Source organism: Cupriavidus sp. CP313 (assembly GCF_054072015.1).
Genome location: NZ_JBSVZB010000003.1, coordinates 342,049 through 453,044 on the forward strand (window position 1 = coordinate 342,049; position 110,996 = coordinate 453,044).

The following is a 110,996-nucleotide window of genomic DNA, read 5'->3' on the forward strand; positions in this document are numbered from 1 at the left end:
CGTGCGGCACGGTATACGCGGTCGAGAACGCGAGTGCGATATCGCCCGAGCCATGCCCGAACACCGAGCCGGTACGCGCCAGCCCGGCGCCGGCGCGCAGCGACAGCCGGCGCAGCTGACGCGCGTCCAGCGGGGCGTCGGTGGCGAGGATCATGATGATCGATCCTTTTTCCGGTTGCGCCGCGGTGTCGGGCTGCGCCAGGCGCTGCACCAGTTCCGGACCGACCAGCCGGCCGGCCACGGTCAACGATTCCGGCGTGCCGAAATTGGCCATCACCAGCGCGCCCACGCAATATCCACCGGTCAGGCGTGAAGCGGTGCCGATACCGCCCTTGACGCCGAACGCCGACATGCCGCGCCCGGCGCCGACCGCGCCCTGCGCAACGTCCTGACCGGCACCGGCGAGGGCCGCCTCATAGTGGCTGCCCTCCACCGCCATGCGCTGGATATCGTTCAGGTAACCGTCATTGCACTCAAACACCACCGGATTGACTGTAGGCAGCGCGCGGCCGATCTCCGGATTGGCCGCCACCGCCGCACGGATCTGCGCCTGCGCCACCGCGCCGACCGAAAAGGTATTGGTCAGCGCCACCGGCGTTTCCAGCACGCCCAGTTCGTCCACCTGCACCAGCCCGATGCTCTTGCCAAAGCCGTTGAGCACGGTGGCCGCGGCGGGCACCTTGTCGCGGTAGGGATCGCCGCCATGCGGACGGATCACGGTGACACCGGTCTGCACGGCGCCGTCCGCCAGCGTGCAATGGCCGACGGTCACGCCGGCCACGTCGGCAATGCTGTCCAGCGGACCTGCCGGCAGGCTGCCGACACGCGGCACGCCCGTTGTCGATGCGGTCATGTTCAGCGGCGGTCGATCTTGGGGTCGAGCGCGTCGCGCAGGCCGTCGCCCAGCAGGTTGAAGGCCAGCACGGTCAGGAAGATCGCCAGGCTCGGGAAGATCGCCACGTGCGGCGCGGTCACCATGTCGGCGCGGGCCTCGTTGAGCATCGCGCCCCATTCCGGCGTGGGCGGCTGCGCGCCCAGGCCAAGGAACGACAGGCTGGCCGCGGTGATGATCGAGGTGCCGATGCGCATCGAGAAATACACCACGATCGACGACACCGTGCCCGGCAGGATATGGCGCATCAGGATGGTCCAGTCCGACGCGCCAATGCTGCGTGCAGCCTCGATGTAGGTCAGCCGCTTGAGCATCAGCGTATTGCCGCGCACCAGCCGCGCGAACGCCGGGATGCTGAAGATGGCCACGGCGAAGATCACGTTGGTCATGCCGTTGCCGAGGATCGCCACGATGCCGATCGCCAGCAGGATGCCCGGGAAGGCGAAGAGCACGTCGGAAATGCGCATCACGATGCGGTCCCACCAGCCCTCGTAGTAGCCCGCCAGCAGGCCCAGCACGGTGCCGATCAGCGCGCCGATGATCACCGACAGGAAGCCCGCCGCCAGCGAGATGCGCGCGCCGGCCAGGATGCGGCTGAAGATGTCGCGCCCGAGCGAATCCACGCCCATCCAGTGCGCGGCCGACGGGCCGGCGTTGAGCGCGTCATAGTCGAAGAAGTTCTCCGGGTCGTACGGCACGATATGCGGCGCCACGATGGCGATCACCACCAGCACCAGCACGAAGGCACCGGCGCCCAGCGCCAGGTGCTGCTTGCGGAATTTGCGCCAGAACTCGGTCCAGGGCGTGCGCACGGCCTCCGGCACGGGGGCGGTGGCGGGTGCCGCTTGCGCTGCGGCGGGCGTGGAAAGCTCAGTCATGCCGGCCTCACTTGTAGCGGATGGTTGGGTTGATCACGGTGTAGAGCATGTCCACCACCAGGTTGATCAGGATGAATTCGAGCGAGAACAGCAGCACCTCGGCCTGGATCACCGGGTAGTCGCGCATCTCGACGGCGTCGACCAGCAGGCGCCCCAGGCCCGGCCAGTTGAACACCTTTTCCACCACGATCGAGCCGCCCAGCAGGAAGCCGAACTGCAGGCCCATCATCGTCACCACCGGGATCATGGCGTTGCGCAGGCCGTGCTTGGCCACCACCACCGTCTCGCGCACGCCCTTGGCGCGGGCGGTGCGGATAAAGTCTTCCTGCAAGACCTCGACGAACGAGGCCCGGGTAAAGCGCGCCATCACCGCGGCCACCGCCGCGCCCAGCGTGATGGACGGCAACACGTAGTGCTTCCAGCTGTCGGCGCCGATCGACGGCAGCCAGCCCAGTTGCACCGAGAACACCTCCATCAGCAGCATGCCCAGCGCAAAGGCCGGGAACGAGATGCCCGACACCGCCAGCGTCATGCCGAGCCGGTCCGGCCAGCGGTTGCGCCACACGGCCGAGCCGATGCCGATCACCATGCCGAACACCACCGCCCAGGCCATCGACGCCACCGTCAGCAGCAGCGTGGGCATGAAGCGGTCGCCGATCTCCTCGCTCACCGGGCGCTTGGTGCGCAGCGAATGGCCGAACTCGCCGCGGACCGCATTGGAGAAGAAGTTGACGAACTGCTCGTGCATGGGCCGGTCCAGCCCAAGGTCCTTGCGCACCAGTTCGACCGTGGCCAAGTCGGCCTCCGGGCCCGCCGCCAGCCGCGCGGGATCGCCCGGCAGCAGGTGGACGAACAGGAACACCAGCACTGCCACGATCAGCAGCGTGGGGATCACGCCCAGCACACGTTTGAGGAAGTAATTCAGCATGACACACCAAGAGGAAAGGCCGCGGGCCGCCCGCCTGCGAACCCCGCGTCGCGGGCAGGCGGCCGTCTGTCGGCTTACTGCTTTACTGCTTACTGCTCTGGGATGGGATAGCGTGGATCGGGCGCCTGGGTACTGCCGGCGCCCGACATCTACCCATTACTGCTTGATATCGATCTCGTCGAAATTGAACGAGCCGTCCGGCATTACATAGGCACCGGTCAGCCGCTTGCTGCGTGCGAACAGCACCTTCTCGGTCACCAGGAAGGCCCACGGCGCATCCTTCCAGATGCGTTCCTGCGCGTCCTTGTACAGACGCGCCTTTTCGCCACGATCGGTGGTGCGCAGCGCGCCGGCGATATCGGCATCGACCTGGTCGTTCTTGTAATACGCGGTGTTCAGCAGCTTGGGGGGCATCGACTCGGAAGCCAGCAGCGGACGCAGCGCCCAGTCCGATTCACCGGTCGACGACGACCAGCCTATGTAGTAGATGCGCACGCCGGCATCTTCCGGCTTCGGCACGCTCTCGACCTTCTCCACGCGCTGGCCGGCCTCGAGCGCCTGCACCGAGGCCTTGATGCCGACCTGCTGCAGCTGCTGTTGCACGAACTGGATCACCTTCTGCGCGGTGGTGTGGTTGTAGGCCGACCACAGCGTGGTCTCGAAGCCGTTGGGGTAGCCGGCTTCCTTCAGCAGCGCGCGCGCCTTGGCCGGGTCATACGGCCACGGGCCCAGCTTCTCGGCATAGTCCACGCCCGGCGGCACCACGCCTTCGGCCGGCACCGCGTAGCCCGCAAAGGCGACCTTGGCCAGCGCCTCCTTGTTGATGGCGTAGTTGATCGCCTGGCGCACCTTGGGGTCGTTGAACGGCTTGACCATGGTGTTCATGGACAGGTAGCGCTGGATGATCGACGGCGACGCGATCAGATCCACCTTGGGGCTGTTCTTCAGCACCGCGGCCTGCTCGAACGGGATGCTGAAGGCGAAGTCGGCCTCGCCGGTCTGCATGATCGCGGCGCGGGTGTTGTTGTCCACCACCGGCTTCCAGGTGATGGTGTCGATCTTCGGGTAGCCGGTCTTCCAGAAGCCGGCGAACTTCTTGCCCTTCAGGTGGTCGGGCTGCTTCCATTCAACGAACTCGAACGGGCCGGTCCCCACCGGGTGGAAGGCAATGTCCTTGCCGTACTTCTGCAGCGCGGCCGGCGAGATCATCACCGACGACGGGTGCGCCAGCACGTTGATGAACGGCGAGAACGGCTCCTTCAGCGTGACCTTGACGGTATTGGCATCGACCACGTCGGTCTTCGCCACGCGGTTGAACAGCGTGTAGCGCTTGAGCTTGTTGGCCGGGTTGGTGACGCGGTCCAGGTTGGCCTTGACGGCGGCGGCATCGAAGGTGGTGCCGTCGTGGAACTTGATGCCCTTCTTCAGCTTGATCGTATACGTCAGACCGTCCTTGCTGACCTCGTAGCTGTCTGCCAGCACATTGACCAGCTTCATGTCCTTGTCCAGGCCGAACAGGCCCTGGTAGAAGCTCTTCCCGACCGCCTGCGACAGCGTGTCGTTCGAATCGTACGGATCCAGCGAGGTGAAGGTCGAGCTCACCGCCATCACGGCATCCTTGGCGGCGAAAACAGGGGCCGCGGCCAGCATGCCCAGCGCGCCGGCGGCAAAGGCGCCGGCCATCAGACGGGGCGAAACCCGGGGCGAAACCATACGTGCAGACATCGTCGAATCTCCTTGGTAACTTGGTGACTTCCAGGACTTCAATAAGCGCCGCCGACGGCATGCCGGGCGACATAGTGGCCGAGCGACCCGCTGCCGGCGACCTGGACCAGCGGCTGCACCACCGGTTCGTCGCCGACCACGCGGATCGGGCTGGGGATCTCGTCGTTGAGCGGCTCGCGCCGCAGGTGGCGCCGCGCCGGGTCGGCGATCGGCACCGCCGACATCAGCTTCTTCGTGTACGGGTGCTGCGGGTTCTCGAAGATCGCGCGGCGCGGGCCGATCTCTACGATCTGGCCCAGGTACATCACCGCCACGCGGTGGCTCACGCGCTCCACCACCGCCATGTCGTGCGAGATAAACAGGAAGGCGATGCCCAGCTCACGCTGCAGGTCCAGCATCAGGTTGACGATCTGCGCCTGGATCGACACGTCCAGCGCGGACACCGATTCATCGGCCACCACGACCTTGGGGTTCAGCGCCAGCGCGCGCGCAATGCAGATGCGCTGGCGCTGGCCGCCGGAGAACTCGTGCGGATAGCGCGCCGCGTGCGATGCATCCAGCCCCACCTTGTCGAGCAGCCAGGCCACGCGCTGCTCGGCCTCCTTGCCGCTGGCCACCTTGTGCACCAGCAGCGGCTCCATGATCGAATAGCCCACCGGCACGCGCGGATCGAGCGACGCGAACGGGTCCTGGAAGATGAACTGGATATTGCGGCGCAGGGTCTGCAGCGCCGGCCCTTCCATCTTGCTGATGTTCTGTCCGGCAAACTCGATGGTGCCGCTCTGGCTTTCCACCAGACGCAGCAGCGAGCGGCCGGTGGTGGATTTGCCGCAGCCGGACTCGCCCACCAGCGCCAGCGTCTCGCCGGGATAGAGGTCGAAGCTGACTTGCTCGACCGCATGCACGCGCCGCGTGACGCGGCCGAACAGGCCGCCGGGGACGTCGAAGCGCGTCACCAGGTCCTGCACGCGCAGGATGGGAGCGACGCCCGTGGTAACAGTGTCCTGCGGCGCGACCGGCTCAGGGTTGGCGCTGTCCAGCTGCAGCAACGGGAACTTGGCCGGCAGGTCGGTGCCGCTCATGGCGCCAAGGCGCGGCACCGCCGACAACAGCGCGCGCGTGTACGGATGGGCGGGGGCACGGAACACATCGTCCGAGGTGCCCTCTTCCACCTTCTCGCCGCGGTACATCACCAGCACGCGGTCGGCCACCTCGGCCACCACGCCCATGTCGTGGGTGATGAAGACCACGCCCATATGCATCTCGGCCTGCAGGCCGCGGATCAGCTGCAGGATTTCGGCCTGGATGGTCACGTCCAGCGCCGTGGTCGGCTCGTCGGCGATCAGCAGCGCCGGCTTGCACGACAGCGCCATCGCGATCATGACGCGCTGGCGCATGCCGCCGGAGAGCTGGTGCGGGTAGCGCTCCAGCACGCGGCGCGCCTCGGGGATGCGCACCAGCTCCAGCATGCGCAGCGCTTCGGCACGCGCCGCCGCGCGGCTCTTGCCCTGGTGCAGGCGGATCGATTCCGCGATCTGCTCGCCCACCGGGAACACCGGGTTGAGCGAGGTCATCGGCTCCTGGAAGATCATCGCCACGTCGGCGCCGCGCACGCTGCGCAGCGTCGCGTTATCCGCGCGCGCCAGGTCGAGCACCTCGCCGCCGCGCCGACGCAGCGCCATGCTGCCGGAGACGATCTTGCCGCCGCCATGCTCGACCAGGCGCATCAGCGCGAGCGACGTCACCGACTTGCCCGATCCCGACTCACCCACCACCGCCAGCGTCTCGCCGCGGTCGACATGGAAGGACAGGTTGCGCACGGCCTCGACGGTGCGCTCGGACGTGGCAAAGCGCACGGTCAGCCCGTTCACCGAGACGACGCGCTCGGGCGGCAGTGCGATGCCGGATGCGGAAGCGTGCGATTGCGCAGGGGTAGTGGCCACTGGAACTCCTTGTATTGCTGCTTGATGCCCGGACTTGCTGGTGCGGTGCAGGTCAGCCGTAGATCGACACGTTCACCGCCTCGCCCACCCGGGCGAAACCGCGATACATGCCTTCGGTGTTGAACGGCAGCGTGACGTTGCCGGCGCGGTCCACCGCGATCAGGCCACCGCGGCCGTTGATGGCGCGCAGTTTTTCCATCACCACGCGCCGGGCCGAATCCTCGAGCGACAGACCGGCGTAGCGCATCTGCGCGGACACGTCGTACGCAGCCACGGTGCGGATGAACATTTCGCCGGTGCCGGTCGCGGACACGGCCGCGACGTCATCGGCATAGCAGCCGGCGCCGATCACCGGCGTATCGCCGACGCGGCCCACGCGCTTGTTGGTCACGCCGCCGGTGGAGGTGGCCGCGGCCAGGTTGCCCCGGCTGTCGCAGGCGACCGCGCCGACGGTGCCGAACTTGCTGTCGGGATCGATCGGGTCGCTGGCCTGCGGCTTGCCTTGCGCCACCAGCGCAGCGGCATCGTGGTCCAGCAGCGCCATGCCGGCGTTGCCAAGCGCACGCTGCCACTGGTCATGGCGGGCCTGCGTGAAGTAGTAGTCCGGGCTCACCAGTTCCAGCCCCTGCGACTGCGCAAAGGCTTCGGCGCCGGCGCCGGCAAAAAGCACGTGTTCGCTGTGGTCCAGCACGGCGCGCGCGGCCAGCACCGGGTTGCGCAGGCTCGTGACGCAGGCCACGGCGCCGGCTTCCAGCGTGGCGCCGTCCATCACCGCGGCATCGAGCTCATAGGTGCCGGCATGGGTCAGCACGGCGCCCTTGCCGGCGTTGAACAGCGGGCACTCTTCCAGCAGGCGCACGGCCTCGGTGACCGCGTCGAGCGCGCTGCCGCCCTCGGCCAGGATGCGCTGGCCGGCTTGCAGCACGTGCTGCAGCGCTTCGATGTATTCGCGTTCGCGGGCGGGGTCCATCGCGGCGCGGGTGATGGTGCCGGCGCCGCCGTGGATGGCAATGACTGCTGGTTGCATGTGGATGCTCAGGACTTGCGGGTGTTGGAGGATCGGCCGCGCTTGGCGCCAGCCGTGGGTCCGGTGGGCTGCGGGGTGCCGGGCGCGGCACGGCCGGCGGACTCCGCAGCCGGCGTGCCGTACAGCCACGGCAGCAGGAATTCAGTCATTTCGGCGGCGGCCTTGACCGGGCGCTCGGCCCGGTGCGCCACCGCGCCGCACAGCGCCTCGATCAGCGCCAGCACGGTGGCATCGGAGTTGGCCGAGAGCCGGTTGCCGGCCTGCGCGTAGAGCGCGATATCGGCCAGCGGCGCCAGCGGCGAGGTCGGCCCGTCGGTCAGCGCCAGCACCTGGCCGCCCTGCGACTTGGCCCGCTCGGCCAGTTCGATGGTGTCCGTGACGTAGCGCGGGAAGGCAATCACGATCAGCAGGTCGCTTGGCTGCTGCTTGAACAGCTGCCGCGCCGCATGCGAGGCGCCGCCGGCGCCTGCCACCGAGGTCACCATGCGGCAGTGCATTTCCAGCCCGTGCTGCAGCAGGCCCGCCAGGAAACCGCTGGCGCCGAAGCCGGCCACGTAGACACGCTGCGCCGCCAGGATCGCCGAGACCGCGCGCTCGCAGGCCTCCGGGTCGATGCCGCGCCGCGTGGCTTCCGCGTTGGCCGCGGCATCTTCCAGCGAGGCGGCGAAGACTTCGGCCGCGGTCGCGGGCCGCTCCAGCTCGCTGCGCAGCCGCTCCACCGGAGCCAGCGTGGCTTCGAAGCCGCGCACCAGCTCGGCCCGGAACTGCGGATAACCGTCGAACCCCAGCGCCCGCGCAAAGCGGTTGGCCGTGGCCACCGACACCTCGACCGCCGCGGCAAATTCGTCGATGCGCATGGTCGCGGCGCGGAACAGGTTGGCCAGCACGTATTCCGCCATGCGGCGGTGCGCCGGCGTCAGCGTCGGCAGGCTGCGCGCAATGCGGTCTGAGATCGAATGGCCTTTTGGCATGGTGGAAGCGGTTGGTCTGGACGTCGTCTGATGGACGTCGTTTTCGTGAAAATGAATTTACACGGAACGCACGCACAAGAAAATAGAGTTTTGCTAGACCAAGGGTAATCCCTGAATCGGCGGGGCACGAAGGCACATTGGCGGTGCACGTTGCCCGGCTGTTTTGCACCGCCACGGCGTGCGGCGCACCGGAAACGCTACAATGCCGGCCAGCGCACCAGACCCGGCGGTTGCCCGCTTTCTCTGCGCTTTTTCTGTTTTTTCACTCAGGCATTTCCCCCCTCTCGTGATCCGAATCGACCAGCTAGTCCTCCAGCGCGGCACCAAGGTGCTGTTCGACCACACCAGCGTGACGCTCAACCCGGGCGAGCGCGTGGGCCTTGTCGGCGCCAACGGCAGCGGCAAGTCGACGCTGTTCGCGCTGCTGCGCGGTGAACTGCATCCGGACGGGGGCGATGTCATCGTGCCGGCGCAGTGGCGCGTCGCGCACGTGGCGCAGGAAACGCCTGCGGTCAACCGCACCGCCGTGGATTACGTGATCGATGGCGACACCCGCCTGCGCGAGATCGAAGCCGCCATCGCCGCCGCACAGGCCAGCGGCGACGGCAGTGCCGAGGGCGAAGCCCACGCCGCCTTTGCCGACGCCGACGGCTACACCGCCCCGGCGCGCGCCGAGGCCCTGCTGCTGGGCCTGGGCTTCACGCTGGCGCAGGTGTCGCAGCCGGTGGCCTCGTTCTCCGGCGGCTGGCGCATGCGCCTGAACCTGGCGCAGGCGCTGATGTGCCCGTCCGACCTGCTGCTGCTCGACGAACCGACCAACCACCTGGACCTGGACGCCATCGTCTGGCTGGAGGACTGGCTGGCGCGCTACCCCGGCACGCTGGTGATGATTTCGCACGACCGCGAATTCCTCGATGCGATCTGCAACGTCACCGTGCATATCGAGAACCAGCAGCTGCGCCGCTATGGCGGCAACTACACGCTGTTCGAGACCCTGCGCCTGCAGCAGATGGCGCAGCAGCAATCCGCCTACGTGCGCCAGCAGAAGGAAATCGCGCACCTGGAATCGTTCATCACGCGCTTCAAGGCCAAGGCGACCAAGGCGCGCCAGGCACAGAGCCGCGTCAAGGCGCTGGAAAAGATGGAGCGGCTGGCGCCGGTGCACGTGGCCGCCGGCTTCGCTTTCGAGTTCCGCGAACCCGACGCCGCGCCCAACCCGATGATGGTGCTCGACGGCGTCGACTGCGGTTATGCCGAGGCCGAGCCGCCCGTCACCATCCTGCACAACCTGGCGCTGTCGATCCAGAACGGGCAGCGCATCGGCCTGCTGGGCGCCAACGGCCAGGGCAAGTCCACGCTGGTCAAGACCCTGGCCGGCACGCAGGACCCGCTCACGGGCAAGCTGCGCCTCGGCAAGGGCCTGCAGATCGGCTACTTCGCCCAGCACCAGCTGGAGACGCTGCGCGACCACGACTCGCCGCTGCAGCACCTGGCACGCCTGGCGCCCGACACCCGCGAGCAGGAACTGCGCGACTTCCTCGGCAGCTTCAACTTCCGCGGCGACATGGCCACCGCCCCGATCGAGCCCTTCTCCGGCGGCGAGAAGGCCCGGCTGGCCCTGGCGCTGATCGTCTGGCAGAAGCCCAACCTGCTGCTGCTGGACGAACCGACCAACCACCTGGACCTCGATACCCGCGAGGCGCTGACCATGGCGCTGGCGCAGTTCGAAGGCACGCTGATCCTGGTCTCGCACGACCGCCACCTGCTGCGCGCGACCGCGGACCAGTTCATGCTGGTGGCCGACGGCACCATCAAGCCGTTCGACGGCGACCTGGACGACTACCGCGACTGGCTGCTGCAACAGGCCGCGGCCAAGCGCAATGCCGCCACCGCCGCGCACCTGGCAGAGAACGCCGGCGATGCCGCGGCGGCGGTCAACCGCAAGGACCAGCGCCGCGCGGACGCCGACGAGCGCCAGCGGCTGTCAGCACTGCGCAAGCCGTTGACGAAGGAACTGGAAAAGGTGGAAAAGCGCATGGCGGTCCTGCAAACCGCCAAGGAGGAGATCGACCAGTTCATGGCCGATGAAAGCAGCTATGCCGAAGCCAACAAGACGAAGCTGATGGAGATGCTCAAGCGCCAGGGCGAGGTCAATGGCGAGCTGGAGACGCTGGAAGAGAAGTGGCTGGAGTTGCAGGAGCAGATCGAGCAGATTGCGTAATCTGGTTCGAGTCCCCTCCCTCGCACCACCGCAAACAAGAAACGGCGCCAATGGCGCCGTTTCTTATGTCGATGGCTTGCTCTCGACTCAGCGGAAATTCTTCTCCCGCCGGATCAACCCCACCGCCAACGTCAGCGTCAGGATAAACAGCCAGATCAGCGACCAGGCCGGCACCGACAGCCCCAGCACCGGCGGCAGCGGCGCAGTGCACAGGCCATCCGCGTAGAACACCTGCGGCAGCACCTTGGCAGTCGGCAGCGCGTTGACCCAGTTTTCCAGCGGGTCGATGCCACAGCTGGCCTTGGGATTCAGCATCAGCGACACGTGATAGACCGCCACCGCAATGCCGGCGATGCCGGACAGCATGGCCAGGCCCTGCCACAGCGAGCGCGTGTTCTGCGCCACCACGGCCAGCAGCGAGAAGATGCCGATGCCGATAAAGGCGAAGCGCTGCATCACGCAGAGCGGGCAAGGCTGGTAGCCCTTTTCAAACTGCAGGTAGAGCGCAACGCCGACCAGGCCGAAGGAAACGAGGGCGATCAGCAGGAAATAGGCGCGTGAGTTGGCTTGCATAGTGGGTGATCAGGTAATCCGGTAAGCGGTGCCGTCAGTGGATGGCGCGGCATTGCTGCGCATTATTACCTATTTTGCAGCGCCTGCAGTTGGCGTCACACTCAGCGCAAGCGCCCTACCCTGTGGCGGATTGACGCAGGCTGCTATGCGCCGGCTGCCTGCCACGCCTTGCGCGGCAAGCGGTACAGGCAATGGGGCCGCAACGGATGCCCTGGCGGCAATGCGGGATGCTCGAAGCCCACGGCATCCTCGCGCATGCCGAGCCTCTCCATGACCGCCCGCGAGCGGGCATTGGCGAGTGTCGTGAAGGACACGATCTCATCGAGCCCCAGCCGCTCAAAGCCCCAGGCAAGCGCGCCGCGTGCCGCCTCGGTCGCGTAGCCGCTGCCCCAGGCGTGCTGCGCCAGGCGCCAGGCGATCTCCACGCAAGGCGCGAACGGCAGCGCCGCGGTGGGCTCGTGCAGTCCGACAAACCCCAGGAAAACACCGTCCGCCTTGCGCTCCGCTACCCAGACGCCCGATCCCTTCGCTGCGATCAGGCTGCGGCAGTGGTCGGCCATCGCATCGCTTTCAACACGCGTCAGCGGCGCAGGGAAATAGCGCATCACCTGCGCATCGGCATTGAGCGCGGCAAACGGCGCATAGTCCGCCTCGCGCCACTGGCGCAGCCGCAGGCGCTCCGTCTCGAAGGCGATGCCGTCGTCCATGGCTCAGTCCAGATGGCGCACGCGGTCGATGGCCTGCTCGATGCGCTCCACCGCAATCACTTCCAACCCGTCGATCTTCTGCTTGGGCGCGTTGGCCTTGGGGATCACTGCCACCGTGAAGCCCAGCTTGGCGGCTTCCTTCAGGCGCTCCTGCCCGCGCGGGCTGGGCCGGATCTCGCCGGCCAGGCCGACTTCGCCGAACACCACCAGGCCGCGCGGCAGCGGCTTGTTGCGCATCGATGAATGGATCGACAGCAGCACCGCCAGGTCGGCGGCTGGCTCGGTGATCTTGACCCCGCCCACCGCATTCAGGAACACGTCCTGGTCGAAGCAGGCAACGCCCGCATGCCGGTGCAGCACCGCCAGCAGCAGCGCCAGCCGGTTCTGCTCAAGCCCCACCGCCAGCCGGCGCGGGTTGGGCACATGCGCGGTATCGACCAGCGCCTGGATCTCCACCAGCAGCGGACGCGTGCCCTCCTGCGTCACCAGCACGCATGAGCCCGGCACGGTTTGCTCATGCTGCGACAGGAACAGCGCCGACGGATTGCTGATGCCGCGCAGGCCGCGCTCGGTCATGGCAAACACGCCCAGCTCATTGACCGCGCCGAAGCGGTTCTTGAAAGCGCGGATCAGCCGGTGCGACGAATGGGTATCGCCCTCGAAATACAGCACTGTATCGACGATATGCTCCAGCACGCGCGGACCCGCCAGGCTGCCTTCCTTGGTCACATGGCCGACCAGGATGATGGTGATGCCGCTGCTCTTGGCAATGCGCGTCAGCTGCGCCGCGCATTCGCGCACCTGCGCCACCGAGCCCGGTGCGGAGGTCAACGCCTCGGAGTACAGCGTCTGGATCGAGTCGATCACCGCGACTTCGGGCTTTTCCACTTCCAGCGTGGCCTGGATCTTCTCCAGCTGGATTTCGGCAAGCAGCCCCAGCGACGGGCTTTCCACGCCCAGTCGCTGCGCGCGCAGCGCGATCTGCGCACCGGATTCTTCGCCGCTGACATAGAGCACGCGGCGCTGGCCGGCCAGATTGGCCAGTGCCTGCAGCAGCAGCGTGGACTTGCCGATGCCGGGATCGCCGCCGATCAGCACCACCCCGCCCGACACCAGGCCGCCGCCCAGTACGCGGTCGAATTCATCGATGCCGCTGGAGAAGCGCGGCACGTCAGCGGCATCGATCTCCGACAGCTTGAGCACCGTGGCCGAGGCGGCCAGCGGCTGGAAGCGCTTGTTCGCGGCGGACTCGGCCACCGTCTCCACCAGCGTGTTCCACTGCTGGCAATGCGGGCACTGGCCGGCCCAGCGCGGCGAGGTGCCGCCGCATTCAGTACACGTATAGACAGTCTTGGTCTTGGCCAACGGATGTCCTTGCAGGAAAAAAACGAGCCGGGCCCACAAGTGGCCCGGCCGGCAGATGGTAAGTGCGCGGGCCTGCGCCCGCACCAACGCCCCGGATCAGGCCACGGCAGGCGCGGCGCTGTCCGGAGCCGTGATCGTCGCCACCGAGGTCGGCACGCGCGGCGCCAGCGCGCACATCAGCTCATAGCCCACCGTGCCGCTGGCCTGCGCCACCTCGTCGATCGGCAGGCCCTGACCCCACAGCGTGACCGGGCTGCCGACCTTGGCCTTCGGGCACGGGCTCAGGTCCACGCACAGCATGTCCATCGACACGCGCCCGACCAGTTCGGTGCGCACGCCATCGACCAGCACCGGCGCGCGCTGCTCGCCCCAGCCCGACGCATGGCGCGGGTAGCCGTCGGCATAGCCGCACGCCACCACGCCGATGCGCATCGGCCGGTCGGCGGTGAACAAGGAGCCATAGCCGACGGTATCGCCCGGCTGCAGGTCCTGCACCGAGATCAGTTCGCTGTGCAGCGACATGGCGGGCTGCAGGCCGGTGCCGGCAATATCGGCATCGCGCCCGGTCGGCGAGGCGCCGTACAGGATGATGCCGGGGCGCACCCAGGCGCGGTGCGCCTGCGGGTGCCACAGCACCGCGGCTGAGTTCGACAGGCTGGCCTCGCCCGGCAGGTTGGCCGTGGCGGCGTCGAAAGCCTCGATCTGGTGGGCGATGCCTCGGGGACTATCCGCATCGGAAAAATGCGTCATATGGACGATACTGCCCACACAGGGCATGGCGCGGGCGCGCTCCCAGGCGGTACGGTAATCGGCCGGATGGAAGCCGAGCCGGTTCATGCCGGTATTGAGCTTGAGCTGGATTGCCAGCGGCCCCTTGGCGCGTGCGCTTTCCAACATGCGCAGCTGCTCGTCGCAATGGATTGCGGTAGTCAGGCGGTATTGTTCGATGACGGCAACATCCTGCGGCTGGAAGAAGCCCTCCAGCAACAGGATCGGGCCCTGCCAGCCAAGGTCACGCAGCAGCACGGCCTCGTTCAGGTCCAGCAGGCCGAAGCCGTCGGCACCCCGCAGCGCAGCAAAGACGCGGCGGATGCCGTGGCCGTAGGCATTGGCCTTGACCACCGCCCAGATGCGCGAATCCGGCGCTTTGCGGCGGATGATGTCGAGATTGTTGGCCAGGGCGGGTTGATGGATGACAGCGTGGATGGGTCTTGGCATGGGAGTCACATCTCAGGAAGCGGACGAGCAAGCAGGCGGCGCTGGCGGCATGGGCGGCCGGCGCGGGCGCTGGAAGGACGGCTCTGTCTCAGTATCGATGGCGCAAACGTCACCTGTCGGTGTGCAGCAGCATGTTGCGGCGACTGGCATGCGGGAATGTGCGGAATTGGCACGCCCGTGTATCCCAGTCACCATATCGGTTCGACCACGCACCAGATCAGGGAAGACCCGGTCGGCTGGTCGCGATCGCAGTCGTTATTTGAACACATTCAGATGCCGTTGCCGGGGGTCATTGGGGAATCGGCACGGCCATCTGCTGTCAAAAAGAGCCCTTGCCGGGGTTCGGGAATGTCATGTTTTCGTGATATAAAGCCGGACGCTCCGGCCATGTTCTAAAAGCGAAGCATTATGTCAATGACTGTCAGGCAAGCCTCAAGGCGCCGCAGCGCAGCACCACAGACACAGTTCGACTCGGCCGCGGCACAAGGTTCCCTGCAAACCATGGCCTCCCCGGTGGGCGCTAGCCTGGCCAGCCTGAGCGGAGTTCGCGATGGAGAAAAAGTCGACAGCATGAAGAAGGGTTTTTACACCATCATGGCCGCGCAGTTTTTTTCTTCGCTGGCCGACAATGCCTTACTGATCGCCGCCATCGCCCTTCTCACCGAATTGCATTCCCCGCAGTGGATGACCCCGCTGCTCAAGCTGTTCTTCGTTCTTTCCTACGTCGTCCTCGCCGCCTTCGTCGGCGCCTTTGCCGACTCCATGCCCAAGGGGCGGGTGATGCTCATCACCAACGCCATCAAGGTGGTCGGCTGCGCCATCATGATGTTCGGGCTGCACCCGTTGCTGGCGTATGGCGTGGTGGGATTCGGCGCGGCGGCATACTCGCCGGCCAAGTACGGCATCCTGACCGAACTGCTGCCGCCAGAGAAACTGGTGCTGGCCAACGGCTGGATCGAGGGGCTGACGGTGGGTTCGATCATCCTGGGCACCGTGGTGGGTGGCGCGCTGATCTCGGTGCATATCTCCAGCCTCCTGCTGCGCTTTGACGTCCCCTTCATCAACACCGGCATCGACACCCCGGCCGAGGCCGCGATGGTGGTGATCATGCTGTTCTACGTGGTCGCCTCAGTCTTCAACCTGTTCATCCCCGAAACCGGCGCGCGCTACCCGCAGCAGGAAAAGAACCCGATCAGGCTGATCGCAGAGTTCGGCGACTGCTTCGTGGCGCTGTGGCGCGACAAGCTGGGCCAGATCTCGCTGGCGGTGACCACGCTGTTCTGGGGCGTGGGCGCCACGCTGCAGTTCATCGTGCTGAAGTGGGCCGAGAAGTCGCTGGGACTGAACCTGTCCCAGGGCGCGCTGCTGCAGGCCGTGGTGGCCGTGGGCGTGGCCGTGGGCGCGATCCTGGCCGCGGCGCGCATCCCGCTGCGCAAGTCGCTGTCGGTGCTGCCCTTTGGCGTGGCGATGGGCGCCACCGTGATGATCATGGCGTTCTACACCAAGGATGCGATGCCCCATGTCACGCTGGACGTGCTGGGCATGCATATGCCGCTGTACATGGCCATCGCCTATGTGTTCCTGATGGTGGTGGGCGCCATGTCGGGCTACTTCGTGGTGCCGATGAACGCGCTGCTGCAGCACCGCGGGCACGTGCTGCTGTCGGCCGGCCACTCCATCGCGGTGCAGAATTTCAATGAGAACGTGTCGGTGCTGCTGATGCTGTGCCTGTATGCGCTGCTGATCAAGCTGAACGTGCCGATCGGCGTGGTCATCGTCGCACTGGGCCTGTTTATCTGCGTGACCATGTGGCTGGTGCTCAAGCTGCACAAGTACAACGTGCGCACCTTCAACTCGCTGGCGATGATCGGCGAGGACAAGCACCACTAGGGCCTGTCCCGCGCCCTGCCTGCAGCCGGCGCGGGATGCTCAGGCCGTGTCGCCCGGCGCGGCCTGCTGCCTTGGCCTGGACGGCTCCGCCGCCCGTGCCAGCGCCCGCTCTTCCCACCCCGGCGGCACCACGAACCCGCGCGAGCATTCGCGCCACCAGCCCGGCGCCTCTGGCCCGGCTGGCTCCAGTTCGCACAGCATCACCGGCGATTCGCGCCGCCAGCCGTGATCATGGCGCGGGTCGGCAAAGCGCTGCGCCAGCATCGCGTGCAGCGCGCCGACATCTTCCGTGCCGGATTCGGGCACCAGCGCGCCCGACAACCACCCGGTACGCGGCAGGCGGCACCAGCGCAAGCCGGGCCGCGCGGCCGCGCGGGCGGCCCAGCCGTCGAGCGTGGACCACCAGCCGTGCAGATGGTCTGGCGCGATGCCCAGCACATCCAGCCCCGGCGGCACCCGGCCATCGCGATAGAACAGCCAGCCCAGCAGGTAGACCTCGCTGCGGTCCACCGTATGTCCCAGCAGGGCCTGTGCCTCCGCCGTGCAGCCCAGCGGGAGCTGGCGGTGCACGATGTGGCCCAGCTTGTCGCCAAGGCGGTCGACCAGGTTCGGGCCGACGAAATCCTGCGCCCGCGGCACCTGGCTATTGCCCGGGGCCATCAGGTAGAACTTGGCCGCCATCTCCCAGTGGACCACCGCGCCCGACGCCTGCTCGCGCCAGATAAAGTCCAGCTCGCCCAGCGTGCGGATACCCTGCCGCCCTGCGCGCCGCACCGGCACGTTGGCAGCCAGCAGCGACAGCCCCTGCATATGGCGCAGCGCAAAATGCAGCAGCCGCTCGGCATGGCGGCCCAGGCGCAGGCTGCGGCTGGCGGGGTCCTGATCGGGATCGTCGGCGGAGGGGGCGGCGTGGCCGTCGGCCAGTTCGTCGATGGTGGCGGGCAGCGTGGCGGGGTCCGCGGCTTCCAGCCAGTGCTGCCAGGCGGCCAGGGTGCCGGCGGGCCAGCGCGCCGGGGCCGCGCCCGGCACCGCCGCCAGCAGCGGCGGCGAGAGCGTGGTCCAGGCCAGGTCGCGCGTGCGCGCCGACGCGGCGCGGCGCCACAGCGGCGGGCCCGACGGCCTGTTGCCGTCGCCGCCGCGGGTCAAGGAGAGATCAGGCCCCAGCTCCCGCACGGTCATGGACCTCCCTGGCCAGGCACAGGTCTTCCCAGGCGCGCGCCTTGTCGGTCAGGGTGCGCAGCAGGTAAGCCGGATGGTAGGTCACCACCACGGGGATGCCTTCATAGGTATGCACGGTACCGCGCAGCTTGCCGATCGGCGTGGTGGTGCGCAGCAGCGACTGCGCCGCAAAGCGGCCCAGCACCACGATCACCCTGGGCTTCACCAGCGCGATCTGGCGGCGCAGGAACGGCTCGCACTGCGCCACCTCCTCGGGCTCCGGGTTGCGGTTGCCGGGCGGGCGGCACTTGAGCACATTGGCGATAAACACATTGCGCCCGCGCGCCAGCCCGAGCGAGCCGAGCATATTGTCGAGCAGCTTGCCGGCCTGGCCCACGAAGGGCTCGCCCTGCAGGTCCTCGTTCTCGCCGGGGGCTTCGCCCACCAGCATCCATTCGGCCTGGCGGTCGCCTACGCCGAATACGGTATTGGTGCGGGTCTGGCACAGGCCGCACGCGGTGCAGCCGGCCACGGCGGCGTCCAGCGCCGGCCATTCCATGCTGGCGATGGCACCTTCGCGCCCCGCTTGCGCCGAGCCGGGTTCCGGGCCGGCGGGGACCAGAGGCGGTGCAACCGGTGCCCTGGAGACAGGCGGCGCCACTGGTGCCGGCACCGGCACGGCGGGTTCAGCAACCACTGCGGCAACCGCTGCGGCAACCTCGGCCACAGGCGCCTCGGCAACAGGCGTCGCTGCCTGCGCCACGGCCGCCTCCGGCGCGGCCTCTGCCTGCGCATCCGCGCGCTCGCGCGGCACCCATTCGGTCGGAATGCCCAGGACTTCCAGGAACTGTGCGCGGCGGTTCATGCCCTGCCCTCCGTGCCTTCATTGGCGGCGGACTCGGCCGGCCAGTTGCGGCGCAGCACCAGCGCGTCCTCACGCTTGCTGCCCAGGGCCGGGTAATAGCCCTTGCGGCGCCCGATCTCGGCAAACCCCGCCGCCTGGTACAGCGCGATCGCCCCGGTATTGGACGGCCGCACTTCCAGCAGCATGGTATGGATGCGGTGCGCGTGCGCGGTGGCCAGCACCACCGCCAGCATCAGCCGCCCCAGCCCCTGGCGCTGGCGCCGCGGCTCGACGGTGATATTGAGCAGGTGCATTTCATCGACCACCGGCATCAGCACGGCGTAGGCCACCAGCGTGCCGGCCGGGTCGCGCAGCGTCAGGCCGAGATGCCCGGACTTGACCGAGTTCTCGAAATTGCCGCGCGTCCACGGATGGCTGTAGGCACGCGCCTCGATGCCCGCCACGGCCTCCAGGTCGAGCGCGCTCATGCGGCCCAGCGCCCAGCCGTCCGGCAGCGCCGGCATGGCCGGCACGGCCGGCCAGTCGTTGCGGTGATCGAGCGGATAGGCCGCGCTCACGATGCGCTCCCGGCCTGGGCCGCGGCACGGGCGGCAGCGGCGGCTTCGCGTTCGGCAATGGTCTGGGCGACCTTGTCGCGCAGGTAGATCGGCATGGCCTGGTCGGCGTCGATGGCCTCGCCGCGCGCCAGTGCGCGCAGTGCAATGGCGACCATCGGCTGCGCATGGGGCATCGCCTCCGGCAGCACGCGCGCGGCACGCGCCAGGCCCGCCAGCCGCTCGCCGAAGACGGTGGCTGCGTTGCCGGCCAGCCAGAAATCGCCGTCGGGCAGCGGCACGGTTTCCGGCGCACTGACCCGCATCGGCGTGATTTCTGCCCATTCCTGCACGCTGGCATGCCAGCGGAAAGCAGCGGAATAGGCTTCATCCATGCGCGCGTCCAGCGCCACCAGCACCGCGGTGTCGTCCGGCAGCGCCGGCGTGGCGGCCCGCGCGCGCTCGGCACAGGTCATCAGGGTATTGACCGGAACCACCGGCAGCCCGGCGCCGAAGGCCAGCCCCTGCGCCACGCCGCAGGCAGTGCGCAGGCCGGTAAACGAGCCCGGGCCGGCGCCAAAGGCAATCGCAGCACAGTCCGCCAGCGCGATGCCGGCTTCGGCCAGCAGCTCGCCGGCAGCCGGCAGCACGCGTGCCGACGAGCGTGCGCCAGTGTGCTCATGGCGCACCAGGCACTCGACTCCGGCACCCGGCACCGCACGTCCGAGCGCGACCGAGCACCACTCTGTAGAAGTTTCAACAGCAAGAATCCAGGACATGGCGCGATTGTATCCGGTGACGCCCGGAATCGAGGGCTTCTTCGGTTTTATACGGACGGCGCGGCGGCGCCGGGCGGCTATCATCGGCCTGCACTTTCGCAATCCAGACAGCACACACGGAGGAACCCCCATGAGCGACCTGCAGGCACGCTTCGACCAGGCCCAGATCGACGTCAAGCAACTGAGCGAGCGCCCCAGCAACATGTCCCTGCTGCGCCTGTACGCCCTGTTCAAGCAAGGCAGCGAAGGCGATGCCCACGGCGACAAGCCGGGCATGACCGATTTTGTCGGCCGCTACAAGTTTGAAGCCTGGGAAACCCTGCGCGGCACCGCGCGCGAACAGGCGATGGAGCAGTACGTCGCGCTGGTGGAGGAACTGCGCAGCGGCGTAGCCAGCTAACAGGGCAGCCAGACCCGGCGGCTTCAGGCCGCCGGCACCGGCCGCGGCCGGATCCGCCACGCCGCGAACATCGCGCTGGCGATCACCACGCCCACGGCCAGGAAGGTTTCATCGAAGGCACGGATGCGCGCCGCCTGCACGGCGGCATCGCCGGCCTGGCCCAGCACCGCGCCGTGCTCCGCCAGCCGCCATTGCAGCCCCACGCCGGCCAGGCTCACACCGATGGCGCCGCCCAGCTGGCGCAGGAAGTTGATGCAGCTCGAGCCCTGCGCGATCAGTGTGAAGTCCACCCCCCGCATTGCCCCAAGCGTCAGCGACGGCAGGATGCAGCCCAGCCCGATCCGCCCCAGCACCGCCAGCGCCACCAGCACCAGATAAGGCGTGGCGCGCGACCCCAGCGCCATCAGCAGGAACGACAACGACAGCAGCGCCAGCCCGAACGACACCTGGATATGCGGCGCGATCTTGTGGGTGAAGCGCCCCGATACGGCAATCGTCAGCGCCAGCACCACGCCCGCCGGGAACAGCACCAGGCCCGCGCGCGATGGCGTGTATTCCAGCGCCATCTGCATATAGACCGGCAGCAGGTAGGTTGAGCCGAACAGCCCCGCTCCGTAGATAAAGGCCACCACCGCCCCGGCCGCGAACTGCCGGTAGCTGTAGAGCCGCAGATTCATCAGCGGATACGCCGCGCGCAGCTGCCACAGCACGAACGCCACCAGCATCAGCACGCCAAAGCCCGACAGCGCCAGGCCTGCCGGCACGCTCTCGCTCATCTCCACCACGCCGTTGAGCAGGCTTACCGTGGCAATGCCGGCCAGGCCCAGCCCGCGCCAGTCCAGCGGCTGGCGCTCGCCCATCATGATCGAGTCCACCGCCATGAAGCGCCGCGCCATCAGCACGCCAATCAGCGTCAGCGGCACCACCACGAAGAAGATTGAACGCCAGCCGAAGGCCTCGACCAGGAAACCGCCCAGGCTGGGCCCCAGCGCCGGCGCCAGCACCACGCCAAAGCCGAACATGCTGATCGCCTTGCCCTGCTCACGCTCTTCGAAGACGCGCAGGATCAGGATATTGGGCAGCGGCTGCATGATGCCCGCGGCGATGCCTTCGGCCACGCGCATCGCGATCATCACGCCGTAGGTCGGTGAAAAGCCGCCGAATAGCCCGCCCGCGCCCAGCAGCAGCGAGGCCCCCAGGAAGGTGCGGCGCAGCCCGTAGCGGTTCAGCAGCCAGGGCGTCAGCAGCATCGACAGCGTCATCGCAATCATGAAGCTGGCCGCCACCCATTGCGCGCGCTCCTGCCCCAGCACGAAGTGCCGGCTCAGGTCCGGAATCGCTACGTTGATGATGGTGGACGAGACGATCGACGAGATCGTGCCCAGCATCAGCGTCACCAGCACCAGCCAGCGCAGCCGCTCGCCGTAGCGCGCACGCAGCGCCAGCCGGGTCGGCAGACCCGGCCGCTGGCCGGAACCCTCCGGCGTGGCGGGGCCCTCGCTCACCCCAGCCGTCCGGTGTCAGCGATCTCGCGGATCTTGCGGACGGTGTCGATATCGGCCTCGTGGTAGGCGGATTTGACGATCTCGGCGTAGCGGTCATCGCCGCTGGCGTCGACCGCCGGCATGGTGGTGTCGTAGACAAAGCGCAGCAGCAGCGCGCCCGGGCCCGGGGTCTCGATCGCCATGGTCAGCGTGCCGCCGGCATGCTCGGCCGTGGCCGCGGTTTCATAGCGCACCTGCCGGCGCGACTCGAACACCACATGATCATGGATCGACGCTTCGCCAAAATGCAGCACGCGATCGATCCAGTTGTCGCCGCGGCCGACTACCTCGGCGCGGTCCAGCCCCAGCACGAAGAGTTCGGGCGACTCGGCGCGCAGCACCAGCCCTTGCCACAGCTGGTCAGGCGTCAGCGGATCCAGTTGAGGATTGCCCGGATCGTTGATCTCAACCAAGTGCTCGAAACGCAACTTCATTCTCCCTGTCTGCAGTGATTCGATATTATGAAGTCTCCGCGTGTTCGGGAGACCTTTTTGTCTACGCGGTGCAACATGGCTTGACATGGGCCCTTGCCCTTTATCGACCAACATCCACGCTGACTGGAGTCCCGCATGAGCGCCGCGCCGCTGCCTGAAGCCGATCCCCTGCAGGTCCTCGTCTACGCCGACTCGCTGTGCCCGGCACGCGCCGGCGCCCGCCGTTCCCGGTGCGCTGGCCCGGCCGGCTGGAGCTGGGCCTGAACGCCGACGGCGGCACCCCGGTGCGCATCATCGAAGACTGCCTGAACGGCCGCCGCACGGTCTGGGACGATCCCTTCAAACCCGGCCGCAACGGCCTGCAGGGGCTGGCGCAGCGCATTGAAATCCACTCGCCGCTGGCACTGGTGGTCCTGATGCTGGGCAGCAACGATTTCCAGTCGATGCCCCGCACAACGCCTGGCACGCCGCCCAGGGCATCGCCACGCTGGTGCAGGCCATCCGTAGCGCGCCGATCGAGCCGGGCATGCCGGTGCCGCCGGTGCTGGTCGTCACCCCGCCCCCGATCCGGACCCCGCGCGGGCCGCTGGCGCCCAAGTTTGCTGGCGGCGAACATAAGTGGACGGGCTAGCGCGCCGTTCCTGCCACCTGCCTGCGGCCTGCTGAAACATCACTCCTGACAGCAGGTGTCAGGAGACCCGGAGCACAATGCGGCCGCTCTCACACGGAACGCTGCCAGGAGGCTGTCATGGAGTTGCTGATCAATATCGATGTCGACGATCTGCCGCGCGGCATCGACTTCTACGCGCAGGGGCTTGGCCTGAGGCTGAACCGCAAGCTGTTCGACGGCACCGTCGCCGAAATGCTGGGCGGCAATACCCCGATCTACCTGCTCGCCAAGCCCGCCGGCACCCGCCCCACCACCCGCGCCGACACCCGGCGCGACTACCGCCGCCACTGGACCCCGGTCCACCTCGACTTTGTCGTCGCCAACCTGGAACAGGCCATCGAACGCGCGCTGGAAGCCGGCGCCGAGATCGAGGACTGGCCGCAGGACTTTGACTGGGGGCGGCAGGCAAGGCTGTCAGACCCGTTCGGGCATGGGTTGTGTTTTATCGAGTGGAAGGACGCGGGGTACGAGGCCGTAGCCGGCTGAGCCCGCCGTACCTGCGACGCCAGCGGTTTTCGGACTATTCGCGTATCCGTGACCTGGCCCGGATGTCACATTTCCATGCGGCATCGCGCTTGCCTGTTTCTCTGACACTCGCGTTGTAATAACATTGTGCTGACACGCAACGAGGAACGAGAAATGAAAGCGACGATCCGCAAGATGGGCAACTCACAAGGTGTCCTGATCCCCAAGGCAATCCTGGCACAGCTGGGTCTGGAGAATGAAGTGGAAATGGAAATCGTGAATGACGCGCTGGTGCTCCGGCGCCCCAAGCAAGCACCGCGGCAAGGCTGGGCGGAAGCCAGCCAGGCCATCGCCGCGGCCGGTGATGACACCATGGTATTGGGCGACTTCCCCAACACCGACGACGCGGAGCTGAAATGGTAGCGCGCGGCGACGTCTGGCTGGTTGCGCTTGACCCGACCGTCGGCAGCGAGATCGAGAAGACACGCCCCTGCGTCATCCTCTCGCCGCCGGAAATGCACGACTACCTGCGCACCGTCACCGTGGCGCCAATGACCACCGGCAGCAGGCCGGCACCGTTTCGCGTCCCGGTGACTTTTCAGCGCAAGACTGGCCTGATCCTGCTGGATCAGCTCCGGACCGTGGACAAATCCCGGCTGGTCAGGCGGGCCGGCGGCCTGAGTGACAGGATCGTGGAGGACACCTTGCGGACATTGCGCGAAGTCTTTGCAGACTGAGCCGTGACACAGAAGCATTTAATGCCGGAATTCTGGCGTCATTTGGATTCATAAGCATATGAAAAAGAAATAGACGCCAGATTCATTCCCGCTGCGCCATCTGGACGCAATTGCGTTAATCTGTGGCCCTCGCCCCGGTCAGGCGATCCCTGCCCAGGCGACTGTCTCACTTGCCACATAACCAGAATTTCTCTCCTATGCGCAGCACGTCTCTCATCAAGCGTCTGGCGGTCGCAGTGTCCGCCCTTGGTTTTATCGCCGCCGGCGGCGCGTCGGCCCAGGAACAGACCATCCGCGTCGGCACCGTCAGCGGCCCCGATGCCGAGGTCTGGCAAGTCGTCCAGAAAGTGGCCAAGCGCAATGGCCTGAACGTGAAGGTCGTGGAATTCAACGACTACGTGCAGCCCAACGCCGCACTGGATGCCGGCGACCTGGACGCCAACAGCTTCCAGCACCAGCCCTACCTGGACAGCCAGGTGAAGCAGCGCGGCTACAAGATGCAGAGCGTCGGCTACACCTATATCTCGCCGCTGGGTATCTACGCGAAGAACCTGAAGTCGCCAAAGGACCTGCCGCAAGGCGCCAAGGTGGCCGTGCCCAACGACCCGTCCAATGAGAACCGCGCCCTGCTGCTGCTCCAGTCGCAAGGCGTGATCAAGCTGAAGGCAGGCGCCGGCACCAACGGTGTCAACGCCACCCCGCTGGACGTGGCCGAGAACCCCAGGAAGCTGAAGATCGTGGAACTGGACGCCGCCCAGCTGGCCCGCGCCCTGCCCGATGTCAGCGCCGCCGTGATCAACACCAACTACGCGCTCGCCGCCGGCCTGCAGCCGACCAAGGACGCCATCGCGCTGGAAGACATCCACAGCCCGTACGCCAACATCATCGTCGTGCGCACGCAGGACAAGGACAAGCCGTGGGTCAAGAAGCTGGTTGCCGCGTACCAGTCTGAAGACGTGCGCCAGTTCATGAAGGCCCAGTACAAGGGCGCGATGGTGCCGTCGTTCTGATTGCCCGTGGCACATCCGGATCGCCGTAACGCAGTCCGGCCAGCGATGCTGCGTGTGCCCGCCGGAGATGCTTGCAAATTTGTGAACCTTCGGTAAAATGCGCCGCTCACCTTGCCCAGGTGGCGGAATTGGTAGACGCACTAGGTTCAGGTCCTAGCGGTGGCAACACTGTGGAGGTTCGAGTCCTCTCCTGGGCACCAAGGTTTCAAAGCGAAAAGCCCGCACGAACGTGCGGGCTTTTTGTTTTTGCGGCCGCCAACGGATATTGAAGCGGCTCAGTGTTTTTTCGGCTGCCCCAGGGCCGGCGGCGCCGGCGGCGGCAGCGGCGTGGCAACCGGCTCCAGCCCGGTCGTTCGCACGATCGTGGCTGCCGCCGGGGACGCCAGGAACTGAACAAACCGCGAAGCCGCCGCGCTCTGGTGGCCCGCCACCATCCCGGCGCAGAAGAAGACCCGCTGCTGCAGTTCGGCTGGCAGCGGGCCGACGAAATCCAGCTCCTTGAAAGGCAGCAGCTCGCTGACTTGCTGGAAGCCGATTTCCGCATCGCCGCGGGCCACCACGGCGCCGACGCGCTCGCTGTTGATCTTGCGGGCCTTGTCCTTGATCTGGTCCGCGACGCCGAGCCGGTGGAACAATTCACCGGACAGGTAAGTCCCGCTGGCGCTGGCTGAATACGCAATCGATTTAGCGTTGAGCAAGGTCTGCTTCAGGCCCTCCACGGTGCTGATATCGGGCTTGGGCGTGCCCTTGCGGACCGACATGCCGATCAGCGACTGCGCCAGGTCCACCCGGCTGCCCGCTGCCACCTTGCCCTCCGCTATCAGCTTGTCGAGACCCGAGTCCGCCAGGATCACCACATCAAAGGTCTCGCCGCGTGCCAGCCGGCTGGGGATGGAATCGGGTGCATTGCCCATCGACGCGCCGTAGGCGGTGATGATCCGGTCCTGCGTGGCGGCTTCATACAGCGGCACCAGTTGCTGGTATGCCGCGGTGAAACCGCCCGAGGTAATCACACGGATATCGTCTGCCCAGGCGGGCGCGGCCAGCCATACCAGGAAAACCAGTGCGGCCTTTCTGGCGGCCAGGGCGGTCAGCTTCATTTCGTCTCCGTGATCTCGTTGCTGGCGCCGCAAGAGCTCCAGTCTTCCTCGTTCTTCTGCATTGCCAGAGTATTCGCGTAACACTATTCTGTGAATTGCAATGTTCTGATGATTTCATGCATGTCACGCATCAATTTCGCGCTTGAGGATTTGCAGGCATTTATCGCCACAGCGGAGAAAGGCAGTTTCCGGGTGGCCGCCGAGACCCTGCATATCTCGCAACCAGCGCTGAGCCGCAGGATCGACAAACTTGAAAAGACGCTCGGCTCACGCCTGCTCGAACGCACCACCCGCCGCGTGGAGATGACACACGTCGGCAGGCAGTTCCTGGAGGAAGCGCGGACTGCCCTGGATATTCTCGACAGCGCCGTGTTCCGCCTTGGTGACGAAGCCGCGCTCCGGCGCGGGCTGGTGACGGTGGCGGCGATACCGTCTGCCGCGGTGCATCTACTGCCCGATGCCATCAGCGTGTTTGCAGCCCGTCATCCTGGCGTGCGCGTGCGCGTGATCGACGAAAGCGCCAACGCGGCGCTGTCCAGCGTGCTGTCGGGCGAATCGGACTTTGGGCTCAACTTCATGGGTTCCCAGGAACCCAATATCGAGTTCCGCCCGATCCGTACCGAGCCCTATAGGCTGGTGTTGCGGCGCGACCATCCCTGGGCCGATCGCAAGTCTGTCGCCTGGGCGGACTTGGCGGGGCAGCGCATGGCCGGCGTGTCCAGGCAAAGCGGCAATCGCGCCCTGATCGAGAATGCCATCGCCCATCTTGCACAGCGCCCGACCATCTATTACGAAGCCAACCACGTCGTTGGCGTGCTGGCGCTGGTGGAAGCCGGCCTCGGCATGGCCGTGCTGCCGGGCCTGGCACTGCCACGCGATCATCCCCGCCTGTGCGCCATCCCGCTGATCGAGCCTGCCGTGGACCGTGTCCTGGCGCTGATACGCCGTCGCGACCGGGCGTTGCAGCCTGCGGCCAAGGCGCTGTTTGACATCCTCACTTCTGACGCTGAAATGTCCAGCGATTGACCAGCAACAGCGGCCCACCGCATCTCAACTGGATTTCTTGCGCTAAAGCCGGCCGAGGGACTTGCAAAATCCGCAGCGCGCTGTAAAATCCGGCGCTCACCTTGCCCAGGTGGCGGAATTGGTAGACGCACTAGGTTCAGGTCCTAGCGGTGGCAACACTGTGGAGGTTCGAGTCCTCTCCTGGGCACCAAGGTTTCAAAGCGAAAAGCCCGCACGAACGTGCGGGCTTTTTGTTTTGCCTCGACGGACTCGTCATTCATCCGCGCACAGCTTTGCCGCCGTCTGGTCCAGCTGCGCCTTCACCATTGCCAACAGCGAATACACGTTGTGGCAACCCTCCGAACGCTCGCTCTCGATTTCAACCAGCAACAGGAGGGCACTGAGGCCGGCGCTGATTTGCTCAAGGGAGTCGATCGTGCCAGCCGGCACGATATGCCGGGATCCTGCAGGGTGATGGGTAGACATTTGCATCGCGCTTATCTCCTACTAACCAGAGAGAGCCCGCCAGCCCAGATGAGAAGAAGGTGGCGGGCCTGACAACGGGGGTGACATACCGGGGAACCTCAGCAGAAGAAGACCCGGCCAGCCTTGCAGCTGCCCCGCCCGGCCCGCCATGGAAACATGGTTGTCCGCGCGACTCTTGATTGAATGAGATCGAATCTGCCGAGGTTCTTTCGGGTTGTCACCCCCGCTCACCGAACCCTTCGGTGAGGCTTGCAGTTTCCCGCCCCCGCTATAGTGCGGCGATAAGACGTTTCGCATTCGCCACTCCGTCACCGATCGCGTACATTATTCCTATCCAAAGGCGCGGCCGCGCCGCCTGACAAGAATCACTACGGAGTACAACCGTGGGCAAACTACAAGAGCGTCGCCATTTCCTGGGAGCCGCGCTGGGCGGCCTGCTTGTCCCCGCCCTGCCCGCCTGCGGCGGCGGCAATGACGATCCGCCCAAGCCTCCCGAGCCGGTTCCCGAATCCCAGATCACCCAGGCCATTGCCCAGCTCGACAAGCTGGCCGCCGACCTGATGGCCAGTTCCCGCGTGCCGGGCATGGCCGTCGCCGTGGTGCGCGGCAACCAAACCGTCTACGCCAAAGGCTTCGGCCGCCGGCTGGTGACCGACCCCGCGCCGGTCGATGCCGACACCGTGTTCCAGCTGGCATCGGTGTCTAAATCCGTCGGCGCTACCGTGGTGGCACGCCAGGTCGGTCGTGGCGGCATCGGCTGGGATACGCCGGTGCGCGCGCACCTGCCCTGGTTCGCGCTGTCCGATGCCGAGGCCACGCAGGCCGTCACCATCGGCGACCTCTACGCCCACCGTTCCGGCCTGCCCGACCACGGCGGCGACCTCCTTGAAGACATGGGGTACGACCGCCGGCAAGTATTGACGCGACTGCGCTACCTGCCGCTGCATCCGTTCCACGCGGTCTACGCCTACACCAACTTTGGCCTGACCGCCGCCGCCGAGGCGGTCGCCACCGCGGCCGGGATCGACTGGGCCACGCTGTCCGAGCAAGCCATCTACCAACCCCTGGGAATGACCCGCACCAGTTCGCGCTACGCCGACTTTGCCGCGCGCGACAACCGCGCCCTGGGCCATGTCAGAGTCAATGGCAACTGGGTGCAAGGCGCTGGCCGGATGCCAGATGCGCAATCCCCTGCCGGCGGCGTCAGTGCCTCGGTCAACGACATGGCGAAATGGCTGGCGATGCTGCTCGCCAAGGGCGAGTTCGCCGGGCAACGCGTGGTCGACGCCGCCGCGCTGGCCCCCGCGCTGAGCCAGCAGATGCAGAGCAGTCCCCCCGTCGACGGACGCCCTGCCGGCTACTACGGCTATGGCTTCAATGTCGGCACCACCGAGCTTGGCCTGACCTCCTACAACCACTCCGGCGCGTTCGTGGCTGGTGCGGCCACCAACTTCACCGCGTTGCCGGCGCTCAACCTGGCCATTGTGACGCTGACCAACGCGCAGCCCATCGGCGTTCCGGAAACCCTGAGCGCACAGTTCTTCGACCTGGTGCAATACGGCGCCATCCGCCGCGACTGGGGCAAGATCTACGGCGACGCATTCGCGCCGCTGCTGGCGCCGGAAGGCCGGTTGGTCGGCCAGCCGCGCCCCGCCAATCCGCTGCCGGCGCGTGCACTGTCGGCATACACCGGCACCTACCAGAACGACTACTACGGCCCGCTGCAGGTTGCCGACCAGGGCGGCACGCTGGTGATGACGCTGGGCGCCACCCCGCTGGTGCTGCCGCTGAGCCACTGGGACGGAGACGTCTTCACCTTTACGCTCGACAACGAGAACGCCACGCCGGGCACGATCTCGCAGGCAGCGTTCTCCAGCGACCGCGTGTGGCTGGAGTATTACGACCACGAAGGCTTGGGCATGTTTGTCCGCTAGTACGGCAAGTTGCCGGGCCAATTCACCCAGGAGAACGACGTATGAGTAGCTGGCTGGCAAAGGCCGTTGGCGCGCTGGGCTGCGCCCTGGCGTTCCTGGCAGGTCCAGCGTGCGCCGCGGACCCGGCGACCCTGACCATTTCGGCAGGCACGCAGCAGCGCAGCTGGACCCGCGACGAACTGCTGCGCGATCCGCGCCTGGTCGAGGTGACGGTGGATGACGACAACCTGAAGCGCCGCCTCACATTCAAGGCCATCCCTCTGACAGCCCTGCTGCGGGGCATGCCGGTGAACGACAGCGCCAGTGCCACGACCGCGGCCAGCGATGGCTATGTTTCCCACTTGCCGATGCGCCTGTTGCTGGCCGAGCGCGCCGACGGGCCACGCGCGTGGCTGGCGGTCGAGAATCCTGCCGCGCCGTGGCCAAGGCTCAAGGACCAGGACATCGGCCCGTTTCGCCTGATCTGGACCGTGCCGTCCGGCCGCGCCGCCGCGGCGATCAACGAGAGTCACTGGACCTACAGCATCGTGCGCATCGACATCACCGCGTCGCCCGCCGAGCGCTATGCAGCCATCCGGCCCGCCGCTGGCCAGCCTGCCGATGGACCGGTCATGCGCGGCTTCGCGACCTTCCAGCGCGTCTGCTTCTCGTGCCACTCCCTCAACCGGGTCGGCGATGCCAACCTCGGCCCGGACCTGAACGTGCCGTACAACCCGGTGGAGTACCTGGGCGACGACAAGCTGACCAGGCTGATCCGTGACCCGCAGTCATTGCGCTGGTGGCCGAACTCGCGCATGTCGGCCATCGACGAACAGACGCTGTCCAACGCGGACCTGAAGGACCTGCTGGCATACCTGCGTCATATGGCCGGGCGCAAGGCGGCCGCGCCCGCTCACGCAACGCGATAGCGCTGAATGACCGCCGGATCCGGGTCGATGCCCAGGCCCGGGCCAGCGGGTACCGCGATCATGCCATCCCGCGGCACCACGGCATCGCCAAGCACTTGCGCGTCCATGTCGAAGTAGCGCCATTCGATCATGGCCGCGGCATCCCCCAGCGCTGCCGTGGCATGGATACTGGCCAGCAACCCAGGGCCGTCGTAGAAGGTATGGACCATCACTTGCGTGTTGTGCGCCTCGGCCAGCGCAAAGACGTTACGCAAGGCGCTGATGCCACCCATCTTGGCCGGGCTGGGTTGCACCACATCGACGGCGCCCACGCTGAGCAGGTGCTGGAATTCCATCAGCGTGGTGGCATTCTCGCCGGCGGCGACCGGGATGGCGCACTGCTGGCGCAGGGCGGCCAGTCCGGCGTAGTTCTCCGGCGGCCACAGGGGCTCTTCCAGCCACCGTAGCGACAAGGGTCCCAGAGCGCGCGCCATGTCGATGGCCTCATGGAGTGGCCACGGGCAGTTCGTATCCAGCGTAATTTCGATGTCCGGGCCCGCCGCTTCGCGGGCGGCGCGGATGACCGTGAGGTCGACCTCATGCAGCTTCAGGCTCCGGTAGCCATCGGCGATGGCGCGCCTGACGTTGACCGCCATAGTTTCAGGATCGGCATACCGGATCAGGCTGGCATAGGCAGGCAGGCGGTCCCGGCGCGCGCCGCCGAGCAGCCGGTGAACGGGCAGCCCGGCCGCTTTGCCGCAGAGGTCCCACAAGGCGATATCGAGCGCGGACAGCCCGTAGAAGATGGCCCCGCTGCGCCCGAAGACATGGAACCTGCGCTGCAGGTCCAGGCCGATGGCGTCGATCTGGGTTGCGTCCCGGCCGATGCAGGCAGGCGCCAGCATCTGCTCGATGGCCGCCTTGACCGCCGGAATCCCCACGAATCCGAAGGTCTCGCCCCAGCCGACCAGTCCGTCGTCTGTCGTCACCTTGAGCAGCAGCGAGTCGGCGGCCTGCATCCCGGCGCCGCCCCAGACGCCTGCGGCGGAAACGCCGCCGACCGTGAACGGAATGCGCAGGACGATGGCTTCGATGCTCGCGATCTTCATGGCGCCCTCCTTCCGCTACTCGCATTCTGCCCCGCATCACATGGGGCGATGCCGGGCAGACTTCAATATAGGCGAGAAGGCAGAGTACCGAATGACCGCTCTCACCTATTCGATCGTCACCTTCCCGTCCTTCACCAGCTTGGCGAACTTGACCGTCTCGTCCTGGATCCGCTTGGCAAACTCCTGCGGCGTGCTCGCCATCGGCTCGGCCCCGACCGCCACCATGCGCTGCTGGAAGTCCGGCGATTTCACGATCTTGACGATCTCGGCGTTCAGCCGCGTCACGATCGGCGCCGGCGTGGCGGCCGGCGCCAGCACGCCGAACCAGGTGCCGATATCAAAGCCCTTCAGCCCCGCCTCTTCCAGCGTCGGCACATCAGGCAGGACGCTGGAGCGCCGCGCGGTAGTCACCGCAAGGGCGCGCAGCTTGCCCGACTTGACGTGCTGCAGCACCGGCGTCAGGGTATCGAACGACATCGTCACCTGCCCGCCGAGCAGATCGGTCGTCAGCGGGCCGCTGCCCTTGTAAGGCACGTGCAGCAGCGGCGCACCCGTCGCTGCCTGGAACTGGGTGCCGATCAGGTGCTGCGCGGTGCCGTTGCCGTTGGAGCCATAGGCAAACTCCGGCGATGCCTTCTTCGCCAGGGCCACCAGTTCACTGACGTTCGTCGCCGGCGTCTTGGCGGCATTGATGACCAGCACGTTGGGCACCATGGCGACCGTGGCAATGGGCGCCAGGTCCTTCTGGAAGCTGTAGGGCAGCTTCTTGTAGACGCTGCTGGCAATCGTATGGTGGACCGCGCCCATCAGCAGCGTGTAGCCGTCCGGCTTGCCCTTGGCGACGTAGTCGGCGCCCACGGTGGCGCCGGCGCCGGGCCGGTTCTCGACGATCACGGGCTGACCCAGGCTTTTCGACAACTGGTCGCCCAGCGCGCGGGCCAGCACGTCGGTAGTCCCGCCCGACGGGAACGGCACCACCAGGGTGATCGGCTTGGCCGGCCATTCCTGTGCCAGGCAAGTGCCGCTGAGGATAAAGCCGGCTGCCAGCACGGCCACACCGGAAATACGACGCACGAGTTCAGTACCACGCATGATTTGTCTCCTGAATGTTCTATGTTTGCAGCCGGCTTTCGGCTGATTAATGCTTGATAGCGCCTTGGTCCCCCTGCCTGATGCCTGCCTTACTGGACCTGCGCGATGCGCAGCAGGTTGGTGGTGCCGGCCACGGTGAACGGCAGGCCGGCCGAGATGACGATCTGCTGCCCGGCCACGCCAAACTGCTCCTTCAGCACGGTGCGGCTGGCCAGGTTGGTCATCTCCAGCACATCCACCACTTCATGGCAGAGCACCGCATGCACGCCCCAGGCCAGCGCCAGCCGGCGCGCGGTGGCGATCCGCGGCGTCATGCCGAGGATCGGCACTTCGGGCCGCTCGCGCGCCATCCGCAGTGCGGAGTAGCCTGAGCTGGTGTAGGTGACCGCGGCCGGCACGCGCAGCAGGTTGGCCACGTGCCTGACGGCATAGCCGATGGCATCGGCCGCTTCCGCGCGCGGCGCCGAGTGCGATGCCTGGATGGCTTCGTGATAATGCGGATCCGATTCGGTGCGCGTGATGATGCTGTCCATCATCCGCACCGCTTCCACCGGATAGCTGCCCGATGCCGATTCCGCCGACAGCATCACCGCGTCCGCGCCATCGTAAATGGCGGTTGCCACATCGGAAGCTTCGGCGCGCGTCGGCACCGGCGCGGCCACCATCGACTCCAGCATCTGGGTCGCGACGATCACCGGCTTGCCGGCCTTGCGGCAGGCGCGCACGATGCGCTTCTGCAGCGACGGCACCTGCTCCGCCGGCATTTCAACGCCCAGGTCGCCACGCGCGACCATCACCGCATCCGATGCCGCCACGATCGCTTCCAGGCTCTGGATGGCGGCCGGCTTTTCCAGCTTGGCGACGATGCCGGCGCGGCCGTCCACGATCTGCCGGATCTCCTCGATATCCTCGGCGCGCTGCACGAACGACAGCGCAACCCAGTCCACGCCCAGCGACAGCCCAAAGTCCAGGTCGCGCCGGTCCTTCTCGGTCATCGCCGACAGCGGCAGCACCACGCCAGGCACGTTGACGCCCTTGCGGTCGGACAGCGTGCCGCCATTGATCACGGTGGTTTCCGCGTACTCCGGGCCGCAGCGCTCGACGCGCAGGCGCACGCGCCCATCGTCCACCAGCAGTTCCGCACCTGGCTGCAGCGCCGCGAAGATCTCCGGATGCGGGAGGCTGACCCGCTCCGCGGAGCCCGGCACGCTGGCATCGAGATCGAGCCGAAACGCCGCCTGCGCGGCCAGTTGCACCGGACCGCTGGCAAAGGTGCCGATACGCAGCTTGGGCCCTTGCAGGTCCAGCAGTACGCCGATGGGCCGGCCACGCGCTTGCTCGATGGCGCGGATGCTTTGCAGCCGCTGCTGGTGGTCCGCATGGGTGCCGTGGCTGAAGTTGAGCCGGAACACATCGGCGCCCGCGTCAAAGAGGCGCTCGATGATGGCCGGGTCGGTGCTGGCCGGACCCAGCGTGGCCACGATCTTGGCATTACGAAGGCGTCTCATGCGGAGTCTCCAGAAGCGCGCGTCAGCAAGATCGCGCGGAAGTCGTTAACGTTGGTCAGCGTGGGACCGGTAATCACGGCATCCCCCAGCGCCTCGAAAAATCCATGGCCGTCGTTGGCTGCCAGCGCATCCTGCGGACGCAGTCCGGCGCGCCAGGCACGTTCCAGCGTGTCGGGGCCGATCACGGCACCCGCGATCTCTTCCTGGCCGTCGACGCCGTCGGTGTCGCCCGCAATCGCATGGATGCCGGGTTCTCCGCGCAGCGTCAGCGCCAGCGACAGCAGGAACTCCACGTTCCTGCCGCCCCTGCCCGCGCCCCGCACCGTGACCGTGGTCTCGCCGCCGGACAGCAGCACGCACGGTGCGGCAAACGGCTGGCCATGCCTGGCGGCTGCCAGCGCGATACCGCCCATGACCTTGCCGACATCGCGGGCCTCGCCTTCGATGGCGTCGCCCAGCATGTGCACGGCATAGCCGGCCTCGCGTCCCACCTGCGCCGCCGCTTCCAGCGCCAGCCGGGGCGTGGCGATGAACTCGGTGCGGATGCGCGGCAGGCGCGGGTCGCCGGGCTTGAGCGTCTCGGCCGCGTCGGACGCCAGCACTGCCATCACACTGGGCGGAAGGTCGATCGCATACCGCTTGACGATGTCCAGCGCATCGGCGCGTGTGGTCGGGTCAGGCACGGTCGGGCCCGAGGCGATATCGATGGGGTCATCGCCCGGCACATCGGAGATCAGCAGGTTCAGCACGCGCGCCGGATAGCACGCGGCTGCCAGCCGGCCGCCCTTGATGGCGGACAGGTGCCGGCGCACGCAATTCATCTCAGAAATCGTGGCGCCGGACTTCAGCAGCGCGCGATTGACGCGCTGCTTGTCGTCAAGCGTGATGCCGGCAAGCGGCAGCGGCAACAGCGACGATCCGCCGCCGGAGACCAGGCAGATCACCAGATCGTCCTCGGCCAGGTCCGCCACCATCGCCAGCATGCGCTGTGAGGCCGCCAGCCCGGCATTGTCCGGCACGGGGTGAGCGGCCTCCACGATCTCGATGCGCGAGCACGGCACCGCATAGCCATAGCGGGTAACGACCAGGCCTTCAAGCGGCCCCGGCCATGCCGCTTCCAGCGCGCTCGCCATCGCCGCCGAAGCCTTGCCCGCGCCAATGACGATGGTGCGTCCGCGCGGCGGCGGCGGCAGGTGCCGCGCCAGGGTCCTGGCCGGCTGGGCGGCTGCGACCGCCGCATCGAACATGCGCCGCAGCAACACGTTGGGCTCGGAATATTGCAGGCTCACGAAACGGCCCTTGCGCTCAGGCGGCCTTGGCTTGCTGGCCAGCGGCAAGCAGGTCGCACACCGCCTTGGTCACCTCAGCGGTAGTCGCCTTGCCGCCCAGGTCGCCGGTATGCAGCGCGGGGTTGGCGGTGACGGTTTCGACGGCCCGCATCACGCGCTGCGCCGCCTCGTTCTCGCCAATGTGTTCCAGCAGCATGACCACCGACCAGAAGGTGCCGACCGGGTTGGCCAGGCCCTTGCCCATGATGTCGAAGGCCGAGCCGTGGATGGGCTCGAACATCGACGGGTAGCGGCGCTCCGGATCGATATTGCCGGTCGGGGCGATGCCCAGGCTGCCGGCCAGCGCCGCGGCCAGGTCGCTCAGGATGTCGGCATGCAGGTTGGTGGCGACGATGGTGTCCAGCGAGGCCGGACGGTTCACCATGCGCGCCGTGGCCGCATCGACCAGTTCCTTGTCCCAGGTGACGTCCGGGAAATCCTTGGCCACCTGCACGGCCACCTCGTCCCACATCACCATGGCGTGGCGCTGCGCGTTGGACTTGGTGATCACCGTCAGCAGCTTGCGGGGACGCGACTGGGCCAGCTTGAAGGCAAAGCGCAGGATGCGCTCCACCCCTACGCGGGTCATCATGCTGACGTCGGTGGCTGCCTCGATCGGGTGGCCCTGGTGCACGCGGCCGCCCACGCCCGAATACTCGCCTTCTGAGTTCTCGCGCACGATCACCCAGTTCAGGTCTTCCGGGGCGCAGCGCTTGAGCGGCGCATCGATGCCGGGCAGGATGCGCGTCGGGCGCACGTTGGCGTACTGGTCGAAGCCCTGGCAGATCTTCAGGCGCAGGCCCCACAGCGTGATGTGATCGGGAATATGCGGGTCGCCGGCGGAGCCGAACAGGATGGCATCCTTGTCGCGCAGCGCATCCAGGCCGTCGGCCGGCATCATCACGCCGTGCTGGCGGTAGTAGTCGCCACCCCAGTCGAAGTCTTCGAATTCAAAGCGGAAGTCTGCACCGGCAGACGCCAGCGCCTCCATCACTTCACGGCCGGCGGGCACCACCTCCTTGCCAATGCCATCGCCGGGGATCGTTGCAATGCGGTACGTCTTCATCCGTGTCTCCTGGTCCAGATCGATTCAAGTACGAGTTGAGTGCGTGGGGCGGATTCTGGGCCGTGGACAAGGTTTTGGATCGCTTGTAGAGTTAAACCATTGTTAACCTGAAATTAAAGATGGAATGGCGTTATCGTCCGGCATCCAACCGTCAGAACTGGGATTCTTCACGTCAGTGGCCACGGCAGGCAGCCTGAGCGCGGCCGCGCGCGACCTTGGGATCACTACCGCCGCGGTCAGCAAGCGGCTGGCGCAGATGGAAGCGCGCATCGGCATGCCCCTGGTGACCCGCACCACGCGGCGCATGAGCCTGACGCCGGAGGGCGAGGTCTACCTGGAGCACGCCCGGCGCATCCTCAGCGAGATCGACGACCTGGACCAGATCCTGACGCGCTCCAAGGGCCGGCCGAGCGGCCTGCTGCGGGTCAATGCCACGCTGGGGTTCGGGCGCATGCATGTGGCGCCGGTGATTTCCGAGTATGTCGCCACCTACCCGGAGGTCGATGTCCAGCTCCAGCTCTCAGCCGACCCGCCGCCGCTGACCGAAGATGCCTTCGACGTCTGCGTCCGCTTCGGCCAGCCGCCCGACGCCCGCATCGTGGCCAGGAAGCTGGCGCCGAACCGGCGCCTGCTGTGCGCCTCGCCCAAGTACCTGCGCAGCCACGGCACCCCGCATATGCCCTCCGACCTGCGCCAACACAACTGCATCGGCATCCGCCAAGGCAGCGACGCCTATGGCGTGTGGCGCCTGACCTCAGGCAAAGGGGCAAAGGCGCGGACCGAATCGGTCCATGTGCGTGGCAACCTCACCACCAATGACGGCGAGATCGCGGTCAACTGGGCGCTGGAAGGCCACGGCATCCTGATGCGCGCCGAGTGGGATATCGAGCGGTTCCTGCGCAGTGGCCGGCTGGTGCAGGTACTGCCGCAATACGCGACGCCGGAGGCGGACATCTATGCCGTTTATCAGCAGCGGCACCAGCTGTCGTCCCGGATCCGGCTGTTCGTGGAGTTCCTGGCGGCCAAGTTCAGTGAGTTTGGGAAGTAGCCGCGGCAAGCAGTCGGGCGTTCACGCAGGCGAAAGAAGCTCAACGCCTATTGACTCTCGATCCACTGAATCGCGAAGCGCATCAGCTCCTTGCCGTTAGGAATATCCAGCTTTTCCTTGATGTTGGCCTGATGTGCCTCGACGGTCTTGACGCTGCGATTCAGTTTCTCGGCGATCTGGCGGGTGCTGAAGCCGAGTCCGATCAGGTGCAGGACTTCGAACTCCCGTTCCGACAGGCTCGCGATCGAGCCCGCCGGGATTCTTTGAGGAGCCGTCAGGGCCCGCGCCAGTTTCTCATGCATGGCGGCGCTCAGGTAGACATTGCCTGCCAGCACCTCGCGGATGGCATTCACAATATGCTCCGTGGCCTCGAGCTTCATCAGATACCCGTTTGCTCCAGCCCGCAGTGCGCGTTCGGCAAACAGTGTTTCGTCATGCATGCTAAGGACAAGGATTGCCAATTTTGGATAGTGTTGCCGGAGCGTCTTGACAAGATCCAGGCCGGAGTTCGAGTGCAGACTGAGGTCCACAATGGCCATGTCGGGCTGGCAGGTCATCAACGCCAGAGCATCTTCGGCACTGCCGGCCGCACAGCAGACGTGCAGGTCCTCATGCAGATTCAGCATTTGGCTTAACCCCTCCCGGATAATGGGGTGGTCATCCACGATCAGGATCTGCGTTGCGCGGCCCGGGCTAGATGGCTTCTGTCGCATGGCCCGGACTCTCTGGTATCGGATAACTGATGGCAACCGTGGTGCCACCCAGGGCATTGCGGGTGATCGTGCAGAAGCCGCCCAGGAGGCTCGCCCGATGACGCAGGTTGTGAAGTCCCAGTCCCGAGGCACGCTCCATTTTTTCCGGGTCGACCCCCACCCCGTCGTCACTGATGGAAAGCCGCTGCATCCCGCCTTCGCGCTCCAGGTCGATCCCGATGTGGTGTCCCTGGCTATACTTCAGCGCGTTATTCACGGCTTCCTGTGCCGCACGGTAAAGGTTGATCTGCATCGGCGGATCCAGCAAGTCCACGTCTGATCCGATGCGCAGCGTGCAGTCTATGCCATCCAGCGCGCAGGTCGTCTGCGCCAGCCCCTGCAGTGCGACCGCAAGGCCACCAGATTCCATGGCGACCGGGTCCAGGCCATGGGCAATCTTGCGAGTCATCAAGGACGCCTGCTTCACCAGTCCGACGATGGTAGCCGCGTCCGCGGCGGCTGGGTGGCCATGCTTCTGCAGTGTTTGATTCAAGGTGGTGCAGTAGAAGCCCAGGCTGGTGAGGTGCTGCCCGAGGCCGTCATGCAGTTCCCGGCCGATGAGTCTCTGCTGCTGATCGCCGATTCGGATCAGTTCCGCCTCCAGCAGACGACGCCGCGCCATCTCCTGCTTCAGTTCATGGTTTGCTCGCTCCAGGTCCCGGGTTCGCTCTTGCACGCGCCGCTCCAGTTCGATGTGGGATGCCTGCAGCAGGCTATGGACGCGTTTCTCCTGGGCATGTGCCGCCACCAGCAGCAGCCCGGTTACTGCCACGACGTTCGCGAAGGCGCACCATCTCACAAGGCTATCCACTGGAGACTCGGCGGCAAAGGGACCGGTGCCGTTCGTGGTGCCCCAGATGGCCACGATTGAGACCAGCAAGGTTGCGAAGGTGGTGCCCAGGTGATCGAAGCGCAGCGCCGCCCAGATGATGAACGGAAGAATCGCCAGGGCTGAAGGATAGTAGCCGTGCCCGGCAAGTTCGGGAGCGCCGAAGATGAGATAACTCGCCCAGAGGATTGCAACGGTCAGTCCGCACGCTTCCACGGCCTGCTTTGCGGAGCGCACAGGGCTACGGCTCGCAAGCAAGCTGAGCAGGGGCGGGGCCACCACCAGCACCCCCATCATGTCACCGAGCCACCATTCCAGGACTGCTTTGCCGTACTCGGAAGCCGACACCCGGCCCGCGCCAAGGAGGGCGGTCGCGCCAATCAGGGCACTCACTGCCGTGCTGACCGTCGCAGCCAGGATGATGAAGGCCAACACGTCCCTGATGCGGTCGAGGGTGATCTGGAATCGGGCCACGCGCTTCAACAACAACGTGGCCGTCAAGGCTGCAGCCGTCGCGCCGAGGCCAATCAGCGCGGCCATTGGCAGTGGCACGCCGACCGACATATTGGCAAGAAAGGAGCCAATGGCAATTCCGGGGGCGGCTGCGAAGCCCATGACAAGGAGCGCAACGAGGGCGATGCCGCTGGAAGGCCACACCAGAGACACTGCACCGCCCACTACTGCATAAGCAAGCCCCAGCTTTGCACTTGCGTAATACGCCAAAGCGACAAATCCGGCATGGACGAAAAGTCTGAGTCTTAAGTTGCGCGGGATAATAAACATTGCTCGCTTCAAACCTCGGGAACAGACACTGTCACATCCAGTCATTTCTATCGTTAAGCGGAATGACGACACTCTTGCGAAAGTGAATGTTCCATGCACCTGCGGCAGATCACGAGCCTGCACCGAATCGATGCAAGGCGAAGTGCTGCAAAACCATGGTGCCGCAACACTACTATGAATCTACGTCAGAACTCCCCTGCGCGGTAAGCGTAGCCGGATGGATTCGATCGCCACCGCGCAGTAATGCAGGGCTGAGTGCCCTGCCCACCGGCTAGGGCAATCCCCTAGCCTCTTTTCGGAAAAAAGCCTTATTCATATGCTTACCGCCAGGGCCTACATTTCATTGGACCTGTACGAAGTTGCGACCCTCAAACTGGAGCGAAAGAAGAATCGTTTCGGTGTTCTTGCAACGACCTGAAATGGAGGTAAAAAAAATGTTAAAAACAGTCATACTGCTCGCTGCGGCGGGTGCGGCGGGTGCGGCGCTTAGTGCCGGAGTTGCCTATGCCGGCATCGGGGCGCGAGATGTCTACACTGACGGCGCCAGCGTGATGGGGCCGCGAGACCCATATACCGATGGGGGCAAGACCACAAAGTTTGACGTCTACTCAGATGGGGCGAAAGTCTCGGATAGACGCGACGTATTCACCGATGGCGCGAGAATCACCAACCGCGACGGACTCGTTAGCGACACCATGTAAGGAACTACAGAAAAAAGTGTCCCCCTCAAAAAATACGTGGCCGGCACTCAGCGTCCCCGGCCACAAACCAGCACCTCCCCCGAGTAACAGCCTCGGGGGATTTTTTTTGCAGTGAGCGGAGCGGCATTGCCGATGCCGCTGCAGCAGCCAACAGAAGAAAAACGCTCCGACCGGTGGCCGGAGCTCAATCGCTGCGGCGGGATCCGACCCTCGCCGCGCGCATCAACCCTCAGTCAGTTGTCCAGAATGCGCCGGGCTGGCCGGATTTCAGTACCGCCATGATGTCGCCGGTGTGCTGGCCGCGCCGTGGGATCACGCCCGCCGCCATGGCCTTGCCGTCGAAACGCGGCGCGGGCGCAGCCTGCAGATGGCCCTCCGCCTCAACGTAGACGCCCCGCGCGACAAGGTGCGGATGCCCGGCGGCCTCTTCGGGGCTCAGCACCGGGCCGAAACACACGTCAGTGTTTTCCAGCAGTGCGCACCATTGCGCGCGAGTCCTGGTGGCAAAGAGTTCTTCAAAGTGCTGATGCAGTTCCGGCCAACGCTCGCGGTCCCATTGCCGGGCGAAACGCGGATCCTCGGTCAGGCCCAGCTTTTCCAGCAGCAGCGCGTAGAACTGCGGCTCGATCGAGCCGAGCGTGACGAACTTCCCGTCCGCGCAGCGGTAGGTCGAATAGAAATGAGAGGCATCGTGGATGTTGTTGCCGCGCTCGCCGGTGATGAAGCCCTTGCGGCGCGTGGACAGCAACAGCTGCAGCATATGGGCCGAGCCATCCACGATTGATGCATCCACCACGGTGCCCTTGCCGGTGGCGCGGGCGTTGAGGATGCCTGACAGCAGCCCCACCGCCAGATAAAGCGCGCCACCGCCAACGTCGCCCACCACGGTAATGGCCGACGATGGCGGCTCTGCCGGCGTGCCATGGTAGTACAGCGCGCCGGAAAGCGAGATGTAGTTGTTGTCATGCCCGGCGGCCTGCGCCATCGGGCCGCTCTGCCCCCACCCTGTCATGCGCCCGTAGACCAGGCGGGGATTGCGTTGCAGGCAGACATCCGGGCCCAGCCCCAGGCGCTCCATGACGCCGGGGCGCATGCCTTCGATCAGCGCGTCGGCATCCTGGATCAGTGCCAGCACCAGCTCACGCCCTTCGGCCGTTTTCAGGTCGGCAACCACCGAGCGCTTGCCCCGGTTCAGCACGTAGCCTTCCGTGGACGGCGCTGCACCGTTGGCCGGCGCCGCGCGTTCCACGGCGATCACATCGGCGCCGAGATCGGCGAGGTGCATCGCGCAGAACGGGCCTGGACCGATTCCGCAAATCTCGACAACTTTTACACCGGAAAGCATGAACGATCCCCCTGATTCAGCATGAAAGTGAAAGTCTTCCGTACAGTACGTTGGAGCTTCGGAGGCTATCAGCCGTCCGGCCGGGCCCGGCCTCCCCGAAACAGGGAGGGGGCGCCCCCGGCCGACGACACCGATCAGTCAAGCGTGATGCGCGCGTTGGCCGCGATCCGTCCCCAGATCTCGGCATCGCGCCGCATCAGCTTCAGGAATGCGTCGGGTTCCAGCGTCCCCGGTTCCAGCCCTTGCTCACGAATTGCCGCTTGCATCGCTGGCTTGGCCAGGATCGCCAGTACCGCTGCGGAAAGCTTGTCCTTCACTGCCTTCGGCGTCGCCGCCGGCACGAACAGGCCATACCAGCCGTTTGGCTCGAAATCGCGGTAGCCCAGTTCGGTAAAGGTCGGCACCTCCGGCAGCAGCGCCAGCCGGCGCTCGCCCGTGACGGCCAGTACCTTGATCTTCGGGGAGTTGAGCGCGGCCTTGCCACTGGCCACATCCACAAACCCGGAACTCACCTGCCCACCCAGCAAGTCCTGGATCAGTGGCGTGCCGCCCTTGTAGGCCACGTGGGTCAGGTCGACGTTCCCCTGCATCCGCAGCAACTCCCCATGCATGTGGGAGGAAGTGCCGTTGCCGTAGGAGCCGTAGCTGATCCTGCCTGGCGTGGCCCTGGCCGCGGATATCAGCTCACTCACGCTGCCAGCGCGAGTGGATACCGGCACAGCGAGTACGTCCGAGGAGAGCGCCAGGCGCGCCAGCGGCGCGAAGTCGCGGAAGGTGTCATAGGGCAGTGACTTGTAGACGCCTTGCAACTGCACCAGCGGCGTGGCGCCCAACAGCAGCGTATAGCCGTCCGGCGCAGTCTTCGCGACCGCCCCTGTGCCAATGGTGCCGCTGGCGCCGGGCTTGTTCTCGACCACCACCGGCTGGCCCCACATCGCCGTCAACTCGCGGCCGAGCAAGCGGGCCACGGTGTCGGACCCGCCTCCGGCCGGAAATGGCACGACCAGCCGGATGGGCTTTTGCGGATAGTCGGAAGCATCCGCCGCGGAACACAAGGCCGGCAGTGCGGTGAGGCAGGCAATCGCGGCCAGCGCGGCACGCCGCCGCTGCGAGGTGATGACAGGCATGGTGGTCCCCAGTAGGCAGGATATGGTCAGTCGATCAGCTCAAACTGCGGCAGGCTCACCTCCGCGCTCACCTGCTCGAACACCACGCGCACCCGCTTGCCGATGGCGATTGCCTCGGCCGGAGCATTGAGGATGTTCGCCATCATGCGCACCCCTTCGTCCAGCTCGACAATGGCCACGGCGTACGGCACGCGCGCCCTCATGAAGGCGTTGGGTGCACGATGGTTGATCGTGAAGGTATAGATCGAGCCAAAGCCGCAGACCTCGGTCCAGTCGACCTGGTCCGATTCGCACGCAAGGCACAGCGTGCGCGGATAGAACTGGCGGTGACCACAGGCGCGGCAGCCCTGCACCACCAACCGGCCCTGCGCCGCCGCATGCCAGTAGCCTTCGGTGATCTCGGTGGGACGCGGCAGGGGACGTTGTGCTTCGCTCATGCTTCAGACTCCGAGGATCATGGTGGTGTTGCAGGAGAAGACCAGTCCGGGCGCATGGCACAGCGCCAGTTCGGCATCGGGCAATTGCCGCTCGCCGCACTCCCCGCGCAACTGGCGCACGGCCTCGATCAGCACGAACATGCCAAACATGCCAGGGTGGCCGTAGGAGAGGCCGCCACCGGAGGTGTTGATGGGGAAGCTGCCACCCGGGCCCAGGGCGCCATCGGCGACGAACGCACCGCCCTCGCCTCGCTTGCAAAAGCCCAGTTCCTCCAGCGACTGGATGACGCCAATCGTGAAGTGGTCATAGATTTGCACCACGTCGATGTCTTCGCGGGTGACGCCAGCCATGCGGAACGCATCGTCCGCCGTCTCGGCGACGCGCGTATCCAGCCAATCAGCCGTGCTGAACGGGGTGTAGTGGTGCGAGAAGGTCTCGGCTGCGCCCATCACATAGACCGGCTTCGACTTCAGGTCTCGGGCACGATCGGCGGAGGTGATGACCAGTGCGCCACCGCCATCCGTGACGAGGCAGCAGTCACGCGTACGCAGCGGCGACGCGATCACGGGCGACGCCATGACCTCCTCGATGCTGGTTTCCTCGCGCCGGTACGCCTTCGGATTCAGTTGCGCCCAGCGCCGCGCCGCCACTGCCACCTCAGCGAGATCCCTGGACGTGGTGCCGTAGCGATGCATGTGCAACTGGGCAACCATTGCGTAGTAGCCGATCGGGCTGAGCTGGCCATAAGGCGCGATGAACTGGCCACGCGGCGAGTCCGGCGTATCTGCGGCGACGGCGCCACTCTTGCGCGAGCCGTCGGACAGTTGCGTACTGCCATAGGTCACCAGCGCCACCGAACACATGCCGGCGGCAATGGCCGCCATCGCATGGCGGATGTGCACCAGGTTGGACATGCCACCCACGTTGCTGGAGTCGACGTACCTTGGCTGGATACCGAGGTATTCGGCCAGCTGCACGGTGGCAAACCGGTCATCGGCATGCGCGAAGACGGCATCCACATCGCGCAGCGACAGCCCCGCGTCCTGCAGGGCCAGCCGTGCGGCCTGCGCCTGCAACTCCAGTGCCGTCTTGCCGGGCACCTTGCCCAGGTCGGATTCCGCGGCACCGACGATGGCGACCGAGCGAGAAAGGTTCTTGGTCATGGTGAATTCAGAGTGCGCGCGCAATGACTTCGCGCATGATTTCGGCCGAACCGCCGTAGATCCGGTTCGGGCGCACGTCGGTGTAGGCACGGGCGATGGGGTATTCGCGCATATAGCCGTAGCCGCCAAAGAACTGCATCAGGTCATCGATGGCGCGCGTCGCCTCGCCAGCCCAGAATTTGGCCATGGCAGCGCCATCCGGCGTCAGCGTGCCGGCCAGGTATTGTTCAAGGCAGCTATCGACGAAGGCACGCGTGGCGCAGGCATGTGTCTTGATTTCAGCCAGGCGGAAGCGGATAAACTGGTTCTCGATCAGCGCCTTATCGAAGGCGCGGCGTTCCTTGACATGCGTGATGGTCCAATCAAGCGCCACCTCCAGCGCCACGGCACAACGCAAAGCGATCAGCACGCGCTCACGCACCAGGCCACTCATGGCGTAGCCGAAGCCGGCATTGCGCTCGCCGACCAGCATGTCGTCCGGCACGAAGACGTCCTCGAAGAAGAGTTCAGCGGTGTCCTGCGCCTTCTGGCCGATCTTGTCCAGCAGGCGACCGCGGCTGAATCCGGGGCTGGTGGTGTCGACCCAGAACAGGCTGATGCCGCGCGCACCGGCCGCCGGCTCTGTCTTGGCGAACACCAGCACGCGGTCGGCGTGGTAGCCGTTGGTGATAAAGGTCTTCTGACCGTTGAGCCGGTAACCACCATCCACCTTGACAGCGCTGGTGCGGATGGCCTTCAGGTCGCTGCCCGCCCCCGGCTCAGTCATCGCGATCGAGCCAACCACATCGCCGCTGGCCATGCGCGGCAGGAACTCACGCTTTTGCGCCTCGGTGCCAAACTCCAGCAGGTACGGCGCGACGTTCTCCGAGTGCGTGGTGAACCCGGTCACGCCGCTGGCCAGGGCCCGGGCGATTTCTTCCACCACGATGACGCTGTGCAGGAAGTCGCCGCCGGCACCGCCGTAGGCTTCGGGCAAGCCGGGGCACAGCAGGCCGTGGGCGCCGGCATCGCGCCAGAGGCCGCGCGGAACCAGGCCGGCAGCTTCCCATTCGGCGTGTCCAGGCATGACCTTGTCAGCCAGGAAACGGGCGACGCTGTCGCGATACATCTCGTGCTCCGGCGCGAACATCTTGCGCGGCGCGTGGTAGCTGGCTTCTTGTCGGGACATGGCATCAGGTGCGCTTAATGCGCGATTCGGTTTTCGGTTGGCCAGTAGCTGGCCTTGACGGCACGCTTGAGCAGCTTGCCGGTTTCGGTGCGCGGCAGCGCCGCGACGAAGTCGACTGAGCGCGGGCATTTGATCGGGGAGATCCTGCTGCGGCAAAGCGCAATCAGTTCTTCAGCCAGCGCCGGCGACGCCCCCTCCGGCTCGTGCAACTGGACCACCGCCTTCACTTCCTCGCCGAACTCGGTATTTGGCACGCCGACCACCGCCACGTCGAAGACTGCCGGATGGCTCATCAGCACGTTCTCGGATTCCTGCGGATAGATGTTGACGCCGCCCGAGACAATGGTGTTGGCAAGGCGGTCCGTGAGATAAAGGAAGCCATCGGCATCGACGTAGCCGACGTCCCCATACGTGGCCCACCCACGGTCGTTATAGACCTGCCGGGTTTTCTCCGGATCATTGTGGTAGGCAAAGGTCCCGCCGCCGGAGAAGTAGACAACGCCGGTCTGGCCCTGCGGCACTTCATTGCCATCGTCGCCGACGATGTGTACCTGCCCGAATTCGGGCCGTCCGACCGCCCCCTTGTGCGCGAGCCATTCCACGGAGTCCAGCGAGGTGCGCCCGACCAGTTCGGTGCCGCTGTAGAACTCATAGAGGATCGGTCCCCACCAGTCGATCATCTGCTGCTTGACTGAGATCGGACACGGCGCGGCGGCGTGGATCGCATAGCGCATGGTGGACAGGTTGAAGCGATCGCGCTCAGCAGTGGTCAGGCGCAGCAAGCGCACGAACATCGTCGGCACCCACTGGCTATGGGTCACGCCGTAGCGCGCGATCGCATCCAGCGCCGCCAGCGGCTCGAACTTCTCCATCAGGATCGACGTGCCACCGGCCCGCATCGTGGCCATGTTCCAGCGTACCGGGGCAGTGTGATAGAACGGCGCGGTCGACAGATAGACCGTGTCGCGGTCCAACGACTTCCAGCCCAGGCGAGGGTCATCACCGGTGCGGAAGAAAGCGTTGGCGCCTTGCAGTGGCCGCTTGATGCCCTTGGGCCTGCCTGTGGTGCCGGACGAGTATGAGAAGTCAGTTCCCTCTATCGTGCGCGGCAACTTGACATCGGCCGGCATCTGCTCCAGCCACGCTTCGTAGTTGCTGTAACCCGGCTCGCAGCCATCTAGCAGCACCCGCGTGACCCGAAGCGATGCCAGGTCGCCAAGGGTCTGCGCCGAGCAAAACAGCACCCGGGCGCCGCAGTCCTGCACGATGTACTCCACCTCGTCGGCTTTCAGGTGACGGCTGATCGTGGTGTAGTACAAGCCAATGCGGTGCGCGGCCCAGAGGATCTCGAAATAGCGGATATGGTTCTCCAGCAGCACCGCTATGCCGTCGCCTTCGCGCAGGCCAGCGGCCAGCAGCGCGGCAGCGCACCGGCGCGAACGCTGCTCCAGCTCAGCCCACGTCACCGCCTGGCCGGACGGCACCATGCGGTAGGCAACCCGGTCGGGCGTGGCACGGGCGAATTGCTCGATCACGGACATCTTGACTCCTTGATTACGTATGCAGGTCGGCGACGCCGTGGCTGAGCACGACCACATTGCGCTCATCGGCGAGCGCACGGAACTGGACCTGCCCTTCGCCGCGCCACATCTCCACGCGCAGCGTTTCACCAGGCACGAATGGCGATGAAAAACGCACCGAAAGACTGGCCAGGCGCGACGGATCACCACCGCAAGCCTGCTTCAGCAGCGCCCGGCATGCCATGCCGTAAGTGCAAAGGCCATGCAGGATCGGCCGCGCGAAGCCCGCCTGCCGGGCGGCGGCGGGCAGCGCGTGGATGGGATTGCGATCGCCATTGAGGCGGTACAGCAAGGCCGCGGAAGGCTGGGTCGGCATCGACATGGTCATGTCAGGCGCGCGCTCCGGCACCGCGGGCAATGGTTCGAGCGGTGCATCGCCGGGCGTGGCGGCGGAGGCAAAGCCACCGTCGGCCCGGCAGAACGACACATGCTCGACGGTCGCCAGCAACTCGCCGCTGGCCTGGTCCTCGATGCGCCGCTCAGTGACCACCAGCGCGCCCTTGCCAGCGCCCTTGTCCACCACGCGGCTGACGCGCGTCTGGCTGCGTACCGCGCCAGACGCCGCGGGCACCGCAAAAAAGCGCATCCGGTGCTCGCCGTGCAGGATCTGCATCCAGTCGATGCCCGTACCCGGGTCGCTTGCCCACGCACCCGGCGCGCCGACGGTGGCGAGGAAGGTGGGCACCACGCTCAGTCCTTCCTCAAAGACAAAGGGCAAGTCCGCCTCGTCCATCGGATCGGTGCCGAAGCCGACGCTCAGCGCATAGCGAATGCTGTCATTCGCCGCATAGCTGGAAACCTGGTCAAAGAACGCCCACGAGCGCAGGCGGTGATAGTCGATGGCCATCGCTGCGTACCTCCGTTTTCAGATCGGGTCCCAGGAAAACACTTCGGGCGAGCGCTCCAGCGGCGTGAAGGCGCGCTTCACCGCCGGCACGGCATGTTCCGCCAGCGTCTCCAGCGTCCAGCCTTCGGCGCGATGCACCGACGCCACCGGGCGCGGCTGGCTCATGACGATCAGTTCATTGCCGCGCACGGCCAGCACCTGGCCATTGACGTCGGCCGAAGCATCGCCGGACAGGAACGCGGCAACCGGGGCAACCTGCTCTGGCTTCATCGCCTGCATCCGCGCAAGGCGCTTCTTCTCGGCCTCGGTTTCGCTGGGCAGCGTACCGATCAGGCGGCTCCAGGCGAACGGCGCAATGCAGTTGGAACGGACATTGAAGCGGGCCATGTCCAGGGCAATCGACTTCGACAGGGCCACGATGCCAAGCTTGGCGGCGGCGTAGTTGGCCTGGCCGAAATTGCCGACCAGGCCGGCAGTCGATGTCATGTGGACGAACGTGCCGCTTTGCTGTTCCTTGAAATAAGGCGCCGCGGCACGGCTGACAAAGTAAGCGCCGCCCAGGTGCACATCCAGTACCGCCTGCCATTCGGCGGTGCTCATCTTGTGGAAGATGCGGTCGCGCAGGATGCCGGCGTTGTTGATCACGCCATCGATGCGGCCAAACTCGCGGATGGCGGTATCGACAATGGCCTGCGCGCTCTCGGCCGTCGCGACCGAATCGGTGCTCGCCGCAGCCTTCCCGCCGGCTGCACGGATCTCGTCAACCACCTTCTGGGCTGGTCCGGCATCACTGCCCTCCCCACTGCCGCTGGAGCCCAGGTCGTTGACAACCACCCTGGCGCCCTGCGCGCCGAGCAGCATGGCAATGGCACGGCCGATGCCATTGCCGGCTCCGGTGACGACGATGACTTTGTCCTTGAAATTGTTTTGCATGGCGTTGTCTGCAAGAAGAGAGTGATGAATTTGTTCGCGCTTACTCGGGCTTGATGTTTCCGTCCTTGATGACCTGCTCCCAGCGGGCCTTTTCGGCGCGCACGAAGCTGTCGAACTGCCGCGTCGATCCGCCTGCCGCCGTACCACCCTGCTGCGCCAGCTTCTCGCGCAGTGCAGGATCAGCCAGCGCCTTGTTGACGGCAACGTTCAACGCCTGCACCACCGCAGGCGGCGTCCTGGATGAGACGAACAGGCCGAGCCAGACGGAAACGTCGAAATCGCGGTAACCGGATTCGGCCATGGTCGGCGTATCCGGGAGCTCCGGGGCACGCTGCCTGGTCGTGACGGCAAGCGCGCGCAGCTTGCCGGCGCGGACCAGCGGCAGCGCGGTGATGAGGTTGTCCACCATGAAATCGACTTGCCCTGCCACCAGGTCGGTCAGCGCCGGTGATGCGCCCCGATAGATCACGTCGACGGCGGTAATGCCGGCACGCTGCTTCAGCAGGTCCCCGGCGAGATGGCCGGAAGAGCCACTCGTCGACACGGCCATGGACAAGCCGTTGGGGCGCGTCCTGGCATAGGCCGTCAGCTCGGCAATGGTCTTGACCGGCAGTTTCGGGTTGACCACCACAACGTCCGGCATCGTCAGCACATGCGCCACAGGTGCAAAGTCTTCGAACTTGTAAGGCAGCTTGTCGTGCAACGCGTAGTTGGCCGCATTGGGGCCAAGGCTGCCCATCACCAGCGTGTGGCCGTCCGGTTCCGCGCGCAGCATGGCCTGCATCCCGATCACGCCACCCGCGCCAGGCAGGTTCTCCACGACAACGGGCTGCCCCAGTTGCTCAGACAGCGTCTTGCCGAGCAGGCGGCTGGTCAGGTCGAGGATGCCGCCGGGCGAACTGGGCGCGATCAGGCGCAAGGGACGTTTGGCCTGGAAGGTCTCGGGGGACGGATTGGCGAATGCAAGGCCCGAGGTGGACACGACAGCAAGGCAGGCTAGCGCCTGGCAAAGAAAACGCCGCTTCATGGTTGTCTCCTGTTTAATTTTTTCGGACATTTATGTCCGCCTAGCGGTCATTATTGCCCGTTTTTCCGAACTTTACGTCCGGCCTTGCTACAATGTCAACCTGAAATCAGACCAATGACCTGGCTCGCACAGACATGACTACTACCGACAACGATGGCTTCGTACGCTCTTTTGCTCGCGGATTGGCCGTTATCCACGCACTCGGGCGCAGCGGCACGCACACCGTTGCCAGCATCACGGCATCCACTGGCCTGCCGCGGACCGTGGTGCGCCGGATCCTGCTGACGCTGTGCGAGTTGGGTTATGCGGCGGAATCCGAAACGCGGGGTTTTCGCCTGACGCCGAAGATCCTTACCCTCGGCATGACCTACCTGACCTCGCTGCCCTTCTGGGGGCACGCGCAACGCGCGCTGGAAACCCTGTGGACGCAGGTCACGGAGTCGTGCGGCATGTGTGTGTTCGACGGGCACGATGCGGTGTATGTCCTGCGCATTCCGTCGCTCAAGATCCGCTCATTGGGACTTGGCGTGGGCAGCCATGTGCCGGCCTTCGCCACGGCGCCAGGCCGGGCGGTACTGGGCTTCCAGACCACGGAATTCCTCGCGCAGTTTCTGGACGAGGCCTCCCTGCGCGCCTACACGGACCGCACCGTGCACGACAAGGCGGCATTGCTTGAAGCGTTCGCTGCCGTGCGCCGCGATGGCTATGCGTGGGTGGATGGAGAATTCGACCAGCACATCGCAGGCCTGGCGGTACCGGTGCGCGACGAGCACCACAACGTGGTGGCATCCATCAGCGTCAACCTGCCCTCGGGCGAAGTCACGCGGGAGGAAGCGGTGAAGCGCTTCCTGCCCCCCTTGCGAGCCGCTGCGGAACAATTGACTGGCCTGGCGCCGGCATTCCTGAATCCAGTCGTGGTGCCGATGCAGCGTGAAGCAGCGATCAGCTGATGCAGCCTTGAGCAAGGCCGCCTGCCGGCGAGCTCCTACTTCCAGTGTTGCTTGCGAAGTTCGTGCTTGAGCACCTTGCCAACGCTCGACAAAGGCAACGCCTCCACGAATTCGACGCTGCGAGGGACTTTGTAGCTGGCAATGCGTTCGCGGCAGTGGGACTGGATCGTCTCCAATGTCGCACTGGCTCCCTGCCTGAGCACGATGACAGCATGCACGGACTCGCCCCATTTTTCGTGTGGCACGCCAATGACTGCCGACTGCGCGACCGCAGGATGGCTCGCCAGCGCCGCCTCGACCTCCGCCGAGTAGACGTTTTCGCCGCCCGAGATGATCATGTCCTTGATGCGGTCGCACAGGAACACGAAGCCGTCTTCATCCATGTAGCCGCCGTCACCGGTATGCATCCAGCCGTTACGGACGGCTGCAGCGGTCTGCTCGGGCTGGTTCCAGTAGCCCAGCATCACGCCGGGGCCGCGCACCGCGATCTCGCCGACCATGCCGCGCGGCACCTCGTTGCCCTCAGGATCGACGATCCTGACCTCAGTGGTGAACGCCGGCAGGCCGACCGAACGCATGCGGCCGTTGGCCAGCGATTCCTCGTTGTGGTACTCCGGCCCCAGCAAGGTCGCCACTGGCGACAGCTCGGTCATCCCATAGCCCTGGCTGAATCCGGCCTTCGGGAACGCGGCGCGTGCGCGCTGCAGCAGCGTCAGCGACATCGGCGACGCGCCATAGCGCAGCGCGCGCAGCGACGAGACATCCGGCGTCGCGGCACGCTCCGGATGCTGGTCGAGCCAGTCCAGGCACATCTGGATCATGGTTGGCGCCAGCAGCAGGTCTGTGACCTGGTCTCGCGCGACGGCTTGCATGACGCGACCCGGGTCGAACGCGTCCATCGGGACGTGCGTGCCGTTGGCCAGGAATACAGTGTTGATCGCAGACAGGCACGCCAGGTGGAACATCGGCATGACATGCAACATCGTACCGCCGAGGGTCGCCGTGCCGGCCATCAGGCCATTGCTCGCTGACGAAACCAGGTTGCCATGGCTCAGCATCACACCCTTGGGAAAGCCTGTGGTGCCGCCGGTATAAAAGATGCCGGCAAGATCGCTGCCCCGGCGCAGGCGGTCTTCCATCGGCTGGTTTTCCGCAATCAGCACCTCGTACGAGATCATGCCCGGCGGGACCTCGCCGTCGCCCGCATAGATGACGTGCCGCAGGCCCTTGCTGTCCGCAGCCACCCTGGCGGCCACTGTCTTGAACGTGTCGTCGACGATCAGCACTGATGTGCCCGAATCCTCAAACGAGTAGAGGATCTCCGCCGCGCTCCAGCGGATGTTGACCGGGTTCAGCACGGCGCCGGCCCAGGGCACTGCCATGTAGTACTCGATATAGCGCGCCGAGTTGAGCGAGAACATCGCGACGCGGTCGCCGTCCTCGACACCCAGCTTGCGCAGGCCTGCGGCCAGCCGCGCGACGCGCTCCCCCAGCCCGGCAAAGGTCAAGCTGCGGCCCATGTAGCGCACCGCTTCGGCATTGGGTCGCTGCTGCATGGAACGGTGCAGCGCCTGGGTCATGTACATGTCTGGGTCTCCGTCATCCGCCGCATGCCCTGGCGGTGCAGGCCGCTGCGTCCGCAAGGACACCGGCCATCTGTTTTTGTCGCCGCCAGATGCCCCGCCTCGCAGGTTGGTGGGCAGGCTGGCGGCTTTAAGCTGCCAACTCAGAAGTTGGCGCCTGGGCCACCGCCGCAGTAGAGCACCTGTCCCGACAGGAAGTTCGACTCCGGCGTGCACAGCAGGTACACCGCGCCCGCCGCTTCTTCCGCCTTGCCGGGACGGCCCAGCGGGATCACACGGCTGGCGTTGTCCAGCATCGCCTGCTGCACCCCAACCTTGATCTCGCGGCCCTCGATGCTGACCGTCTTCGACTGGTCGCCGGCCAGCGCCTGCGTCAGCCGCGTCTCGATCAGGCCAAACGCGACGGCGTTGACATTGACCTTCAGGCGCCCCCATTCCTTGGCCAGCGTCTTGGTCATGCCGAGGATACCGGCCTTGGCCGTCGAATAGTTCGACTGGCCGGCATTGCCGCCGGCAGCACCCGACGAGATACTCACGATCTTGCGGAACACCTCGCGGCCTTCGGCGGCTTCGGCCTTGGCGGCAGCCGATATCACCGGCTGGGCGGCGCGCAGGATGCGGAACGGGGCAGTCAGGTGGCAGTCGATGATGGCGTACCACTGCTCGTCGGTCATCTTCTGGATCACGTTGTCCCAGGTGTAGCCGGCGTTGTTGATGATGATGTCGATGCCCTTGAAGTGCTTCACCGCGGTGCCCACCAGGCGATCGGCAAAATCGGGGGCGGTCACGCTGCCGGCACAGGCCACGGCCTCGCCGCCTTGCGACTTGATCAGTTCGACGACTTCGTGGGCCGGATCGGCGTCGAGGTCGTTCACCACCACGCGGGCGCCTTCGGACGCCAGCTTCAGGGCCACTTCACGGCCAATGCCACGGCCCGAGCCGGTAACGATGGCGGACTTGCCTGCGAGTTTGCTCATGGTATTTTCTTCCTTGCTACAGAGATCCGGTTGTCCGGGTTCAGCCCAGCGCCACGGTGGCTTCGCCGAGCAGCTTGTCTTCACCGTACTGGTTGGTGCTCCTGATCGCGATCTTGACGCGCTTTTCGCCGTCGGCTTCCAGCTTCTCGACGATTTCACCGGTGCAGGTCGGCTGGTTGCCAAGGTGCGTGATACCGGTGAAGCGGATCGCCACCCCGCGCAGTGCGGTCTGCGGGACCCAGCCGGTCAGCAGGCGCCCGAGGTAGGCCGCCGACAGCATGCCGTGGGCGAACACGTCCGGCATGCGCGACTTGCGGGCAAAGTCGATATCGATGTGGATCGGGTTATGGTCGCCGGAAGCGCCGGCATACAGGGCCAGCGTGGTGCGGTTGATCGCGGGCAGCGTCAGCGCAGGCAGCTTGTCGCCAACCTTCACGTCGTCAAAACGGGGGGCTTGCATGGTTCTCTTCTCCTTCTGCGCGATCAGCCGCGGCGTTCCACCAGGGTGCTGCGCATGTCAGCGACGTGTTCGCCGTTCTGGTTGGTCACGCGGGTGGTGTTGACGACAAAGTGGAGCGCGCCACCCTTCTTGTCGTAGACGTCGCTGACCGTCGTGTCGAAGTGCAGTGTGTCGCCGGCGTAGGCCATGCGGTGGTAGTCGAAAGCCTGTTCAGCGTGCAGGATACGGCCCAGGTCCACTTGCAGCACCTTCATGCGATCGATGCCCGATGCGGCCGACACATCGCTGTTCAGGCACATGAAGAACGTCGGCGGCACCGGCAGTGAGCGGTGCCCCGCGTCGCGGGCGGCGGCTTCGTCGATATAGACCGGATTCGTTTCGCCGGTTGCCTTGGCGAAGAAGCGCAGGCGCCCCTTCTCCACCTCGATGGAGCCCTTGCCGAGGTCCATCCCAATCATGCTCTTGTCAGCCATCTGATCTCCTCTGGATTGTCGGGGCAGAGCGCGAACCCAGCCGCGTCCTGCCTGGATCTGGTTCAGCCGCGGCCGTACAGCGTCACCACACAGGCGCCGCCCAGGCCGAGGTTGTGCTGCAGCGCCAGCTGCGCGCCTTCCACCTGCGTCGGACCGGCGCTGCCGCGGATCTGGCGAGTCAGCTCGTAGCACTGCGCGAGGCCGGTGGCGCCCAAGGGGTGGCCCTTCGACAGCAAGCCACCCGACGGGTTGACCACAACCTTGCCGCCGTAGGTGTTGTCACCGTCCAGCACCATTTTCTCGGCCTCGCCGATCCTGGCAAAACCCAGCGACTCATAGGTCAGCAGTTCGTTCTGCGCGAAGCAGTCGTGCAGTTCGCAGACCTGGATATCCGACGGGCCGACGCCAGCCTGCTCGTACACGGCCTGCGCGCCCGCCTCGGCCATATGGAAGCCCACCAGGCTGATCATCGACGGCGGCTCGAAGCTCGGGGCCACGTCGGTGGTGAGAGACTGGGCCAGGATGCGCACGTCGGTGCGCAGGTTGTGCCGCTTCGCGAAGGCTTCGGTGCAGACAATGGCGGCAGCGGCGCCGCAGGTCGGCGGGCAGGCCATCGAGCGGGTCATCACGCCCGGCCACATCACCTTCTCGGCCATCACCTCTTCTTCCGAGACAACGGTGCGAAACACGGCCAGCGGGTTGTTGGCGGCGTGGCGGCTGGCCTTGGCGCGGATCCTGGCGAAGGTCTCGAGCTTCGTGCCGTACCGCTGCATGTGCTCGCGGCCGGCGCCACCGAACAGCGTCAGCGCGCGCGGCACGCCGGCCTCGACCGCGTCCTGCACCATCGGGGCGGCAAGATTGGTGAACTCGACCATGGCCGCCTCGCGGTCAGTCCACGCGCTCTTCAGCGGGCCCGGCTGCATGAACTCGAAGCCCAGCGCCAGCGCGCATTCCACCGCGCCGCTCTCCACCGCCTGGCGCGCCAGGAACAAGGCCGATGAACCGGTCGAGCAGTTGTTGTTGACGTTGACGATGGGGATTCCGGTTACGCCTACCTTGTACAGCGCCGCCTGGCCGCAGGTCGAGTCGCCATACACGTAGCCAACGTAGGCCTGCTGGATCTTGTCGTACGAGAGGCCGGCATCCTCCAGCGCCAGCCGGGTGGCGTTGGCGGCCATCACGGCGTACGGGTCGCTCTGGCCGGGCTTCTTGAACGGGATCATGCCGACGCCGGCAACTACAGCGTGCTTGGACATTGTCTTGTCTCCTTGGAACTGGGGGGAATTACAGCTTGCGCGAGATCAGCTCGCGCATGACCTCGTTGGAACCGCCGTAGACCCGCGCCACGCGCGTGTCGACGAAAGCGCGGGCGATCGGATACTCGAGCATGTAGCCGTAGCCGCCGTGCAGCTGCACCATATCGTCGATGCACTTCCACAGGACTTCCGTGGCATGCAGCTTGGCGATGGCGGCTTCCTCCCCGCTGAGGCGGCGGCGCATATGCTCGCCGAGGTAGTAATCCACCATCGTGCGCAGCGCCACCGACTGGGCCTTGACGTCGGCGAGCTTGAACCTGGTGTTCTGGAAGTCCCAGACGGTCTGCCCGAAGGCTTTGCGGTCCTTGACGTACTCAGTGGTCTGCGCCAGCAGGCGTTCGAGCCTGGCGGCGGCGCTGACGGCGATGATGAAGCGCTCCTGCGCAAGGTCGTGCATCAGGTAGCCGAAGCCCTTGTTTTCCTCGCCCAGCAGGTTGGTTGCCGGCACGCGGACGTTGTCGAAGAACAGTTCGGCGGTGTCCTGCGAGTGCATGCCAACCTTCTGCAGCTTGCGGCCGCGGCGGAATCCCTCACGGTTGGTCTCGACCATGATCAGGCTGATGCCCTTGGCCCCGGCCGACGGGTCGGTCTTGCAAACCACCATCACCATGTCGGATATGAAGCCGTTGGAGATGAAGGTCTTGCTGCCGTTGATGACCCAGTCGTCGCCATCCCGCACGGCGGTGGTACGGCACGCCTTGACATCCGAGCCGCCGCCGGGCTCGGTGATGGCGACCGCCAGCACCGTTTCGCCGGCGCAGACGCCTGGCAGCCACTTCTGCTTCTGCGCTTCGGTGCCCAGGCGGACGATGTACGGCGCAACGATGTCGGAGTGCAGGCCGAACGAAATGCTGCAGCCGGTAAACGCCATTTCCTCGGCGAGGATCGCGGCGTGGCCGAAGTCGCCGCCGCCACCGCCGTATTCCACCGGCAACGCCGTGCATAACAGGCCTTCGCGCCCGGCCTTGAGCCAGGTTTCGCGGTCGACGATACCGTCCGCCCACCATTGCTCCTGGCGCGGCAGGCATTCGCGCTCCAGGAACCGGCGCACGGTGGTGCGGAACTGCTCGTGATCTTCACGATAGACACTACGGAGGACTTCCACGAAGACTTCTCCCTGTTCGGTGTTGGACCAGGCTGGGCGGCTGGCATGTCAGGCCGGCCCGCGGTGAGCCAATGATGCGGCGCGGGCCCCTCCACCACCCCTCCCCGGTTTGGGTAGTCTTCCCCTCCCCCTGCGGCGGTTACGGATGGGGCGTCAGCGTCACCTCGCGGATACGAGCAGCACCTCGCCGTGGCGGCGCGATGCCTGTCGGCAAGCCGCGCCGGCCAAAGGCCGGAATACCCAAGGGAGAAAGCGCGGACACGCGCCTGGCGTTAGTGGCCGGATGGACGGCCGGAGGGGCGGCCAGGCGCGTCGGCCTGCAGGTCGCGCAGCAACGCCACCGCTTCGTCACGGCCGGTCACACCCAGCTTGATGTAGATATTCTTCAGGTGCCACTTCACCGTCTCGGGCGAGACGGACAGGGTGCGCGCCACCATCTTGTTCGACATTGCCTGCGAGATCAGCTGCAGGACCTCGGCCTCGCGTTCACTCAGCGTCTTGATCGGCGCAGAGCGGCGCGTGGCGGCGACCGGCGCCGCATGGGCGCGCCACCGGCCTGATGCCTCCTGAAGACGTCTCGCATAGAAGGCCAGCACCGGGTCGAGCGCCTGCGCCTGCAGAAATTCGCCCATCAGCTTCATGCCCCCGTTGGCGGCGTCCAGCAGGCTGCGCACCATGCCGAACCGCAGTCCATAGCGCAGGGCCTCGCACAGATGGTGCTGCGCGGCGCGTGCATTGCCGCGCCCCTGCTCGGCAACCGCGCACTGCATCAGCACAATGGCAACGTGCCGGCCGCGAGCGGCCAGCTGCACGCTGTCCAGCAGCGGCTTCAGGCGCGCCATGGCGCCGTCGTAGTCGTGCCGGTGCAGGCACAATCCGCTGCCGGCCAGCTGCGCAACGACGTTGACCTCCCACGTCGGGCTGCGGGCCGCACTTTCCGAGGACAGCTTCTGCGCACGGGCGACGGTTGCCTCGGCCAGGTCGATTTCACCTTGCTGCAACTGCCAACGCGAACGGATGCCAAGTGCGATCACCAGCAGGCGGTCGAGGCGGTGCTGCACTGCGTAGTCTTCGAGACGGTCGAGGTAAGCCGCGGCCTCCAGGCGTCTTCCCGCGACGCGGTGCGACAGCGCGAGCGTCAGCAAGGCACGCAGCACCGCATCGGGGACCGCAACCGCTTCCAGTTGCTCGATCCGCTTCTCCAGCAGTTCGCAGACCGCATCGATTTCATTGAGTTCGTACAGGGTCTCGCTCAGCAGCACCGCTGCCATGTGCGCGGCGCCCACATACACGCCGCCGAGCTGCTCGGCCTCGCTCAGTACCTGGCGGAACACGGGCTCGGCCTGCAGGATCTTTCCTTCCATCGACAAGCTGAGGCCGGACAGGCAGCGTCCGATCAGGCCGCTGACCATGGCGCCGCCCTGCAGCGTGCTGTCGGCCAGCACCTGGCGCGCGCGCTCGTACTCGCCACGGTGCATGTGGACCCAGCCCATCACATTGCCGCGCGCGGTCAGCAGGAAGTCGTCCGCGTCAGCGGGCACGCGCTCCAGTTCAGGCAGCAAGGCCGCCGCCGCGCCGATGTCATCCTGCATCAGCGCCATGCCGCCCCGCAGCACCGTGACGGCGTAGCGCTCGCGTTCGCCCAGGGCGGCGGCTTGCGTCGCCAGCCGCCCGATCGCCTCAGCCGTTGCGTCGAGATGGCACGAGCGCAGGTCGATGTGCGCTTGCAGCATTTGCAGCGCAAAGCGCGACTCGACCTGCCTGGCGGGGAGCAAGCGCAGCAGGCTGGTAAGCCGGCCAAGACCGCCGCGCGCCAGCAGTTCGGAAGCGCGGGCCTGGATCGCGTCCGCGGCGGCATCTTCCTCGCCGGCGAGCACCGCGTGCCGGACCGCTTCGTCAACGTACTCGCGCTGCGCGAACCAGCGCCAGGCAGCCGCGTGCAGCGCTTGCTGCTGCGCGCGGGACATGGCCGCAACACGCGCAAGCAACACTTCGCGCAGCAAGGGGTGGAGACGATACCAGCTCTCATGGTCGTGGCCACTCACCTGGATCAGGAACAGATTGCTGCTGTCGAGCCTGACCAGCCGTGTGATCATGCGCGCCACCGCCCGCGGCTCGCCCACCAGCGTTGCGCACAAGTGCGCGCTGAAGCGGCTGCAAATGGCCACGCAGGTCAGCAGCTTCTGGTCGTCGGCGTCGAGCTGGCACAGTACCTCGCGCTCGAAATACTGGGCGAAGGCGCTCGCATCGCGCAACGCAATGGGCGAAAATCCGGCGCCGTGCTTGGCCTTGATATCCAGGGCGAACAGTTGCAGCCCGGCGACCCAGCCATCGGTCAGCTCATGCAGCCGCCGGGCGTCGCGCGGGCTGATCTCGCCCAGTTGCTCGCGCAGGTAGGCCTCCGATTCCTCAAGGCTGAAGCGCAGGTCACGCAAATCGAAGACGGTAAGCAGCCCTTGCGACTGCATGCGCGCCAGCGACAGCGGCAACTGGCTGCGCGAGCACAGCACCAGGTGCAGCTGCGGCGGCGCGTAGTCAAGCAGCCATTGCAGCGCCTGCCAGATGCGCCCGTCCTCGATATGGTGGACGTCGTCAAGCATCAGGACCAGGTCGCGCGGCTGGCTGGCAATCGCCTCGATCAGCGTCACCACCCAATGCTCTACCCGGGAAGCGTCGCTGCCGTCCCCGGTCAGATCGGCGGCTTTGCCCGCGATTTCGGCGTCGACCAGCGCAATGCTGGCAAGCAGGCAGTCGAAGAAGCGCGCTGGTTCATTGTCCTCTTCGGCCACCGACAGCCACGCAACCTCAAAGCCGACCGAAACCAGTGCCTTGCGCCAGGTCACGAGCGTCGAGGTCTTTCCGCATCCGGCCGGCCCCTGGACCACCACACAACGCCGATGCCGCGCTTCGAGCAGGCGTTCGGCCAACGCATCGCGGACCAACGGCCGCCGTGCCAGGCGCGGGGGCACCAGCTTGGTACCGGCAATCGGCTCTGGATGATGCGAAGACATGTGTGGGTTGCGCCGGCCTGATCACTCCGGCAGCGCTTTGCATTGGGAACGAAACATTATAGGGCTGTGGTCTGCGGGGGAGCCATCAGGAGGATTGCGGTGGCGTCGTCCGCATAGCCCACAGCGACCGCAGCGCAGGTGCGCTCTCCAGTGCATCGCGCACCAGGCCGATTCGCGCCGTGCGGGCCCAAGGATCCGGGCCTCCGCAAACCATCCTCGCATTCACAGCAGGCGCTCCGCCTCCTCGATCAGGGCGGTGGGCGACAGCATGTCGGCACGCGCGAAACGCACCAGTGCGACGGACCGCACCAGCGGCGGATCGCCCGGGACATGGGCAGTGAGCAGGTCGATGTCGTATGCCGGCCCCGCGCTGTCCGCCGCGAGCAGCACGTTCATGGCACTAAGCCGCAAGTGTCTTTGCTCAATGGAAAAGCAGGAGCGTGCGTCCGCCAGGACCTCGGCCAGGCATTCCAGCTGACGGTCAAGCGCCCCGGTTTCGGGGCCGAGTTGCGCAAGTTCCTGCTCGTTCGCGGCAATCTGCCCGCTCAGGCCGGCCTGCTCGCCGGGACTTGCGTCGGCATCGCCGCCGAGCACCGAACGCATGCCGGTGCCTTGCTGTTGGAGCAGGCGCAGGCGCGCCACCAGCAGCGCCTGCTCGCGCGCGAGTACGTCGCGGCGAGACTTGCCGGCAGCGAAACGTGCGAGACCCTCCATGCTGAACTGATCGAACATGCGCCGGACAATTTCCTCGCGCAGCGCTGCCTCGCTGCGAGCGATGATCCTGATCTTGTGATCGCCGAAACTGACGGTGGTTTGCGGCACTTCCGTGCGCATGACATCCCCTTCCAGCGCAACCCCGAGCGTGCGCCGCTCGGTCATCGCCATCCCCAGCACCGCAAACGCCTGCGGCGTATCGGGCGACTGTTCGAAGAACGCTCGCAATTCAGGAGAGCGGCTGAAGGCCAGCTGCACGTCACGCGGCGTGCCGAAGAAGGCGTGAATACAGGGGTCGTCACCCCATGCCTGCACGCTGGCCTCCCGAGGCGCGGGAAGACTCTGGACGAGTTCGCGCACGTAGTCCTGCGCTTGCTCGAGCGCAGGCCGAAGCCGCTGCCGGTAGCGTGACACCAGCCGCAAGCGCGGATAAATCCGGGTCACGCGCTCGGCCAGCTCGGCAATCTCTTGCTTGTCGTGCGCATGGACTCGCGCATTGCGCCGGCGCAACCACCCCAGAAAACCCATCGGCATGCTCCCACCCTCCGCCTGCCCGGCCGCTCCGCTGTTTAGTCAGGCTCCCGGCGCCGCCTTACTCAGCGGGCATTCTTGGGCGTGACAGAAATGGCAAGGGCTTCGGTGTAGACGGCCTGCACCTGGTCACCGGGTCGAACCGCCTTCAGTTGCTTCGGATCCTCGACATGCACGTCCACCGTCTTGCCTCTTGGCCCCTTGAGCGTCACCATGCCGGTCTTGGCGTTGACGGCCACCACATCGGCAGTGACCGTCACCTCGCGCCCGACCATGCCGCCGGGCTTGGCGCCAGGAGCGGCCCGGTCGGCGGTCTCGCGTTCGGTGCTGGAGCGCATGCCACTCTGCCTGGCGAGATTCACTGACAAGGCCTGCGTGTATTCGACGGTGACCATGTCGCCCACACGGAGCTGCTCGAAGTTGCGCACGTCCTCGCCGACCTGTACGTCCGTGACCTTGCCCTGCTTGTTCTTGAGCGAAATGGTGCGCGTGGCGGCATCGATGGCCACCACCGTGGCGGTGGCCTTGATCGTGCCGGTGGTCTTGGTAGCCCCCACGCCCGACACTGTGTCCACGCGAGTCTCGGGCTGTGCCAGCACCGGAAGAGTTGCCGCGGCAAGTGCCGCCGCCACGATTAGCTTGCTGGGATTCATGACGTACTCCTCGAGCCCCGTCTGGTGGCATGCCGTGGTTCGGCGGCGCCGGCACGACGCTGGCGCTTCTACCGGAAAGGTCTATAAACCATAGCATACGGACGGTTATTCGCCTGCCCCGCGCCCCTCACTCCACATTTGCGTTGGCGTTCACGGACTGGGCCCTGGTTCAGGTATTCGACTATCCAGGCACGTGGGAGGCATGCCAATGCATCAACCCAAGATCGTCGTGGTCGGCGCAGGACTGGTTGGCGGCTCGGCGGCGCTGTTTGCGGCCGTGGCCATCCCGAGCGCAGAGGTGGTCATCATCGATGTTGCCCGAATCCGGGCCGAAGGGCAGGCGCTGGACCTCGCCCACTCCGCTGCATTCTGGGGAAACAATCGTTTCTATGCGGGCGACTATGAGAACGCGCGCGACGCGGACGTCGTCGTCATCACCGCCGGCGTCGGCGTGAAGCCAGGGCAGACTCGCCTGGACCTGGCCAAGACCAATGCGGGCATCGCGGCGGAAATCGTGGATCGCATTGCGCCCTTGGCCCCGGATGCCATCTACGTCATCGCGACCAACCCCTGCGATGTGTTGGCCGGCGTCGTTTTTGACCGCCTGCGCTGCGCACGGGAGCGCGTCATCAGCACCGGCACCTCTCTCGACACCGGACGACTGCGATCGCTTCTCTCCGAGCGGCTGGGCGTCGTGGCGCCGGGGATTCACGCGTACGTTGTCGGCGAACACGGCGAATCCGCAGTCATCGTATGGTCCGGCGCAACGGTCTCCGGCATGCCCCTCGAAACCTTCCTGTCCAGGACCGGCAAGGAACTGGGGCCAGCCAGCCGCGATCTGATCCTGCGCTCCGTGCACGAGGCGGCCAAGCTCATCAAGGAAGGCAAGGGCGCTACCCACTATGGGATCGCCAGTGCGATCGGGCGAATTTGTCAGGCCATCGTGCATAACGCCGACCTCATTCTCACTGTTGGCATCGTGCATCCCGAAGTCGAAGGCGTGCCAGAGGTGTGTTTGTCGCTGCCGATGGTGGTCAATGGCGGCGGAGCGCAGTTGCTGGCTTACCCGGAACTCAACCCCACCGAGCGCGAGGGCCTGCGGCGCAGCGCGCGCATCGTCAAGGAGGCAACCGACAGCGTGCTGCTGGACCGGTAGGGACATTGCGCACGCTCCGGGGTACCGAGCCACGCCGCCGCCAGGAGGTTGATCATGGATGTATCGCCCGCTAAGGCTCCACCGCCTGCAAGCTCCCCGGCCAAAAAACCCGCGGTCCCCGCAGGGCATCTCAGAGATCTCTGGAGATTTCTTGTCCCGGTGGGAATCGGCATCGTGCTCTGGTTCCTGCCGGCGCCGGCCGGCCTGGAGGTGAAGGCGTGGCACATGTTCGCGGTATTTGTCGCCACCATCGCCGGCATCATGACCGCCCCCCTGCCCATGGCGGCGGTCGCCATCATCGGCGCCACGGCAGGCGTGCTTGTTGGTGTCGTGTCCTTTGCCGACGTCACCAAATCCACGGGCACGGACCTGGTCTGGCTGGTGATGCTCGCCTTCTTCATTTCCCGAGGCGTGATCAAGACCGGGCTGGGGCGCCGCATTGCCTTGCTGTTCATGCGGCTGCTGGGCAAGCGAACCGTGGGACTTGGTTATGGGCTGGCCCTGACCGAACTCATGATCTCGCCCGCCATGCCAAGCATCACCGCCCGCGCCGGCGGGGTGATGCTGCCGATTACCAAGGCGATAGCGGAAGTCCTTGGCAGCCATGCCAATGACCCGGCATCCCGCGGCAAGGTGGGAAGCTACCTGATCCTCTGCGCCTTCCACGCGAACATCATTACCGCAGGCATGTTCATCACGGCGATGGCTGGCAATCCCCTTGCGGTCAAGCTGGCCGCGGACCAGGGCGTCTCGATCAGCTGGCTCGACTGGGCAGTGGCCGCATCGGTTCCCGGCCTGGTGTGCCTGGCCATCATTCCGGTCGCCATGCTGTGGATTGTCCAGCCGCAGATCCGCCAGACACCCGATGCAACGGCCCTGGCCCAAAGGGAACTCGTCGCCCTGGGCCCCATCTCCGCCAAGGAAATCATCATGGCGGCAATCTTCCTTGGCTTGCTGGTGCTCTGGATTTTCGGTGAGGACCTGGCCATCGGCGCAACGCTGGCGGCGGCTCTCGGCGTCTCGTTGCTGTTCATCACCGGCGTGCTGACCTGGGAAGATGCACTGAACGAGAAGTCCGCCTGGGACACTATGATCTGGATCGGCCTGCTGATCATGCTGGCCTCCAAGCTCAATGAGTACGGCATGGTTTCCTGGTTCGGCAAGGAGTTCGGGGCACACCTCGAGGGCTTCCACAGGCTGGCCGTCTATATGCTGGTGGCGGCGATCTATTGCTACGTTCACTACTTCTTCGCCAGCGCCACGGCACATATCAGCGCCCTCTTCCCCCTATCCATGGCGCTGATGGTCGCGGCCGGCATCCCGCCGTTCACCGCGGCGGTCGCCCTTGGCGTCCTGAGCAATGTCAACGGTTGCCTGACCCAATATGGCATCGGCTCCGGACCGGTCATGTTCGGCGCGGGCTATGTCACCCAGGGGGAATGGTGGAAGGCTGGCTTTCTGATGAGCCTTATCTACATGTTCGTCTGGCTGGTGATCGGTCCGCTTTGGTGGCAGTTCCTCGGGCACGTCTGACACCGCACCGGGCAAGAAAATGAGCCAGCCCCCTGATCGGGGAGCTGGCTCCGGGCTTCGCCCAGTGTGCACTATCAAGCACTTTTATCCATTCCTTGGTTGTTGGAGCAACTCGCGCCAATCAGGCATCCCTACCCGACTGGCGGCGTCGCTAACAATAGCTTACATACACGGACATCCGGTTGAATTACCCTCCGCTGCCAGAACCTTGCCCGCCCGGGCCCACCACACGAAAAACAGGCACACATGAAGAAGATCCACGCGTACCCGCTGATGGCAATGGCCATGCTGACTACCGCCTCGGGGGCCGCCTTTGCGCAGCATGTTGTCGGGGGGATGGGCGAGGAAGTCAGGATCGGCGCGTTCGCCGGTCCGACGCACCGCACCGACAGCAATCGCGGCATGCCCACCGGGCGCAGGTTCAATACGGCAAAGCCAGGCAGGCAAGTCGCCGACCCGCGCAGCGCACGCCCGACCAGCGCGCGCGGACCTGCACCCACGCTCCCCGGCAAGCATTTGCCATAGCCGCGCGCATACGTTCGCGATCATCCTTGATCGCCGACGCAACAACCCGCGCGCCCACGCTGCCCGCGCCTTGGACAAGCCCGAATCCGCGCTGTTATATTGCGTGGATCGATCCTGGTCCAACCTATATGGCACGCACGCTTTTGCCCGCCGCGCTGGCGGCATCGCTCTACGGTTGCGCCGGCGCCCCGTCCTTCAGCCTGTTCGGTGCCTATTTCCCGCTCTGGCTCCTGAGCGCCGTGCTTGGCATTGCCGGCGCGGTCGTGTCCTATCGGATCTTTATCATGACGGGCTGGGCGGAAACGGTCCGCTACCAGCTTCTGGTCAACACGGCGATCGGCGTCATGATTGCTGAAATCGTCTGGCTACTGGGTACGGGACACGCTCTATGAAAATGGCCGGCCTCCGCAAAAGCCCGCTGCGCGGCAAACTGATTGCCCTGGTCATCGTCCTGCTGGCCGCCCTGCTGTCCTTCTACGCCTACCATCGCACGCTTCGGTTCCCGGCATCGGACGATGCCTCGCTCGATGCCGACCTGGTCCACGTAGCGTCGCCGGTCGGCGGCCGGATAGCGCGCATCCATGTGGCGGAGAACCAGCTGGTGGCCAAGGGCGATGTCCTGTTCGAGATCGATCCGGTGCCGTATCAGCTGGCCGTGGCCCAGGCCCGTGCCGACCTGGAACTGGCGCAGGCAACCCTTGGCACGCGGCGGCGCACGATTGCCACCGAGCAGGCCACGGCGGCGGTGGCGTCGGACCAGATCGCCCGGGCCGAGCAGAACTACGCGCTCACGGCGCGCACGGTGGAACGGTTGCGCCCGCTGGCTGCGGACGGCTACGTGCCCAAGCAGCAGCTGGACCAGGCGCAGGTGGCGCAGCGCGACGCCGCGGTGACGCTGAAGCAGGCCAACGTGCAGCGCGCCGCCACGGCGCAGGCGGTCGGTGATGAAGCCGGCGCCATCGCCACCGTGCATGCGCGCGAGGCGGCGCTGGCGATTGCGCGGCGCGCGCTGGACGACACCGTGGTGCGCGCCCCGCATGCCGGCCGCGTGAGCGGGCTGACGGTGCTGTCCGGCGAGGTCGTGCTCCCCAACCAGTCGCTGTTCCTGCTGGTGCATACCGGGGAATGGTTCGCGGTGGCGAACTTCCGCGAGACTTACCTGGCTGATATCCATGTCGGCGACTGTGCCACGGTCTACTCGATGATCGACCGGCGCCAGGCCATCCGCGGGAAGGTGGAAGGCATCGGTGTCGGCATCGCCGATACCGACCGCGTGAACCTGCCGCGCTCCCTGCCCTATGTCCAGCCGTCCGTGAACTGGGTACGCGTGGCCAAACGCTTCCCGGTGCGCATCAAGCTGGCAGATCCGCCGGAAGCGCTGGCGAGGGTGGGCGCGAGCGCAACCGTCGAGATCAGGCATGGCGCAGCCTGCAGCTGACAAGTTGCGCCTGGGCCTGGCGGATATCCGGGCCCTGCTGGCGCCGCTCCCCGGCCGTGCGGCGGCCACCACGCGCATCACGGTGGCCTGCACCCTGACGGTACTGGTGACCAGTATCTACGGCACCCCTGAAGCGGCCATCTCCGCTTATGTGATCTTCTTCATCAACCGGGCCGACCGCACCTCCAGCATCGTCATGAGCGTGGCTGCGCTGGTGCTGGTCAGCATGATCATCGGCCTGGTGATATGGCTCGCCGATTTCAGCGTCGACGACCCGCTGCGCCGCGTGGCGTGCATGGCGGTGGTGTCGGCGGCCGTACTGTTCCTGGCCTCGGCCAGCAAGCTGCGGCCGGTCGGCGCCATCGTGGCAATGATCATCGGCTTTGGGCTCGACGAACTCGGACTGGTGCCGTCTGGCGAAATCGCCACGCGTGCCCTGCTCTATACCTGGCTGATGGTGGCGATTCCCCTCGGCGTCAACGTGGTGGTCAACCTGGTGCTGGGCCCGGCGCCGCGCCGGCTGGCGACCGACCGCCTGGCGCATTGCCTGCGGCTTGCTGCGCGCAGCCTGCAGGCTCCCGATGGTGACCCCGAGGCGCTGCACGAGGCATTGCGCGATGGCGTCCAGCCCATTGCCGGCTGGCTGAAGCTGGCGAAGATCGAAGGCAGCATCGACGCGCAGGATCTGCTGGCACTACGGCAGGCCGCGTCGTCGACCATGGCGATCCTGCTGGCGGCAGATGTCGCACGCCGGCAGACGGGGGCGCAACTGCCGGCAGCCGTTGCCGTGCCCATCGCCACCATGCTCGACGACATGGCGCGCATGCTCGATGCCGGCGGCTATCCGGTGGAAATCGGGCTGAGCGTGCCCGGTCTTGCAGGGCTGCCGCCCGTGCAGGCAGCGGTTGCCGCGGAACTTGTCGGCGCCATCAACCGCTACGCGGAGCCAGGCGACCCAGCGCCGCAGGAGCAAGCCGACCAGGCGCATGGCGGCTTCCTCGATGCCGACGCGTTCTCGAATCCGGTCCATGTCCGCTACGCCCTCAAGACCACCGGCGCGGCAATGTTCTGCTACTTGCTGTATCAGCAGCTGAACTGGCCCGGCATTCATACCTGCTTTATCACCTGCTACCTGGTGTCGCTTGGCACCGCGGCGGAAACCGTGGAAAAGCTGACGCTGCGGCTGGCCGGCTGCCTGGTCGGCGCGGTGATCGGCACGGCAGCCATGGTCTACGTGGTGCCTTCACTCACCTCGGTGGGCGGGCTGATGCTGCTGGTGTTTGCCGGCACGTGGATTTCGGCATGGGTGGCGCAGGGCTCGCCGCGCATTGCCTACGCAGGCTTCCAGGTGGCGTTTGCGTTCTACCTGTGCGTCATCCAGGGTTCCGGACCGGGCTTTGACCTGACCATTGCGCGCGACCGGGTGATTGGCGTGGTGCTGGGCAATCTCGTTGTGTACCTGGTCTTCACGCGGATCTGGCCAGTCAGTATTGCCAGCCGCATCGAGGCGGCACTGGCGGCACTGGTCACGCAATGGCAGCGACTGACCGAGGCGCGCCGGCCCGATGCACGACGCAGCCATGCCGCGGCCGCCATGGCACTGCACGGCGAGATCACGCAGGACCTGATCCTGGCCAACTATGAACCCGCATCGGTCGGCCCGGGGCGGGACTGGATCGAAGACCGGCGCCGGCGCCTGGCCGTGCTCGATGCGATTGCAGGGCCCGTGTTCCTGCTCGCGGAACGCTTTCCCGGCGACCCGGAAGTTGCACGACGATTGCACACGCTGCAGGCAACCGACGCTGTAGCGCCAACCGCGCACGCTGCCAACGGCACCCACGATGCACAAGCCGACAAGGTCCGTCACGCCCTGCTGGCCATGGTCGACCGGCGCCTGGCGGATTCGCCAGTCGAGGCACCGGCTGCGACCTCTCCAACTTCCATTCATGCGCAAACCTGATTCGCTGGCGATCCCGCTGACACTGGCCGCCGCCGTGACGCTGGCCGGATGTGCCACCGCGTCGCTCGACCTGGCCCCGCCGGCCTCCGACCGGCCCTGGCAGCCCGAGACTACCGCGTCCGGCGAGATCGTGGCGGGCGCGGCCAGCAAGCCGGCGCCGGCAACCCGGCCATCCGACTACACGCTGCCGGCCAACACCGCACTGGCGTCCGTGCCCCCGCCTGCCGCACTCGATACCACGCACGCGTACACGCTGCCCGAGCTGATCGACCTGGCCGAATCCACCAACCCGCTGACCCGGATTGCCTGGAACGACGCGCGCAATGCCGCACTGGCCGCCGGCATCGCCAGGAGCAGCTACCTGCCGTACATCTCCGCGGCAGCGATGGGCGGCTACCAGAACGGGCACAGCGCCTCGTCCACGGCGCTGGGCACGCTGGGCGCGAACGCCTCGACGCATGGCGCGATCTCGGTGCTGTCGCTGCAGTGGCTGCTGTTCGATTTCGGCGAGCGCGCGGGTATTGTCGATGCCGCTGAACAGGTATCGATTGCCGCGAACATCGGCTTTACCGGAGCACACCAGAAGATCATTCACGAAGTCAGCACGGCGTTCTATCGCTACCAGGCCGCGCGTTCGCGCGCGACCACCGTGCAGCAGGCGATGCGCAACGCCGATGCCGTGCTTGCCGCCGCCAAGGCACGCTACCAACGCGGCATCGGCACCGTGGTGGAAGTCGCCCAGGCCACGCAGAATCGTGCGCAGACCAACCTCGCCACGGTGCAGGCGCAAGGGGCCGAGACCGATGCCTACCTGGCACTGGTCACGGCCATCGGCATCTCCCCGCTTTCCAGGCCCAGCATTGCCGAGATGCCGGTGCGGCCCCTGTCGCCGGCCATGCGCAGCTCGATCGAACAGATCGTTGAACGTGCCATTGCAAGCCGGCCTGACGTGCTGGCGGCCTATGCCATCGAACGCGCCAGCCAGGCCAAGGTCAAGGCGGCCGAGGCCGGCTTCATGCCGAAGGTATTCATGTCGGCATTCACGTCGTACGCGTCCGGCGGCTCGTCAATCACCGCGATTCCGCCGATTGGCCAGCAGCCACCCACGGTCAACCTGAATGGCTACCGCTACGGCGCCAGCGTGTTCCTGGGCGTGACGGTACCGATCTACGACGGCGGGGTGCGCTCCGCGGTGCTGGCCCAGGCGCGCAACGACGCCGACAGCGCGTCGGCCAGGCTGACGCGCGCCAAGGAAGAGTCCGTGCGCCAGGTCGTGGTCAGCCAGAGCGCACTCGAATCGAGCCTGGCCGCCTATGATGCGGCCAGGGCCTTGGCCGAGGCCGCGCAGACCACCTATGACGCAACCTTCGCCGCGTATAGCAAGGGCGTGGGGTCAGTCACCGAAGCCAATCTGGCGCAGAACCAGTTGCTGCTGGCGCGCAATGCGTCTGCCGACGCCTATAACGGGGCGCTCGCCGCTGCGGCGACATTGGCGCTGGCGACGGGGTCGATTGGCGCGGTGCGCGATGGGGGTGGATGGCCGGTGCGGTGACGCAGCCCGGGCGTGCGCTCCCCGCGTCGGGGACGACAGGAATTGGGGCGAATCCTTGTGGCACGCGCGCTTTCGCACGCACGAGAATGCGGACGGTCCCAAGCCCAGGTCAGCCCTGCCGCGGCTGCACCGTCGCCGCAAGGCCGGGCTTGCGCAGCATTTTCTCGACATCCCCCGCATGCAGTTCCTCTAGCTGGATCAACTGCCGCGCATACTCCTCCAGGGCGACGGAGCGGCCCTCGACCAGGCTTAACAGCTCACGGTACAGATCCAGGGCCCGCATCTCCGTCGCAAGCGATTCACGCAGGATCGCGCCGATATCGGTCGTGTGGCTGTCCAGAAGTTCGCCGATGCCAAGCGAGGGATAGGCGCCGAGGGTCGTGATCCATTCGCCTGCCTGGTGCGCGTGCAGCAGCGACTCATTCGCCTGCTCACGCAGCCACGACACGATGGGAATGCGGCCGAAGCCGAATATCAGGAACGAATAGTGCGTGTAGCGCACAACCCCGGCGAGCTCAGCTTCGAGTATTCGATCCAGCACGCCAACAACCTTTTCCTGTTCGATTTCCGACATGGCAGATTCCTCCCTGAAGTGGGTTCGGACTGCAAGCCGGCACCCGTAGCCAGGGCGCCGCGCAATCCCGTCATTAGCGGTAGACGAGGACAGGGACCCGGCAGTGGGTAAGAACCTTCTGGGTTTCACTGCCCACCAGCAGGCCCTCCAGCCCCCTGCGGCCGTGCGACGCCATGAAGATCACGTCACACCCGTGCCTCGCGGCGGCATCGATGATGCCCTTGTAGGGTACCGAGGTCGTCATATCCGTTTCGCATGTGACTCCCGCTGCCTTGGCTGCAGCGACAACCTCCTCCAGCCTGGCGCTTGCATGTGCGGCCTCCTGCTCTTCGAAGGCCTTGCGCCGGGGATGGCCGGCATCGCCTGACGCCACGTAGGGATACTCTTCCATGCACGTATAGGCCGTCAGCCTGGCGCCGCCGGCTTTGACAAAGCCAATGGCCGCCTCCATTGCCATTCTTGAAAGTTCCGAGCCATCGGTGGCCAACAAAATGTGCTTGAACACGATTCTTCTCCTTAGGCTATTGATCCCGGCGGGCAGCGACAGCCCACTAGTCAAAGTTCAGTATGGACAAGAATCCGCCTCTCGCCACCCACGCCGATGCACCTGCGCACGCGCCGACGCAGCCGCGGGGCCCTCACCCATCGATCTTGAAGCCGATATCCTTGATGAACTGCCCCCAGCGCGCATGATCGGCCCGGATCTGCGCGGCGAAGGCCTCAGGCGTGACCGCCTGCGGCGGCAGCACGCCAACGCCTGCCAGCCGCTTCTGGTAGGCCGGATCGGCCAGCACCTTGCGCACCGCAGCAGAGACGGCATCGACCGTGGCCTTGGGCATGGCCTTGGGACCAAACAGCGCGAAATAGCCGCTGAGCTGCTCCATCTCCGGGAAGCCCTGCTCCCGGAAGGTAAGCGCCCCGGGCGCCAGATCGGAGCGCTCCGCGATGGTGGTGGCCAGCACCTTGGTCTTGCCGGCCTGGTATAGCGGCACGCCGGTGGTCAGGCCGTCGATCATCAGCGGTACCACGCCGCCCACGAGGTCCTGCGTGGCCGGCGCCGAGCCCTTGTACAGCACCGGCTCAAGGTTGGTGCCGGCCAGCCGGTTGAACAGCAGCGGACCAAAGTGCGACGACGTGCCCGGACCGTATGAGGCCGAATGGATCGGCTTGGTCGGGTTCGCCTTGGCATAGGCGATCAGTTCCTTCAGCGTGGAATACGGCGCATCCTTGTTGGCCGCCAGCAGCACCGGGGCGCGGCCGAGTTCCGCCAGCGCGGTGAGGTCGGTCAACGGGTCGTAGGGAACGCGATTGATATGCGCGCCCGAGGTGGCCGAGGAACCCAGCGTCACCAGCAGCGTCTGCCCGTCGTTCTTGGCGCGGATCACGTCCTGCGTGGCGGGAATGGTGGCCCCGCCGGGCTTGTTCTCCACCACCACCGACTGCCCGGTCACGCGCGTCAGGTAGTCGGCAAACAAGCGTGCCACCACGTCGGTGCCGCCACCAGGCGGATAGGCCACGACCAGCCGGATGGCGCGCGCCGGCCACTGCTGCGCCATGGCGTGCGGCGCGACGCCGGCGGTCGCCGCGATGGCCGCGGCGCTCAGGAACTGTCGACGATCCATGTATGAAGTCTCCGCGTCATTGTTGTGCGCCGCGCTGGCGGCGGGTACTTCATTTTAGGGGGTGATGCGCCGTGGGACAGGCCCGGGTTTTCCACCATGCAGCGGAGCCGGGCGCGGACTGCCGGTGGCTTGCATGCTTTGCATTCGCCTACATCGCCTGCGAGCTGTTGCCGTTGTCGTCCCGCGTCATGCGCTGCGTTTCTGGCGAGCCCAGGCGGGCGCCTCGGCCTTCCTGACAGCCCTGACAGGCTGGCGTCACCGTTCCAACCACCTCCGTTGGCTATAAACCAGCATGCCAATGACTTGTGGATCCGGCGGGTCCGACTGCCATGCCTGCGTTCTCCCTCACCTCCTATCTCCTCACGGCGCTCGGCCCTTACGCACGACGCTTGTGGTTTGCAGCCGCCGCGCTCTGCGTGCTCGCGCTCGGCACGCTCGGCCTGGTCCGGCGCAGCCTGTCCGATGCGCCCCCACCGCCGCCACCGCCTGTTCCTGTGCGCGTGGCGCGCGTGGAGGCACGCGACGTCGCCCGCCAGGCGGAAAGCGTCGGCACCGTTCGCCCCTTGCGCGACGTGGTGGTGCGCACGCAGATCGACGGCCAGCTGATGCGCCTGCATGTGCGCGAAGGCCAGATCAACGAGTTCCAGACCGACACCAACAAGTACTAGGTGGTGCTTGAAGTCGACGACGACGGGCGCGGGCATATCGAGACGCTGCAGTCGTTCCGCCTGCGATCCCCTGTGTCGGGCGAGATGGTGCCGCTTGCCGCGGTGGCGAGCATCGCGCCGCCGGGCGCCGGGCCGGTATCGATCCTGCACCACGGCATGCTCCCTGCAGTCAACCTGTCTTTCAACCTCGCGCCGGGCGCACCTCTGGGCGATGCGGTGGCACGGCTGGAGCAGGTACGGCAGCGCATCGGCATGCCGGCCGCCATCCAGCGCACGTTCCTGGGTTCGGCCCAGGCTTTCCAGGAGGCCATGGCCGGGCAGCCCTGGCTGATCCTGGCGGCGCTGCTGGCGGTCTACATCATCCTTGGCGTGCTCTTTGACATCCTCCCCCTCCCTAAAGAGAGGGGATTCCCTCTGCAGGCGATCGATGTCCCGATCGGGCAAGAATATTTAGCGCGGCGTTCACATCGCGATCATGTACAGCACCGCATTCACTGCATATCCACTGCCTTATTCCAAGGTCTGCGATACCTTTCGGCCTCTCCGGCGGCATCGTGCCGCACGAAGAGCAGACCTGGGTGGTGAAACGTTCGTCGACTTCCTCATACCACGCGCCATGCGCAATCGCCTTGTACGCGAGCATTGTGCGGAAGGACGACCAGCCCGCATCGACGACGGACTTCGCCATGCTGGTCCTGGCGAGGCCGGCGGCATTCACATTACCCACCGCGATGTAATCGAAGTCCCACACGATGCGATGCGAGAGCTTGTGCAGGAAGTCACGCCTCGCATTGGCGATGCGCGCGTTGAGGTTCATTGCCCGTCGTTTCTTGCGCGCCCGCTGCGCCTTGGCAAGGGCTTGCTCGAGTCGGCCAAGGTGACGCGGATTCTCGATCTTCTCGCCGGTGGAGAGTGTGGCAAGGTCCTTCAAGCCGAGATCGATGCCGACGCCGCGTGCCGCGTGCCGGGGACCGGGGACCGGGGACCGGGGACCGGGGACCGGGGACCGGGCGTGAGTATCGGCAACTTCGATCACGATGTTCAGGAACCAGTTGCCTCGCGCGTCGCGGGAGAAATTGGTGCCGTCCTTGATCTTGCCTTCGGGAAGGGGGCGGGAGTTGAAAACGCGAAACGTATTGCCGGAAAAGCGGAACGCATCGCCAGAACGCTTGAGATCCCGCCCCTTGAGCGGCACCCAGCCGAGGGATCTGCGGCCGCGATAGCGCAGGTACGGCCGGCGATGCTGGCTACGCGACTTGGGGTACTGCTCGCAAACCGCGTTGACGGTGCCGGAATGGATACGGAGTTCCTTGCTGCTGCCGGTGGTCAACACGTTCAGATCGAAACCCGTGGGCCATTTCTTGCCCCATTTCAGCGCGTGCTTCTGCGTGTCATTGCAGAAGTTCCAGACGTAGTTCACCGCACGGCTCTGCTGATTGAGCAGGCCGTTCAGCGACTTCACCCGGTGGCGATAGACGAGAAGCATGCCGGTCATTCTAATTTGGGATTGCTTGCTGCCGGCAGCACTCCTTTCACTCCCCGCCCTGAAGGTCGGGGTTTCGCGGAGCAAGTCTGATGAAAGCCTGGTGCATCCGCTGACGATCCTGTCCACGCTGCCGTCGGCGGCCATCGGCGCGCTCGCGCTGCTGTGGCTGGGCGGGTTCGACTTTTCCATCATGGCGCTGATCGGCGTGATCCTGCTGATCGGCATCGTCAAGAAGAACGGCATCCTGCTGATCGATTTTGCGCTGGAGGCGCAGCGCACCCGCGGCATCAGCGCCGGCCAGGCGATCTACGAGGCGGCGCTCACACGTTTCCGCCCGATCATGATGACCACGCTGGCCGCATTGCTGGGCGCGGTGCCGCTGATGCTGGGCTTCGGCACCGGCGCGGAACTGCGCCAGCCGCTGGGCGTGGCCGTGGTAGGCGGCCTGCTGCTCAGCCAGGCGCTGACGCTCTTCACCACGCCAGTGGTCTACCTCGCGCTGGACCGGCTGTCCCGCTATCGCCGGCCCCTGGCGGAGGCGGCGCTGGGCGCTGCCACAACAAATGGGCCATGATGGCTGCATGGGCGGCGGACTGCGGGAATACGGGGCCACCGCAGCGCCGTTGAGATGACGGCCAGGCGTATCGATAAACGCCGCCGGGCCTTTCCGTCGCTGTCGTTGCGCGCGGCCTCAGCCGTTCGCATCAGCGGGCCGTGGCCCGCTGCGCGCGCCGTCCGTATACGTGTCGCGCGGGTCACGCACCCGGGCGCCGTCGCTATACACATCGAAGCGGCCCTTGGCTGTCGCCGCGCTGGCCGCGCCATCGGTATACGGGTCAACGGGCCGCGGTGCAGCCTTGGCCGACAACGAAATGCTTGCGCCGATCATCATCAGCAAGGTCGGGATCAGGGCGTGCAGCAGCGCGCGCCGATGCGTGCCGCCGCGGATCCACAGCAGGCGTGCCCGGCGCGTGCCTGCGCCCCGCGCGGAACGGTGGCCTGTGCTGTCGTGGTGGTGGGATCGCTTGGATGAGGTCATGGAAAGACTCCTGTGCATGTGGGAAAACCGGCCCGGCCGGGCACGCATGGAGTCTAGGGAGCGCAGCCGACGCCACCCTGACGCAACGCTGACAATTGCGTCAGGGTGGATCGGCAGCGCGCCTTCAAACAGTCTTTTCCACCAGCGTGAACAATAGCGGCACGTGCACCTGTCATGCTTGCGGAGCGGGCGCCGCAAGGCTTGGCTGCACAGCTTCGGTGCGGCACCGGGAAACTGACAGGATTGACAGGTTGGAGCCGCACACATCTTCTATATTGCTTAGATCCCGAGGATTGGACCAATGAAACTCCTGCTGGTCGAAGATGAGATCAAGACGGTCGATTACCTGCGCCGCGGCCTGTCCGAGAATGGCTACGTGGTCGACACCGCGCACAACGGCGTGGACGGCCTGCACCTGGCCTGTACCGAGCCCTACGACGCGATCGTGCTCGACGTCATGCTGCCCGCGCTGGATGGCGTCTCGGTGCTGAAGTCTTTGCGCCGCGAGCAGCAGACCCCTGTGCTGATGCTGACCGCGCGCGACGACCTGGATGACCGCCTCAATGCCTTCGATGCCGGCGCCGATGACTACCTGTCCAAGCCCTTCTCCTTCCTGGAACTACTGGCCCGGCTCAACGTACTGACGCGGCGCGGCCGGCAGACGGAGCCGTCGCAGCTGACCGTGGGCGACCTGCGCATCGACCTGCTGTCGCGGCGCGCCACGCGCGGCACGCGGCGCCTGGAACTGAGCGCACGCGAATTCACGCTGTTGTCAGTGCTGGCCAGGCGGCAGGCGCAGATCGTGTCCAAGACCGCGATTACGGAACTGGTCTGGGACATCTCGTTCGACTGCAACACCAACGTGGTCGAAGTCGCCGTCAAGCGTTTGCGCGCCAAGCTGGACTGGCCCGGCGAACCCAAGCTGCTGCATACCATCCGCGGCATGGGTTACGTGCTGGAGCCCCGCGACGGGTTGGGCGCATGAACCGGCAACGCTCGATCGCGGCGCGGCTGGCCGCCATGTTCGGGCTGGCGGCAGCCCTGGTCTTCACCATCACCGGCATGGTGCTGTACCGCGTGCAGTGCGTGGAACTGGAAAAGCGCCAGCTCGAAGAGATCCGCGCCCGCTTCGACCTGGCCGGCACCAAGGCCGCGGGCCTGGGCACTGAAAAGCAATGGGAGCACTTTGCCGCCATGCTGCGCACCCTGACGCCGGCCGACCACAGCGTGCGCTACTTTGTCGAAAGCACTGATCCCCGCTTCGACTACGGCGAGCCCTTCCCGCGCGAGGCCGACACCAGTCCGCGCGCACCCGACGTGTGGGCGGTGGAGTTCGGCGACAACCGCTTCCTGATGCTGAAGCGCAGCATCCCGGCGCTGCGTGACCGCCCCGAGGTGGCACTCGCGGTCGCGGTGGACCAGGCGGCGTTCTTCGCGACCAGCCGCACGCTTGGCATCGCTCTGGTGGTGTCGTCGGTGCTCGGCGTGATCGCGGTGAGCCTGCTTGGGTGGCGCATTGCCAAGTCCGGCCTGGCGCCGATCGAGCGCCTGTCGCAACATGCCGGCGCACTCGATCCCAAGCAGCTGGAGCGCCTGCCCGACGCCGACCTGCCCGCCGAGCTATGCGGCCTGGTGCATGCCTTCAACGGCGCGCTCGACAAGCTCGAGCACGCCTACCAGCAGCTATCCGCCTTCAATGCCGACGTGGCGCACGAACTGCGCACGCCGCTGGGCAATGTCATCGGCCAGACCCAGGTGGCGCTGTCGCGCCCGCGCAGCACTGAACAGCTTGAAGAGATCCTGCAGTCCAACCTGGAAGACCTGGAGCGCCTGAGCCGCATCGTGATCGACATGCTGTTCGTGGCGCAGTCCGACCGCGGGGCGCTGGCGCGCGACCTGGTCGAGGTCTCGGTCGCCCAGGAAGTCCGGCGCAGCGCGGACTTCCTCGACATGCTGTTCGAGGAAGCCGGCGCCACGCTGCACGTGACCGGCGATGCACGCGTGCGTGTCAACGTCTCGCTGCTGCAGCGCGCGCTGACCAACCTGATGAGCAACGCCCTGCAGCACGGCCGGCCCGGGCGGCCGGTAACGGTCACGATCGCGCAATCGGCGGACACGCTGACCATCGCCGTGCGCAATGAATCCGATCGCCTGTCCACGATCCGGCCCGACCGCCTCTTCGATCGCTTCTACCGCGCCGACGCCGCGCGCAGCGACAGCCGGCAGAACCACGGATTGGGGCTGGCCATCGTCAAGGCAATCGCCACCATGCACGGCGGCGGCGTGTTCGCGCAGGTGCAGACGGACGCGATCCGGATCGGCATGACACTGCCGGTCAGCGAGCCGGCGCAAGCCGCACCCGCGCCGGCACGGCCGCTGCCGCGCCCCGCGACGGCCTGATTGCGGCGTGTTCGTGCCTCAGGCCGCCCCCCGGAGCGGCCCGAACCGCTCCACGTACAACCCCGCCACCCAATCGACAAACACCCGCACCCGCGGCGCCAGCTGCCGGTGGAACGGATACAGCGCTGACACCGGCAAGTCCGGGCAGGGCCAGGCCTCAAGCACCGGCACCAACCGTCCCGCGCGCAGGTGCTCTTCCACGCGGAAGCGCGGCACCTGGATCAGGCCGCAGCCGGCCAGGGCCGCGCTGGTATAGCACTCGGCATCGCTCACCGAGATCCAGCCGCGCGCCTTGAACTCCTGAACCTCGCCATCGACGGTCAGCGTGAAGGGATAACGGTTGTCATGGCTGCGCGAGAAGAACCCCACGCCGATGTGTTGCGCCAGTTCCGACGGGTGTTGCGGCGTGCCGTGCGCGGCCAGGTATCCGGGGCTGGCGCACAGCACCTCCGGCATATCCGCCAGCCGCCGGGCCACCAGCGAGGAATCGCGCGGCCGGCCGGCACGCACGACGCAGTCGATGCCCTCCCCGACCAGGTCGACCAGCCGGTCGCCGCTGCTGACGATCAGGTCGATATGCGGATAGCGCTCCCGGAACTCGCCGATGCGCGGCAGGATGATCATGGTGGCGTGGGTGCCATGCAGGTCCAGCCGCAGCGTGCCGCGCGGGTTGGCCACCTGCGTGCTGAGCGAGGTCTCGGCGTCTTCCAGGTCCTGCAGCACGCGCTTGCTGCGCTCATAGAACGCCTGGCCATCCAGCGTGGGGCGCACCTGGCGCGTGGTGCGCTCCAGCAGGCGCGCGCCGACGCGGGCCTCAAGTTCCTTGATGGCGTGCGTGGCGGTGGCACGTGGCATGTCCAACGCGCTGGCGGCGCCGGTGAAGGAGCCCAGTTCCACGATCCGGGTAAAGAGTTGCAGCGCGTCGAAGCGGTCCATGCGGGGGGCCTGTCATAGCGGAACGGTCACCCCCGGATTGGAATCAGGTTCGGCGCCCGCGTCAAGCCCGCCGGCGGCCATCCACGGACCACGCCCCCGCGCCGCGCGCCACGATCAGCACCACCACGGCCAGCAACACCAGCGGATACTCCATGCCGCGGTCGATCCACGCGAAATGCTGGCGATGGATATAGCAGATCACCGCCATCTGCGCCGTCATCAGCGCAGCCACCGGGCGGGTCAGCAGCCCCGCCACCAGCATCGCGCCGCCGATCGTCTCCAGCAGCGCCACCGCCAGCGCGAGCTGTGGCGCCATCGGCAGGTGCAGCACATTGGCGATCAGGTTGGTCGCCCCCGCCATCGGGTTGGCCATCGAGCCATGGCTGGTCCCAAGCAGCTTGGGCAGGCCGTGCGTCATCATGACGACGCCGAACACGGCGCGCAGCAGCGCGTACGCCAGCGGTTCAAGGCGGGCCAGGCGCAGCGACAGCGCAGAAGGCAGCGCGGCGGCGTGCAGGTCAGGTGAAAGCTGGGTCATCGGGGGCTCCTGGTTGCAAAGTCGGGAAAGCATGCGCCGTCAGGCCCGGCGCAATTGCAGCGGCAATGCGCGCAGCCGCTGCCCTGTCAGCCGGAACACGGCATTGGCCACCGCCGGCGCGATCGGCGGCGTGCCGGGTTCGCCCACGCCGCCGGGCGCATCGGTGCTGGCGACGATATGCACCTCGATGCGCGGCATCTCCGGCATGCGCAGTACCGGGTAGTCATGGAAGTTGGAGGGCTGGGCCGCGCCCGCCTTCAGCGCGATGTTGCCGTACAGTGCCGCGCTCAGCCCGTAGACGATCGCGCCTTCCATCTGCGCGCGGATATTGTCGGGATTGACAGCGATGCCACAGTCGATCGCGCACACCACGCGATGCACGCGGATCGCGCCGTTGCTGACCGAGACTTCCACCGCCTGCGCGCAGAAGCTGCCAAACGAGGCATGCACCGCCAGCCCATAGCCGCGGCCCCGTGGCGGCCGGCGTCCCCAGCCGAACTTGTCGGCAGCAAGGTCGAGTACGCGCAAATGGCGCGGGTCGTCCTTCAGCAGCAGGCGCCGGTATGCCAGTGGATCCTTGCCCGCTGCGCGCGCAAGCTCATCGACCATGCTTTCCATCACGAAACCGCTGTCGCTGTGCCCGACCGAGCGCCAGTACCAGACCGGCACGCTGGTGCGCGGCGAATGCGCTTCGACGCGATGCGCCGGGCAACGCGTGACGTAGGGCGAATCGGCCACGCCTTCAACCGAGGTCTTGTGCACGCCTGCCGTATCCGGATGGATCGACTGCCCGGCAAGGCCATGGCGCCACGCCACCGGCACGCCGGCGCGATCCAGCCCCACCCGTACGCGATGCACGAAGGCGGATCGGTAGTAGCCGCCGCGCATATCGTCCTCACGCGACCACACCGCCTTGACTGGCGCGCCCGCTGCCTTGGCCACGTGCACGGCTTCGCCGATAAAATCCTGCACCGCGCGGCGCCCGAAGCCGCCACCGAGGAAGGTGGTATGGATGCGCACCTGCTCCGGCGCAACCCCAGCCGCCTGCGCCGCCGTGCGCTGCGCCAGCGTCTGCATCTGCGTGCCGACCCAGACGTCGCAGCCCCCCGCATCGATGCGCACGGTGCAGTTCAGCGGCTCCATCGCCGCGTGCGCGAGGTAGGGCACGCGGTACTCGCGCTCCACCACCCGCGCCGCACCCTGCATGCCGCCGGCCACGTCGCCGGCCTGCGCGGCCACCGGGCCGGGCTCGCCCGCCAGCCGGGCGAAGTCCTGCAGCAGCCGCTCGCTATCGGGTGCCGCGCCGGTGGCCGGTTCCCATTCGACCTTCAGCGCGTCGCGGCCTTGCCTGGCGGCCCAGTAGTGATCGGCGACCACTGCGACGCCGCTCGGCACCTGCACCACCTGGCGTACGCCACGCACGGCACGCGCCGCGTCGGCGTCAAAGCTGCGCACACGCGCGCCAAACAACGGCGCCCGCGCCACCACGGCAGTGAGCAGACCTTCAAACTGCACGTCCATGCCGAAGCGGGCGCGGCCGGTCAGCTTGGGCAGGTTGTCGAGCCGGCGCGCGCCCTTGCCGATCCAACGCCAGTTGCCCGGCGGCTTCAGCGCCAACGCGGCCATATCGGGCACTGCAAGGCGCCCTGCTTCGTCGGCCAGTTCGCCATAGCGCAGCCGTTGCGTGCCACTGACGACCGCGCCGTTCTCTGTATGCAGACGCTCGGCCGGCACCTTGAGCCGTTGCGCGGCGGCCTGCAGCAGCATCGCCCGCGCCGCCGCGCCGGCCTGCCGGTAGCGCGTGAATTCGGTGCGGATGCTGGAGGAACCGACGGTCGCCTGCATGCCGCCGATGGCGCTGTTGCCATAGGCCGGGGCTGCGGGTGCGTGTTCCACACGGATGCGCGACCAGTCGGCGTCAAGCTCCTCGGCAATCAGCAGCGGCAGCGTGGTCCATACGCCCTGCCCCATTTCAGAATGGGCCAGCAGCACGGTCACGCTGTCATCGGCGCCGATGCGCAGGAAGGCATTGGGCGCGAAGGTCGTAGCGGACTCTGCCGCCTGGGCCTCCGGAAAGCGCCGCGCCACCGGCACGGCAAATCCGATCACCAGGCCGCCGCCAAGCACGGCACCTGCCGCAAGGAACCTGCGGCGCGATTCGCTGGACAAGGGTTTCACCATTGTCCCTCCCTCAGCGAGCGGCCAGCTCGGCGGCGCGGTGCACGGCCGCGCGGATGCGCTGGTAGGTGCCGCAGCGGCAGATATTGCCGGCCATGGCCTGGTCGACCTGGGCGTCGGTAGGCTTGCGGCTCTGCGCCAGCAGCGCGGCCGCCGACATGATCTGGCCGGACTGACAGTAGCCGCACTGGATCACGTCCAGCTCTGCCCAGGCCACCTGCACCGGGTGGCTGCCGTCCGGCGACAACCCCTCGATGGTGGTGATCTTCCTGCCGGCGGCGGCGGACACGGGCAGCACGCAGCTGCGCTGCGGCGTGCCGTCCACATGCAAGGTGCAGGCGCCGCACTGCGCCATGCCGCAACCGAACTTGGTGCCCGTCAGGCCCACCAGGTCGCGCAGCACCCACAGCAGCGGCATATTGGGATCGGCGTCGACGTCGTGATCCGTTCCGTTGATAGTCAGCCTCATCGTCGGCTCCTTGAAACAGTCTGCCGGCCGGCGCCGGCGGACCTGTCGTGCCGCGCGCCTTGAACCTGTGGCCGATTCTGCCCACGGCGGTCGGCCTCCACAATCCGTTGTGGATTGGCAGGACTATTCAAAGACCTTCAACAATGCCGTGTTGTTGTCAGGCTGATCAAAATGAAGAACCCGCGGGCAAAGCCGCGGGTGGCGCCTGACCGTTCCTTGCGTCTCAAGGGCAAGCCGTTTCGTCCGGCCAGGGACCACGAATCAGTCAGGCATCGATTCTGCTGGCCTATATTTCATGAATAGTCTTCTGCCGTTCTCCCGCGTGTCCCGTGGCGGGGCCATGTGGCGAGTATGCAATCCGGTTAGTGCTGGGAGATGGGATATGAGCGCCGTTCCTGAGTCGCGGGTCACCGGCACCACTTCGGCCCCAAGGAAACGCCCCGTCACTTCCACCCGGCATGTGTGGACCCGATACTGGGCCATTGCAAAACCCTACTGGTTCTCGCGGGAAAAATGGAAAGCCTCCGGCTTGCTGGTCCTGCTGATCCTGCTGCTGTTGGGCCAGACCCAGACCGAGGTACTGATCGTCCAGCAAACCGGTGAATTCACCTCGGCCCTGGCGGCGCAAAACGCGGATCGCTTCTGGGCCTCGATCAGGAAGTGTCTCTATATCCTGATGGTGGCAGTTCCCATCTACGCGGTTTATTACTACCTGAGGAATAAGCTGGGCCTGCTCTGGAGGCGCTGGCTGACCAATCACTATCTGGACGGGTATTTCAAAGGCCGGGTCTACTACAAACTCAATTCAGATGCCGCGATCGACAATCCGGACCAGCGCATCGCCGAGGACATCAATACCTTCACGCGGCAATCCCTGTTCTTCCTTTCGATCGGCATCGGCGCGCTGCTGCAGCTCATCGCCTTTAGCGCCGTCCTGTGGTCGATCTCAAGAGAGCTGGTCTACTTTCTTGTCATCTATGCCATCGCTGGCACATTCATCTCCATCTTCTTCTTCGGCCGCGTCCTGATCGGCCTGAACTTCTTCCAGCTAAAGCGGGAGGCAGATTTCCGCTTCAGCCTGATCCGGGTGCGTGAGAACGCCGAGTCCATCGCGTTCTATCGGGGCGAAGCGCTGGAGTCATCCCATGTGAATGGCCGTTTTGGCAAGGCCTTCCAGAACTTCGACCGGCTCATCAAGTGGCAGCTGGGCCTGAACATGTTCCAGTATGCCTATGGCTTCCTGACCATCCTGCTGCCCAGCGCCATCGTCGCTTCACGCGTGCTTTCCGGCGAGCTTGAAGTCGGCAGCGCCATCCAGGCGGCCGGCGCGTTCGCCGCCATACTGAACGCGCTGACCGTGATCGTTGACAACTTTGAAGACCTGAGCCGCTTCGTGGCGGGGCTGGATCGACTGGACACATTCTCCATCTCGCTGACCGGGACGGCAGCAACCTCCGTGAAGCCGGCCACCACGATCGAGTCCATCCACGACTCCCGCCTGGCGCTGGAACATGTCACCTTGCGCACGCCGAATCAAGAGCGAACGCTGGTCACCGACCTGACGCTGTCGGTCAACCCGGGAGAGGGCCTTCTTATCGTCGGCGCCAGCGGCGGCGGCAAGAGTTCCCTGATGCGCGCGATTGCCGGATTGTGGAACAACGGCACGGGATGCATCGTGCGGCCAATGCCGGAGGAAATGCTGTTCCTGCCGCAGCATCCTTACATGGTGGTCGGCAGCCTGCGCAGCCAGCTGCTATACCCGAACCACATTGGCCAGCGGATCCCTGACGAAGAGCTTCTGAAGTTGCTGGAAACAGTCAACCTGAAGGACATCGCTGGCCGGTTTGGCGGCCTGGACACGGAAGTGGACTGGGGGAAAGTCCTGTCCCTTGGCGAGCAACAGCGGCTGACCATCGCCCGCGTACTGCTCTCAAAACCGCGCTATGTCATGCTGGACGAAGCGACCAGTGCCCTGGATATCAGCAATGAGGAAGGCATGTATCAGTTGCTGGCCGACATGCAGACGACGCTTGTCAGCGTCAGCCACCGGCCCACGCTGCTGAAATTCCACCACCAGGTCCTGGAACTGCCCGGGAACGGAAAGTGGTGGCTGCATCCGACCAGGGACTATCGCTTTGGCTGGTAGCCGTCCGGCTGCTTTGTAGCGCCCCCCAACTATCATCGTGCTGTGCTAACGTCGCGCGAGGCACATTTGATGTGGAGGGCGTTTGCATGCAAGCGGGCATTGTCGAGACCGGCTATGGGTCGGACCCGGTCGGTCTGGTCAGCGGTTTCCTGTTCGAACCCGGCGGGCCGGTGCGCGAGATTGATTCCCGTGCCGCAGCGGCATGGCTGCAGCAGATGCCGTCAGTACCGCCGGACGCCGCGCACCATCGCCCCTTCCTGTGGCTGCACTTCAACCTGTCACACAGCGCATGCGAGCGCTGGATGAAAGGCCAACTGGCCCTGCCTGACGAATTCTTCGAGGCCCTGCGGCAGGGTTCGCGCTCGACGCGAATCGAGCGCCTGGAAGGCGCCCTGCTGGCCGTGGTCAACGACGTGATCTACAACTTCGGCGTCACGTCGACGGATATCTCCACGCTCTGGGCCCACGCCGACCACCGCTTGCTGGTGACGGCCCGCGCCAAGCCGCTGCGTTCCGTGGACCGGCTGCGCGAGGCGGTGCGGCGCGGCGAGGCATTCCGCTCGCCACTGGATCTTGTGGTGCACCTGTTGCGTGACCAGGCCGACGTGCTGGTGCAGATCGTGCGCGAGACCGGTGTGAACGTCGACCAGATCGAGGACCAGTTGCTGTCGCAGCGCCTGCAAGGCAACCGCGCCGACCTGGGTTCGATGCGGCGCGGGCTGGTGCGGCTGCAACGGCTGCTGGCGCCCGAGCCCGGCGCCCTGTTCCGGCTGCTGAACCGGCCGCCGGCCTGGCTGCAGGAAACGGACTTGCAGGAGTTGCGTGAATCGACCGAGGAATTCTCGCTGGTGCTCAACGATCTGGCCGCGCTGGTCGAACGCATCAAGCTGTTGCAGGAAGAAATTGCCGCCAAGCTCAACGAGCAAACGAACCGCACGTTGTTCACGCTGACGCTGGTGACTGTGCTGGCGCTCCCGATCAATATCGTGGCCGGCTTTTTCGGCATGAATGTGGGCGGCGTTCCGCTGGCCGAACACCCGCACGGCTTTTGGGTACTGGTGGCGTTGGTGGCCAGTTTCACGGTGCTGGCCGGGCGCTGGGCATTCCGCAAGCAGGCCGGGTAGGTAACGCTTGCGGGATGTACCATACTTCAGGCGGTGTCCGCTGGCTCTCAACTCCTAACCTGAGGAACCCTGCCATGAAGCTATTTCGCATTGCTGCCTTGGCGTTCGTGCTTGCGGGATGCGCCATGAACCAGGGCACGCCAGGCACTGCGCAGGCGTCGCGCACAGAAAGCTGCAAGGTGACGTCAGAGCAGGAGATTGCGGCGTTGTTTGATCGATGGAATCGGTCACTGCAGACAGGCGATCCACACAAGGTAGTGGCCAACTATGCGGAACGGTCCATTCTTCTTCCGACGGTATCCAACAAGCCTCGCTTGAGCGTCGCGGAGAAAGAGGACTATTTCCATCACTTCCTGCAAAACGGTCCATCCGGGAAGATCGACTTCCGCAGCATTGAACTGGGATGCAATTCCGCCGTGGATTCCGGGCTCTACACATTCACCTTCGCACGAACGGGAGCCGTGGTGAAGGCCCGCTTTACCTACACCTATCACTGGGATGGCAAGCAATGGCTAATTACAAGCCATCACTCGTCGGCCATGCCGGAGAAGACGTAACTGAGGCATAAGCCTCAGTTACTGAGGGCGGGGGCCCGCGGCCGCGCATTCACCTGGCGACGCCTGGCCCAGCGCCCTTACTGCATGTGCTGCCCGCCGTTGATGGCGATATTGGACCCGGTCACGTAGGCCGCTTCCTCCGAGCACAGGTAGGCAACCAGCGCCGCGACTTCTTCCGGCTTGCCGACGCGGCCGACCGGAATCTGCGGCAGGATCTTGGTCTCCATGATTTCCTTGGGCACGGCGTTGACCATCTTGGTGGCAAGGTAGCCCGGAGAGACGGTGTTGACCGTCACGCCCTTTCTTGCCACTTCCAGCGCCAGCGACTTGGTGAAGCCGTGCATCCCGGCCTTGGCGGCGGCATAGTTGGTCTGGCCGAAGGCGCCCTTGGATGCGTTGACCGACGAGATGTTGATGATGCGTCCCCACCCGCGTTCGACCATGCCTTCGCAAAGCGGCTTGGTGAGATTGAATACCGAGTCGAGATTGGTCCGCATCACGGCATCCCAGTTCGGCTTGTCCATCTTCTTGAAGGCCATGTCGCGGGTAATGCCGGCGTTGTTCACCAGGATATCCACGCGACCTGTGTCAGCCAGGATCTGCGCAGCGCAAACCTGGCAGGCATCGTAGTCGGATACATCCACCTCGTAGGCACGCATCTCGCGGCCGGTGGCGGCCATCGCTGCAAGCCAGTCCTGGGCGGTCGCATTGCCCGGCGAGTGCGTCACCACCACGGCATAGCCTGCGTCGTGCAACTTGATGCTGATGGCTTCTCCCAGCCCACCCATACCACCTGTTACCAGTGCAATTCTCTTCGTCATCCTGCCTGCTTCATTCTCGTAAAGTTGAAAGACCCCTGCCTTGCCGGGAAGGGCTTTTGCCCTGACTATCCCAAGCAAATTCCCACTGCCCTGGCGCGAAAGAAGCGAGGGCGAGCCGGGCCGGATGATTCCGGTCCCAGTTTGTATGCTGATGCGGGAAGGTTGGCGTCGCGGTGCGGCAAGCCAGGGGATCTGATGCCCCTGGCCTGCAAGCCTGCGATCTCTGTTCAGCGCGCTGGCCTGGCCTGCATGGCCAGCCGTACGCCGTTACTGCTTGGAAGCGCGGGGCGCCGCCTGCTGTGCCGCGCCGGAGGCAGCTGCGGCGGTCGTGGCAAAGTTGGCCTTGGCGACTTCAGCCGTCTGCTTTGCGGCGTCCTGGAAGGATTGAAAGGTGTTGCTGGCGGCCGCTACGCTCGATTGCAGCAGCGCGGTGATCGCTTCAGACCCGGCCGGCGCGTTCTTCACGAAGGTGTCAACGAAGGCTTGCACATTGCGGTTGTGCTGTTCGTACTGGCCCTCGACTGCCTTGGTCAGTTCCACCTGCGTGTTCGATGCGATTTCGTACACATGGCGTGCATACGCAACAGCCTTCTCCGCGGCAGGCTGGGCCAGGTTACCCTGCACGGCGAACACTTCACGCAGGTCCTTTCCGGCCAGCACCGCTTCGACATTGCCCTGGCCTTCGGCAAGCGTCGTCCTGACTGCCTGCAGGTTCAACTCGGTCAACTTCTGGAAGCCGTCAAAAGCCATGTTCGTCAGCGCAAACAGCTGGCTCAGACTGGACTTTTGCACTGCAGCAAATTGCTCGGGCATAAAAGGGGACATGCGAAATCTCCTGTGGATTGATCGAACGGATTCGCGCAAGAATGCTGCAAAGTGAATCCGCCACGGTATGGCTTCCGGATTGGCAGCGCCGCCAATCCTGCAGCGCACCATCCGAGTGCGAATCCTAGAGGATTTCTTCTAATTCGATCCCTAGGTACATACCCAAAAAGTCTTTAAAACATGACAATAAAAGTGCTGTATACGGCTCTTAACTTACATGTGCTTACGTAGAAATGTTGCGGTGCATGACGCGTGTAGGGCGCACTTCACCCCGAGGCTTGCAATGGATCGCCGAATACAACAGGAGGGAGTAACGGAAATTGGATCGAGGCAACGTGATCGCGGCACTATGCGTCTGCTCCTGATGCTCTTGCTGGCCTGGCTGGCGGTAATGAAGGCCGATGTCGCACAGGCTGCCTTCGGCACTCCGCCTTTCACTGCTCCCCTGGATCCGGGCAAGACTGGCAGCCGAATCGAAAAAGAATTTCGAATCGCAGAGCGACAGCTTTATGCCTGCATCGTTGGAGTCATTGGTCTGCGTTGGGCTGCGGTGCAACGCCTCGCCCTGTGCGCTCTCCGCGCATGTGGGGCTCCCGTCAGCGCGCCTTGTTCGCAAGCCCTTCCACTTCAGCGCGCAGCCGCTCTTCCTGCTCCCGCAGTTCTGGCGTGAATTCAGCGCCGAAGTCCTCGACCTCAAACAGCGGGCGAATTTCGATTTCGGACTCGCTTTCCATGGGGTTGGGGCAGCGCCTGACCCATTCGACAGCCTCATCCATTGACTCGACTTGCCACAACCAGAATCCGGCGACGAGTTCGTTGGTTTGCGGAAACGGCCCATCCGTCACAGTCCGCTGATCGCCCGAAAAGCGCACCCGCTTTCCCCTGCCGCTCGGGTGCAAGCCCTCGCCTGCGAGCATGACGCCTGCCTTGACGAGCTCTTCATTGAACTGGCCCATTGCCGCAAGCAACTCCGTGCTTGGCATCTTGCCGCTTTCTGATTCGCTCGTGGCCTTCACCATCACCATGACACGCATTGTGCTTCTCCTTGAAGGGATCGTTGGCGCCGAAGCGGGGGCGGCCGCAGCAGTGGACGCCGGAACCAGGATCCAATCAGAATAGTTGAATTCGACAGCACCTGACTTGCGCGGGCCGCGCCAGTACCTCTACAGTTCGAGAAATGAAGAATGAAGCCGCCGTAGCAGCGCTCGCTGCACTTGCCCAGGATTCCCGATTGGCGATCTTCCGCTTGCTGGTCCAGGCCGGCCCGGACGGCGTCAGCGCGGGCCGGATCCGCGAAGCGCTGGGTGTGGCACCCGCGACGCTGTCCTTCCATCTGAAAGAACTGGTTCACGCCGGTCTCATCAAGAACACGCAGGAAGGCAAATTTGTAATCTATCGGGCGCAATTCGACACGATGAACGCGCTCATTGCCTTCCTGACGGAACATTGCTGCGAAGGCAATCCGGAAGGCTGCGGCGTGGCGGGTGTGGCATGCAAACCCGCAGCTACAAAACGCCGCGGCGTCTCGACCGAGCCGGCCTGAGCGTGCTGCGGCTAGCCGCAGCACCCGCGCTGCGCCTGGACCGAAGGACATTTCACCGACCCGAACGAGCAGAAAACACAGCAGTCTCCGGGCCTGGGGCGCAGCACAACGCCGCAGTTGCTGCATTCGTAGTAGAACTGGCATGCGTCCGTGGGTATGGTTTCCCGCTTCGCAAAGCCGCACTGCGGACAGGTCAGCACCGACTCAAGCACGACATTGGTCATTGCGGCCTCGAGTAGGCAGTTAGTCATTGGTCGCCACACAATCAGAGTAGCGCGCCCTGGGGCGAGCGTCAGGCCTTCCGCCCCGCTTCATACCAGCCTTGGGTCCGATTGACGATGCTGACCACCAGCAGCATGACCGGCACTTCAATCAGGACGCCGACCACCGTTGCCAGCGCCGCGCCGGACTTGAAGCCGAACAGGCTGATCGCCGTCGCCACGGCCAGCTCGAAGAAATTGCTGGCGCCGATCAGCGAGGAAGGGCCTGCCACGCAATGCGCCACACCCAGTTTCCGATTTAGCAGATACGCCAGGCCAGAATTCAGGAACACCTGGATCAGGATTGGCACAGCCAGCAGCGCGATCACCAGCGGTTGCTCGATGATGGCCCGGCCCTGGAAGGCGAACAGCAGCACCAGCGTCAGCAGCAGCGCGGCGATGGAATACGGACCGAGCCTGCCCACGACCCGCTGGAAATGCGCCACGCCCTTGCTCAGCAGCAGCTTGCGCAGCAGCTGCGAAATCGCCACCGGCACCACGATATACAGCGCCACGGACGTCAGCAGCGTATCCCACGGCACCGTGATCGACGACAGGCCAAGCAGCAGCGCCACCACCGGCGCGAACGCCACCACCATGATGGCATCGTTCAGCGCCACCTGCGACAACGTGAAATACGGGTCGCCCTTGCAGAGCTGGCTCCACACGAAGACCATCGCCGTGCACGGTGCCGCAGCCAGCAGGATCAGCCCGGCGATATAGCTGTCGAGCTGCTCGGCGGGCAGCATGGGCGCGAACAGGTGCCGCACGAACAGCCAGCCCAGCAGCGCCATCGAGAACGGCTTGACCGCCCAGTTGATGAACAGCGTCACACCGATGCCGCGCCAGTGGGATTTCACCTGGCCCAGTGCGCTGAAGTCGATCTTCAGCAGCATCGGGATAATCATGATCCAGATGAGGATGCCGACCGGCAGGTTCACCTGGGCGTACTCCATGCTGCCGATCGCCTGGAACGCGCCCGGCATCGCCTGCCCCAGCGCAATCCCGACGATGATGCACAGGGCAACCCAGATGGTCAGGTAGCGTTCAAAGAAGCCAATGGCGGGCTTCGTCGAAATGGGGGCGTGGGTGGTTGCGTTTTGATTCATCGGAGTCCTGGCGCCTTCAGTTCTTCGCGATCGCGTTGAGCGCGTCCTGCAGCTGCGCATTGCTCATGCTTTCCAGCGGCAACGCCAGCAGCTGCAGCATGCGGTAGCCAATGGCCTCGCGCGTCAACTCGAATGCCAGGCGCTTGCCCTCGTCGCCGCCCAGGGCGTTGGACGGATCGGCATAGCCCCAGTGCACCTTGACCGGGCTGCCCGGCCAGTACGGGCACTGCTCCGCCGCAGCGCTGTCGCAGACCGTGATCACGATCCGCATTTCCGGCGCGTTGTCATCGACGAACTCGTCCCAGCTCTTGCTGCGATAGCCGCTCACGTCGACGCCGGCATTGGTCAGCGCTTCCAGTGCAAACGGGTTCAGGCGCCCGCTCGGTGCGCTGCCGGCGCTGAAGGCGCGCACATCCTTGCCGAGCTTGCTGGCCCAATGGTTGAGCATCCCTTCGCTCAGCACGCTGCGAGCGGAGTTGTGGGTGCAAAGGATCAGAACGTTGGTGGTCATGGAGAGAAGGCGTGCTCAGCAGCAGGACGAGTTGGAATTCACCGCAATGCCGATCGGCTTGCCGCGCGGGGCACAGCAGGCGGAGCCTTCGGCGGAAGCCGCTTCGGCCTTGCTTTCGCCAAATACCGGGACGTTGCCCAGCGTATGGAAGTGCTCCCATGCAATGCCCTGCGGATCGGTGACCCAGTGCTTTTCACTGCGGGCATAGCAGCAGGTGGTTTCGCCCTGGTCCAGCAGCACCATGTCAGCCGCTTCGGCGCGCGCTTTCAGTTCAGCAAGCTCGGCGGCATCATCGGTCTGGAAACCGAGATGGTCGACGCCCGCCCCCTGGCCGCGCGTGGAGATCGCGAAGTTGATGCGCGGATCCTCGAGCATCCATTTGGCGTAGTCGCTCTCGACTCGCGTCGGTTCAGCGGCAAAGAGCTTCGAATAGAAGGCAATACTCTTGCCAAGGTCGTCGACATGGACGTGAACGTGAAAGCGCTTCATCGGAACATCTCCATCAGCAGTGACAGGAAACCGCCGCTGCCTCGACGCCTTCGCAGCAATTGGCGGTCAGGTAGCCGAGCAACGCATTCATATGCGCGAAAGCGGCGCGGTAGATCAGGTTGCGTCCGTCCCGCTCCTGCGTCACCAGGCCGGCGTGTGCCAGTTCCTTCAGGTGGAACGACAAGGTGGCCGCAGGCACGCCCAGCCGCTCGACCATCGCGCCGGGTGTCATGCCACCCGGGCCGGCGACGACCAGCATCCGAAAGACCTGGAGGCGCAGCCCGTGGGCCAATGCTGCAAGGGAGCGGACGACATCATTCTCTTCCATATTTCTACAATACTGGAAATATAGGATTGATGCAATGCCTGATCCGGCGAAGCGCTGCTGGCACCCTGCCCGCCGTCCGCGTCGTTCCGGGGACAACCGGGCCGGCGATACTCGCGGGCTAGTCCATCAGATCCGTGTACTCACCTTTCGCATAGGGCCGTGTGCGGTTCCACGGAGCGGGTTGCGGCAAGGCAGCGGCGGTCACCCGCGTGATCTTCTTCTGCGTGCCGCTGGCATTGCGCGACTGGACCAGGCGCGGATACTGGCCGGCCACGTCCCACTGGACCGTCACCTGTTCATCGCCGCGCTTTGCGCGGTACTCCTGCACACCGCCGCGCGCAGGGCCGCTCGCGCTCATGGTCTTGAGCGCTGCCGGATCCAGCAGGTGGTAGGCGGTCGCCCACGAGCCGTCGAAGCCGATGTTGCCGTATTCGGCCGGGCTGACCTCGAAGGTCTTGCGCATGGCGTCGCTGACCAGCCGCACCGACAGCTTGCCGGACGGCTGCCGCTCGATCCAGCGCGCCGCGGCCGACATGTCCATGTGCTTGTGGCCCTTGTCTGCCTTCGCGTGCCCGGCTTCGTCATGCGCCCCGTGCGGGATCTCGCGCTCGATCCAGACCGTGCCGCCCTCGCGGTAGACACGTTCGGTGAAGTAGATGTCGCGGCGCACGCCGTCGGCCCCGAGCGCCGACAACTCATGCTGCACGCGCAGCGCCAGGGGGCCGGAGGCCTTGGCCGGCTCTGCCGCCACGGCGGTGAAGGCTGCCGAGACCAGCAGCAGTGCGAGGACGGGAGTGGCTTGCATTGTTTTCATGAATCTCGTTCAGAAAGCGAAAATGCGCACGCCGGCAAACCGGCGCGCGCATGGCATCAAAAGACACTGTACTCAGTCGTGCAGCAAGGCCGCGGCCGGCATCAGAGGCCCAGCGCGGACTTCACGACGCTGAAGACCTTGGTGTTATCGATGGTGCCCTTGAGCGCGGCATTGCCCGGCCCCGTCGAGAACAGCATCACATCGCCGCCACCGTGGGTTTCCGAGCCCGGCGAGCCGAGGTTCACGCCGACTTCCTGCAGGTAGCCGTCGGCCGTGGTGTCCACCAGCGCGGGGTTGTCGCGCGGGGTCTTGCGCGGACCGCCGCCGTTGCCGAACACCAGCGTGGTGTAAGGCAGGCCGTCAGCCGCGGCGGCCGGCTGCTTGGTCTTGATGTCCGTCACCGTACCCAGGATCGGGTTGCCGCGATGCGAGTAGCCGTTGATCGTCATCGTATGGTCGTGGTCGGCAGTGACGACGATCATCGTGTTCGACAGGTCCACCATCGACAGCGCACGCTTGATGGCATCGTCAAACGCGATCGTGTCTTCCAGCGCGCGCTTGGCGTTGGTGCCATGCAGCGCATGGTCGATCCGGCCGCCCTCCACCATCAGGAAATAGCCGTTCCCGTTCTTCTGCAGGATGCGGATGGCCTTCTCGGTCATGTCGGCCAGGCTAGGCTCGTCGACATTGTTCTTGACGCGGTCCAGCTCGTAGTTGAGGTGGTCCATGTTGAACAGGCCGAGCAGCTTGTTGGTGGATGCCGGGTCCACGGCCTTGAACGCGGTGCCGGTGGTCACGTAGGTGTATCCCGGGAACTGCGTGGTCAGGTCGACGCCATCCGTGCGCTTGCCACCCGCGGCGCTGGGCAGGAACTGGCGGCGGCCGCCGCCAAGCAGCACGTCCAGGCCGTCCTTGAGCGCCGTGTTGTAGCCGGCGTTGCCGGGCGTTGCCTGCGCGGCGATATTGTTCTCGCCGTCGCGGTGGCAGACGTGCGAGAAAGTGGCCGCCGGCGTCGCGTGCGTCACGCGCGTGGTGGTCACCGCGCCGACCGACTTGCCGGCGGCCTTGGCCAGCTCCAGCACGGTCACGACCGGCGAGCCGTTGCCGCTGGGACAGGTGCTGTCACCGGCGCTGGTCACATAGGACTTGCCGGTGCCGTCGCTGGCCTTGGTATCGGCCGACATGGAGATGACTTCGTTGTTCATCTTCACGCCGGTCATGTAGGCCGCCATCGACGGTGCGCTGTCAGTGGTCTGCGCGTCGTTCGAATACGTCTTCACGCGCGCCGTGCGCTTGAGCGACTCCATGTTGAGCTTGCCCGCCTCGCCATATTTGTAGATGCGCGAAGCGGTGACGGTGGTCGGGCCCATGCCGTCGCCCAGGAAGAAGATGACATTCTTGGCCTCGCCCGCGGCTTGCGCAGGGAGGGCAATGCAGGCGCAGGCAGCCGCAACTGCGGACAGGCCGGTTCGAATGATGAGTTTCATGGCTTTATTCCGTCAGCAATAGTGGCTTAGAGGCCGATGGCCGTCTTGATCAGGCCGAACACCTCGGTGTTGTTCATCACACCGGTGAAGGATTCGGCACCGTTGCCCAGTGCGCCGATAAAGACATCGGTGCCGCCATGGGTCTCGCCACCTGCCGCCGTCGGGATCGCGGCTTCCTGGTGATAGCTCTTGTCGTAGACCTGTGCATCGGTCAGCGCAGTGCGCGTGGCCGGGCGGTTCTCGCCGGTGCCGAAGCCGATGATGGTGAAGGGATTGCCGCCGGAGTCCGTGGACAGTGCGCCGGTCACGTAGTTCTTCAGCAGGCCCAGCACGCCGGGGTTGCTGTCGCTGGTGGGGCCGGTGCGCTTGGCGTAGCCATTCAGCACCAGCGTGTGGTCATGGTCGGCGGTGACGACGATCAGCGTGTTCTTCAGGCCCGGGTCGATCACGTTGAGCTTGTCGATGGCGGTCTTGATCGCGGTGTCGAAGGCCACGGTGTCCTGCAGCGCCTTGCGCGCGGTGGTTTCATGCAACGCGTGATCGATGCGGCCGCCTTCCACCATCAGGAAGAAACCCTTCTTCTTCGCGGCGAGCACGTCGATAGCCTTGCTGGTCATCTCCGCCAGGCTCGGCTCGTCGCCGGGCACGCGGTCCAGGTCGTAGGCCATATGGCTGGACGTGAACAGGCCTGCCACCTTCCTGGCGCTCGCGGCGTCGATCTTGTCGAACTCGGCCTTGCTGGAGGCGTAGGTATAGCCGGCCTTCGTCAGCTCGCCAACCAGGTCGCGGCCATCGGTGCGGGCGCCGCCCGCGGCCTTGTTCTGGAAGTGCTTGCGGCCGCCGCCGAAGATCACATCGACGCCGTCGCCGAGCGCGCTGTTGTAGCCGGCGCCGTTCGGCACCAGTTGCGCGGCGATGGTGTTCTCGGCATCGCGGTGGCAGACGTGCGCGTAGGTCGTGGCGGGGGTCGCGTGCGTGATGCGGGTGGTGGTGACCACGCCGGTGCCATAGCCTGCCGTCTTCATCTGCTCGAGCAGCGTCGGCACGCCCTGGCCGTTGCCGGAAGCCGGGCAGGTGCTGTCCGCGCCGGACAGATAGTCCTTGCCGCTGGCATCAAAGGCATTGGTCTCCGGCGTCATCGAGATGACTTCGTTGTTCATCTTGACGCCGGTCATGTAGGCCGCCATCGACGGCGCGCTGTCGGTCACCTGCGCGTTGTTCGAATAGGTCCGGATAAACCCGCTCTCGGGGAGCGTGTCCATGGTCAGCTCGCCATCCTCGCCGACCTTGTAGATCCGCGCCGCGGTCATGGTCGTCATGCCCATGCCGTCGCCAAGGAAGAACACGACGTTCTTCGTGGGCGCGGCGCTGCCGCCAGCCGGCGGCTGCGTGACCGACGCATTGTTGTCATCATCGCTGCCGCACGACGCCACGGCCAGCGCCAGCAGCGGTGCCGCCAGTATTGAAAGACGCCTCATATTTCCTCCCCGTTGGTTTTGGCGGGAGGATGCACGACGAATATTTCGGCTCCGTGACGCGTCACATGTGGGCGGCAACGTTGTCACTGCAGTCAAACATCAGAAAGTGCGGCATCAGGCAGTTCGCCATGATCGGCCTGTTGAAGGCGAACGGCCCACCTGTGCGACGAGCTGCCGCAGTAGTGAAGCTGCCTGGTGGTGCTGAACACTGCTATATTGTCGCCAAAACAGGCACCGCTCTCGTGGGTAGATCGCATCGCCGGCCATGGTTCGCCGGCTTCCTCCTCGTTGTCTTCCTGGCAGCCCAGCTGGCAGCGGCGGCGTACGCCTGTACCGGCAGCCGCTACCAGGCGGAACACAGCGGCACGATGGCGGCGATGACCGAGTCCTGTGCCGATATGGCCGCCAGCGACAGCCAGCAAGGCATCGACCAGAGCGGGCTTTGCCTGGCGCATTGCCAGGCCGATTCCAAGAACGCCGACCATGCTTCGCCGCAGCTTCCGGCCTTTATGCCGGTGCTGATGCGCGTGATTGAGCCAACGCGCGTGGTCCTGGCGGAGGTTCGCGTTGCGCTGCGCGCCGAGGCAGAGGCGCGCGCACCGCCACCCCTCACCATCCTTCACTGCAGTTTCCAGACTTAGCCTCCGGTTCGACGTCACCTGGTGCTGCCCGCTTCCATGCGGGCAGCAGTCGTCGTTCCTGGAGGCTTTATGCTTTTTCTACGTCACCTGACCGTGGCGCTGCTTAGCGCGCCCGCAGTCGGCCTGGCAGCGCCGCAAGGCGCGCCCGGGCAATCCGCCCCTTCCCTTTCCCTCGAGGAAGCCGTCGCGATCGCGAGCGCCCATGCCGGCGATGCCGAATCGTCGCGCGGCGCCGTGGAGGCCGCCGGGCAAATGGCGGTCGCCGCCGGCCGCCTGCCGGATCCCGTGCTCAAGCTCGGCATCAACAACGTGCCGGTCAATGGCCCGGACCAGTTCTCGCTGAGCCGGGATTCCATGACCATGCGCTCGATCTCAGTGATGCAGGAATTCACGCGCGCGGATAAGCGCCGCGCCAGGGCCGCGCGCTTTGAAGCCGAAGCCGCCGCTGCCGACGCGCAGCGCGCGGTGGGGCTGGCAGGCGTGCAGCGCAATGCGGTCAATGCCTGGCTCGACCGGTGGTATGCGGAGCAGGCCGGCGTGCTGCTCGGCCATCACAGCCATCCGCTTGAACTGGCACTGCAGGCCGCCACCGCGGCCTACCGCAGCGGGCGCGGCTCGCGTGCGGACGTACTGGCCATGGAGCTGGAAATCCAGAAGCTGCACGACCGCGAGGACGAGAACCGCGCCGCGCTGGCGACCGCCACGCTGAACCTGGAGCGCTGGGTCGGCGCCGCTGCAGGGCGCCCGCTGTCGGAGCGGCCACCGCTTGACGTGCCGCCAGGCGCCCGGCAACTCGCCAGGGGCGAGTTCGATGCCGTGCCCGAACTGTCGGCTGCGCAGCGCGACGTGGCGCTGGCTGAATCGGAGATCCAGGTGGCAACGGAAGCCCGCAAGCCGGACGTGACGGTTGAGTTGATGTACAGCCAGCGCGGCTCGGCCTACTCGAATATGGGCTCGCTCAATGTCAGCTTCCCATTGCCGTGGGACCGGGGCAACCGCCAGGACCGCGAAATCAGTGCGCGGCTGGCGCAAGCCAACGACGCGCGGGCCAGGCTGGAAGTGGTCCGGCGCAATACCCAGGCCATGGTCGGCGCCAGGCTGGCCGAGCTGCAGCGCAACCTTGACCGGCTGCGGCGCTACGACGACAAGACCTTGCCGCTCGCCCGGGCACAGGCGGATGCGGCACTGACGGCCTACCGCGCCAACACGGGCACCTTGCTGGCCGTCGCCGAAGCCAACCATCGCGCCATCGACACCACCATGGAACGCCTTCTGCTTGAGGCAAAGACCGCCAGGCTGTGGGCGGACCTGAACTACCTGGTGCCGTTGCCTACCGTCCAGACCGAAGCCGCAGCGAAGGAGGCAAAATGAAGAAGCACGCCATTGCAGCAGCAGCCGGGCTGGTCGTCGTCTGCAGCGCCCTCTACGGCGCTTACCACTTCGGGTTCACGCGCGGCACGCAAACTGCGCAACCGTCGAGCACGCCTGGCGCGGAATCCACCGTGCTCAAGGCCGGCGCCATCGATCCGAAGACCGGCAGGAAAATCCTGTACTGGCACGATCCCATGGTGCCGGGCCAGCGCTTCGACAAGCCGGGCAAGTCGCCCTTCATGGAGATGCAACTGGTGCCGGTCTACGCGGACGGCGATGGCAGCGGGAGCGGTGTCACCGTCGACAGCCATGTCGCGCAAAACCTCGGCATTCGCACCGCCGAGGCAAAGCCGGGACGGCTGGCAGCGGTGCTGCAGGTGCCAGGCAATGTCGCCATCGACGAACGCAGCGTGCAGATCATCCAGGCGCGCACCAACGCCTTTGTGCAGCACGTCGCGGTCAGGGCGACCCTTGACCCGGTCCGGCGCGGCCAGGCGCTGGTCACCCTGTACTCGCCCGACTGGGTCGCGGCGCAAGAGGAATACCTGGCCGTGTCGCGCATGGCAGGAAGTGAGCATCTGGGGGGCGACCTGCGCGGCGCGGCGCGGGCTCGCATGCTACAGGCGGGCATGACGCCGGGCCAGGTCAGTGCGGTCGAGAGGTCCGGCAAGCTGCAGGCCAGTGTTGCCATCGCCAGCCCGGTCGATGGCCTCGTGACCGAGGTGGCAGTGCGCGAGGGCATGACCGTGTCGCCGGGCATGACCCTCTTCCGCCTGGCTGATCTCAGCCAGGTCTGGGTGATTGCCGAAGTACCGGCGGGCCAGGCCGGCACCATCCGGCCCGGCGCGGCGGCCACGGTACTGCAGAGCGGCACCGCCAGCCCCCTTGCCGGCAAGGTCGACGCCATCCTTCCCGACGTCAACCCGGCGACCCGCACCGTCAAGGCCCGCATCGTCCTGCCCAACCCCGGCAGGCACCTGTTGCCGGGCATGTTTGTCACGGTCAGCTTCGACAGTGGCGCACAGAAGGAAGCGTTGCTGATCCCGTCGGAGTCGGTCATCCGCACGGGTCAGCGCAATATCGTCATGGTCGATGCCGGCCAGGCAGGGTTCGTTGCCACCGAGATCAAGACCGGCCGCGAGGCCGATGGCATGGTCGAGGTGCTAGACGGGCTGGCGCCGGGACAGAAAGTGGTCACGTCCGGCCAGTTCCTGATCGACTCTGAAGCCAGCCTGCGCGGCAGCGCGGAACGGATGACGGCCACACCAGCAGCGTCTGCACCTGCCGCGCCGGCCGCCGAGCATGAGGGCACTGGCCGCATCGAGGCCGTGAACGGCAGCGAAAGCCTGACCATCTCGCACAGCCCCATCCCGTCGGCACAGTGGGGCGCGATGACCATGGACTTCGCCGCGCCGCCGACAGGCCTGCCCAAGGGACTGAAGCCTGGCGACCGCATCCGCTTCCGCTTCCACCTGGACCGCGATGGCGCGGCCATGCTGTCATCGGTCGAGCCCGCCGGCAACTCACAGGGAGCCAGGCCATGATCGCGCGCCTTATCCTGGCTTCGATCCGCCACCGCTTCCTGGTCCTGCTGGCCACGGTGATGCTGACCGCATGGGGCCTGTGGGCGGTGCGGAGCACGCCGCTCGACGCCCTGCCCGACTTGTCCGATGTGCAGGTGATCATCCGCACGCCCTTCCCCGGCCAGGCGCCGCAGATCGTCGAGAACCAGGTCACGTATCCGCTGACCACCACCATGCTGTCGGTACCCGGCGCCAAGACGGTCCGGGGTTACTCCTTCTTCGGCGATTCGTTCGTCTACGTGCTGTTCGAGGATGGTACCGACCTGTACTGGGCGCGCTCGCGGGTGCTGGAATACCTGAACCAGGTGCAGTCCCGCCTGCCCGCCGCGGCCAGGCCGGCGCTGGGGCCGGATGCCACCGGCGTCGGCTGGATCTACGAGTACGCGCTGGTGGACAAGACCGGCCAGCATGACCTCGGCCAGCTGCGTGCGCTGCAGGACTGGTTCCTGCGCTTCGAACTGAAATCGCTGCCCAATGTGGCCGAGGTCGCTGCGCTGGGCGGCATGGTGAAGCAGTACCAGGTGGTGCTGAGGCCGGACCGGATGCGCGCCTACAACCTGTCGCAGGGCAAGGTGCTGGCGGCGCTCAAGGGCGCCAACCAGGAGGCCGGCGGGTCGGTGCTGGAAATGGGCGAGGCAGAGTATATGGTCCGCGCCAGCGGCTACCTGAAGACGCTCGACGATTTCCGGCAGATCCCGCTGGTGACCAGCGATGCCGGCATTCCGGTGCGGCTGGGCGATGTCGCCATCGTGCAGCTCGGCCCGGAGATGCGGCGCGGCATCGCCGAACTTGACGGCCAGGGCGAGGTGGCCGGCGGCGTGATCGTGATGCGCTCAGGCAAGAACGCGCTGGAAACCATCGAGGCGGTCAAGACGAAGCTCGCCACGCTGCAGAAGAGCCTGCCTGCCGGTGTGCAGATCGTCACCACCTACGACCGCTCCGCTCTGATCAACCGCGCGGTGGAAAACCTGACGCACAAGCTGGTCGAAGAGTTCGCCGTGGTCGCGCTGGTGTGCCTGCTGTTCCTGTTCCACCTGCGTTCCGCGCTGGTGGCTATCGTCTCGCTGCCGCTGGGCGTGCTGGCCGCCTTCCTGGTGATGCGCTACCAGGGCATCAATGCCAACATCATGTCGCTGGGTGGCATTGCCATTGCCATTGGCGCCATGGTCGATGCCGCGGTCGTGATGATCGAGAACGCGCACAAGCAGCTGGAGCACTGGCATGCGGACAATCCCGGCCGGGCGCTGACGGGGAACGAGCGCTGGGGCGTGATCGGCCAGGCCGCCACCGAGGTCGGGCCCGCGCTGTTCTTCTCGCTGCTGATCATCACGCTGTCGTTTATCCCGGTCTTTACGCTGGAGGCGCAGGAGGGCCGGCTGTTCTCGCCGCTGGCCTTTACCAAGACCTATTCCATGGCCGCGGCGGCGGGCCTGTCGGTAACGCTGGTGCCGGTGCTGATGGGCTACCTGATCCGCGGCAGGATTCCTTCGGAGCAGTCCAATCCCTTGAACCGATGGCTGATCCGCGCCTATCGGCCGGTGCTGGCGCGGGTGCTGGCCTATCCGAAGACCACCCTTGCGATCGCCGCGGTGCTGCTGGCCGCGACGGCGTGGCCGATGATGCGTACCGGCGCCGAATTCATGCCGCCGCTTGACGAGGGCGACCTGCTCTATATGCCGTCGGCATTGCCGGGCCTTTCCGCCGGCAAGGCGGCGCAGCTGCTGCAACAGACCGACCGCCTGATCAAGACCGTGCCCGAGGTGGCAACCGTGTTCGGCAAGGCCGGCCGCGCCGATACCGCGACCGATCCGGCGCCTCTCGAGATGTTCGAGACCACCATCCAGTTCAAGCCGCGCGACCAGTGGCGTGCCGGCATGACCACCGACAAGCTGGTGGAAGAGCTGGACCGCGTGGTCAAGGTGCCAGGCCTGTCCAACATCTGGGTGCCGCCGATCCGCAACCGCATCGACATGCTTGCCACCGGCATCAAGAGCCCGGTCGGCATCAAGGTGGCGGGCGCGGACCTGAAGGAGATCGATCGCCTGGCAACGCGCATCGAGGAAACCGTCAGGACAGTGCCGGGAGTGACGTCGGCGCTGGCCGAGCGGCTGACCGGCGGGCGCTATGTCGATATCGATATCGATCGCGTGGCGGCCGGCCGCTACGGGCTGAACATCGCGGATGTGCAGAGCGTGGTGTCGTCGGCCATCGGCGGCGACAATGTGGGCGAGGTAGTCGACGGGCTGGCGCGCTTCCCGATCAACGTCCGCTACCCGCGCGATTACCGCGACTCGGCGGAGCAACTGCGCAGCCTGCCCATCATCACCGACAGGGGCCAGCAGATCGTGCTGTCCGACGTGGCGCGCATCCAGGTGGTGCAGGGACCGCCGATGCTGCGCAGCGAAAACGCGCGCCTGTCGGGCTGGGTGTATGTCGACATCCGCGGGCGTGACCTGCGCTCGGCCGTCCAGGACATGCAGGCCGCCGTCGCGAAAGCGGTGCCGATGCCGGCCGGCTATTCGCTGAGCTGGTCGGGGCAGTTCGAATACCTGGAGCGGGCCGCCGCAAAGCTGAAGGTGGTGGTGCCATTCACGCTGCTGATCATCTTCGTGCTGCTGTACCTGGTGTTCGGCCGTCTCGATGAAGCCCTGCTCATCATGGGCACGCTGCCGCTGGCGCTGATCGGCGGCTTCTGGCTGCTCTACCTGCTGGGCTACAACCTGTCGGTTGCCGGCGTGGTCGGCTTCATCGCGCTGGCGGGCGTGGCGGCGGAATTCGGCGTCATCATGCTGCTCTACCTGAAGCAGGCATGGACCGCGCGCGCAAACCAGGGCGATGCCAGCCTGTCCGCGCTACTTGAAGCCATCCAGGAAGGCGCGGTGCTGCGCGTACGCCCCAAGGCAATGACCGTCGCCGTCATCCTTGCCGGGCTGGTGCCGATCATGTGGTCGCATGGCACCGGCTCCGAGGTCATGCAGCGCATTGCCGCGCCGATGGTGGGCGGCATGCTCACCGCGCCGTTGCTTTCGCTCTTCGTGGTGCCGGCGGTGTATTTGCTGATGCGCCGGCGCCAGACCAGACCTCAACCTGTTTCCGTCCACCCCTCACTTCAGAAGGAACCGCAATGAAATCCATCAAGACGCTCGCCCTCGCCCTTGCCTTGACCACCACGCCGGCCGCATTCGCAGCGGGCTCGATGGACGGCATGGACATGAAGCCGTCCGCACCCCCGCAGCAGGCGCCGCAACCCGTGGCAGCCGAGATCAGAAAGATCGATGCGCAGGCCGGCAAGGTCACGCTCAAGCACGGACCGATCGCCAACCTCGGCATGGGCGCGATGACCATGGCGTTCCCCGTCAAGGATCGCGCATCGCTGAAGGATTTCAAGGAGGGCGAGGCGGTATCCGTGACATTCGACAACGTTGATGGCAAGCCAACGGTCGTGGAAATGCGGCGTAAGTGAGGGTTACCGCCGCTGGAGGTGGTTGCGCGTTCGATGCGCAATCACCGCGCGTTCCCCAGGCGACCCGCGCGAGCAGACATTTGCCGTGCTCACGCTTTGGTGCCCAGACGCTCCTTCAAGAACTCGATAAAGCGCTGGGTCTTTGCCGGTAGCAAGCGTGTTTCGGTCAGGGCATAGACCGGCGTCGGCCTGGTCTGCCAGTCAGGCAATATCCGGCGCAGGCGGCCGGCCGCCACATCCTCTGCCGCCACCTCCTCAGCCAGCAAGATCACGCCCAGGTCCAGCGTTGCCAGGCGTCGGAACATGCCAACGCTGTTGACGTAGAACCTTCCCCCCACCTCCACCTCGACGGTCTCCTCACCGCGATGCAGTGCCCACTTGCCTGCCTTGGGAAAACCGATGCACTGATGCCGCACCAGGTCCGTGGGATGGGTCGGCTCGCCGGCACGTTCCAGGTAGCCCAGTGAGGCATAGACGTGCACCGACAGGCGCGCAAGCAGGCGGGCAATCAGGTTCGAGTCCGTGAGCTCCCCCATCCGAATGGCCACATCGAAGGGCTCGGCCACCAGGTCGACACGCCGGGGCGTGAGGTCGAAATCAAAGGTGATGCCCGGGTAACGGGCCGCAAACTCCGCAATCAGCGGTGCCATGTAGATCATGGCGAAGTCGACCGGCAGCGACGCGCGCAACACGCCGCTCGGCTGCGCCAGCATCTCCCCCAGTTGCTCGTGTGCAATCCGTGCTTCGTCCACGATGCGCTTGCAGCGCTCGTAGTAGAGCTGCCCGGCCTCGGTCAGTTCAACCTTGCGCGTCGTGCGATGCAGCAGCCGCAGGCCGATGGCCTTCTCCAGCGCGCTGATCCGCCTGGACAGTGTGGAGTTCGGCACACCGGTGGCAGCGGCCGCGCCACGAAAGCTCCGCGTATGGGCGACCTCCACGAACAAGGCCATGTCATTGAGCAGTTCCATCTGGATTGCGCCATTTTTGGATCAATGATTGCCAATCTACCACCTTTATCTCGTCAATGAATTAATCGACGATACGTCCATGGGCTTCCCATCGTCTCCTTCGCCCCAACCCGTACAGGAATTGACCATGAGCCAACTATTCACCCCAGTCCGCATCGGCCGCCACATCGCGCCGAACCGCCTCGTCATGGCCCCGATGACCCGCTCCCGCGCCGACGCCGACGGCGTTCCCGGCGACATGACCGTCACCTACTACGCCCAGCGCTCCAGCGCCGGCCTGATCATCACCGAAGGCGTGTTTCCGTCCGCCATGGGCAAGGGCTACGTGAATACGCCCGGCATGGAAGCCGAGACCCAGATTGCTGGCTGGAAAAAGGTGACTGAAGCCGTGCACGCGCGTGGCGGCCGTATCTTCATGCAGCTGATGCATTGCGGCCGGATCTCGCATCCGTCGCTGCTTGATGGCGCAACGCCCGTAGCCCCGTCGGCCATCAAGCCTGAGGGACAGGCATGGACGCCTGCCGGCCAGGTCGACTTCGTCACGCCCCGCGAGCTGACCCTGGCCGAGATCGCCGGCGTCATCAACGACTACCGCCAGGCCACCCGCCGCGCCATCGATGCAGGCTTCGACGGCGTGGAACTGCACACGGCCTCCGGCTACCTGCCCGAGCAGTTCCTTTCGTCAGGCAGCAACCACCGGCAAGACCAATACGGTGGCTCGGTCGAAGGCCGCGCCCGCTTTGTGCTGGAAGTGCTGGCCGCGATGGTGGCCGAGGCTGGCGCCGACCGGGTCGGCATCAAGATCTCGCCGGAGATGAACTACAACAGCATCACCGATGCCGCGCCGCAAGAGACCTACACCTACCTCGTCGACAAGCTTCGCGGCCGGGGCCTGGCTTATCTGCATGTCACGCTGTTCGGTGCAACGGTCGACTACCACGCCCTGCTGCGCCCGCGCTTCGACGGCACCTACCTGATCGGCGGCGGGCTGACGCAGGACAGCGCCGCAGCCCTGCTGGCCGATGGCAAGGCCGACGCCACCGTCTTCGGCAGCGCCTTCCTTGCGAATCCCGACCTGCCGGAGCGCTTCCGCCAGGGCGCCGCGCTCAACGCGCCGGACCGCAACACATTCTTTGCGCCGCCGACAGCAAAGGGATACATCGACTATCCGGCGCTGGCTGAGGCCGAAGCGGCTTGAGGCAAGGGGCGTTTGCCCCATTCACTATCAAGGAATACATCATGAAGTTCGAACGATTCACTGCAGACACCGCCGCCCTGCTCCTGATCGACCATCAGGTAGGCACCATGGGCTGGGTGAAGTCCATTCCCTTCGACGAAATGAAGCGCAACGCGCTGATGCTGGCCAAGACCGCGGCGATCCTGAAAGTTCCTGTCGTGATGACGTCCAGCATGGAGGAGTACGCCCAGGGGCCGCTGATCAGCGAGCTGGCGGACATCTTTCCGGCTGAGTTCGCTGCGCGTGTCAAGCGCGTTGGCGTTGTGAACGCGATGGACGATGAGAACTTCGCGGCGGCGGTGAAGGCGACCGGGCGCAAGAAGTTCATCATTGCTGGGGTGACCAATGACGTTTGCACGGTCTATCCGGCGTTGAGCCTGGTATCGCAAGGGTATGCGGTGCAGGTCGTCGCGGATGCTGGGGGTTCGCCGAGCAAGATGGCTGATGATATTGCCCTGCGGCGCATGGAGAAGAATGGCGTCACGCTGACCAGCACTAACCAGTTGATTGCGGAATTGGCTGGGAGTTGGGCTACACCGGAAGGCAGTCGCATTGTGCAGGAGGTGCTTATGGGGGCTCTGCAGGGCTGAGGGGGCCGCCTATGTGGGCTGGGTGCAGGTGCAACTTGGCCTTGCCTGCGGCCTGAGATCGTGCGCGCCTTGACCGCGGCGCATGCAATCAGCCCCGGCGGGTTGGACCGGGGCTGTCAGATTGGTTAGTGCAGTTGGCGCTTCAGGTCAGCAAGTTCCGAATGCATCGAACTGACTGCATCCTTGACCTTTGCATCGAGACCGCCGGCCTGCTGGCAAGCGCGGTCTGCACGATCACCGATCCGTTCGAGATCATCGACCCACTGCCGGATCCGATCCTCATCCTTGGAGGACACGACCTTCGATGCCGATTTACATTCCTTGTCGAGCTCATCCACCCAGTTCATCAAGTCTTGTGGAATCCCCGTATCGGCATGACAAGTTCGTGATGTCTCGCTGATGGTTTGCTGCAGATGACTAAAACGTTGCTGCATTTCACTGGCTTGCAACATGATGCCCCCTTCGTGAACATCAATCCACATGAATTCAGGCAGCAGATGATTGTGTGTTGCCTGTGCCATTGTCATTCGCCCGCATCAATCGGCAGCCAGTGAAGTTCCATTGCGCAGCCCCGAAGCGCGCGAAGGGCACTTTTTCAGTCTAGGTCAAAATCGACCGCACGCTCCGATGTGATCCCCGGGGTTCCGCGGCACTACTAGGCATTAGCCGCGCCTCGCTATATCTTGGACTCAAGACAGTCCGGCGCTCGGGCCGAGCCACGGACCTGCGTAAATTGCCGGAGGCTGAAATGCTGGAAAGAAAGCGGTCTTACAAGGGATTCCACGTTGCCCTGTTCGTGCCGGAGGTGATTGAGCCAGGCAAGCCAGGCGGGCGAGTCCAGATCTCCAACCGCAATGAGGACATGGGCATCCGCTTTACGCCGGACTGGCCCCACCCGCCCGCAACGCAGCAGGAGGCAGAGGACTGGCTTTTTGCCTACGCCGCCGGGATCATCGATTGTGAACTGGCTGGCGGCTTCGGCATTGATCTCAGGAACGAGTAAGTCAGTTCGGCAACGAAAGATCTGCGGAAGCCGGTCGGCGCGTCTCCTGCGCCTGGCGGGGATTGCGGCGTTCGTGGAGATTCTGGCATGCCGTGCAACGCATGGCGGTTGGGTATGCCTGCAAGCGGGCGAAAGGGATGGCCTGCTGGCAGTCGATACAAACGCCATACTGGCCGCTCCGCATCCGTGACCGGGCTGTTTCAATGTCGGCCAGTTGCATGCGATAGTGTTTCAGCATCGCGTCGCCCTGGCGCTGCACGGTCTTTTCGTCCGCCACTTCACCATCATCAAGGTGTTCACGTTGTGTTGGCGCCACGACTGGCGAATCCGCGGTTCCGGCGACGGCACGGATGCGCAACTCCTCAGCGTCCATCTGGGCCACCAACTTCGCCAATTCTTCCTTTGTCAGCCCTTCCATGACTGGCCTCCTGGATAAGCATCCTGCGGGTCGCACGTAAGCAGACCGTCCAGCATAGCGCGCTTGGGCAATCGCATTTGGCGGGCACAGTTGCTGTATTGCCGCTCAGATGTGTCGCCACTCACATCGAGGCTCCCGCAAGGGGCCGTAGCCATTTACCGGCATGGCAAAAACCACGTGTCCCATGCGGGACCAGCACGTGTCACTGCCGTGCCGGCGCCGCAGTCACGAATCCCTAACGGTGGCTGGCAGCCAGTGCGACGATAGCGCCTGTGGTTGCCGCGATGGCGGCCACGGTACCCATGCTTTGCCATGGATGCTCATGAACGTAGCGATCGGTCGTTGTCGCCCACTCGGAGACTTTGGCGCGGCTTTCTTCGCGCAGCGTAACGATGCGCTCCTGCAGCGCGCGCTGCCGGGCCTTGAGTGCATGGCGCTCAAGGCTGGTTCCTACGCCGGTCTCGGCTTTGACATCATGAAGAAGTGCCTGAACGTCGGCCATCAGCGTATCGACGTCGCGGGCCAATGCGTCCTTGCGCATAGAGAAATCGGATCGGATGTCGTTCATCTTGCCCTCCTGTTAGCGAAATCATCGCGGTGCGTCGCGCAGCACGATTGGCACTGTGTCAAATATAGGATTGGGTTGACGGCCCGGCATGACAAACAGCAAGCCACGATGAAGCGGCGCGGGAGGGGGCAAGAGGACCGTGGAACTCCTGAGCGACGACGATGGTCATGCGTCACGCATGGCATGCGCATACTTGCATAATATGCACACACGAGGCGCAAAGTGAAGGACAGGTGCCGGATACGGTACTGCCGACACTGCCGGCCCCGTCCCGGCGGGACTGTGCGCGGCGCTGCGCATGCAGGGAGCGATAGCGCGGCACGGGAGTCACGACTTTCGCGTCCCTCGCCTTACCCGCTCCAAATATTTTCCTGAAGCGACCTCGATTCGCACCGTGTCCCCTTCCTTGACGAACTGCGGAACGAGAACTTCCATGCCGTTATCCAGCGTGGCAGTCTTGAAGGTAGAGGTTTCATGCTCGTGCAGGGCCGGCGGCGTGGACATGATGGTTAACTCGACCGCAGGGGGGAATGCGATGGTGACTGGCTCGCCCTCATAAAGCTGCACCGGGATTCGCATATTGGGGTGAAGATATTTCTGGTATGCGCCCATGGTTTCCGCAGGAAAACTGATCTGCTCGAAGGTGTCGGGATTCATGAAGAAAAAGGCGACACCATCGGTGTACAGATATTCCATCTCCTGGTGATCAAGCGTGACCTCTTCGAGCTTGTTGCTCGGATGTAACCGCAACTCCTTGATGTGACCAGTCTTAAGGCTCTTGAACTTGGCGAAAACTGCGCTCCCCTGTTGGCCGCCGCCGGCGTGGTACCCGGCGCTGGTAACGCTATGAAGTTCACCCTCTAGCATGATGACCATGCCCGACTTCAGTTCGGAAGCTTCGACCATTGGTGTCTCCGCCTGGGCGGCAAGATTTCGCCTTCAGCCTAGCACCGCAGCGCCCCTTCAACAAAGGGCCGGCGGCGACAGCAGTACGCTGAACGAGAAACTCGACGGCGCTGACCGCATTGGGAGGATTGCGCACCTGCGACAGCGGGATGTTGCAGCGCCGCATGCACAAGGCTGACAAGGGGCTGGACCGCCACGAGTCGCCCTGCCCCCTGATCAGGGAATCGAGAAGCGCGTCGCCAGAGCAGGAACGATTGTCATACCATTAAGTTCGTAGCGCGTGCCAGGGCGCCGAGGCGGATGGCCCGGCCGGCCACGAGGAGGCCAACATGTTTCAGCATATCTTGGTGCCCACCGATGGATCGGCACTCTCCGACGCTGCCGTTCGCATGGCGGTGACACTCGCCAAGGCATTTGAGGCGAGGATCACTGGATTGCATGTCATCCCGGAATTCCATGTCTTCACGCATCGGGTTGACATGCTGGAGGACACCCAGGAGCGCTACGCACAACTTGCCGAAAGGCATGCGGAGCGATACCTGGCGGTGGTCGCACAAGCGGCAAAGGAAGCGGCGGTGGCATGCGAGACGCTCAGCGTTACCCACAATCACCCCTATGAGGCGATCATCCGGACCGGGGAGGAACGTAACTGTGACCTCATTGTCATGGCGTCGCATGGCCGAACCGGCCTGCAGGGGCTACTGATCGGCAGCGAAACCCAGAAAGTCCTGACGCATTGCCAGATCCCGGTTTTCGTGTTTCGCTAGTCGATACTGCAGACCAACCGCACGCGGCGCAGCGGCGAGCGTCAACCCGACTCGGCCCTTGACCTGAGCCTTCGTACCTGCTGTTTGATGAGAACCCCGCGAGCTATCTCGCCGGACAAAAAAACGCCAACCCGTATGGGTTGGCGTTTTGCTTGGGGTATTACTGGTATCAGAACTGGTTCATGGTGTTGTCTTTACCCGCCGCTTTCAGGGCCGCTTCGCCGCTGAAATACTCCTTGTGGTCGTCGCCGATGTCCGAGCCGGACATGTTCTGGTGCTTGACGCAGGCGATGCCCTGACGGATTTCCTTACGCTGCACGCCAGCCACATAACCCAGCATGCCCTGGTCGCCGAAGTATTCCTTGGCCAGGTTGTCGGTCGACAGTGCGGCGGTGTGGTAGGTCGGCAGCGTAATCAGGTGGTGGAAGATACCTGCTTCGCGCGACGCGTCGGCCTGGAAGGTCCGGATCTTTTCGTCGGCGAGCTTCGCCAGTTCGGTCTGATCGTATTCCACGCTCATCAGCTGGGCGCGCTCATATGCCGACACATCCTTGCCCGCGGCTTTCATCGCGTCATACGCCTGCTGGCGGAAGTTCAGGGTCCAGTTGAACGACGGGCTGTTGTTGTACACCAGCTTGGCGTTCGGGATGACTTTGCGAATCTCGCTGACCATGCCGCCGATCTGGGCGATATGCGGTTTTTCGGTTTCGATCCAGAGCAGGTCAGCGCCGTTTTGCAGTGCGGTGACGCAATCCAGTACGCAGCGCGCTTCGCCCGTGCCGGCGCGGAACTGGAACAGGTTGCTAGGCAGGCGCTTGGGACGCAGCAGCTTGCCGTCGCGCTTGATGATGACGTCACCATTGCCCAGTGCGTCGGCCGACAATTCTTCGCAATCGAGGAAGGAATTGTACTGGTCGCCCAGGTCGCCCGGCGTGTTGGTCACGGCGATCTGCTTGGTCAGGCCGGCACCCAGCGAGTCGGTACGGGCCACGATGATGCCGTCGTCCACGCCCAGTTCCAGGAAGGCGTAGCGGATGGCGCGGATCTTGGCCAGGAAGTCCTCGTGCGGCACGGTGACCTTGCCATCCTGGTGGCCGCACTGCTTCTCGTCAGACACCTGGTTTTCGATCTGAATGCAGCATGCGCCCGCTTCGATGAACTGCTTGGCCAGCAGGTACGTTGCTTCGGCGTTGCCGAAACCCGCGTCGATGTCCGCGATGATGGGCACTACGTGGGTGACGTGGTTGTCGATTTTTTCCTGGATGGCGGCCTTGGCAGGGCCTTCGGCAGCGTCCAGCGCGCGGAACAGACCGCCCAGTTCACGGGCGTCGGCCTGGCGCAGGAAGGTGTACAGCTCGCGGATCAGCGCGCTGACGGAGGTTTTTTCGTGCATCGACTGGTCCGGCAGCGGGCCGAACTCGGAGCGCAGCGCGGCCACCATCCAGCCGGACAGGTAAAGGTAGCGGCGGTCGGTGCTGTTGAAATGCTTCTTGATGGAGATCATCTTCTGCTGGCCGATGAAGCCGTGCCAGCAACCCAGCGACTGGGTGTACTTGGACGAGTCGGCATCGTAGGCGGCCATGTCGGCGCGCATGATCTTGGCGGTGTATTTGGCGATGTCCAGGCCCGTTTTGAACTTGTTCTGGGCACGCATGCGGGCGGCATACTCGGGATTGATGGCATTCCACGCGCTGCCGTGGTTCTCTTTCAAACCGGCAACTGCCTTGATGTCGTCTTGATACTGGGCCATGGGAATTTCCTAAGAAGAAAGCGCGTTTGAAAAATAGTTGAGTGTGCTGGCGGATGTCGAGGCGAGCAGCGTGGGTTCATTGTAGGGCCTTGTTGATGCATCGCGGCAAAGTCTTATATAAGACATAAGAGTTGATTTCTCATTATTTTTCAATGAGATAGGCAACAAATTTCGTAATGTGGAACGATTTTTCAGAGAACGAA

At 65.6% G+C, this 110,996-nt stretch carries 106 protein-coding genes, 2 tRNA genes and 3 pseudogenes (1 of these 111 running past the window's edge); 41 read left to right on the plus strand and 70 right to left on the minus strand.

Features of this window, described 5'->3' with window-relative positions; genetic code table 11:
• From ACW4E8_RS06010 to ACW4E8_RS06040, 7 genes are all read right to left on the minus strand, one after another.
• On the minus strand, positions 1–853 hold the 5' portion of the coding sequence (locus ACW4E8_RS06010) for a DmpA family aminopeptidase (RefSeq protein ID WP_456803676.1). The gene continues 194 nt to the left of window position 1, outside the view; only the first 853 of its 1,047 coding nucleotides appear in the window; the start codon lies at positions 851–853; its stop codon lies off the left edge, out of view.
• 2 nt (positions 854–855) lie between these two features.
• Positions 856–1,770: a glutathione ABC transporter permease GsiD gene (gene gsiD / locus ACW4E8_RS06015; protein WP_456803677.1), complete on the minus strand. Its 915-nt coding sequence runs from the start codon at positions 1,768–1,770 to the stop codon at positions 856–858.
• A gap of 7 nt (positions 1,771–1,777) precedes the next feature.
• Complete coding sequence (gene gsiC / locus ACW4E8_RS06020) at positions 1,778–2,698, minus strand: glutathione ABC transporter permease GsiC (protein WP_456803678.1); 921 nt, start codon at positions 2,696–2,698, stop codon at positions 1,778–1,780.
• A 156-nt stretch (positions 2,699–2,854) separates the two neighbouring features.
• Positions 2,855–4,423: a glutathione ABC transporter substrate-binding protein GsiB gene (gsiB, locus tag ACW4E8_RS06025; RefSeq protein WP_456803679.1), complete on the minus strand. Its 1,569-nt coding sequence runs from the start codon at positions 4,421–4,423 to the stop codon at positions 2,855–2,857.
• Positions 4,424–4,461: 38 nt separating this feature from the next.
• Positions 4,462–6,366 carry a dipeptide ABC transporter ATP-binding protein gene (locus ACW4E8_RS06030; RefSeq protein WP_456803680.1) on the minus strand — a complete coding sequence of 635 codons (1,905 nt, stop codon included), beginning with the start codon at positions 6,364–6,366 and terminating at the stop codon, positions 4,462–4,464.
• Positions 6,367–6,418: 52 nt separating this feature from the next.
• Positions 6,419–7,393, minus strand: coding sequence for an isoaspartyl peptidase/L-asparaginase family protein (locus tag ACW4E8_RS06035; protein WP_456803681.1), 975 nt, complete (start codon positions 7,391–7,393; stop codon positions 6,419–6,421).
• Between the two features lie 8 nt (positions 7,394–7,401).
• A complete protein-coding gene (locus ACW4E8_RS06040; protein WP_456803682.1) occupies positions 7,402–8,364 on the minus strand; it encodes a MurR/RpiR family transcriptional regulator in 963 nt (320 codons plus the stop codon).
• A gap of 286 nt (positions 8,365–8,650) precedes the next feature.
• Here ACW4E8_RS06040 and ACW4E8_RS06045 point away from each other — a divergent pair, with 286 nt between their 5' ends.
• Positions 8,651–10,585: an ATP-binding cassette domain-containing protein gene (locus ACW4E8_RS06045; protein ID WP_456803683.1), complete on the plus strand. Its 1,935-nt coding sequence runs from the start codon at positions 8,651–8,653 to the stop codon at positions 10,583–10,585.
• A gap of 87 nt (positions 10,586–10,672) precedes the next feature.
• Here the strand turns inward: ACW4E8_RS06045 and ACW4E8_RS06050 are convergent, their stop codons facing one another.
• From ACW4E8_RS06050 to alr, 4 genes are all read right to left on the minus strand, one after another.
• On the minus strand, positions 10,673–11,158 hold the full coding sequence (locus ACW4E8_RS06050) for a disulfide bond formation protein B (RefSeq protein WP_456803684.1): 486 nt from the start codon (positions 11,156–11,158) through the stop codon (positions 10,673–10,675).
• Positions 11,159–11,301: 143 nt separating this feature from the next.
• Positions 11,302–11,865, minus strand: a complete 564-nt coding sequence (locus ACW4E8_RS06055) for a GNAT family N-acetyltransferase (protein ID WP_456803685.1) — start codon at positions 11,863–11,865, stop codon at positions 11,302–11,304.
• Positions 11,866–11,868: 3 nt separating this feature from the next.
• Entirely contained in the window at positions 11,869–13,230 is a 1,362-nt protein-coding gene (gene radA / locus ACW4E8_RS06060) for a DNA repair protein RadA (RefSeq protein WP_456803686.1), read from the minus strand.
• Between the two features lie 96 nt (positions 13,231–13,326).
• On the minus strand, positions 13,327–14,448 hold the full coding sequence (gene alr / locus ACW4E8_RS06065; RefSeq protein ID WP_456803687.1) for an alanine racemase: 1,122 nt from the start codon (positions 14,446–14,448) through the stop codon (positions 13,327–13,329).
• 570 nt (positions 14,449–15,018) lie between these two features.
• Between alr and lplT the strand changes: the two genes are divergently transcribed.
• Positions 15,019–16,338 (plus strand): lysophospholipid transporter LplT, encoded by a 1,320-nt coding sequence (gene lplT / locus ACW4E8_RS06070; protein ID WP_114130992.1) that lies wholly within the window; start codon positions 15,019–15,021, stop codon positions 16,336–16,338.
• A 39-nt stretch (positions 16,339–16,377) separates the two neighbouring features.
• Here the strand turns inward: lplT and ACW4E8_RS06075 are convergent, their stop codons facing one another.
• Genes ACW4E8_RS06075 through tsaB form a run of 4 tightly spaced genes read right to left on the minus strand, consistent with a single transcriptional unit; the run spans position 16,378 to position 19,673 of the window.
• On the minus strand, positions 16,378–17,517 hold the full coding sequence (locus ACW4E8_RS06075; protein WP_456803688.1) for a DUF1853 family protein: 1,140 nt from the start codon (positions 17,515–17,517) through the stop codon (positions 16,378–16,380).
• A complete protein-coding gene (locus ACW4E8_RS06080) occupies positions 17,492–18,361 on the minus strand; it encodes a uracil-DNA glycosylase (RefSeq protein WP_456803689.1) in 870 nt (289 codons plus the stop codon). The genes ACW4E8_RS06075 and ACW4E8_RS06080 overlap by 26 nt, the downstream gene beginning before the upstream one ends.
• On the minus strand, positions 18,358–18,918 hold the full coding sequence (gene rimI / locus ACW4E8_RS06085) for a ribosomal protein S18-alanine N-acetyltransferase (RefSeq protein ID WP_456803690.1): 561 nt from the start codon (positions 18,916–18,918) through the stop codon (positions 18,358–18,360). The genes ACW4E8_RS06080 and rimI overlap by 4 nt, the downstream gene beginning before the upstream one ends.
• Positions 18,915–19,673 carry a tRNA (adenosine(37)-N6)-threonylcarbamoyltransferase complex dimerization subunit type 1 TsaB gene (gene tsaB, locus ACW4E8_RS06090; RefSeq protein ID WP_456803691.1) on the minus strand — a complete coding sequence of 253 codons (759 nt, stop codon included), beginning with the start codon at positions 19,671–19,673 and terminating at the stop codon, positions 18,915–18,917. The genes rimI and tsaB overlap by 4 nt, the downstream gene beginning before the upstream one ends.
• Before the next feature lie 130 nt (positions 19,674–19,803).
• Here tsaB and ACW4E8_RS06095 point away from each other — a divergent pair, with 130 nt between their 5' ends.
• Positions 19,804–20,073, plus strand: coding sequence for an acyl-CoA-binding protein (locus ACW4E8_RS06095; RefSeq protein ID WP_456803692.1), 270 nt, complete (start codon positions 19,804–19,806; stop codon positions 20,071–20,073).
• A gap of 23 nt (positions 20,074–20,096) precedes the next feature.
• On the opposite strand, the gene ACW4E8_RS06100 is transcribed toward ACW4E8_RS06095, so the two are convergent.
• Positions 20,097–21,578: a DHA2 family efflux MFS transporter permease subunit gene (locus ACW4E8_RS06100; RefSeq protein ID WP_456803693.1), complete on the minus strand. Its 1,482-nt coding sequence runs from the start codon at positions 21,576–21,578 to the stop codon at positions 20,097–20,099.
• The gene (locus ACW4E8_RS06105) at positions 21,575–22,051 is read right to left on the minus strand and encodes an SRPBCC family protein (RefSeq protein WP_456803694.1); all 477 of its coding nucleotides are present in this window, start codon (positions 22,049–22,051) and stop codon (positions 21,575–21,577) included. Before ACW4E8_RS06105 ends, ACW4E8_RS06100 begins: the two co-directional genes overlap by 4 nt.
• A 135-nt stretch (positions 22,052–22,186) precedes the next feature.
• On the opposite strand from ACW4E8_RS06105, the pseudogene ACW4E8_RS06110 reads away from it, so the two are divergent.
• The 6 genes and pseudogenes from ACW4E8_RS06110 to ACW4E8_RS06135 all read left to right on the plus strand — a co-directional run.
• A pseudogene (locus ACW4E8_RS06110) lies at positions 22,187–22,679 on the plus strand (GDSL family lipase); the annotation flags it as partial.
• A gap of 120 nt (positions 22,680–22,799) precedes the next feature.
• Complete coding sequence (locus tag ACW4E8_RS06115) at positions 22,800–23,207, plus strand: VOC family protein (protein WP_456803695.1); 408 nt, start codon at positions 22,800–22,802, stop codon at positions 23,205–23,207.
• A 153-nt stretch (positions 23,208–23,360) separates the two neighbouring features.
• Complete coding sequence (locus tag ACW4E8_RS06120; protein ID WP_456803696.1) at positions 23,361–23,609, plus strand: AbrB/MazE/SpoVT family DNA-binding domain-containing protein; 249 nt, start codon at positions 23,361–23,363, stop codon at positions 23,607–23,609.
• The gene (locus ACW4E8_RS06125) at positions 23,603–23,923 is read left to right on the plus strand and encodes a type II toxin-antitoxin system PemK/MazF family toxin (protein ID WP_013957017.1); all 321 of its coding nucleotides are present in this window, start codon (positions 23,603–23,605) and stop codon (positions 23,921–23,923) included. The genes ACW4E8_RS06120 and ACW4E8_RS06125 overlap by 7 nt, the downstream gene beginning before the upstream one ends.
• 197 nt (positions 23,924–24,120) lie before the next feature.
• Positions 24,121–24,933: a MetQ/NlpA family ABC transporter substrate-binding protein gene (locus tag ACW4E8_RS06130; RefSeq protein WP_456803697.1), complete on the plus strand. Its 813-nt coding sequence runs from the start codon at positions 24,121–24,123 to the stop codon at positions 24,931–24,933.
• 113 nt (positions 24,934–25,046) lie between these two features.
• Positions 25,047–25,133 (plus strand) — tRNA-Leu (locus ACW4E8_RS06135).
• Between the two features lie 75 nt (positions 25,134–25,208).
• Here the strand turns inward: ACW4E8_RS06135 and ACW4E8_RS06140 are convergent.
• Complete coding sequence (locus ACW4E8_RS06140; protein WP_456803698.1) at positions 25,209–26,033, minus strand: substrate-binding domain-containing protein; 825 nt, start codon at positions 26,031–26,033, stop codon at positions 25,209–25,211.
• A 120-nt stretch (positions 26,034–26,153) separates the two neighbouring features.
• Between ACW4E8_RS06140 and ACW4E8_RS06145 the strand changes: the two genes are divergently transcribed.
• Positions 26,154–27,059 (plus strand): LysR family transcriptional regulator, encoded by a 906-nt coding sequence (locus ACW4E8_RS06145; RefSeq protein ID WP_456803699.1) that lies wholly within the window; start codon positions 26,154–26,156, stop codon positions 27,057–27,059.
• A gap of 103 nt (positions 27,060–27,162) precedes the next feature.
• Positions 27,163–27,249: transfer RNA gene (locus ACW4E8_RS06150), tRNA-Leu, on the plus strand.
• Positions 27,250–27,311: 62 nt separating this feature from the next.
• Here ACW4E8_RS06150 and ACW4E8_RS06155 read toward each other — a convergent pair.
• The gene (locus ACW4E8_RS06155) at positions 27,312–27,530 is read right to left on the minus strand and encodes a hypothetical protein (protein WP_436221934.1); all 219 of its coding nucleotides are present in this window, start codon (positions 27,528–27,530) and stop codon (positions 27,312–27,314) included.
• Positions 27,531–27,907: 377 nt separating this feature from the next.
• On the opposite strand from ACW4E8_RS06155, the gene ACW4E8_RS06160 reads away from it, so the two are divergent.
• Positions 27,908–29,458: a serine hydrolase gene (locus ACW4E8_RS06160; RefSeq protein WP_456803700.1), complete on the plus strand. Its 1,551-nt coding sequence runs from the start codon at positions 27,908–27,910 to the stop codon at positions 29,456–29,458.
• Positions 29,459–29,499: 41 nt separating this feature from the next.
• On the plus strand, positions 29,500–30,366 hold the full coding sequence (locus ACW4E8_RS06165) for a c-type cytochrome (protein WP_456803701.1): 867 nt from the start codon (positions 29,500–29,502) through the stop codon (positions 30,364–30,366).
• Here ACW4E8_RS06165 and ACW4E8_RS06170 read toward each other — a convergent pair.
• The 5 genes from ACW4E8_RS06170 to ACW4E8_RS06190 all read right to left on the minus strand — a co-directional run bounded on the left by ACW4E8_RS06170 (position 30,351) and on the right by ACW4E8_RS06190 (position 36,448).
• Positions 30,351–31,454 (minus strand): mandelate racemase/muconate lactonizing enzyme family protein, encoded by a 1,104-nt coding sequence (locus ACW4E8_RS06170; protein WP_456803702.1) that lies wholly within the window; start codon positions 31,452–31,454, stop codon positions 30,351–30,353. The genes ACW4E8_RS06165 and ACW4E8_RS06170 overlap by 16 nt on opposite strands.
• Before the next feature lie 105 nt (positions 31,455–31,559).
• Positions 31,560–32,546: a tripartite tricarboxylate transporter substrate binding protein gene (locus ACW4E8_RS06175; RefSeq protein WP_456803703.1), complete on the minus strand. Its 987-nt coding sequence runs from the start codon at positions 32,544–32,546 to the stop codon at positions 31,560–31,562.
• Positions 32,547–32,635: 89 nt separating this feature from the next.
• On the minus strand, positions 32,636–34,054 hold the full coding sequence (gene pyk, locus ACW4E8_RS06180; protein WP_456803704.1) for a pyruvate kinase: 1,419 nt from the start codon (positions 34,052–34,054) through the stop codon (positions 32,636–32,638).
• Positions 34,051–35,301 carry a glycerate kinase type-2 family protein gene (locus ACW4E8_RS06185; protein WP_456803782.1) on the minus strand — a complete coding sequence of 417 codons (1,251 nt, stop codon included), beginning with the start codon at positions 35,299–35,301 and terminating at the stop codon, positions 34,051–34,053. Before ACW4E8_RS06185 ends, pyk begins: the two co-directional genes overlap by 4 nt.
• Positions 35,302–35,359: 58 nt before the next feature.
• Positions 35,360–36,448 (minus strand): tartrate dehydrogenase, encoded by a 1,089-nt coding sequence (locus tag ACW4E8_RS06190; protein WP_456803705.1) that lies wholly within the window; start codon positions 36,446–36,448, stop codon positions 35,360–35,362.
• 124 nt (positions 36,449–36,572) lie between these two features.
• Between ACW4E8_RS06190 and ACW4E8_RS06195 the strand changes: the two genes are divergently transcribed.
• Positions 36,573–37,496, plus strand: a complete 924-nt coding sequence (locus tag ACW4E8_RS06195) for a LysR family transcriptional regulator (RefSeq protein ID WP_456803706.1) — start codon at positions 36,573–36,575, stop codon at positions 37,494–37,496.
• A gap of 47 nt (positions 37,497–37,543) precedes the next feature.
• Here the strand turns inward: ACW4E8_RS06195 and ACW4E8_RS06200 are convergent, their stop codons facing one another.
• A complete protein-coding gene (locus ACW4E8_RS06200; RefSeq protein WP_456803707.1) occupies positions 37,544–38,209 on the minus strand; it encodes a response regulator in 666 nt (221 codons plus the stop codon).
• On the minus strand, positions 38,190–39,860 hold the full coding sequence (locus tag ACW4E8_RS06205; protein ID WP_456803708.1) for an MASE1 domain-containing protein: 1,671 nt from the start codon (positions 39,858–39,860) through the stop codon (positions 38,190–38,192). The genes ACW4E8_RS06200 and ACW4E8_RS06205 overlap by 20 nt, the downstream gene beginning before the upstream one ends.
• A 434-nt stretch (positions 39,861–40,294) precedes the next feature.
• On the opposite strand from ACW4E8_RS06205, the gene ACW4E8_RS06210 reads away from it, so the two are divergent.
• Positions 40,295–40,561, plus strand: coding sequence for a hypothetical protein (locus ACW4E8_RS06210; protein ID WP_456803783.1), 267 nt, complete (start codon positions 40,295–40,297; stop codon positions 40,559–40,561).
• A gap of 229 nt (positions 40,562–40,790) precedes the next feature.
• Here ACW4E8_RS06210 and ACW4E8_RS06215 read toward each other — a convergent pair whose 3' ends face one another.
• The 9 genes from ACW4E8_RS06215 to ACW4E8_RS06255 all read right to left on the minus strand — a co-directional run bounded on the left by ACW4E8_RS06215 (position 40,791) and on the right by ACW4E8_RS06255 (position 50,189).
• Positions 40,791–41,906 carry a CaiB/BaiF CoA transferase family protein gene (locus ACW4E8_RS06215; RefSeq protein ID WP_456803709.1) on the minus strand — a complete coding sequence of 372 codons (1,116 nt, stop codon included), beginning with the start codon at positions 41,904–41,906 and terminating at the stop codon, positions 40,791–40,793.
• A gap of 134 nt (positions 41,907–42,040) precedes the next feature.
• Positions 42,041–43,033 (minus strand): Bug family tripartite tricarboxylate transporter substrate binding protein, encoded by a 993-nt coding sequence (locus ACW4E8_RS06220; protein ID WP_456803710.1) that lies wholly within the window; start codon positions 43,031–43,033, stop codon positions 42,041–42,043.
• A gap of 26 nt (positions 43,034–43,059) precedes the next feature.
• Positions 43,060–43,470 carry a Zn-ribbon domain-containing OB-fold protein gene (locus ACW4E8_RS06225; protein WP_456803711.1) on the minus strand — a complete coding sequence of 137 codons (411 nt, stop codon included), beginning with the start codon at positions 43,468–43,470 and terminating at the stop codon, positions 43,060–43,062.
• A 3-nt stretch (positions 43,471–43,473) separates the two neighbouring features.
• A complete protein-coding gene (locus ACW4E8_RS06230) occupies positions 43,474–44,634 on the minus strand; it encodes an acetyl-CoA acetyltransferase (protein WP_456803712.1) in 1,161 nt (386 codons plus the stop codon).
• Between the two features lie 7 nt (positions 44,635–44,641).
• Positions 44,642–45,802, minus strand: coding sequence for an acyl-CoA dehydrogenase family protein (locus ACW4E8_RS06235; RefSeq protein ID WP_456803713.1), 1,161 nt, complete (start codon positions 45,800–45,802; stop codon positions 44,642–44,644).
• Between the two features lie 14 nt (positions 45,803–45,816).
• Positions 45,817–47,343: an acyl-CoA synthetase gene (locus tag ACW4E8_RS06240; protein WP_456803714.1), complete on the minus strand. Its 1,527-nt coding sequence runs from the start codon at positions 47,341–47,343 to the stop codon at positions 45,817–45,819.
• 13 nt (positions 47,344–47,356) lie between these two features.
• Entirely contained in the window at positions 47,357–48,229 is an 873-nt protein-coding gene (locus ACW4E8_RS06245) for a MaoC/PaaZ C-terminal domain-containing protein (RefSeq protein WP_456803715.1), read from the minus strand.
• Between the two features lie 18 nt (positions 48,230–48,247).
• Complete coding sequence (locus ACW4E8_RS06250) at positions 48,248–49,162, minus strand: SDR family NAD(P)-dependent oxidoreductase (RefSeq protein WP_456803716.1); 915 nt, start codon at positions 49,160–49,162, stop codon at positions 48,248–48,250.
• A gap of 40 nt (positions 49,163–49,202) precedes the next feature.
• A complete protein-coding gene (locus ACW4E8_RS06255) occupies positions 49,203–50,189 on the minus strand; it encodes a Bug family tripartite tricarboxylate transporter substrate binding protein (protein ID WP_456803717.1) in 987 nt (328 codons plus the stop codon).
• A gap of 134 nt (positions 50,190–50,323) precedes the next feature.
• Here ACW4E8_RS06255 and ACW4E8_RS06260 point away from each other — a divergent pair, with 134 nt between their 5' ends.
• Entirely contained in the window at positions 50,324–51,139 is an 816-nt protein-coding gene (locus tag ACW4E8_RS06260) for an IclR family transcriptional regulator domain-containing protein (RefSeq protein ID WP_456803718.1), read from the plus strand.
• 35 nt (positions 51,140–51,174) lie between these two features.
• Here the strand turns inward: ACW4E8_RS06260 and ACW4E8_RS06265 are convergent, their stop codons facing one another.
• The 9 genes from ACW4E8_RS06265 to ACW4E8_RS06305 all read right to left on the minus strand — a co-directional run bounded on the left by ACW4E8_RS06265 (position 51,175) and on the right by ACW4E8_RS06305 (position 61,962).
• The gene (locus ACW4E8_RS06265) at positions 51,175–52,725 is read right to left on the minus strand and encodes an acyl-CoA synthetase (RefSeq protein WP_456803719.1); all 1,551 of its coding nucleotides are present in this window, start codon (positions 52,723–52,725) and stop codon (positions 51,175–51,177) included.
• Positions 52,726–52,865: 140 nt separating this feature from the next.
• Positions 52,866–53,699: an SDR family NAD(P)-dependent oxidoreductase gene (locus ACW4E8_RS06270; protein WP_456803720.1), complete on the minus strand. Its 834-nt coding sequence runs from the start codon at positions 53,697–53,699 to the stop codon at positions 52,866–52,868.
• Positions 53,700–53,739: 40 nt separating this feature from the next.
• Positions 53,740–54,159 carry a MaoC family dehydratase gene (locus ACW4E8_RS06275; RefSeq protein WP_456803721.1) on the minus strand — a complete coding sequence of 140 codons (420 nt, stop codon included), beginning with the start codon at positions 54,157–54,159 and terminating at the stop codon, positions 53,740–53,742.
• A gap of 23 nt (positions 54,160–54,182) precedes the next feature.
• Positions 54,183–54,632, minus strand: a complete 450-nt coding sequence (locus ACW4E8_RS06280) for a MaoC family dehydratase N-terminal domain-containing protein (protein ID WP_456803722.1) — start codon at positions 54,630–54,632, stop codon at positions 54,183–54,185.
• Positions 54,633–54,694: 62 nt separating this feature from the next.
• The gene (locus ACW4E8_RS06285) at positions 54,695–55,888 is read right to left on the minus strand and encodes a lipid-transfer protein (protein ID WP_456803723.1); all 1,194 of its coding nucleotides are present in this window, start codon (positions 55,886–55,888) and stop codon (positions 54,695–54,697) included.
• A gap of 28 nt (positions 55,889–55,916) precedes the next feature.
• Positions 55,917–57,053 carry an acyl-CoA dehydrogenase family protein gene (locus tag ACW4E8_RS06290; protein WP_456803724.1) on the minus strand — a complete coding sequence of 379 codons (1,137 nt, stop codon included), beginning with the start codon at positions 57,051–57,053 and terminating at the stop codon, positions 55,917–55,919.
• Positions 57,054–57,325: 272 nt separating this feature from the next.
• Positions 57,326–60,064 carry a LuxR C-terminal-related transcriptional regulator gene (locus ACW4E8_RS06295; protein ID WP_456803725.1) on the minus strand — a complete coding sequence of 913 codons (2,739 nt, stop codon included), beginning with the start codon at positions 60,062–60,064 and terminating at the stop codon, positions 57,326–57,328.
• A gap of 222 nt (positions 60,065–60,286) precedes the next feature.
• Positions 60,287–61,306 carry a hypothetical protein gene (locus ACW4E8_RS06300; RefSeq protein WP_456803784.1) on the minus strand — a complete coding sequence of 340 codons (1,020 nt, stop codon included), beginning with the start codon at positions 61,304–61,306 and terminating at the stop codon, positions 60,287–60,289.
• A 68-nt stretch (positions 61,307–61,374) separates the two neighbouring features.
• On the minus strand, positions 61,375–61,962 hold the full coding sequence (locus ACW4E8_RS06305; protein ID WP_456803726.1) for a hypothetical protein: 588 nt from the start codon (positions 61,960–61,962) through the stop codon (positions 61,375–61,377).
• A 208-nt stretch (positions 61,963–62,170) separates the two neighbouring features.
• Between ACW4E8_RS06305 and ACW4E8_RS06310 the strand changes: the two genes are divergently transcribed.
• The 7 genes from ACW4E8_RS06310 to ACW4E8_RS06340 all read left to right on the plus strand — a co-directional run bounded on the left by ACW4E8_RS06310 (position 62,171) and on the right by ACW4E8_RS06340 (position 70,126).
• Positions 62,171–63,118 (plus strand): lactate/malate family dehydrogenase, encoded by a 948-nt coding sequence (locus ACW4E8_RS06310; protein ID WP_456803727.1) that lies wholly within the window; start codon positions 62,171–62,173, stop codon positions 63,116–63,118.
• Positions 63,119–63,172: 54 nt separating this feature from the next.
• Positions 63,173–64,651: a DASS family sodium-coupled anion symporter gene (locus ACW4E8_RS06315; RefSeq protein WP_456803728.1), complete on the plus strand. Its 1,479-nt coding sequence runs from the start codon at positions 63,173–63,175 to the stop codon at positions 64,649–64,651.
• Positions 64,652–64,897: 246 nt separating this feature from the next.
• Positions 64,898–65,176, plus strand: a complete 279-nt coding sequence (locus ACW4E8_RS06320; protein ID WP_456803729.1) for a hypothetical protein — start codon at positions 64,898–64,900, stop codon at positions 65,174–65,176.
• A 128-nt stretch (positions 65,177–65,304) separates the two neighbouring features.
• Positions 65,305–65,568, plus strand: a complete 264-nt coding sequence (locus ACW4E8_RS06325) for a hypothetical protein (protein WP_114131024.1) — start codon at positions 65,305–65,307, stop codon at positions 65,566–65,568.
• Positions 65,565–66,614 (plus strand): multidrug transporter subunit MdtN, encoded by a 1,050-nt coding sequence (gene mdtN, locus ACW4E8_RS06330; RefSeq protein ID WP_456803730.1) that lies wholly within the window; start codon positions 65,565–65,567, stop codon positions 66,612–66,614. Before ACW4E8_RS06325 ends, mdtN begins: the two co-directional genes overlap by 4 nt.
• Entirely contained in the window at positions 66,595–68,574 is a 1,980-nt protein-coding gene (locus ACW4E8_RS06335; RefSeq protein WP_456803731.1) for an FUSC family protein, read from the plus strand. Before mdtN ends, ACW4E8_RS06335 begins: the two co-directional genes overlap by 20 nt.
• A complete protein-coding gene (locus tag ACW4E8_RS06340; RefSeq protein WP_456803732.1) occupies positions 68,561–70,126 on the plus strand; it encodes a TolC family protein in 1,566 nt (521 codons plus the stop codon). The genes ACW4E8_RS06335 and ACW4E8_RS06340 overlap by 14 nt, the downstream gene beginning before the upstream one ends.
• Before the next feature lie 109 nt (positions 70,127–70,235).
• Here ACW4E8_RS06340 and ACW4E8_RS06345 read toward each other — a convergent pair whose 3' ends face one another.
• The 3 genes from ACW4E8_RS06345 to ACW4E8_RS06355 form a co-directional block, all read right to left on the minus strand.
• Entirely contained in the window at positions 70,236–70,700 is a 465-nt protein-coding gene (locus ACW4E8_RS06345; RefSeq protein ID WP_456803733.1) for a ferritin-like domain-containing protein, read from the minus strand.
• A 73-nt stretch (positions 70,701–70,773) separates the two neighbouring features.
• Positions 70,774–71,205 (minus strand): universal stress protein, encoded by a 432-nt coding sequence (locus tag ACW4E8_RS06350; RefSeq protein ID WP_456803734.1) that lies wholly within the window; start codon positions 71,203–71,205, stop codon positions 70,774–70,776.
• 133 nt (positions 71,206–71,338) lie between these two features.
• Positions 71,339–72,322, minus strand: a complete 984-nt coding sequence (locus ACW4E8_RS06355) for a Bug family tripartite tricarboxylate transporter substrate binding protein (protein WP_456803735.1) — start codon at positions 72,320–72,322, stop codon at positions 71,339–71,341.
• Positions 72,323–72,711: 389 nt separating this feature from the next.
• On the opposite strand from ACW4E8_RS06355, the gene ACW4E8_RS06360 reads away from it, so the two are divergent.
• Complete coding sequence (locus ACW4E8_RS06360; protein WP_456803736.1) at positions 72,712–72,990, plus strand: hypothetical protein; 279 nt, start codon at positions 72,712–72,714, stop codon at positions 72,988–72,990.
• A 3-nt stretch (positions 72,991–72,993) separates the two neighbouring features.
• Positions 72,994–73,368: pseudogene (locus ACW4E8_RS06365) on the plus strand (efflux RND transporter permease subunit); the annotation flags it as partial.
• Positions 73,369–73,384: 16 nt separating this feature from the next.
• Here ACW4E8_RS06365 and ACW4E8_RS06370 read toward each other — a convergent pair.
• The gene (locus tag ACW4E8_RS06370) at positions 73,385–74,476 is read right to left on the minus strand and encodes an RNA-guided endonuclease InsQ/TnpB family protein (protein WP_456803785.1); all 1,092 of its coding nucleotides are present in this window, start codon (positions 74,474–74,476) and stop codon (positions 73,385–73,387) included.
• A 91-nt stretch (positions 74,477–74,567) separates the two neighbouring features.
• Between ACW4E8_RS06370 and ACW4E8_RS06375 the strand changes: the two are divergent.
• A pseudogene (locus ACW4E8_RS06375) lies at positions 74,568–75,050 on the plus strand (efflux RND transporter permease subunit); the annotation flags it as partial.
• A gap of 117 nt (positions 75,051–75,167) precedes the next feature.
• On the opposite strand, the gene ACW4E8_RS06380 reads toward ACW4E8_RS06375, so the two are convergent.
• A complete protein-coding gene (locus ACW4E8_RS06380; protein ID WP_456803737.1) occupies positions 75,168–75,515 on the minus strand; it encodes a hypothetical protein in 348 nt (115 codons plus the stop codon).
• Positions 75,516–75,816: 301 nt separating this feature from the next.
• Here ACW4E8_RS06380 and ACW4E8_RS06385 point away from each other — a divergent pair, with 301 nt between their 5' ends.
• Both ACW4E8_RS06385 and ACW4E8_RS06390 read left to right on the plus strand, forming a co-directional pair.
• On the plus strand, positions 75,817–76,500 hold the full coding sequence (locus ACW4E8_RS06385) for a heavy metal response regulator transcription factor (protein WP_456803738.1): 684 nt from the start codon (positions 75,817–75,819) through the stop codon (positions 76,498–76,500).
• Complete coding sequence (locus ACW4E8_RS06390; RefSeq protein WP_456803739.1) at positions 76,497–77,915, plus strand: heavy metal sensor histidine kinase; 1,419 nt, start codon at positions 76,497–76,499, stop codon at positions 77,913–77,915. Before ACW4E8_RS06385 ends, ACW4E8_RS06390 begins: the two co-directional genes overlap by 4 nt.
• An 18-nt stretch (positions 77,916–77,933) precedes the next feature.
• On the opposite strand, the gene ACW4E8_RS06395 is transcribed toward ACW4E8_RS06390, so the two are convergent.
• The 4 genes from ACW4E8_RS06395 to ACW4E8_RS06410 all read right to left on the minus strand — a co-directional run bounded on the left by ACW4E8_RS06395 (position 77,934) and on the right by ACW4E8_RS06410 (position 82,036).
• Positions 77,934–78,851 (minus strand): LysR family transcriptional regulator, encoded by a 918-nt coding sequence (locus tag ACW4E8_RS06395; RefSeq protein WP_456803740.1) that lies wholly within the window; start codon positions 78,849–78,851, stop codon positions 77,934–77,936.
• A gap of 61 nt (positions 78,852–78,912) precedes the next feature.
• Complete coding sequence (locus ACW4E8_RS06400; RefSeq protein WP_456803741.1) at positions 78,913–79,389, minus strand: DoxX family protein; 477 nt, start codon at positions 79,387–79,389, stop codon at positions 78,913–78,915.
• A 39-nt stretch (positions 79,390–79,428) separates the two neighbouring features.
• Complete coding sequence (locus ACW4E8_RS06405; protein WP_456803742.1) at positions 79,429–81,570, minus strand: molybdopterin cofactor-binding domain-containing protein; 2,142 nt, start codon at positions 81,568–81,570, stop codon at positions 79,429–79,431.
• Positions 81,571–81,580: 10 nt separating this feature from the next.
• Positions 81,581–82,036, minus strand: a complete 456-nt coding sequence (locus ACW4E8_RS06410) for a (2Fe-2S)-binding protein (protein WP_456803743.1) — start codon at positions 82,034–82,036, stop codon at positions 81,581–81,583.
• 382 nt (positions 82,037–82,418) lie between these two features.
• Here ACW4E8_RS06410 and ACW4E8_RS06415 point away from each other — a divergent pair, with 382 nt between their 5' ends.
• The 3 genes from ACW4E8_RS06415 to ACW4E8_RS06425 all read left to right on the plus strand — a co-directional run bounded on the left by ACW4E8_RS06415 (position 82,419) and on the right by ACW4E8_RS06425 (position 85,863).
• The gene (locus ACW4E8_RS06415; protein WP_456803744.1) at positions 82,419–84,182 is read left to right on the plus strand and encodes an ABC transporter ATP-binding protein/permease; all 1,764 of its coding nucleotides are present in this window, start codon (positions 82,419–82,421) and stop codon (positions 84,180–84,182) included.
• A gap of 86 nt (positions 84,183–84,268) precedes the next feature.
• On the plus strand, positions 84,269–85,306 hold the full coding sequence (locus ACW4E8_RS06420) for a transporter (RefSeq protein WP_456803745.1): 1,038 nt from the start codon (positions 84,269–84,271) through the stop codon (positions 85,304–85,306).
• Positions 85,307–85,380: 74 nt separating this feature from the next.
• Complete coding sequence (locus tag ACW4E8_RS06425; protein ID WP_456803746.1) at positions 85,381–85,863, plus strand: DUF4440 domain-containing protein; 483 nt, start codon at positions 85,381–85,383, stop codon at positions 85,861–85,863.
• A gap of 77 nt (positions 85,864–85,940) precedes the next feature.
• On the opposite strand, the gene phbB is transcribed toward ACW4E8_RS06425, so the two are convergent.
• From phbB to ACW4E8_RS06440, 3 genes are all read right to left on the minus strand, one after another.
• Positions 85,941–86,684 carry an acetoacetyl-CoA reductase gene (gene phbB, locus ACW4E8_RS06430; RefSeq protein WP_456803747.1) on the minus strand — a complete coding sequence of 248 codons (744 nt, stop codon included), beginning with the start codon at positions 86,682–86,684 and terminating at the stop codon, positions 85,941–85,943.
• Between the two features lie 267 nt (positions 86,685–86,951).
• On the minus strand, positions 86,952–87,509 hold the full coding sequence (gene phaP3, locus ACW4E8_RS06435; RefSeq protein ID WP_456803786.1) for a TIGR01841 family phasin PhaP3: 558 nt from the start codon (positions 87,507–87,509) through the stop codon (positions 86,952–86,954).
• A 596-nt stretch (positions 87,510–88,105) separates the two neighbouring features.
• Positions 88,106–88,543 (minus strand): YciI family protein, encoded by a 438-nt coding sequence (locus tag ACW4E8_RS06440; RefSeq protein WP_456803748.1) that lies wholly within the window; start codon positions 88,541–88,543, stop codon positions 88,106–88,108.
• Between the two features lie 143 nt (positions 88,544–88,686).
• Between ACW4E8_RS06440 and ACW4E8_RS06445 the strand changes: the two genes are divergently transcribed.
• The gene (locus ACW4E8_RS06445; protein WP_456803749.1) at positions 88,687–89,052 is read left to right on the plus strand and encodes an ArsR/SmtB family transcription factor; all 366 of its coding nucleotides are present in this window, start codon (positions 88,687–88,689) and stop codon (positions 89,050–89,052) included.
• 11 nt (positions 89,053–89,063) lie between these two features.
• Here the strand turns inward: ACW4E8_RS06445 and ACW4E8_RS06450 are convergent, their stop codons facing one another.
• The 8 genes from ACW4E8_RS06450 to ACW4E8_RS06485 all read right to left on the minus strand — a co-directional run bounded on the left by ACW4E8_RS06450 (position 89,064) and on the right by ACW4E8_RS06485 (position 95,528).
• Positions 89,064–89,276: a GDCCVxC domain-containing (seleno)protein gene (locus ACW4E8_RS06450; protein ID WP_456803750.1), complete on the minus strand. Its 213-nt coding sequence runs from the start codon at positions 89,274–89,276 to the stop codon at positions 89,064–89,066.
• Between the two features lie 68 nt (positions 89,277–89,344).
• The gene (arsB, locus tag ACW4E8_RS06455; protein WP_456803751.1) at positions 89,345–90,421 is read right to left on the minus strand and encodes an ACR3 family arsenite efflux transporter; all 1,077 of its coding nucleotides are present in this window, start codon (positions 90,419–90,421) and stop codon (positions 89,345–89,347) included.
• Between the two features lie 16 nt (positions 90,422–90,437).
• A complete protein-coding gene (locus tag ACW4E8_RS06460) occupies positions 90,438–90,932 on the minus strand; it encodes an arsenate reductase ArsC (RefSeq protein WP_456803752.1) in 495 nt (164 codons plus the stop codon).
• A 15-nt stretch (positions 90,933–90,947) separates the two neighbouring features.
• Positions 90,948–91,421 (minus strand): ArsI/CadI family heavy metal resistance metalloenzyme, encoded by a 474-nt coding sequence (locus tag ACW4E8_RS06465; RefSeq protein ID WP_456803753.1) that lies wholly within the window; start codon positions 91,419–91,421, stop codon positions 90,948–90,950.
• 13 nt (positions 91,422–91,434) lie between these two features.
• Complete coding sequence (locus ACW4E8_RS06470; protein WP_456803754.1) at positions 91,435–91,749, minus strand: ArsR/SmtB family transcription factor; 315 nt, start codon at positions 91,747–91,749, stop codon at positions 91,435–91,437.
• A gap of 118 nt (positions 91,750–91,867) precedes the next feature.
• A complete protein-coding gene (locus tag ACW4E8_RS06475; protein ID WP_456803755.1) occupies positions 91,868–92,563 on the minus strand; it encodes a hypothetical protein in 696 nt (231 codons plus the stop codon).
• A gap of 101 nt (positions 92,564–92,664) precedes the next feature.
• The gene (locus ACW4E8_RS06480) at positions 92,665–94,050 is read right to left on the minus strand and encodes an alkaline phosphatase (RefSeq protein ID WP_456803756.1); all 1,386 of its coding nucleotides are present in this window, start codon (positions 94,048–94,050) and stop codon (positions 92,665–92,667) included.
• A gap of 26 nt (positions 94,051–94,076) precedes the next feature.
• Complete coding sequence (locus ACW4E8_RS06485; protein ID WP_456803757.1) at positions 94,077–95,528, minus strand: alkaline phosphatase; 1,452 nt, start codon at positions 95,526–95,528, stop codon at positions 94,077–94,079.
• 242 nt (positions 95,529–95,770) lie between these two features.
• On the opposite strand from ACW4E8_RS06485, the gene ACW4E8_RS06490 reads away from it, so the two are divergent.
• The 5 genes from ACW4E8_RS06490 (at position 95,771) to ACW4E8_RS06510 (ending at position 102,586) form a co-directional block, all read left to right on the plus strand.
• On the plus strand, positions 95,771–96,169 hold the full coding sequence (locus ACW4E8_RS06490; RefSeq protein WP_456803787.1) for a hypothetical protein: 399 nt from the start codon (positions 95,771–95,773) through the stop codon (positions 96,167–96,169).
• A 69-nt stretch (positions 96,170–96,238) separates the two neighbouring features.
• Entirely contained in the window at positions 96,239–97,540 is a 1,302-nt protein-coding gene (locus tag ACW4E8_RS06495; RefSeq protein WP_456803758.1) for a TolC family protein, read from the plus strand.
• Positions 97,537–99,084 (plus strand): efflux RND transporter periplasmic adaptor subunit, encoded by a 1,548-nt coding sequence (locus ACW4E8_RS06500; RefSeq protein ID WP_456803759.1) that lies wholly within the window; start codon positions 97,537–97,539, stop codon positions 99,082–99,084. The genes ACW4E8_RS06495 and ACW4E8_RS06500 overlap by 4 nt, the downstream gene beginning before the upstream one ends.
• Entirely contained in the window at positions 99,081–102,251 is a 3,171-nt protein-coding gene (locus ACW4E8_RS06505) for an efflux RND transporter permease subunit (RefSeq protein WP_456803760.1), read from the plus strand. Before ACW4E8_RS06500 ends, ACW4E8_RS06505 begins: the two co-directional genes overlap by 4 nt.
• Positions 102,248–102,586 (plus strand): copper-binding protein, encoded by a 339-nt coding sequence (locus ACW4E8_RS06510; protein WP_456803761.1) that lies wholly within the window; start codon positions 102,248–102,250, stop codon positions 102,584–102,586. Before ACW4E8_RS06505 ends, ACW4E8_RS06510 begins: the two co-directional genes overlap by 4 nt.
• Before the next feature lie 89 nt (positions 102,587–102,675).
• On the opposite strand, the gene ACW4E8_RS06515 is transcribed toward ACW4E8_RS06510, so the two are convergent.
• Positions 102,676–103,554, minus strand: a complete 879-nt coding sequence (locus tag ACW4E8_RS06515; RefSeq protein ID WP_456803762.1) for a LysR family transcriptional regulator — start codon at positions 103,552–103,554, stop codon at positions 102,676–102,678.
• Between the two features lie 127 nt (positions 103,555–103,681).
• On the opposite strand from ACW4E8_RS06515, the gene ACW4E8_RS06520 reads away from it, so the two are divergent.
• Positions 103,682–104,752 carry an alkene reductase gene (locus ACW4E8_RS06520; protein ID WP_456803763.1) on the plus strand — a complete coding sequence of 357 codons (1,071 nt, stop codon included), beginning with the start codon at positions 103,682–103,684 and terminating at the stop codon, positions 104,750–104,752.
• A gap of 41 nt (positions 104,753–104,793) precedes the next feature.
• Positions 104,794–105,381: an isochorismatase family protein gene (locus ACW4E8_RS06525; RefSeq protein ID WP_456803764.1), complete on the plus strand. Its 588-nt coding sequence runs from the start codon at positions 104,794–104,796 to the stop codon at positions 105,379–105,381.
• A 125-nt stretch (positions 105,382–105,506) separates the two neighbouring features.
• Here ACW4E8_RS06525 and ACW4E8_RS06530 read toward each other — a convergent pair whose 3' ends face one another.
• Complete coding sequence (locus ACW4E8_RS06530) at positions 105,507–105,833, minus strand: hypothetical protein (protein WP_035826881.1); 327 nt, start codon at positions 105,831–105,833, stop codon at positions 105,507–105,509.
• Positions 105,834–106,129: 296 nt separating this feature from the next.
• Here ACW4E8_RS06530 and ACW4E8_RS06535 point away from each other — a divergent pair, with 296 nt between their 5' ends.
• On the plus strand, positions 106,130–106,384 hold the full coding sequence (locus tag ACW4E8_RS06535) for a hypothetical protein (RefSeq protein ID WP_456803765.1): 255 nt from the start codon (positions 106,130–106,132) through the stop codon (positions 106,382–106,384).
• A gap of 1 nt (position 106,385) precedes the next feature.
• Here the strand turns inward: ACW4E8_RS06535 and ACW4E8_RS06540 are convergent, their stop codons facing one another.
• From ACW4E8_RS06540 to ACW4E8_RS06550, 3 genes are all read right to left on the minus strand, one after another.
• Complete coding sequence (locus tag ACW4E8_RS06540) at positions 106,386–106,802, minus strand: TraR/DksA family transcriptional regulator (RefSeq protein WP_456803766.1); 417 nt, start codon at positions 106,800–106,802, stop codon at positions 106,386–106,388.
• Positions 106,803–107,037: 235 nt separating this feature from the next.
• On the minus strand, positions 107,038–107,370 hold the full coding sequence (locus ACW4E8_RS06545) for a glycine zipper domain-containing protein (RefSeq protein WP_456803767.1): 333 nt from the start codon (positions 107,368–107,370) through the stop codon (positions 107,038–107,040).
• Positions 107,371–107,697: 327 nt separating this feature from the next.
• Positions 107,698–108,276: an elongation factor P gene (locus ACW4E8_RS06550; RefSeq protein WP_456803768.1), complete on the minus strand. Its 579-nt coding sequence runs from the start codon at positions 108,274–108,276 to the stop codon at positions 107,698–107,700.
• 329 nt (positions 108,277–108,605) lie between these two features.
• On the opposite strand from ACW4E8_RS06550, the gene ACW4E8_RS06555 reads away from it, so the two are divergent.
• A complete protein-coding gene (locus tag ACW4E8_RS06555; RefSeq protein ID WP_456803769.1) occupies positions 108,606–109,043 on the plus strand; it encodes a universal stress protein in 438 nt (145 codons plus the stop codon).
• Between the two features lie 169 nt (positions 109,044–109,212).
• On the opposite strand, the gene ACW4E8_RS06560 is transcribed toward ACW4E8_RS06555, so the two are convergent.
• Positions 109,213–110,793: an isocitrate lyase gene (locus ACW4E8_RS06560; RefSeq protein WP_456803770.1), complete on the minus strand. Its 1,581-nt coding sequence runs from the start codon at positions 110,791–110,793 to the stop codon at positions 109,213–109,215.
• Positions 110,794–110,996: the final 203 nt, after the last annotated feature.

Excerpts from the sequence above, each read along its gene's own strand:
- ACW4E8_RS06340 (WP_456803732.1), top strand. The coding sequence starts at position 68,561 with ATGCGCAAACCTGATTCGCTGGCGATCCCGCTGACACTGGCCGCCGCC.
- ACW4E8_RS06295 (WP_456803725.1), bottom strand. The coding sequence starts at position 60,064 with ATGTCTTCGCATCATCCAGAGCCGATTGCCGGTACCAAGCTGGTGCCC.
- tsaB (WP_456803691.1), bottom strand. The coding sequence starts at position 19,673 with ATGTCCTGGATTCTTGCTGTTGAAACTTCTACAGAGTGGTGCTCGGTC.
- ACW4E8_RS06200 (WP_456803707.1), bottom strand. The coding sequence starts at position 38,209 with ATGCGACAGAAGCCATCTAGCCCGGGCCGCGCAACGCAGATCCTGATC.
- ACW4E8_RS06155 (WP_436221934.1), bottom strand. The coding sequence starts at position 27,530 with ATGCAAATGTCTACCCATCACCCTGCAGGATCCCGGCATATCGTGCCG.
- ACW4E8_RS06285 (WP_456803723.1), bottom strand. The coding sequence starts at position 55,888 with ATGTCCAAGCACGCTGTAGTTGCCGGCGTCGGCATGATCCCGTTCAAG.
- ACW4E8_RS06505 (WP_456803760.1), top strand. The coding sequence starts at position 99,081 with ATGATCGCGCGCCTTATCCTGGCTTCGATCCGCCACCGCTTCCTGGTC.
- ACW4E8_RS06055 (WP_456803685.1), bottom strand. The coding sequence starts at position 11,865 with ATGGACGACGGCATCGCCTTCGAGACGGAGCGCCTGCGGCTGCGCCAG.
- ACW4E8_RS06250 (WP_456803716.1), bottom strand. The coding sequence starts at position 49,162 with ATGCAAAACAATTTCAAGGACAAAGTCATCGTCGTCACCGGAGCCGGC.
- ACW4E8_RS06520 (WP_456803763.1), top strand. The coding sequence starts at position 103,682 with ATGAGCCAACTATTCACCCCAGTCCGCATCGGCCGCCACATCGCGCCG.
- ACW4E8_RS06210 (WP_456803783.1), top strand. The coding sequence starts at position 40,295 with ATGTTAAAAACAGTCATACTGCTCGCTGCGGCGGGTGCGGCGGGTGCG.
- ACW4E8_RS06270 (WP_456803720.1), bottom strand. The coding sequence starts at position 53,699 with ATGAGCAAACTCGCAGGCAAGTCCGCCATCGTTACCGGCTCGGGCCGT.
- ACW4E8_RS06500 (WP_456803759.1), top strand. The coding sequence starts at position 97,537 with ATGAAGAAGCACGCCATTGCAGCAGCAGCCGGGCTGGTCGTCGTCTGC.
- ACW4E8_RS06230 (WP_456803712.1), bottom strand. The coding sequence starts at position 44,634 with ATGACCAAGAACCTTTCTCGCTCGGTCGCCATCGTCGGTGCCGCGGAA.
- ACW4E8_RS06275 (WP_456803721.1), bottom strand. The coding sequence starts at position 54,159 with ATGCAAGCCCCCCGTTTTGACGACGTGAAGGTTGGCGACAAGCTGCCT.
- ACW4E8_RS06525 (WP_456803764.1), top strand. The coding sequence starts at position 104,794 with ATGAAGTTCGAACGATTCACTGCAGACACCGCCGCCCTGCTCCTGATC.
- ACW4E8_RS06050 (WP_456803684.1), bottom strand. The coding sequence starts at position 11,158 with ATGCAAGCCAACTCACGCGCCTATTTCCTGCTGATCGCCCTCGTTTCC.
- ACW4E8_RS06390 (WP_456803739.1), top strand. The coding sequence starts at position 76,497 with ATGAACCGGCAACGCTCGATCGCGGCGCGGCTGGCCGCCATGTTCGGG.
- ACW4E8_RS06485 (WP_456803757.1), bottom strand. The coding sequence starts at position 95,528 with ATGAGGCGTCTTTCAATACTGGCGGCACCGCTGCTGGCGCTGGCCGTG.
- ACW4E8_RS06040 (WP_456803682.1), bottom strand. The coding sequence starts at position 8,364 with ATGCCAAAAGGCCATTCGATCTCAGACCGCATTGCGCGCAGCCTGCCG.
- ACW4E8_RS06240 (WP_456803714.1), bottom strand. The coding sequence starts at position 47,343 with ATGTCCGTGATCGAGCAATTCGCCCGTGCCACGCCCGACCGGGTTGCC.
- ACW4E8_RS06495 (WP_456803758.1), top strand. The coding sequence starts at position 96,239 with ATGCTTTTTCTACGTCACCTGACCGTGGCGCTGCTTAGCGCGCCCGCA.
- ACW4E8_RS06175 (WP_456803703.1), bottom strand. The coding sequence starts at position 32,546 with ATGCGTGGTACTGAACTCGTGCGTCGTATTTCCGGTGTGGCCGTGCTG.
- ACW4E8_RS06215 (WP_456803709.1), bottom strand. The coding sequence starts at position 41,906 with ATGCTTTCCGGTGTAAAAGTTGTCGAGATTTGCGGAATCGGTCCAGGC.
- ACW4E8_RS06355 (WP_456803735.1), bottom strand. The coding sequence starts at position 72,322 with ATGGATCGTCGACAGTTCCTGAGCGCCGCGGCCATCGCGGCGACCGCC.
- ACW4E8_RS06420 (WP_456803745.1), top strand. The coding sequence starts at position 84,269 with ATGCAAGCGGGCATTGTCGAGACCGGCTATGGGTCGGACCCGGTCGGT.
- gsiB (WP_456803679.1), bottom strand. The coding sequence starts at position 4,423 with ATGTCTGCACGTATGGTTTCGCCCCGGGTTTCGCCCCGTCTGATGGCC.
- ACW4E8_RS06105 (WP_456803694.1), bottom strand. The coding sequence starts at position 22,051 with ATGAAGTTGCGTTTCGAGCACTTGGTTGAGATCAACGATCCGGGCAAT.
- ACW4E8_RS06560 (WP_456803770.1), bottom strand. The coding sequence starts at position 110,793 with ATGGCCCAGTATCAAGACGACATCAAGGCAGTTGCCGGTTTGAAAGAG.
- ACW4E8_RS06545 (WP_456803767.1), bottom strand. The coding sequence starts at position 107,370 with ATGAACGACATCCGATCCGATTTCTCTATGCGCAAGGACGCATTGGCC.
- ACW4E8_RS06550 (WP_456803768.1), bottom strand. The coding sequence starts at position 108,276 with ATGGTCGAAGCTTCCGAACTGAAGTCGGGCATGGTCATCATGCTAGAG.
- mdtN (WP_456803730.1), top strand. The coding sequence starts at position 65,565 with ATGAAAATGGCCGGCCTCCGCAAAAGCCCGCTGCGCGGCAAACTGATT.
- ACW4E8_RS06115 (WP_456803695.1), top strand. The coding sequence starts at position 22,800 with ATGGAGTTGCTGATCAATATCGATGTCGACGATCTGCCGCGCGGCATC.
- ACW4E8_RS06195 (WP_456803706.1), top strand. The coding sequence starts at position 36,573 with ATGGCGTTATCGTCCGGCATCCAACCGTCAGAACTGGGATTCTTCACG.
- pyk (WP_456803704.1), bottom strand. The coding sequence starts at position 34,054 with ATGAGACGCCTTCGTAATGCCAAGATCGTGGCCACGCTGGGTCCGGCC.
- ACW4E8_RS06260 (WP_456803718.1), top strand. The coding sequence starts at position 50,324 with ATGACTACTACCGACAACGATGGCTTCGTACGCTCTTTTGCTCGCGGA.
- ACW4E8_RS06335 (WP_456803731.1), top strand. The coding sequence starts at position 66,595 with ATGGCGCAGCCTGCAGCTGACAAGTTGCGCCTGGGCCTGGCGGATATC.
- ACW4E8_RS06465 (WP_456803753.1), bottom strand. The coding sequence starts at position 91,421 with ATGAAGCGCTTTCACGTTCACGTCCATGTCGACGACCTTGGCAAGAGT.
- ACW4E8_RS06205 (WP_456803708.1), bottom strand. The coding sequence starts at position 39,860 with ATGTTTATTATCCCGCGCAACTTAAGACTCAGACTTTTCGTCCATGCC.
- ACW4E8_RS06515 (WP_456803762.1), bottom strand. The coding sequence starts at position 103,554 with ATGGAACTGCTCAATGACATGGCCTTGTTCGTGGAGGTCGCCCATACG.
- arsB (WP_456803751.1), bottom strand. The coding sequence starts at position 90,421 with ATGAATCAAAACGCAACCACCCACGCCCCCATTTCGACGAAGCCCGCC.
- ACW4E8_RS06445 (WP_456803749.1), top strand. The coding sequence starts at position 88,687 with ATGAAGAATGAAGCCGCCGTAGCAGCGCTCGCTGCACTTGCCCAGGAT.
- ACW4E8_RS06235 (WP_456803713.1), bottom strand. The coding sequence starts at position 45,802 with ATGTCCCGACAAGAAGCCAGCTACCACGCGCCGCGCAAGATGTTCGCG.
- ACW4E8_RS06170 (WP_456803702.1), bottom strand. The coding sequence starts at position 31,454 with ATGAAGATCGCGAGCATCGAAGCCATCGTCCTGCGCATTCCGTTCACG.
- alr (WP_456803687.1), bottom strand. The coding sequence starts at position 14,448 with ATGCCAAGACCCATCCACGCTGTCATCCATCAACCCGCCCTGGCCAAC.
- ACW4E8_RS06095 (WP_456803692.1), top strand. The coding sequence starts at position 19,804 with ATGAGCGACCTGCAGGCACGCTTCGACCAGGCCCAGATCGACGTCAAG.
- ACW4E8_RS06400 (WP_456803741.1), bottom strand. The coding sequence starts at position 79,389 with ATGACCCAGCTTTCACCTGACCTGCACGCCGCCGCGCTGCCTTCTGCG.
- phaP3 (WP_456803786.1), bottom strand. The coding sequence starts at position 87,509 with ATGTCCCCTTTTATGCCCGAGCAATTTGCTGCAGTGCAAAAGTCCAGT.
- ACW4E8_RS06255 (WP_456803717.1), bottom strand. The coding sequence starts at position 50,189 with ATGAAGCGGCGTTTTCTTTGCCAGGCGCTAGCCTGCCTTGCTGTCGTG.
- ACW4E8_RS06475 (WP_456803755.1), bottom strand. The coding sequence starts at position 92,563 with ATGAAAACAATGCAAGCCACTCCCGTCCTCGCACTGCTGCTGGTCTCG.
- lplT (WP_114130992.1), top strand. The coding sequence starts at position 15,019 with ATGAAGAAGGGTTTTTACACCATCATGGCCGCGCAGTTTTTTTCTTCG.
- ACW4E8_RS06225 (WP_456803711.1), bottom strand. The coding sequence starts at position 43,470 with ATGAGCGAAGCACAACGTCCCCTGCCGCGTCCCACCGAGATCACCGAA.
- ACW4E8_RS06130 (WP_456803697.1), top strand. The coding sequence starts at position 24,121 with ATGCGCAGCACGTCTCTCATCAAGCGTCTGGCGGTCGCAGTGTCCGCC.
- ACW4E8_RS06385 (WP_456803738.1), top strand. The coding sequence starts at position 75,817 with ATGAAACTCCTGCTGGTCGAAGATGAGATCAAGACGGTCGATTACCTG.
- ACW4E8_RS06405 (WP_456803742.1), bottom strand. The coding sequence starts at position 81,570 with ATGGTGAAACCCTTGTCCAGCGAATCGCGCCGCAGGTTCCTTGCGGCA.
- ACW4E8_RS06310 (WP_456803727.1), top strand. The coding sequence starts at position 62,171 with ATGCATCAACCCAAGATCGTCGTGGTCGGCGCAGGACTGGTTGGCGGC.
- ACW4E8_RS06480 (WP_456803756.1), bottom strand. The coding sequence starts at position 94,050 with ATGAAACTCATCATTCGAACCGGCCTGTCCGCAGTTGCGGCTGCCTGC.
- ACW4E8_RS06470 (WP_456803754.1), bottom strand. The coding sequence starts at position 91,749 with ATGGAAGAGAATGATGTCGTCCGCTCCCTTGCAGCATTGGCCCACGGG.
- ACW4E8_RS06380 (WP_456803737.1), bottom strand. The coding sequence starts at position 75,515 with ATGACCTCATCCAAGCGATCCCACCACCACGACAGCACAGGCCACCGT.
- ACW4E8_RS06460 (WP_456803752.1), bottom strand. The coding sequence starts at position 90,932 with ATGACCACCAACGTTCTGATCCTTTGCACCCACAACTCCGCTCGCAGC.
- ACW4E8_RS06080 (WP_456803689.1), bottom strand. The coding sequence starts at position 18,361 with ATGAACCGCCGCGCACAGTTCCTGGAAGTCCTGGGCATTCCGACCGAA.
- gsiC (WP_456803678.1), bottom strand. The coding sequence starts at position 2,698 with ATGCTGAATTACTTCCTCAAACGTGTGCTGGGCGTGATCCCCACGCTG.
- ACW4E8_RS06345 (WP_456803733.1), bottom strand. The coding sequence starts at position 70,700 with ATGTCGGAAATCGAACAGGAAAAGGTTGTTGGCGTGCTGGATCGAATA.
- ACW4E8_RS06145 (WP_456803699.1), top strand. The coding sequence starts at position 26,154 with ATGTCACGCATCAATTTCGCGCTTGAGGATTTGCAGGCATTTATCGCC.
- ACW4E8_RS06315 (WP_456803728.1), top strand. The coding sequence starts at position 63,173 with ATGGATGTATCGCCCGCTAAGGCTCCACCGCCTGCAAGCTCCCCGGCC.
- ACW4E8_RS06510 (WP_456803761.1), top strand. The coding sequence starts at position 102,248 with ATGAAATCCATCAAGACGCTCGCCCTCGCCCTTGCCTTGACCACCACG.
- ACW4E8_RS06120 (WP_456803696.1), top strand. The coding sequence starts at position 23,361 with ATGAAAGCGACGATCCGCAAGATGGGCAACTCACAAGGTGTCCTGATC.
- ACW4E8_RS06305 (WP_456803726.1), bottom strand. The coding sequence starts at position 61,962 with ATGAATCCCAGCAAGCTAATCGTGGCGGCGGCACTTGCCGCGGCAACT.
- ACW4E8_RS06415 (WP_456803744.1), top strand. The coding sequence starts at position 82,419 with ATGAGCGCCGTTCCTGAGTCGCGGGTCACCGGCACCACTTCGGCCCCA.
- ACW4E8_RS06410 (WP_456803743.1), bottom strand. The coding sequence starts at position 82,036 with ATGAGGCTGACTATCAACGGAACGGATCACGACGTCGACGCCGATCCC.
- ACW4E8_RS06245 (WP_456803715.1), bottom strand. The coding sequence starts at position 48,229 with ATGGCCATCGACTATCACCGCCTGCGCTCGTGGGCGTTCTTTGACCAG.
- ACW4E8_RS06320 (WP_456803729.1), top strand. The coding sequence starts at position 64,898 with ATGAAGAAGATCCACGCGTACCCGCTGATGGCAATGGCCATGCTGACT.
- ACW4E8_RS06450 (WP_456803750.1), bottom strand. The coding sequence starts at position 89,276 with ATGACCAATGTCGTGCTTGAGTCGGTGCTGACCTGTCCGCAGTGCGGC.
- ACW4E8_RS06555 (WP_456803769.1), top strand. The coding sequence starts at position 108,606 with ATGTTTCAGCATATCTTGGTGCCCACCGATGGATCGGCACTCTCCGAC.
- ACW4E8_RS06165 (WP_456803701.1), top strand. The coding sequence starts at position 29,500 with ATGAGTAGCTGGCTGGCAAAGGCCGTTGGCGCGCTGGGCTGCGCCCTG.
- ACW4E8_RS06185 (WP_456803782.1), bottom strand. The coding sequence starts at position 35,301 with ATGTTCGATGCGGCGGTCGCAGCCGCCCAGCCGGCCAGGACCCTGGCG.
- ACW4E8_RS06440 (WP_456803748.1), bottom strand. The coding sequence starts at position 88,543 with ATGCGTGTCATGGTGATGGTGAAGGCCACGAGCGAATCAGAAAGCGGC.
- gsiD (WP_456803677.1), bottom strand. The coding sequence starts at position 1,770 with ATGACTGAGCTTTCCACGCCCGCCGCAGCGCAAGCGGCACCCGCCACC.
- ACW4E8_RS06530 (WP_035826881.1), bottom strand. The coding sequence starts at position 105,833 with ATGTTGCAAGCCAGTGAAATGCAGCAACGTTTTAGTCATCTGCAGCAA.
- ACW4E8_RS06325 (WP_114131024.1), top strand. The coding sequence starts at position 65,305 with ATGGCACGCACGCTTTTGCCCGCCGCGCTGGCGGCATCGCTCTACGGT.
- ACW4E8_RS06140 (WP_456803698.1), bottom strand. The coding sequence starts at position 26,033 with ATGAAGCTGACCGCCCTGGCCGCCAGAAAGGCCGCACTGGTTTTCCTG.
- ACW4E8_RS06425 (WP_456803746.1), top strand. The coding sequence starts at position 85,381 with ATGAAGCTATTTCGCATTGCTGCCTTGGCGTTCGTGCTTGCGGGATGC.
- ACW4E8_RS06035 (WP_456803681.1), bottom strand. The coding sequence starts at position 7,393 with ATGCAACCAGCAGTCATTGCCATCCACGGCGGCGCCGGCACCATCACC.
- ACW4E8_RS06540 (WP_456803766.1), bottom strand. The coding sequence starts at position 106,802 with ATGGAAGGGCTGACAAAGGAAGAATTGGCGAAGTTGGTGGCCCAGATG.
- ACW4E8_RS06395 (WP_456803740.1), bottom strand. The coding sequence starts at position 78,851 with ATGGACCGCTTCGACGCGCTGCAACTCTTTACCCGGATCGTGGAACTG.
- ACW4E8_RS06300 (WP_456803784.1), bottom strand. The coding sequence starts at position 61,306 with ATGGGTTTTCTGGGGTGGTTGCGCCGGCGCAATGCGCGAGTCCATGCG.
- ACW4E8_RS06265 (WP_456803719.1), bottom strand. The coding sequence starts at position 52,725 with ATGTACATGACCCAGGCGCTGCACCGTTCCATGCAGCAGCGACCCAAT.
- phbB (WP_456803747.1), bottom strand. The coding sequence starts at position 86,684 with ATGACGAAGAGAATTGCACTGGTAACAGGTGGTATGGGTGGGCTGGGA.
- ACW4E8_RS06535 (WP_456803765.1), top strand. The coding sequence starts at position 106,130 with ATGCTGGAAAGAAAGCGGTCTTACAAGGGATTCCACGTTGCCCTGTTC.
- ACW4E8_RS06280 (WP_456803722.1), bottom strand. The coding sequence starts at position 54,632 with ATGGCTGACAAGAGCATGATTGGGATGGACCTCGGCAAGGGCTCCATC.
- ACW4E8_RS06370 (WP_456803785.1), bottom strand. The coding sequence starts at position 74,476 with ATGCTTCTCGTCTATCGCCACCGGGTGAAGTCGCTGAACGGCCTGCTC.
- ACW4E8_RS06075 (WP_456803688.1), bottom strand. The coding sequence starts at position 17,517 with ATGACCGTGCGGGAGCTGGGGCCTGATCTCTCCTTGACCCGCGGCGGC.
- ACW4E8_RS06125 (WP_013957017.1), top strand. The coding sequence starts at position 23,603 with ATGGTAGCGCGCGGCGACGTCTGGCTGGTTGCGCTTGACCCGACCGTC.
- ACW4E8_RS06220 (WP_456803710.1), bottom strand. The coding sequence starts at position 43,033 with ATGCCTGTCATCACCTCGCAGCGGCGGCGTGCCGCGCTGGCCGCGATT.
- ACW4E8_RS06190 (WP_456803705.1), bottom strand. The coding sequence starts at position 36,448 with ATGAAGACGTACCGCATTGCAACGATCCCCGGCGATGGCATTGGCAAG.